The sequence below is a fragment of the Mesorhizobium sp. Pch-S genome, from assembly GCF_004136315.1.
Taxonomy (GTDB): domain Bacteria; phylum Pseudomonadota; class Alphaproteobacteria; order Rhizobiales; family Rhizobiaceae; genus Mesorhizobium.
Map to the genome: position 1 here is coordinate 5,571,586 of NZ_CP029562.1, position 105,126 is coordinate 5,676,711.

General features: G+C 59.9%; 140 protein-coding genes, 2 tRNA genes and 1 pseudogene (2 of these 143 cut by a window edge). 84 read left to right on the forward strand and 59 right to left on the reverse strand.

Annotated features, from left to right (window positions below; translation table 11 throughout):
• The 6 genes from C1M53_RS26095 to C1M53_RS26120 all read left to right on the forward strand — a co-directional run.
• Nucleotides 1-494, forward strand: partial view of a molybdopterin oxidoreductase family protein gene (locus C1M53_RS26095; protein WP_129414867.1) — the 3' end only. It extends 1,618 nt beyond the left edge of the window; only the last 494 of its 2,112 coding nucleotides appear in the window; its start codon lies beyond the left edge, outside the window; its stop codon occupies nt 492-494.
• A gap of 223 nt (nt 495-717) precedes the next feature.
• Entirely contained in the window at nt 718-1,290 is a 573-nt protein-coding gene (locus C1M53_RS26100; RefSeq protein WP_245488288.1) for a MarR family winged helix-turn-helix transcriptional regulator, read from the forward strand.
• A gap of 30 nt (nt 1,291-1,320) precedes the next feature.
• Nucleotides 1,321-2,037: a hypothetical protein gene (locus tag C1M53_RS26105; RefSeq protein ID WP_129414869.1), complete on the forward strand. Its 717-nt coding sequence runs from the start codon at nt 1,321-1,323 to the stop codon at nt 2,035-2,037.
• A 155-nt stretch (nt 2,038-2,192) separates the two neighbouring features.
• Nucleotides 2,193-2,750, forward strand: a complete 558-nt coding sequence (locus C1M53_RS26110; protein ID WP_129414870.1) for a redoxin family protein — start codon at nt 2,193-2,195, stop codon at nt 2,748-2,750.
• 7 nt (nt 2,751-2,757) lie between these two features.
• Nucleotides 2,758-3,462, forward strand: a complete 705-nt coding sequence (locus C1M53_RS26115; RefSeq protein WP_207213041.1) for a glutamine amidotransferase — start codon at nt 2,758-2,760, stop codon at nt 3,460-3,462.
• Nucleotides 3,459-4,151 (forward strand): MOSC domain-containing protein, encoded by a 693-nt coding sequence (locus tag C1M53_RS26120; RefSeq protein ID WP_129414871.1) that lies wholly within the window; start codon nt 3,459-3,461, stop codon nt 4,149-4,151. The genes C1M53_RS26115 and C1M53_RS26120 overlap by 4 nt, the downstream gene beginning before the upstream one ends.
• Nucleotides 4,152-4,217: 66 nt before the next feature.
• Here C1M53_RS26120 and C1M53_RS26125 read toward each other — a convergent pair whose 3' ends face one another.
• Nucleotides 4,218-4,940, reverse strand: a complete 723-nt coding sequence (locus tag C1M53_RS26125) for a glutathione S-transferase family protein (RefSeq protein WP_129414872.1) — start codon at nt 4,938-4,940, stop codon at nt 4,218-4,220.
• Between the two features lie 101 nt (nt 4,941-5,041).
• On the opposite strand from C1M53_RS26125, the gene C1M53_RS26130 reads away from it, so the two are divergent.
• The 3 genes from C1M53_RS26130 (at nt 5,042) to C1M53_RS26140 (ending at nt 7,728) form a co-directional block, all read left to right on the forward strand.
• Nucleotides 5,042-5,944 carry a LysR substrate-binding domain-containing protein gene (locus tag C1M53_RS26130; RefSeq protein WP_129414873.1) on the forward strand — a complete coding sequence of 301 codons (903 nt, stop codon included), beginning with the start codon at nt 5,042-5,044 and terminating at the stop codon, nt 5,942-5,944.
• 104 nt (nt 5,945-6,048) lie between these two features.
• Nucleotides 6,049-6,942, forward strand: a complete 894-nt coding sequence (locus tag C1M53_RS26135; protein ID WP_129414874.1) for a cation diffusion facilitator family transporter — start codon at nt 6,049-6,051, stop codon at nt 6,940-6,942.
• A 99-nt stretch (nt 6,943-7,041) separates the two neighbouring features.
• Nucleotides 7,042-7,728 carry a hypothetical protein gene (locus C1M53_RS26140; protein ID WP_129414875.1) on the forward strand — a complete coding sequence of 229 codons (687 nt, stop codon included), beginning with the start codon at nt 7,042-7,044 and terminating at the stop codon, nt 7,726-7,728.
• 6 nt (nt 7,729-7,734) lie between these two features.
• Here C1M53_RS26140 and C1M53_RS26145 read toward each other — a convergent pair whose 3' ends face one another.
• The 3 genes from C1M53_RS26145 to purM form a co-directional block, all read right to left on the reverse strand.
• A complete protein-coding gene (locus tag C1M53_RS26145; RefSeq protein WP_129414876.1) occupies nt 7,735-8,250 on the reverse strand; it encodes a histidine phosphatase family protein in 516 nt (171 codons plus the stop codon).
• A gap of 155 nt (nt 8,251-8,405) precedes the next feature.
• Complete coding sequence (purN, locus tag C1M53_RS26150; protein WP_129414877.1) at nt 8,406-9,119, reverse strand: phosphoribosylglycinamide formyltransferase; 714 nt, start codon at nt 9,117-9,119, stop codon at nt 8,406-8,408.
• Complete coding sequence (gene purM, locus C1M53_RS26155; RefSeq protein WP_129414878.1) at nt 9,116-10,180, reverse strand: phosphoribosylformylglycinamidine cyclo-ligase; 1,065 nt, start codon at nt 10,178-10,180, stop codon at nt 9,116-9,118. Before purM ends, purN begins: the two co-directional genes overlap by 4 nt.
• 240 nt (nt 10,181-10,420) lie before the next feature.
• On the opposite strand from purM, the gene C1M53_RS26160 reads away from it, so the two are divergent.
• The 3 genes from C1M53_RS26160 to hdaA are packed head-to-tail and all read left to right on the forward strand — an operon-like array spanning nt 10,421 to nt 12,803.
• The gene (locus C1M53_RS26160) at nt 10,421-10,972 is read left to right on the forward strand and encodes a CDP-alcohol phosphatidyltransferase family protein (protein WP_129416378.1); all 552 of its coding nucleotides are present in this window, start codon (nt 10,421-10,423) and stop codon (nt 10,970-10,972) included.
• The gene (locus tag C1M53_RS26165; protein ID WP_129414879.1) at nt 10,950-12,110 is read left to right on the forward strand and encodes an AI-2E family transporter; all 1,161 of its coding nucleotides are present in this window, start codon (nt 10,950-10,952) and stop codon (nt 12,108-12,110) included. The genes C1M53_RS26160 and C1M53_RS26165 overlap by 23 nt, the downstream gene beginning before the upstream one ends.
• Before the next feature lie 3 nt (nt 12,111-12,113).
• Entirely contained in the window at nt 12,114-12,803 is a 690-nt protein-coding gene (gene hdaA, locus C1M53_RS26170; protein ID WP_129414880.1) for a DnaA regulatory inactivator HdaA, read from the forward strand.
• Between the two features lie 16 nt (nt 12,804-12,819).
• On the opposite strand, the gene ugpC is transcribed toward hdaA, so the two are convergent.
• The 6 genes from ugpC to C1M53_RS26200 form a co-directional block, all read right to left on the reverse strand.
• Nucleotides 12,820-13,896: a sn-glycerol-3-phosphate ABC transporter ATP-binding protein UgpC gene (gene ugpC / locus C1M53_RS26175; RefSeq protein WP_129414881.1), complete on the reverse strand. Its 1,077-nt coding sequence runs from the start codon at nt 13,894-13,896 to the stop codon at nt 12,820-12,822.
• Between the two features lie 2 nt (nt 13,897-13,898).
• Nucleotides 13,899-14,747 (reverse strand): carbohydrate ABC transporter permease, encoded by an 849-nt coding sequence (locus tag C1M53_RS26180; protein WP_129414882.1) that lies wholly within the window; start codon nt 14,745-14,747, stop codon nt 13,899-13,901.
• Entirely contained in the window at nt 14,747-15,658 is a 912-nt protein-coding gene (locus tag C1M53_RS26185; RefSeq protein ID WP_129414883.1) for a sugar ABC transporter permease, read from the reverse strand. The genes C1M53_RS26180 and C1M53_RS26185 overlap by 1 nt, the downstream gene beginning before the upstream one ends.
• A gap of 277 nt (nt 15,659-15,935) precedes the next feature.
• A complete protein-coding gene (locus C1M53_RS26190) occupies nt 15,936-17,213 on the reverse strand; it encodes a sugar ABC transporter substrate-binding protein (RefSeq protein WP_245488290.1) in 1,278 nt (425 codons plus the stop codon).
• A gap of 27 nt (nt 17,214-17,240) precedes the next feature.
• Nucleotides 17,241-18,428: a PLP-dependent transferase gene (locus tag C1M53_RS26195; RefSeq protein ID WP_129414885.1), complete on the reverse strand. Its 1,188-nt coding sequence runs from the start codon at nt 18,426-18,428 to the stop codon at nt 17,241-17,243.
• Complete coding sequence (locus C1M53_RS26200) at nt 18,425-19,159, reverse strand: FadR/GntR family transcriptional regulator (RefSeq protein ID WP_129414886.1); 735 nt, start codon at nt 19,157-19,159, stop codon at nt 18,425-18,427. The genes C1M53_RS26195 and C1M53_RS26200 overlap by 4 nt, the downstream gene beginning before the upstream one ends.
• A gap of 134 nt (nt 19,160-19,293) precedes the next feature.
• Between C1M53_RS26200 and C1M53_RS26205 the strand changes: the two genes are divergently transcribed.
• Both C1M53_RS26205 and C1M53_RS26210 read left to right on the forward strand, forming a co-directional pair.
• Nucleotides 19,294-19,692, forward strand: a complete 399-nt coding sequence (locus C1M53_RS26205) for a hypothetical protein (protein ID WP_129414887.1) — start codon at nt 19,294-19,296, stop codon at nt 19,690-19,692.
• On the forward strand, nt 19,689-20,345 hold the full coding sequence (locus C1M53_RS26210; protein WP_129414888.1) for a hypothetical protein: 657 nt from the start codon (nt 19,689-19,691) through the stop codon (nt 20,343-20,345). Before C1M53_RS26205 ends, C1M53_RS26210 begins: the two co-directional genes overlap by 4 nt.
• Before the next feature lie 93 nt (nt 20,346-20,438).
• Here the strand turns inward: C1M53_RS26210 and C1M53_RS26215 are convergent, their stop codons facing one another.
• The 16 genes from C1M53_RS26215 to C1M53_RS26285 all read right to left on the reverse strand — a co-directional run bounded on the left by C1M53_RS26215 (nt 20,439) and on the right by C1M53_RS26285 (nt 29,557).
• On the reverse strand, nt 20,439-21,152 hold the full coding sequence (locus C1M53_RS26215; RefSeq protein WP_129414889.1) for a hypothetical protein: 714 nt from the start codon (nt 21,150-21,152) through the stop codon (nt 20,439-20,441).
• Nucleotides 21,153-21,265: 113 nt separating this feature from the next.
• Nucleotides 21,266-21,342 (reverse strand) — tRNA-Pro (locus C1M53_RS26220).
• Nucleotides 21,343-21,464: 122 nt separating this feature from the next.
• Nucleotides 21,465-22,532: a site-specific integrase gene (locus C1M53_RS26225; protein WP_129414890.1), complete on the reverse strand. Its 1,068-nt coding sequence runs from the start codon at nt 22,530-22,532 to the stop codon at nt 21,465-21,467.
• A 202-nt stretch (nt 22,533-22,734) separates the two neighbouring features.
• Complete coding sequence (locus C1M53_RS26230) at nt 22,735-23,034, reverse strand: hypothetical protein (protein WP_129414891.1); 300 nt, start codon at nt 23,032-23,034, stop codon at nt 22,735-22,737.
• On the reverse strand, nt 23,031-23,414 hold the full coding sequence (locus tag C1M53_RS26235) for a hypothetical protein (protein ID WP_129414892.1): 384 nt from the start codon (nt 23,412-23,414) through the stop codon (nt 23,031-23,033). Before C1M53_RS26235 ends, C1M53_RS26230 begins: the two co-directional genes overlap by 4 nt.
• Nucleotides 23,411-23,836, reverse strand: coding sequence for a hypothetical protein (locus C1M53_RS26240; RefSeq protein WP_129414893.1), 426 nt, complete (start codon nt 23,834-23,836; stop codon nt 23,411-23,413). The genes C1M53_RS26235 and C1M53_RS26240 overlap by 4 nt, the downstream gene beginning before the upstream one ends.
• The gene (locus tag C1M53_RS26245; protein ID WP_129414894.1) at nt 23,833-24,030 is read right to left on the reverse strand and encodes a hypothetical protein; all 198 of its coding nucleotides are present in this window, start codon (nt 24,028-24,030) and stop codon (nt 23,833-23,835) included. The genes C1M53_RS26240 and C1M53_RS26245 overlap by 4 nt, the downstream gene beginning before the upstream one ends.
• A complete protein-coding gene (locus C1M53_RS32235; protein ID WP_245488292.1) occupies nt 24,030-25,115 on the reverse strand; it encodes a hypothetical protein in 1,086 nt (361 codons plus the stop codon). The genes C1M53_RS26245 and C1M53_RS32235 overlap by 1 nt, the downstream gene beginning before the upstream one ends.
• Nucleotides 25,112-25,297, reverse strand: coding sequence for a hypothetical protein (locus tag C1M53_RS26255; protein WP_129414895.1), 186 nt, complete (start codon nt 25,295-25,297; stop codon nt 25,112-25,114). Before C1M53_RS26255 ends, C1M53_RS32235 begins: the two co-directional genes overlap by 4 nt.
• 3 nt (nt 25,298-25,300) lie before the next feature.
• Nucleotides 25,301-25,669 carry a hypothetical protein gene (locus C1M53_RS26260; RefSeq protein WP_129414896.1) on the reverse strand — a complete coding sequence of 123 codons (369 nt, stop codon included), beginning with the start codon at nt 25,667-25,669 and terminating at the stop codon, nt 25,301-25,303.
• On the reverse strand, nt 25,666-26,082 hold the full coding sequence (locus C1M53_RS31940; RefSeq protein WP_207213042.1) for an HNH endonuclease: 417 nt from the start codon (nt 26,080-26,082) through the stop codon (nt 25,666-25,668). The genes C1M53_RS26260 and C1M53_RS31940 overlap by 4 nt, the downstream gene beginning before the upstream one ends.
• Nucleotides 26,082-26,882 (reverse strand): hypothetical protein, encoded by an 801-nt coding sequence (locus tag C1M53_RS26270; protein ID WP_129414897.1) that lies wholly within the window; start codon nt 26,880-26,882, stop codon nt 26,082-26,084. Before C1M53_RS26270 ends, C1M53_RS31940 begins: the two co-directional genes overlap by 1 nt.
• Nucleotides 26,882-28,183 (reverse strand): recombinase RecT, encoded by a 1,302-nt coding sequence (locus tag C1M53_RS26275; protein WP_129414898.1) that lies wholly within the window; start codon nt 28,181-28,183, stop codon nt 26,882-26,884. Before C1M53_RS26275 ends, C1M53_RS26270 begins: the two co-directional genes overlap by 1 nt.
• On the reverse strand, nt 28,180-29,232 hold the full coding sequence (locus C1M53_RS26280) for a PD-(D/E)XK nuclease-like domain-containing protein (RefSeq protein ID WP_165358240.1): 1,053 nt from the start codon (nt 29,230-29,232) through the stop codon (nt 28,180-28,182). Before C1M53_RS26280 ends, C1M53_RS26275 begins: the two co-directional genes overlap by 4 nt.
• A complete protein-coding gene (locus C1M53_RS32410; RefSeq protein ID WP_281040908.1) occupies nt 29,184-29,306 on the reverse strand; it encodes a hypothetical protein in 123 nt (40 codons plus the stop codon). Before C1M53_RS32410 ends, C1M53_RS26280 begins: the two co-directional genes overlap by 49 nt.
• Nucleotides 29,303-29,557, reverse strand: a complete 255-nt coding sequence (locus C1M53_RS26285) for a hypothetical protein (protein WP_129414900.1) — start codon at nt 29,555-29,557, stop codon at nt 29,303-29,305. Before C1M53_RS26285 ends, C1M53_RS32410 begins: the two co-directional genes overlap by 4 nt.
• A 17-nt stretch (nt 29,558-29,574) precedes the next feature.
• Here C1M53_RS26285 and C1M53_RS31785 point away from each other — a divergent pair, with 17 nt between their 5' ends.
• Nucleotides 29,575-29,745 carry a hypothetical protein gene (locus C1M53_RS31785; RefSeq protein ID WP_165358241.1) on the forward strand — a complete coding sequence of 57 codons (171 nt, stop codon included), beginning with the start codon at nt 29,575-29,577 and terminating at the stop codon, nt 29,743-29,745.
• Nucleotides 29,746-29,825: 80 nt separating this feature from the next.
• Here the strand turns inward: C1M53_RS31785 and C1M53_RS26290 are convergent, their stop codons facing one another.
• From C1M53_RS26290 to C1M53_RS26310, 5 genes are all read right to left on the reverse strand, one after another.
• Nucleotides 29,826-30,125 (reverse strand): hypothetical protein, encoded by a 300-nt coding sequence (locus tag C1M53_RS26290; protein WP_129414901.1) that lies wholly within the window; start codon nt 30,123-30,125, stop codon nt 29,826-29,828.
• Nucleotides 30,126-30,174: 49 nt separating this feature from the next.
• Nucleotides 30,175-30,510, reverse strand: a complete 336-nt coding sequence (locus C1M53_RS26295; RefSeq protein ID WP_129414902.1) for a hypothetical protein — start codon at nt 30,508-30,510, stop codon at nt 30,175-30,177.
• Entirely contained in the window at nt 30,510-30,716 is a 207-nt protein-coding gene (locus C1M53_RS26300; RefSeq protein ID WP_129414903.1) for a hypothetical protein, read from the reverse strand. The genes C1M53_RS26295 and C1M53_RS26300 overlap by 1 nt, the downstream gene beginning before the upstream one ends.
• A complete protein-coding gene (locus C1M53_RS26305) occupies nt 30,713-30,907 on the reverse strand; it encodes a hypothetical protein (RefSeq protein ID WP_129414904.1) in 195 nt (64 codons plus the stop codon). Before C1M53_RS26305 ends, C1M53_RS26300 begins: the two co-directional genes overlap by 4 nt.
• A 319-nt stretch (nt 30,908-31,226) precedes the next feature.
• Nucleotides 31,227-31,490 (reverse strand): hypothetical protein, encoded by a 264-nt coding sequence (locus C1M53_RS26310; protein WP_129414905.1) that lies wholly within the window; start codon nt 31,488-31,490, stop codon nt 31,227-31,229.
• 143 nt (nt 31,491-31,633) lie between these two features.
• Here C1M53_RS26310 and C1M53_RS26315 point away from each other — a divergent pair, with 143 nt between their 5' ends.
• Nucleotides 31,634-31,948, forward strand: a complete 315-nt coding sequence (locus C1M53_RS26315; RefSeq protein WP_165358242.1) for a helix-turn-helix domain-containing protein — start codon at nt 31,634-31,636, stop codon at nt 31,946-31,948.
• Between the two features lie 542 nt (nt 31,949-32,490).
• Here the strand turns inward: C1M53_RS26315 and C1M53_RS26325 are convergent.
• Entirely contained in the window at nt 32,491-33,777 is a 1,287-nt protein-coding gene (locus C1M53_RS26325; RefSeq protein WP_129414908.1) for a hypothetical protein, read from the reverse strand.
• A gap of 289 nt (nt 33,778-34,066) precedes the next feature.
• Here C1M53_RS26325 and C1M53_RS26330 point away from each other — a divergent pair, with 289 nt between their 5' ends.
• Both C1M53_RS26330 and C1M53_RS26335 read left to right on the forward strand, forming a co-directional pair.
• Nucleotides 34,067-34,315, forward strand: a complete 249-nt coding sequence (locus C1M53_RS26330) for a hypothetical protein (protein ID WP_245488294.1) — start codon at nt 34,067-34,069, stop codon at nt 34,313-34,315.
• Between the two features lie 17 nt (nt 34,316-34,332).
• Complete coding sequence (locus tag C1M53_RS26335) at nt 34,333-34,554, forward strand: hypothetical protein (protein ID WP_129414909.1); 222 nt, start codon at nt 34,333-34,335, stop codon at nt 34,552-34,554.
• On the opposite strand, the gene C1M53_RS26340 is transcribed toward C1M53_RS26335, so the two are convergent.
• Nucleotides 34,508-34,948 (reverse strand): helix-turn-helix transcriptional regulator, encoded by a 441-nt coding sequence (locus C1M53_RS26340; protein ID WP_165358243.1) that lies wholly within the window; start codon nt 34,946-34,948, stop codon nt 34,508-34,510. The genes C1M53_RS26335 and C1M53_RS26340 overlap by 47 nt on opposite strands.
• 84 nt (nt 34,949-35,032) lie before the next feature.
• Between C1M53_RS26340 and C1M53_RS26345 the strand changes: the two genes are divergently transcribed.
• A complete protein-coding gene (locus tag C1M53_RS26345; protein WP_129414911.1) occupies nt 35,033-35,251 on the forward strand; it encodes a Cro/CI family transcriptional regulator in 219 nt (72 codons plus the stop codon).
• Nucleotides 35,252-35,270: 19 nt separating this feature from the next.
• Here C1M53_RS26345 and C1M53_RS26350 read toward each other — a convergent pair whose 3' ends face one another.
• Nucleotides 35,271-35,837: a hypothetical protein gene (locus C1M53_RS26350; protein WP_129414912.1), complete on the reverse strand. Its 567-nt coding sequence runs from the start codon at nt 35,835-35,837 to the stop codon at nt 35,271-35,273.
• A 65-nt stretch (nt 35,838-35,902) separates the two neighbouring features.
• Here C1M53_RS26350 and C1M53_RS26355 point away from each other — a divergent pair, with 65 nt between their 5' ends.
• The 10 genes from C1M53_RS26355 to C1M53_RS26395 all read left to right on the forward strand — a co-directional run bounded on the left by C1M53_RS26355 (nt 35,903) and on the right by C1M53_RS26395 (nt 43,113).
• Nucleotides 35,903-37,192, forward strand: a complete 1,290-nt coding sequence (locus C1M53_RS26355) for a ParB/RepB/Spo0J family partition protein (RefSeq protein ID WP_129414913.1) — start codon at nt 35,903-35,905, stop codon at nt 37,190-37,192.
• A complete protein-coding gene (locus C1M53_RS26360) occupies nt 37,189-37,656 on the forward strand; it encodes a hypothetical protein (RefSeq protein ID WP_129414914.1) in 468 nt (155 codons plus the stop codon). The genes C1M53_RS26355 and C1M53_RS26360 overlap by 4 nt, the downstream gene beginning before the upstream one ends.
• Nucleotides 37,653-37,958, forward strand: a complete 306-nt coding sequence (locus C1M53_RS32240) for a helix-turn-helix domain-containing protein (RefSeq protein ID WP_129414915.1) — start codon at nt 37,653-37,655, stop codon at nt 37,956-37,958. Before C1M53_RS26360 ends, C1M53_RS32240 begins: the two co-directional genes overlap by 4 nt.
• Nucleotides 37,955-38,125, forward strand: a complete 171-nt coding sequence (locus C1M53_RS31790; RefSeq protein ID WP_165358244.1) for a hypothetical protein — start codon at nt 37,955-37,957, stop codon at nt 38,123-38,125. The genes C1M53_RS32240 and C1M53_RS31790 overlap by 4 nt, the downstream gene beginning before the upstream one ends.
• A gap of 297 nt (nt 38,126-38,422) precedes the next feature.
• Nucleotides 38,423-38,833 (forward strand): hypothetical protein, encoded by a 411-nt coding sequence (locus C1M53_RS26370; protein ID WP_129414916.1) that lies wholly within the window; start codon nt 38,423-38,425, stop codon nt 38,831-38,833.
• A gap of 5 nt (nt 38,834-38,838) precedes the next feature.
• Nucleotides 38,839-39,072 carry a hypothetical protein gene (locus tag C1M53_RS26375; protein WP_129414917.1) on the forward strand — a complete coding sequence of 78 codons (234 nt, stop codon included), beginning with the start codon at nt 38,839-38,841 and terminating at the stop codon, nt 39,070-39,072.
• 11 nt (nt 39,073-39,083) lie between these two features.
• A complete protein-coding gene (locus C1M53_RS26380) occupies nt 39,084-39,638 on the forward strand; it encodes a hypothetical protein (protein WP_129414918.1) in 555 nt (184 codons plus the stop codon).
• Nucleotides 39,639-39,643: 5 nt separating this feature from the next.
• Nucleotides 39,644-39,991 (forward strand): hypothetical protein, encoded by a 348-nt coding sequence (locus C1M53_RS26385; protein ID WP_129414919.1) that lies wholly within the window; start codon nt 39,644-39,646, stop codon nt 39,989-39,991.
• Nucleotides 39,992-39,994: 3 nt separating this feature from the next.
• A complete protein-coding gene (locus C1M53_RS26390) occupies nt 39,995-42,523 on the forward strand; it encodes a DNA methylase N-4 (protein ID WP_129414920.1) in 2,529 nt (842 codons plus the stop codon).
• Complete coding sequence (locus C1M53_RS26395) at nt 42,523-43,113, forward strand: hypothetical protein (RefSeq protein WP_129414921.1); 591 nt, start codon at nt 42,523-42,525, stop codon at nt 43,111-43,113. Before C1M53_RS26390 ends, C1M53_RS26395 begins: the two co-directional genes overlap by 1 nt.
• Nucleotides 43,114-43,118: 5 nt before the next feature.
• Here C1M53_RS26395 and C1M53_RS26400 read toward each other — a convergent pair whose 3' ends face one another.
• From C1M53_RS26400 to C1M53_RS26410, 3 genes are all read right to left on the reverse strand, one after another.
• Nucleotides 43,119-43,775 (reverse strand): hypothetical protein, encoded by a 657-nt coding sequence (locus C1M53_RS26400; RefSeq protein WP_129414922.1) that lies wholly within the window; start codon nt 43,773-43,775, stop codon nt 43,119-43,121.
• 71 nt (nt 43,776-43,846) lie between these two features.
• Complete coding sequence (locus tag C1M53_RS26405; protein ID WP_129414923.1) at nt 43,847-44,128, reverse strand: DUF982 domain-containing protein; 282 nt, start codon at nt 44,126-44,128, stop codon at nt 43,847-43,849.
• A 21-nt stretch (nt 44,129-44,149) separates the two neighbouring features.
• Nucleotides 44,150-44,446, reverse strand: a complete 297-nt coding sequence (locus tag C1M53_RS26410; RefSeq protein ID WP_129414924.1) for a DUF982 domain-containing protein — start codon at nt 44,444-44,446, stop codon at nt 44,150-44,152.
• 122 nt (nt 44,447-44,568) lie between these two features.
• Between C1M53_RS26410 and C1M53_RS26415 the strand changes: the two genes are divergently transcribed.
• Nucleotides 44,569-46,920, forward strand: coding sequence for a DNA cytosine methyltransferase (locus tag C1M53_RS26415; protein ID WP_129414925.1), 2,352 nt, complete (start codon nt 44,569-44,571; stop codon nt 46,918-46,920).
• A 71-nt stretch (nt 46,921-46,991) separates the two neighbouring features.
• On the opposite strand, the gene C1M53_RS26420 is transcribed toward C1M53_RS26415, so the two are convergent.
• Complete coding sequence (locus C1M53_RS26420) at nt 46,992-47,291, reverse strand: DUF982 domain-containing protein (RefSeq protein WP_129414926.1); 300 nt, start codon at nt 47,289-47,291, stop codon at nt 46,992-46,994.
• Nucleotides 47,292-47,395: 104 nt separating this feature from the next.
• On the opposite strand from C1M53_RS26420, the gene C1M53_RS26425 reads away from it, so the two are divergent.
• From C1M53_RS26425 to C1M53_RS26450, 6 genes are all read left to right on the forward strand, one after another.
• Entirely contained in the window at nt 47,396-48,850 is a 1,455-nt protein-coding gene (locus C1M53_RS26425) for a DnaB-like helicase N-terminal domain-containing protein (protein ID WP_129414927.1), read from the forward strand.
• Nucleotides 48,850-49,206, forward strand: coding sequence for a hypothetical protein (locus tag C1M53_RS26430; RefSeq protein WP_129414928.1), 357 nt, complete (start codon nt 48,850-48,852; stop codon nt 49,204-49,206). The genes C1M53_RS26425 and C1M53_RS26430 overlap by 1 nt, the downstream gene beginning before the upstream one ends.
• On the forward strand, nt 49,203-49,427 hold the full coding sequence (locus tag C1M53_RS26435) for a hypothetical protein (protein ID WP_129414929.1): 225 nt from the start codon (nt 49,203-49,205) through the stop codon (nt 49,425-49,427). Before C1M53_RS26430 ends, C1M53_RS26435 begins: the two co-directional genes overlap by 4 nt.
• Entirely contained in the window at nt 49,424-49,711 is a 288-nt protein-coding gene (locus tag C1M53_RS26440; RefSeq protein ID WP_165358245.1) for a helix-turn-helix domain-containing protein, read from the forward strand. Before C1M53_RS26435 ends, C1M53_RS26440 begins: the two co-directional genes overlap by 4 nt.
• 124 nt (nt 49,712-49,835) lie before the next feature.
• The gene (locus tag C1M53_RS26445) at nt 49,836-50,327 is read left to right on the forward strand and encodes a hypothetical protein (protein WP_245488296.1); all 492 of its coding nucleotides are present in this window, start codon (nt 49,836-49,838) and stop codon (nt 50,325-50,327) included.
• Nucleotides 50,324-51,046, forward strand: coding sequence for a hypothetical protein (locus C1M53_RS26450; protein WP_129414931.1), 723 nt, complete (start codon nt 50,324-50,326; stop codon nt 51,044-51,046). The genes C1M53_RS26445 and C1M53_RS26450 overlap by 4 nt, the downstream gene beginning before the upstream one ends.
• Here C1M53_RS26450 and C1M53_RS26455 read toward each other — a convergent pair.
• Both C1M53_RS26455 and C1M53_RS26460 read right to left on the reverse strand, forming a co-directional pair.
• Nucleotides 51,043-51,627 carry a hypothetical protein gene (locus tag C1M53_RS26455; protein WP_129414933.1) on the reverse strand — a complete coding sequence of 195 codons (585 nt, stop codon included), beginning with the start codon at nt 51,625-51,627 and terminating at the stop codon, nt 51,043-51,045. The genes C1M53_RS26450 and C1M53_RS26455 overlap by 4 nt on opposite strands.
• An 86-nt stretch (nt 51,628-51,713) precedes the next feature.
• Nucleotides 51,714-52,067: a hypothetical protein gene (locus C1M53_RS26460; protein WP_129414935.1), complete on the reverse strand. Its 354-nt coding sequence runs from the start codon at nt 52,065-52,067 to the stop codon at nt 51,714-51,716.
• Nucleotides 52,068-52,124: 57 nt separating this feature from the next.
• On the opposite strand from C1M53_RS26460, the gene C1M53_RS26465 reads away from it, so the two are divergent.
• From C1M53_RS26465 to C1M53_RS26515, 12 genes are all read left to right on the forward strand, one after another.
• Nucleotides 52,125-52,550, forward strand: a complete 426-nt coding sequence (locus C1M53_RS26465) for a terminase small subunit (RefSeq protein ID WP_129414936.1) — start codon at nt 52,125-52,127, stop codon at nt 52,548-52,550.
• Complete coding sequence (locus tag C1M53_RS26470) at nt 52,495-53,823, forward strand: terminase family protein (RefSeq protein WP_129414938.1); 1,329 nt, start codon at nt 52,495-52,497, stop codon at nt 53,821-53,823. The genes C1M53_RS26465 and C1M53_RS26470 overlap by 56 nt, the downstream gene beginning before the upstream one ends.
• 2 nt (nt 53,824-53,825) lie before the next feature.
• Nucleotides 53,826-55,349 (forward strand): DUF4055 domain-containing protein, encoded by a 1,524-nt coding sequence (locus C1M53_RS26475; protein WP_129414940.1) that lies wholly within the window; start codon nt 53,826-53,828, stop codon nt 55,347-55,349.
• Between the two features lie 97 nt (nt 55,350-55,446).
• Nucleotides 55,447-56,247 carry a DUF6651 domain-containing protein gene (locus C1M53_RS26480; protein ID WP_129414941.1) on the forward strand — a complete coding sequence of 267 codons (801 nt, stop codon included), beginning with the start codon at nt 55,447-55,449 and terminating at the stop codon, nt 56,245-56,247.
• Between the two features lie 106 nt (nt 56,248-56,353).
• Nucleotides 56,354-57,517, forward strand: coding sequence for a P22 coat - protein 5 family protein (locus tag C1M53_RS26485; RefSeq protein ID WP_129414943.1), 1,164 nt, complete (start codon nt 56,354-56,356; stop codon nt 57,515-57,517).
• 63 nt (nt 57,518-57,580) lie between these two features.
• Complete coding sequence (locus tag C1M53_RS26490; RefSeq protein WP_129414945.1) at nt 57,581-57,865, forward strand: hypothetical protein; 285 nt, start codon at nt 57,581-57,583, stop codon at nt 57,863-57,865.
• Between the two features lie 13 nt (nt 57,866-57,878).
• Complete coding sequence (locus C1M53_RS26495) at nt 57,879-58,403, forward strand: DnaT-like ssDNA-binding protein (protein WP_129414946.1); 525 nt, start codon at nt 57,879-57,881, stop codon at nt 58,401-58,403.
• Entirely contained in the window at nt 58,400-58,759 is a 360-nt protein-coding gene (locus tag C1M53_RS26500) for a hypothetical protein (protein WP_129414948.1), read from the forward strand. Before C1M53_RS26495 ends, C1M53_RS26500 begins: the two co-directional genes overlap by 4 nt.
• Nucleotides 58,760-58,924: 165 nt before the next feature.
• The gene (locus C1M53_RS26505) at nt 58,925-59,590 is read left to right on the forward strand and encodes a hypothetical protein (protein ID WP_129414950.1); all 666 of its coding nucleotides are present in this window, start codon (nt 58,925-58,927) and stop codon (nt 59,588-59,590) included.
• A gap of 29 nt (nt 59,591-59,619) precedes the next feature.
• Nucleotides 59,620-60,660 carry a head morphogenesis protein gene (locus C1M53_RS26510; protein ID WP_129414952.1) on the forward strand — a complete coding sequence of 347 codons (1,041 nt, stop codon included), beginning with the start codon at nt 59,620-59,622 and terminating at the stop codon, nt 60,658-60,660.
• Nucleotides 60,660-60,833: a hypothetical protein gene (locus tag C1M53_RS31795; protein ID WP_165358246.1), complete on the forward strand. Its 174-nt coding sequence runs from the start codon at nt 60,660-60,662 to the stop codon at nt 60,831-60,833. The genes C1M53_RS26510 and C1M53_RS31795 overlap by 1 nt, the downstream gene beginning before the upstream one ends.
• Nucleotides 60,833-61,282, forward strand: a complete 450-nt coding sequence (locus tag C1M53_RS26515; protein WP_129414953.1) for an HK97 gp10 family phage protein — start codon at nt 60,833-60,835, stop codon at nt 61,280-61,282. Before C1M53_RS31795 ends, C1M53_RS26515 begins: the two co-directional genes overlap by 1 nt.
• Here C1M53_RS26515 and C1M53_RS26520 read toward each other — a convergent pair.
• A complete protein-coding gene (locus C1M53_RS26520) occupies nt 61,265-61,720 on the reverse strand; it encodes a hypothetical protein (RefSeq protein ID WP_129414954.1) in 456 nt (151 codons plus the stop codon). The two genes, C1M53_RS26515 and C1M53_RS26520, sit on opposite strands and share 18 nt — an antisense overlap.
• Before the next feature lie 65 nt (nt 61,721-61,785).
• Here C1M53_RS26520 and C1M53_RS26525 point away from each other — a divergent pair, with 65 nt between their 5' ends.
• The 11 genes from C1M53_RS26525 to C1M53_RS26570 all read left to right on the forward strand — a co-directional run bounded on the left by C1M53_RS26525 (nt 61,786) and on the right by C1M53_RS26570 (nt 73,912).
• The gene (locus C1M53_RS26525; RefSeq protein WP_129414956.1) at nt 61,786-62,199 is read left to right on the forward strand and encodes a DUF4128 domain-containing protein; all 414 of its coding nucleotides are present in this window, start codon (nt 61,786-61,788) and stop codon (nt 62,197-62,199) included.
• Between the two features lie 349 nt (nt 62,200-62,548).
• Nucleotides 62,549-63,037, forward strand: a complete 489-nt coding sequence (locus C1M53_RS26530) for a hypothetical protein (RefSeq protein ID WP_245488298.1) — start codon at nt 62,549-62,551, stop codon at nt 63,035-63,037.
• Nucleotides 63,034-63,279 (forward strand): hypothetical protein, encoded by a 246-nt coding sequence (locus C1M53_RS32245; RefSeq protein ID WP_245488300.1) that lies wholly within the window; start codon nt 63,034-63,036, stop codon nt 63,277-63,279. Before C1M53_RS26530 ends, C1M53_RS32245 begins: the two co-directional genes overlap by 4 nt.
• A gap of 12 nt (nt 63,280-63,291) precedes the next feature.
• A complete protein-coding gene (locus tag C1M53_RS26535; protein ID WP_129414957.1) occupies nt 63,292-63,648 on the forward strand; it encodes a hypothetical protein in 357 nt (118 codons plus the stop codon).
• Between the two features lie 47 nt (nt 63,649-63,695).
• Nucleotides 63,696-63,878, forward strand: a complete 183-nt coding sequence (locus C1M53_RS26540; protein WP_129414959.1) for a hypothetical protein — start codon at nt 63,696-63,698, stop codon at nt 63,876-63,878.
• Between the two features lie 3 nt (nt 63,879-63,881).
• On the forward strand, nt 63,882-66,935 hold the full coding sequence (locus C1M53_RS26545; protein WP_129414960.1) for a phage tail length tape measure family protein: 3,054 nt from the start codon (nt 63,882-63,884) through the stop codon (nt 66,933-66,935).
• Nucleotides 66,935-67,354, forward strand: a complete 420-nt coding sequence (locus C1M53_RS26550) for a hypothetical protein (RefSeq protein WP_129414962.1) — start codon at nt 66,935-66,937, stop codon at nt 67,352-67,354. Before C1M53_RS26545 ends, C1M53_RS26550 begins: the two co-directional genes overlap by 1 nt.
• Nucleotides 67,351-67,878, forward strand: a complete 528-nt coding sequence (locus C1M53_RS26555) for a DUF1833 family protein (protein WP_129414964.1) — start codon at nt 67,351-67,353, stop codon at nt 67,876-67,878. The genes C1M53_RS26550 and C1M53_RS26555 overlap by 4 nt, the downstream gene beginning before the upstream one ends.
• Entirely contained in the window at nt 67,875-68,273 is a 399-nt protein-coding gene (locus tag C1M53_RS26560; RefSeq protein ID WP_129414965.1) for an NlpC/P60 family protein, read from the forward strand. The genes C1M53_RS26555 and C1M53_RS26560 overlap by 4 nt, the downstream gene beginning before the upstream one ends.
• 6 nt (nt 68,274-68,279) lie before the next feature.
• Nucleotides 68,280-71,591, forward strand: a complete 3,312-nt coding sequence (locus C1M53_RS26565) for a phage tail protein (RefSeq protein WP_129414967.1) — start codon at nt 68,280-68,282, stop codon at nt 71,589-71,591.
• A gap of 26 nt (nt 71,592-71,617) precedes the next feature.
• Entirely contained in the window at nt 71,618-73,912 is a 2,295-nt protein-coding gene (locus C1M53_RS26570; RefSeq protein ID WP_129414968.1) for a right-handed parallel beta-helix repeat-containing protein, read from the forward strand.
• Between the two features lie 368 nt (nt 73,913-74,280).
• Here C1M53_RS26570 and C1M53_RS26575 read toward each other — a convergent pair whose 3' ends face one another.
• Nucleotides 74,281-74,931, reverse strand: coding sequence for a DUF6338 family protein (locus tag C1M53_RS26575; protein ID WP_129414970.1), 651 nt, complete (start codon nt 74,929-74,931; stop codon nt 74,281-74,283).
• Between the two features lie 298 nt (nt 74,932-75,229).
• Between C1M53_RS26575 and C1M53_RS26580 the strand changes: the two genes are divergently transcribed.
• The 9 genes from C1M53_RS26580 (at nt 75,230) to C1M53_RS26620 (ending at nt 79,700) form a co-directional block, all read left to right on the forward strand.
• Nucleotides 75,230-75,478, forward strand: a complete 249-nt coding sequence (locus C1M53_RS26580) for a hypothetical protein (protein WP_129414971.1) — start codon at nt 75,230-75,232, stop codon at nt 75,476-75,478.
• A complete protein-coding gene (locus C1M53_RS26585) occupies nt 75,478-75,792 on the forward strand; it encodes a hypothetical protein (protein WP_129414973.1) in 315 nt (104 codons plus the stop codon). The genes C1M53_RS26580 and C1M53_RS26585 overlap by 1 nt, the downstream gene beginning before the upstream one ends.
• On the forward strand, nt 75,792-76,112 hold the full coding sequence (locus tag C1M53_RS26590; protein ID WP_129414975.1) for a hypothetical protein: 321 nt from the start codon (nt 75,792-75,794) through the stop codon (nt 76,110-76,112). Before C1M53_RS26585 ends, C1M53_RS26590 begins: the two co-directional genes overlap by 1 nt.
• 9 nt (nt 76,113-76,121) lie before the next feature.
• Nucleotides 76,122-76,547, forward strand: coding sequence for a hypothetical protein (locus tag C1M53_RS26595; RefSeq protein WP_129414977.1), 426 nt, complete (start codon nt 76,122-76,124; stop codon nt 76,545-76,547).
• A 126-nt stretch (nt 76,548-76,673) separates the two neighbouring features.
• Nucleotides 76,674-77,342, forward strand: coding sequence for a hypothetical protein (locus tag C1M53_RS26600; protein ID WP_129414980.1), 669 nt, complete (start codon nt 76,674-76,676; stop codon nt 77,340-77,342).
• Nucleotides 77,339-77,863 (forward strand): hypothetical protein, encoded by a 525-nt coding sequence (locus C1M53_RS26605; protein ID WP_129414982.1) that lies wholly within the window; start codon nt 77,339-77,341, stop codon nt 77,861-77,863. Before C1M53_RS26600 ends, C1M53_RS26605 begins: the two co-directional genes overlap by 4 nt.
• 181 nt (nt 77,864-78,044) lie before the next feature.
• Nucleotides 78,045-78,875 (forward strand): hypothetical protein, encoded by an 831-nt coding sequence (locus C1M53_RS26610; protein ID WP_129414983.1) that lies wholly within the window; start codon nt 78,045-78,047, stop codon nt 78,873-78,875.
• A gap of 171 nt (nt 78,876-79,046) precedes the next feature.
• Nucleotides 79,047-79,259 (forward strand): hypothetical protein, encoded by a 213-nt coding sequence (locus tag C1M53_RS26615; protein WP_129414985.1) that lies wholly within the window; start codon nt 79,047-79,049, stop codon nt 79,257-79,259.
• An 18-nt stretch (nt 79,260-79,277) separates the two neighbouring features.
• A complete protein-coding gene (locus C1M53_RS26620; RefSeq protein WP_129414987.1) occupies nt 79,278-79,700 on the forward strand; it encodes a hypothetical protein in 423 nt (140 codons plus the stop codon).
• Nucleotides 79,701-79,866: 166 nt separating this feature from the next.
• Here the strand turns inward: C1M53_RS26620 and C1M53_RS26625 are convergent, their stop codons facing one another.
• The 7 genes from C1M53_RS26625 to C1M53_RS26655 all read right to left on the reverse strand — a co-directional run bounded on the left by C1M53_RS26625 (nt 79,867) and on the right by C1M53_RS26655 (nt 83,541).
• Nucleotides 79,867-80,361 carry a glyoxalase superfamily protein gene (locus tag C1M53_RS26625; protein WP_129414989.1) on the reverse strand — a complete coding sequence of 165 codons (495 nt, stop codon included), beginning with the start codon at nt 80,359-80,361 and terminating at the stop codon, nt 79,867-79,869.
• Between the two features lie 898 nt (nt 80,362-81,259).
• Nucleotides 81,260-81,454, reverse strand: coding sequence for a hypothetical protein (locus tag C1M53_RS26630; protein WP_129414991.1), 195 nt, complete (start codon nt 81,452-81,454; stop codon nt 81,260-81,262).
• 30 nt (nt 81,455-81,484) lie between these two features.
• A complete protein-coding gene (locus C1M53_RS26635) occupies nt 81,485-81,730 on the reverse strand; it encodes a hypothetical protein (protein WP_129414992.1) in 246 nt (81 codons plus the stop codon).
• A gap of 40 nt (nt 81,731-81,770) precedes the next feature.
• Nucleotides 81,771-82,208 carry a hypothetical protein gene (locus tag C1M53_RS26640; protein WP_129414994.1) on the reverse strand — a complete coding sequence of 146 codons (438 nt, stop codon included), beginning with the start codon at nt 82,206-82,208 and terminating at the stop codon, nt 81,771-81,773.
• A complete protein-coding gene (locus tag C1M53_RS26645) occupies nt 82,205-82,402 on the reverse strand; it encodes a hypothetical protein (RefSeq protein WP_129414996.1) in 198 nt (65 codons plus the stop codon). Before C1M53_RS26645 ends, C1M53_RS26640 begins: the two co-directional genes overlap by 4 nt.
• 9 nt (nt 82,403-82,411) lie before the next feature.
• Nucleotides 82,412-83,113: an SOS response-associated peptidase gene (locus C1M53_RS26650; protein ID WP_129414998.1), complete on the reverse strand. Its 702-nt coding sequence runs from the start codon at nt 83,111-83,113 to the stop codon at nt 82,412-82,414.
• 5 nt (nt 83,114-83,118) lie between these two features.
• On the reverse strand, nt 83,119-83,541 hold the full coding sequence (locus tag C1M53_RS26655; RefSeq protein WP_129415000.1) for a hypothetical protein: 423 nt from the start codon (nt 83,539-83,541) through the stop codon (nt 83,119-83,121).
• Between the two features lie 427 nt (nt 83,542-83,968).
• Here C1M53_RS26655 and C1M53_RS26660 point away from each other — a divergent pair, with 427 nt between their 5' ends.
• The 6 genes from C1M53_RS26660 (at nt 83,969) to C1M53_RS26685 (ending at nt 87,703) form a co-directional block, all read left to right on the forward strand.
• Nucleotides 83,969-84,316: a hypothetical protein gene (locus C1M53_RS26660; RefSeq protein ID WP_129415001.1), complete on the forward strand. Its 348-nt coding sequence runs from the start codon at nt 83,969-83,971 to the stop codon at nt 84,314-84,316.
• Nucleotides 84,316-84,603: a hypothetical protein gene (locus tag C1M53_RS26665; RefSeq protein WP_129415003.1), complete on the forward strand. Its 288-nt coding sequence runs from the start codon at nt 84,316-84,318 to the stop codon at nt 84,601-84,603. Before C1M53_RS26660 ends, C1M53_RS26665 begins: the two co-directional genes overlap by 1 nt.
• Entirely contained in the window at nt 84,603-84,884 is a 282-nt protein-coding gene (locus C1M53_RS26670) for a hypothetical protein (RefSeq protein WP_129415005.1), read from the forward strand. Before C1M53_RS26665 ends, C1M53_RS26670 begins: the two co-directional genes overlap by 1 nt.
• A 123-nt stretch (nt 84,885-85,007) precedes the next feature.
• Nucleotides 85,008-86,810: a right-handed parallel beta-helix repeat-containing protein gene (locus tag C1M53_RS26675; protein WP_129415006.1), complete on the forward strand. Its 1,803-nt coding sequence runs from the start codon at nt 85,008-85,010 to the stop codon at nt 86,808-86,810.
• Between the two features lie 437 nt (nt 86,811-87,247).
• Nucleotides 87,248-87,553 carry an ETC complex I subunit gene (locus tag C1M53_RS26680; RefSeq protein ID WP_129415008.1) on the forward strand — a complete coding sequence of 102 codons (306 nt, stop codon included), beginning with the start codon at nt 87,248-87,250 and terminating at the stop codon, nt 87,551-87,553.
• A 73-nt stretch (nt 87,554-87,626) separates the two neighbouring features.
• Nucleotides 87,627-87,703, forward strand: a tRNA-Arg gene (locus tag C1M53_RS26685).
• Between the two features lie 50 nt (nt 87,704-87,753).
• Here C1M53_RS26685 and C1M53_RS26690 read toward each other — a convergent pair.
• The 7 genes from C1M53_RS26690 to C1M53_RS26720 all read right to left on the reverse strand — a co-directional run bounded on the left by C1M53_RS26690 (nt 87,754) and on the right by C1M53_RS26720 (nt 93,178).
• Nucleotides 87,754-87,975, reverse strand: a complete 222-nt coding sequence (locus C1M53_RS26690; RefSeq protein WP_054310926.1) for a hypothetical protein — start codon at nt 87,973-87,975, stop codon at nt 87,754-87,756.
• A gap of 34 nt (nt 87,976-88,009) precedes the next feature.
• Entirely contained in the window at nt 88,010-88,312 is a 303-nt protein-coding gene (locus C1M53_RS26695; RefSeq protein WP_348630011.1) for a hypothetical protein, read from the reverse strand.
• A 507-nt stretch (nt 88,313-88,819) separates the two neighbouring features.
• Complete coding sequence (locus tag C1M53_RS26700) at nt 88,820-89,038, reverse strand: hypothetical protein (protein ID WP_165358002.1); 219 nt, start codon at nt 89,036-89,038, stop codon at nt 88,820-88,822.
• 143 nt (nt 89,039-89,181) lie between these two features.
• Entirely contained in the window at nt 89,182-90,312 is a 1,131-nt protein-coding gene (gene dprA / locus C1M53_RS26705) for a DNA-processing protein DprA (protein WP_129415012.1), read from the reverse strand.
• Complete coding sequence (plsY, locus tag C1M53_RS26710; protein ID WP_129415013.1) at nt 90,309-90,896, reverse strand: glycerol-3-phosphate 1-O-acyltransferase PlsY; 588 nt, start codon at nt 90,894-90,896, stop codon at nt 90,309-90,311. The genes dprA and plsY overlap by 4 nt, the downstream gene beginning before the upstream one ends.
• Before the next feature lie 33 nt (nt 90,897-90,929).
• Entirely contained in the window at nt 90,930-92,216 is a 1,287-nt protein-coding gene (locus tag C1M53_RS26715) for a dihydroorotase (RefSeq protein ID WP_129415015.1), read from the reverse strand.
• Complete coding sequence (locus tag C1M53_RS26720) at nt 92,213-93,178, reverse strand: aspartate carbamoyltransferase catalytic subunit (protein ID WP_054310920.1); 966 nt, start codon at nt 93,176-93,178, stop codon at nt 92,213-92,215. Before C1M53_RS26720 ends, C1M53_RS26715 begins: the two co-directional genes overlap by 4 nt.
• Nucleotides 93,179-93,343: 165 nt before the next feature.
• Here C1M53_RS26720 and C1M53_RS26725 point away from each other — a divergent pair, with 165 nt between their 5' ends.
• Together C1M53_RS26725 and C1M53_RS26730 are read left to right on the forward strand one after the other, a co-directional pair.
• Nucleotides 93,344-94,975 (forward strand): DNA alkylation response protein, encoded by a 1,632-nt coding sequence (locus C1M53_RS26725; protein ID WP_129415017.1) that lies wholly within the window; start codon nt 93,344-93,346, stop codon nt 94,973-94,975.
• Nucleotides 94,976-95,261: 286 nt separating this feature from the next.
• A complete protein-coding gene (locus C1M53_RS26730; RefSeq protein ID WP_129415019.1) occupies nt 95,262-95,603 on the forward strand; it encodes a DUF6105 family protein in 342 nt (113 codons plus the stop codon).
• Here the strand turns inward: C1M53_RS26730 and ruvX are convergent.
• A pseudogene (gene ruvX / locus C1M53_RS26735) lies at nt 95,551-96,026 on the reverse strand (Holliday junction resolvase RuvX). The gene C1M53_RS26730 and the pseudogene ruvX sit on opposite strands and share 53 nt — an antisense overlap.
• 67 nt (nt 96,027-96,093) lie before the next feature.
• Here ruvX and C1M53_RS26740 point away from each other — a divergent pair.
• The 4 genes from C1M53_RS26740 (at nt 96,094) to C1M53_RS26755 (ending at nt 99,785) form a co-directional block, all read left to right on the forward strand.
• A complete protein-coding gene (locus tag C1M53_RS26740; RefSeq protein ID WP_129415021.1) occupies nt 96,094-96,801 on the forward strand; it encodes a metal-dependent hydrolase in 708 nt (235 codons plus the stop codon).
• A gap of 97 nt (nt 96,802-96,898) precedes the next feature.
• Nucleotides 96,899-97,186, forward strand: coding sequence for an Asp-tRNA(Asn)/Glu-tRNA(Gln) amidotransferase subunit GatC (gene gatC / locus C1M53_RS26745; RefSeq protein WP_129415023.1), 288 nt, complete (start codon nt 96,899-96,901; stop codon nt 97,184-97,186).
• Nucleotides 97,187-97,261: 75 nt separating this feature from the next.
• Nucleotides 97,262-98,827 carry an amidase family protein gene (locus tag C1M53_RS26750; RefSeq protein WP_129415024.1) on the forward strand — a complete coding sequence of 522 codons (1,566 nt, stop codon included), beginning with the start codon at nt 97,262-97,264 and terminating at the stop codon, nt 98,825-98,827.
• A 163-nt stretch (nt 98,828-98,990) separates the two neighbouring features.
• Nucleotides 98,991-99,785, forward strand: coding sequence for a YdcF family protein (locus C1M53_RS26755; protein ID WP_129415026.1), 795 nt, complete (start codon nt 98,991-98,993; stop codon nt 99,783-99,785).
• Here C1M53_RS26755 and C1M53_RS26760 read toward each other — a convergent pair.
• On the reverse strand, nt 99,782-100,492 hold the full coding sequence (locus C1M53_RS26760) for a DUF599 family protein (protein ID WP_129415028.1): 711 nt from the start codon (nt 100,490-100,492) through the stop codon (nt 99,782-99,784). The genes C1M53_RS26755 and C1M53_RS26760 overlap by 4 nt on opposite strands.
• A gap of 173 nt (nt 100,493-100,665) precedes the next feature.
• Here C1M53_RS26760 and C1M53_RS26765 point away from each other — a divergent pair, with 173 nt between their 5' ends.
• The 3 genes from C1M53_RS26765 (at nt 100,666) to C1M53_RS26775 (ending at nt 103,361) form a co-directional block, all read left to right on the forward strand.
• A complete protein-coding gene (locus C1M53_RS26765; protein ID WP_129416381.1) occupies nt 100,666-102,069 on the forward strand; it encodes an L-serine ammonia-lyase in 1,404 nt (467 codons plus the stop codon).
• A 74-nt stretch (nt 102,070-102,143) separates the two neighbouring features.
• Nucleotides 102,144-102,581 (forward strand): DUF1489 family protein, encoded by a 438-nt coding sequence (locus C1M53_RS26770; RefSeq protein WP_129415030.1) that lies wholly within the window; start codon nt 102,144-102,146, stop codon nt 102,579-102,581.
• A gap of 84 nt (nt 102,582-102,665) precedes the next feature.
• On the forward strand, nt 102,666-103,361 hold the full coding sequence (locus tag C1M53_RS26775; protein ID WP_129415031.1) for a DnaJ domain-containing protein: 696 nt from the start codon (nt 102,666-102,668) through the stop codon (nt 103,359-103,361).
• A gap of 36 nt (nt 103,362-103,397) precedes the next feature.
• On the opposite strand, the gene C1M53_RS26780 is transcribed toward C1M53_RS26775, so the two are convergent.
• Nucleotides 103,398-104,852 carry a D-alanyl-D-alanine carboxypeptidase gene (locus C1M53_RS26780; protein WP_129415033.1) on the reverse strand — a complete coding sequence of 485 codons (1,455 nt, stop codon included), beginning with the start codon at nt 104,850-104,852 and terminating at the stop codon, nt 103,398-103,400.
• A gap of 259 nt (nt 104,853-105,111) precedes the next feature.
• Here C1M53_RS26780 and C1M53_RS26785 point away from each other — a divergent pair, with 259 nt between their 5' ends.
• On the forward strand, nt 105,112-105,126 hold the beginning of the coding sequence (locus tag C1M53_RS26785) for a phasin family protein (protein WP_129415035.1). 315 nt of this gene lie beyond the right edge of the window; only the first 15 of its 330 coding nucleotides appear in the window; the start codon lies at nt 105,112-105,114; its stop codon lies off the right edge, out of view.

Consider the following 105,126-nt stretch of genomic DNA (forward strand, 5'->3'; position numbering starts at 1 on the left):
GTTTCAGGCCACAGTGGAACGGCGGCTATGCACCCAACAAGCCGCCGAAAAGCATGGGCATTTTTGGCCCTGTCGAGCAACTTCCGGAATTTCCCGATCATGTCGACCTGATCGAGGTGGCGGACGCCACACATCCGTTCCGGCTGGCAACATCGCCGGCCCGCAATTTCCTGAATTCTTCTTTCGCCGAAACACCGGTGTCACAAGCCAAGGAAATACGACCTGAGCTGCTGATCCATCCGGAGGATGCTGCGGCACTCGGCGTGGTCGAAGGGGCGCGAGTGGAGGTGGGCAATCCGCGCGGCGAGGTCGTACTGCACGCCAAGCTGTTCGCCGGGCTCAAGCGCGGTGTGGTGATCGCGGAAGGCATCTGGCCGAATTCGGCGCACGAACGCGGCGAGGGCATCAACGTATTGACCGGTTCCGATGCGCCCGCCCCATATGGCGGGGCAGCGGTACACGACAACAAGGTGTGGGTGCGGGTCGCCGCCTGAGGTCGCATAAACCGGGTTGAGATCGGTGTCTCGCTGTCGTGAGACACCGCGGGTTCGTCAAACTGACGAAGATGCTCGGGAGTTTTGACGGTCCAGGACAGAACCGCGAAACCGGCATTGCATATACATAGGAATCCTATATTGTTTTCCTATGGTCACGCGACAAGATCCTCTTTCACTCGATAGCCGCATCCACGAGGCCCTTTCGCGGCTGGCGACGGTCTTGCGCATCGATGAGTGGAGCAGGGCAAAAGCAAGCGGCTTCAACCCGACCCAATTGGCCATTCTCGATCTGCTCGCAGGACGTGGAGGGGGGCTTGGAGTGAGAGAGATCGCCGCTCACATCGGCGTTTCCCAGCCCACGGCGACTGATTCCATCAACGCACTGGAACGAAAGGACTGCGTCGCGAAGCAGACGGACGCGGCCGACAAACGCGTGGTGCGTGTAGCTGTGACGGCTGCAGGTCTTGCTGGTCTCAAACATGCACATCAGGAAGAAAGCTTCACTGAACAGGCCATTGCCGCACTTGGTGGCGGCGCGCGGGAAGATCTGCTGCTCACCCTGATCAAGATGATCCGCCATCTCCAGGAGACGGGTGCAATACCCGTGCAGCGCATGTGCGTAAGCTGTCGCCATTTCGCGCCCTTCGCTCACGCGGATGCAGCGCGGCCACATCATTGCAAATTCGTCGACGCGGCCTTCGGCCAGCGGGAGCTCCGCATCGATTGCCACGATCACGTTGAAGCCGATCCCTCGTCCCGGGCTGCCACCTGGGACGCTTTCCAAACGGGATAATCGACCCTCCAGGCAAAAGGAACCAGCATCATGTTCACAAGATTTTCGACCGGCGTGTTCATCGCCGGTACGGCAGCGCTTTGGCTGTCGACAGCCTCTGCCCATTCCATCAAAGCCGAGCCGACGGAGAAAGTGGAAGCTTCCTTCGACATCGTCGAAACAACGATCGCAACCAAGGGCGACACCGCCGTCTTCAGCACCCGCGTGCGCGGCGAGGCCGGCAAGGACAAGCCGGACGCGACCGGCAGGTTCGAAGGCTCCAGCGTCTATGCCTATGTCTGGCCGACCAGCCTGGACAGCGGTGATGTCGGCTTCGACAAGGGCCAGGGCATTGTAGCGCTCGCCGTCACCTTCCATCCGGATTTCGATGATGCGGCCAAAGGCGGCAAGAACCGTCACGTCTGGCATCCGCATTGGGTCGTGCTGGCGAAAGATGCGGCCTGCGGTGGCGGGCTGAAGGTCATTGATATTCCGGAAGGAACCAAGCCGAGGGTTCCTGAGACCTGGCCCGGCGTGCCGCTTCTGATCGACAGCCCTGCCTATCCCACCACCTTCAAGGGCGACACGGTGGATGTGGAAATACCGCTTGCGCTGATCGGCGGCATTGCCGGCGCATCCTATGACGGTGTGACAGCCGGGCTCAGGGTCAACGGCAACCTGCATGCGCCGCTGCTTTGCGTCAGCGATGTCTTCAAGGTCGCTTCCGGGGATCTGAGCCTGCCGGGCAAGGTGGTGCCCGCCGAATGAAAAAGCGCCGGTCCGGCAACTGCCATCGCCGGACCGGCAGTTCCTCCCCTCCAGGCAAATGAAAGGAAAGAACATGACAAGGAGTACGCCCGCCGACCTTGCCAAGGCAATGGCAACCGGCATTCTGGATTGGACTGATCGCAGTGGGGGCGATCATGATTGATACGTTTCCCGCTCCCGAGCTCGCCACGAGCCAGTGGTTCAACACGCCGGTGCCGCTGTCGCTGGCGAGTCTTCGCGGACGCCCCGTCTTCCTGCATACTTTCCAGCTCTTGTGCCCGGGCTGCGTCGCACAGGCGATACCGCAGGTTCGCCGTATCGAGCAGGTCTTCGCCGGCAGCGACCTGCAGATCATCGGACTCCACACCGTCTTTGAACATCATGCGGCCATGACACCGGTAACGGTGCAGGCGTTCCTGCACGAATATCGGCTTACGTCGCCCGTTGCCGTCGACCTGGCGGAGGAGGGGATGGACATTCCGGTGACCATGCGACGCTACGGGCTGCAAGGCACACCGTCTTCTGTGCTGATTGGTCGCGACGGCGTGATCCTGCATCAAGCCTTTGGTGTGGAGGACGACATAGCCGTCGGCGCGCGGATCGCCATGGCGATTGCAGCCAGTCTCCACGATCGCCTCGATGGAACCCCGGATGCGACAGCCTGCTCCCACGACCGTTGCGCCACGTCCGCTTCCACGGCCTCTGCCCAATGAGATTTCCATGCTGAAAAAAGTCCTCGTCCTGCGCCATGTCCATTTTGAAGATCTCGGCGCTTTCCACGAACCCTTGCAGGCGGCGGGCTACGACATCCGCTATAGCAGCGTCGGCGATGGAGACTTCTGCCTTGGCGATCCGTTGGCGCCGGATCTTCTGGTTGTCCTCGGCGGTCCGATCGGTGTTTATGAAGACGAAGCTTACCCGTTCCTTGCCGTCGAGCGTGCATTCGTCGCCACGCGCCTTGCGAAGAAGCGCCCGACGCTTGGTGTCTGTCTCGGCGCACAACTGATCGCGGCGGCACTCGGCGCCCGGGTTTTCCCAACGGGTCTCAAGGAGATCGGGTTTTCCGAGCTGATCCTCACGGAAGCCGGCAAGGCAAGTCCACTCCGCCATCTTGCTGGCGTAGCGGTATTGCACTGGCATGGCGACACCTACACGCTGCCGGAAAATGCGACCAACCTGGCGGCCTCGGCGCTCGTCGAGCAGCAAGCCTTTTCGATCGGGCGTTCGGTGCTTGGCCTGCAGTTTCATCCCGAGGCCGAAACCGATCAGCGCTTCGAACGCTGGCTGGTCGGCCACGCGGCGGAGCTTTCCGCCGCCGGCATCGATCTCGGCGTGCTGCGTGATGATGCGAAAAAACACGGTCAGCGTCTTCGGGATGCGGCGCGACAATTGCTGGCCGAATGGCTGGCGGGGCTGGAACCATGACAAGCCTGCCGCTGCTCAGCCTGCGCATTGGCGGGGTTGCGCCACTCGGGTTGCATGGCGCGCCAAGTGGTATTGTCAAACTGGCGGTGGCGTCACCGCTTGTCTTGTCTGAAATAGGGCTTGCCGGGGACAGGCAAGGCGATACCGTGCGCCACGGTGGACCGGAAAAGGCCGTGCATCACTATCCTTTTGACCACTATGCGGCCTGGCGAAGCGATTTTGGGCACCATGCCCTGTTTGCAGGTCCGGGCGCGTTCGGTGAAAACATCTCCACCATAGGACTTGACGAGGAGACGGTTGCGATCGGTGACGTCTTTTCATTGGGCACGGCCATTGTCGAAGTCAGCCAGGGCCGTCAGCCATGCTGGAAACTGAACGAACGCTTCGGCAGGTCCGACATGGCCAGGCAGGTGCAGTCGACGGGGCGAACGGGTTGGTATTACCGCGTGCTGACACCAGGCATCGTCGCGCCGCAAGACCGTCTCACGCTGCTTGACCGCCGGTCGCCGGACTGGACGCTGAAGCGCGTCTGGCGGACCTTTTACGTTGATCCGCTCAACCGTGCGGAACTTGCCGGGATTGCAGCCCTCGACCGTCTGGCGGAGGGCTGGCGAGGCCACGCTGCGCGCCGTTTGGCGAGCAACCGGGTGGAAGACTGGACGAGGCGTCTCGACAGCCCTCAAGCATAGCAAACGCTTCTTCGCAGGCGCGCGCCATCGACAGATGGCGCGCGTCTCCTGTTCCGGCGGGCGGTATCAGGCCGCCAGAGCCGAGCTCGTATCCCGCAGGACATCGGCGAGCGGGACAAGCCCTTTCATCGCACCGCTGCCGATAGCAGGCCGGCCATCCTCTACTGCCAACGCAAAGCGGAATGCCGGGTCGGCCTCGATGCGCTGTCGCAGCGCGAGGATGCGCGGATAGTCGTTCGGGTCGACAGACTTGTGGAAGTCCACCCAGCGCGCGACGCCGGCAAACACGGCATCCGCCAGGGTTGGCTTTTCACCGAGCAGATAGGTGCTGTCACCGATCATGGCCTCGAGCTGTTCATGTCGCTTGGCCACGAATTCGCGGCCGAATTTGCGCAATGTCTCCCGCTCCTGCTCCGAGGCCCCATCGGCTTCCAGCGCCACCCACAACGGCGTGAATGCTCCGGTGAAGCCGGTGTTCAGGAAGGCGATGTACTGGTGCATCCGGTCTGCCTGCGGTGTGCCGGGTTCGAAGCTGATGCGGCGTTCGGTGTCGCGTGCTTCCAGCCAGAGTGCGATCGCCATCGTTTCAGTGAGCACGCGGCCCTCGCCCGTGATCAGCACTGGGGTTTCCACGCGGCCGTTGAGGCGCTTGTAGGCATCGGTTCGCATCTGGCCCAGCATGTCGACGCGGGTGAGCCGATAAGGCTGGCCGAGCCATTCGAAGGCAGTAACGAGGCCCGCCGAGGAGCCGAGCGGGAAGCCGGAGGTGAAGATTGGTTCGGATGTCATGTCGTTTCTCCATTGCTGATGCAGCGGATATACGATCATGGACTTATCGGCTGTAGACTGGCATTTTCAGACTTAATGTCCACACTTGTAGACTTTAAAACATGAATCTCAATGACCTCAATTTCTTTGTCCAGGCTGTCGACAGTGGTGGCTTCGCAGCGGCCGCCCGACGGCTTGGATGTCCGAAGTCGACCGTAAGCAAGCGGGTGGCAGCTCTGGAAGCGGCGCTCGGCGCGCAACTGCTTCATCGCAGTTCACGCAGCTTTGCGCTGACCGATGTGGGGCGCGACGTGTACGATCATGCCAGTGCAGCGGTGATCGAGGCAGAAGCGGTCGAAACGGTCGTACGCAGGCGTTTGGCGGAGCCAAGCGGCATCGTGCGGATCACCACCTCGGTGCCGAACGCGCAATTCCGGCTCGCGCATCGCCTGCCGGTGCTGGCACGACAATATCCAAAACTGACGATCCAGTTGCACGTTACCGACCGTTTTGTCGACTTGGTTCAGGATGGCTTTGATCTCGCGGTCCGCAGCCATTTCGCACCTTTACCGGATTCCGATCTCGTCCAGCGGCGCATGGGCGAAGACCCGATCACCCTTGTGGCGGCACCATCCTATCTCGCCGAGCACGGCGATCCGGCAACGCCTGAATCACTGGGTGACCACGAGGGTTTGATGAGCTCGATGGCAACAAAGGTCTGGCGTTTGAGCGATGCGCGCGGCCATACGGTGGAGGTAGTGCCACGGCCGCGGCTTTATGCGGATGAATCGGTGCCGTTGCTGAAGGCAGCCGAGGCGGGGCTCGGCATTGTCTGCCTGCCGGAACTGATCTCGGCCGAGGCAGTCAGGGAGGGGCGGCTGACGCGGATATTGCCGGAGTGGACGGCTGGCCGTGTCATGACGACGATCCTGACGCCACACAGGCGTGGGCAGCTTCCCGCCGTGCGCGCCGTGATCGATTTCCTGTTGCAGAAGAACGCCATCAGCACGGTTCCGGCTGCATAGAGACTGATGGGAGAATCTCTCTCCCATCGTGGTCACGATGCAGTGTCTTCCAACCTGTACCCATATCGGTCTAGCCTGATCCGGAAACCAGCGCGGAGGCTTCGATGAGTGGCGATCACCAGCACGGCGACCTTGAGACAACACCGGCCTCGCGATTGTGGATCGCGCTCGGGCTGACGGGGACATTCCTGGTCGCCGAAGTCGTCGGCGGCATCGTGACCGGCAGTCTGGCGCTGATTTCGGATGCCATGCACATGGCGACCGATGCCATGGCACTGGTCATCGCGCTGATCGCCATCCGCCTCGGCCGCCGTCAAGCCGACCTGCTGCGCACCTATGGTTACGCACGCTTCGAGATCCTGGCCGCCGCCTTCAATGCGATGCTTTTGCTCGCGGTGGCGTTCTACATCCTCTACGAAGCCTACAAGCGCTTGTTCGAGACGCAGGAAATCGCATCCGTTGGCATGCTGGTGATCGCCATTCTCGGCCTTCTGGTCAACCTGATCTCCATGCGGCTGCTGACCAGCCATGCCGACAAGAGCCTCAACGTCAAAGGCGCCTATCTCGAGGTCTGGGCCGACATGCTGGGGTCGGTCGGGGTCATTGCGGGCGCGGTGATCATCTACCTGACCGGCTGGCAGTGGGTGGATTCCCTGATTGCAGTCGGCATCGGCTTCATGGTGTTTCCACGCACCTGGGTGCTGCTCAAGGAATGCATCAACATCCTGCTGGAAGGAGTGCCCCCCGGCATGAAGCTGGCCGAGGTCGAGACCGACATAAAGGGCATTCCGGGAGTCGCCTCGGTCCACGACCTGCATCTATGGGCAATCACGCAAAGCAAGCTTTCGCTGACGGCGCATGCCGTGCTGGACCGCTCCGCGGATGCCGAAAGCACGCGCCGAGCAGTCGAAGCAATGCTGCGCGAGAAGTACGACCTGCATCATTCGACGCTGCAGATGGAACGCGAGGCCTGCACACAAGTGGAGACGATCCACTAGCTCTATCGCTGACCTGTGTGCGGCATTTTGGCTCTGTCTCTTGCTCCTCTAGCCACTAGAGGAACTATCTTCGATCCATGTTAGATCGAGGAGACGATTATGGGTTGGCACGGTTCCAGAAATGGCAGGAAAGGCCATGGCTCGAGTGGTCATGGCGGCTATCCCGGGGGGCGGCACGGCGGACTTTCGTCCATTCTTGGTGCTCTGGGCCAAGGCGAAAAGAACAGCCGCCACGATCGCGGTCAGCGCGATGACGAGCCCCTTGAAGATTATCGGGAAGACAGACGATATCGCGATGGGCAGCGCTTCGACGAAGAACAGTCCGGGCAGCGCGCCTGGGGCCGTTCCGGGCATGACAGAGGCAAGGCCGGCGCGGATCTGTTCGCGGGCGTGCCCGGCGGGTTTTCAGGCAATGTTGCCTCGGGCAAGGCTGCCCAGTCGAAATTCGCCTTCTTCGGTGCGATCGGGGCCGTTCTTGTGTGGTCGCTGCTCGCCTGGATGGCCTACGGGCTCGTCGATGGGCTGGGTGGCTGGCTTTCCGCCAACACTGGTGCATTGCTGCAGGGCGGCAAGGATGCGATCGGCACCATCGGCATCGGCAAGGATGTCGTTGATCAGGTGAATGTGCAGGGTGCTGGCGGGCTGTTGCAGCAACTTATAGCGGCTGCCGTTGCCGTTGCCCGCCCACTTATCGTGTTCGTGTGGTTCCTGGGCAGTGTGGCAATCCTTGCCGCACCTTTTGTCCTGCAGCGGCTTAGCGGTTTTGTGCGCTCAAGAAGGCACTGAAGCCGCTCAGCCGAGATCCCTCGGCCGCAGGAAGTGGGTGAGCGTGGCCGTGCCGCTGTCGATAGCAGTCCAGTCGCCATTGAATTCGAACACCGCCAGGGCCCCTGTCGGAAATTTTCTGTTCAGCGACTTTGTCAATTTGGCCGGTGAGGCTTTGTCGGCCAACAGGGCTGCGAGATCGCCAAGGCCGGGATTGTGGCCGAGCACGAGCAAGGTATCTGCATCATCACCATTGTGCCGGATTTCGTCCAGGACGGTTTCGGCCGGCGCCTCGTAGAGCGCCTGCGAGAAATTGGGTTCCGGCCGCGTTATCCATTCGCCTGCCACCAGGCGCCAGGTCTCGCGGGTGCGTTCGGCCGCCGACACCAGGGCGCGGTCGGGCAGCCAGTTGCGCTGGGTGATGGTGTGGCCGATCAGAAGCGCTGCCTCGATGCCGCGCGGTGCCAACGGACGCTCGATGTCGGCCAGATCGGGATTGTCCCAGCCGGATTTGGCGTGCCGCAGCAGCAGAAGCCGTTTCATGACGTGATCCTCGCGAGGCGCGTTTCCAGAACCGGTTGGACGGGCAGCCTAGAGCAATTCCAGGAAAAGTGTGTAACGGTTTTCCGTCCGGAATTGCGCCAAAACTAAAAATTAGAGCGTGTCCGCGTTTCCGTAAGAAACGGAAACGCTCTAACCTAAGGCGTAATGCGCGCCAATTGCTCAAGATCGATGTTGGTGCGCAACGGATTGGGCGCTGCAACCACAATGCCTGCGGCAGTGTCGTTGTCGGCGAAGCCTGAGAACACGGCGCGCCCGTCTTCCATCCGGGCCTTGCCTTCGGCGACCAGCCTCAGCGCCATTGGATAGATCTGATGTTCGGCCTTGAGCACCCGCGCGGCGAGGCTGTTCTCGCTGTCGTCCAGCAAGACAGGAACCGCAGCCTGGGCAATGACGGGACCTTCATCCATGGCCGGGGTGACAAAATGCACGGTGCAGCCGTGGATGCGCATACCGGCATCCAGCGCGCGCCGGTGGGTATCCAGTCCCTTGAAGGACGGTAGCAGGGCAGGGTGGATGTTGATCATCTTGCCTTGCCATTTCTCGACGAACGGCTTGGTGAGCAGGCGCATGTAACCAGCCAGAGCCACCAGTTCGGCACCGAAGCCGGTCAGGGCAGCGTCGATCGCCGCGTCATGTGCATCCTTGCCGGTGTGGTCGGATCGGGCGACGACTTTGGTCGGAATACCGCGCGCGATGGCAATGCCAAGGCCGGCGGCGTCCGGCTTGTCGGAAATGACGCCGACGATTTCGGCTGGGAAATCCGGATCGCTGGCAGCCGCGATCAGGGCGGTCATGTTGGAGCCACGGCCGGAAATCAGGATCGCCGTGCGCTTGCGTTGCATCATCATAGGCTGATCGAACCCCGGTAGATCACGCCGGTGTCTCGGCGCGGCACGATACGGCCTATCGGCGTGACGGTTTCACCGGCCTCCTGCAGCACGGCAGCGACCTGCGCCGCCTGGCCGGAGGCCACGACGACGATCATGCCGATACCACAGTTGAAGGTGCGCATCATCTCGGCAGGCGCAACTCCGCCGGTCTTGGCGAGCCAGGAGAATACCGGAGGCACATCGATGGCATCGAGGTCGAGCTCGGCCGAAAAATCCTTGGGCAGGACGCGAGGGATATTTTCGGGGAAGCCGCCGCCGGTGATATGGGCGAGTGCCTTGATGCCGTGGGTGTTGCGAATCGCCTTGAGAATCGATTTCACATAGATGCGGGTTGGCTCGAGCAGTGCTTCGGCCAGCGTCAGGCCGGGCGCGAAGGGAGCCTTGGCATCCCAGGCAAGACCACTTGCCGCAACGATGCGGCGGATCAGCGAATAACCGTTGGAGTGTGGGCCGGAAGACGCGAGGCCGAGCAGCACATCGCCTTCAACGACATCGTCGGTCGGCAGGAGCTGGCCGCGCTCGGCGGCGCCGACGGCGAAGCCGGCAAGGTCATAGTCCTTGTCCTGGTACATGCCGGGCATTTCTGCGGTCTCACCGCCGATCAGCGCGCACCCGGCCTGGCGGCAGCCTTCCGCGATGCCGCTGACGATCGCAACGCCCTGGTCGGGATCGAGTTTGCCGGTAGCGAAATAGTCGAGAAAAAACAGGGGTTCTGCACCCTGTACAACGAGATCGTTGACGCACATGGCCACGAGATCGATGCCGATGGTGTCGTGTTTGCCGGCGTCGATGGCGATCTTGAGCTTGGTGCCGACGCCGTCGTTGGCCGCTACCAGAACCGGATCGGTGAAGCCGGCAGCCTTGAGATCGAACAGGCCGCCGAAACCGCCGATTTCGCCATCGGCGCCTGGCCGACGGGTGGCTCGCACCAGCGGCTTGATCTTCTCCACCATGAGGTTGCCGGCGTCGATATCGACGCCCGCGTCGGCATAGGTGAGCCCGTTGGTTCGTTCGTTCATGGCTGTTCCCTGCTTGGGCCGGCGCAACGGCCAGCACCACCTTAGCGCGTCACGCGGCTCTTCGCACGAACAGTCCAGCCTCGCAACCGCAACAGGAAATGTCGGCGGCTTTCGATCGCGATTTTCGGGGCAGGCGCTGGACAAATCCGTGGATATCCAGACGCTGTTTCATGATGTCTTGCGGTTCTTGTCGCCTTCACCCATGTATCGCCAGGAACGAGGACGGGCCGCCTTTTGGTCATAACCATTCCCAACCTGATCTCCATCATGCGCCTGCTCCTGGTGCCTGGCGTGGTGCTGGCCATGCTGCAGGCACGTTGGGAGTGGGCCTTTGCCGGCTTCGTTGTCGCCGGCATTTCCGACGGTGTCGACGGCTTCATCGCGCGCCAGTTCAACCAGCATTCGAGGCTGGGGGCCTATCTCGACCCGATCGCCGACAAACTTCTGCTGGTGTCCGTCTTCATCGTGCTGGGCATCAGCGGGGAACTGCCATTGTGGCTGGTGGTCGCCATGGTATCGCGAGACGGATTGATCATCTGCGCGGTCGTGCTGTCCTCGGTGATGGGGCACCCGGTGGAGGTGAAGCCACTCCTTGTCTCCAAGGCTAACACAGCGGTGCAGATCATTCTCGCGGCGCAGGTTCTCGCCGAATTGACCTTCGCCATGCATCTCGACCCGCTGCGAACCATCCTGATAATGCTGTCCGGGCTCTTGACCGTGGCTTCGGCCGCGGCCTATCTCGTGGCCTGGCTGAGGCATATGAGCAGTAATGGCGAAGGCAGCACTTCCTGATCACGATGACGCCGAGGCATCCGCCGCGGCCGCATTCCGGCGCCAGCTACGGTTCTGGCTGGTCGGCGCCGTTATCCTGATCGGCTTCCTCTATCTGTTCAGCGACATTCTGCTGCCCTTCGTGGCGGGCATGGTGCTGGCATATTTCCTCGATCCCGTTGCCGATCGGCTGGAACGGTTCGGCCTGTCGCGTGTCATGGCGACGGTGGTGATCCTGATCGCCTTCATCGTCGTTCTTGTGCTTGCCTTCGTCATCCTGGTGCCGGTCCTGGCCTCGCAGATGGCGGGATTCGCGGAAAAACTGCCGGATTATCTGACACGCCTGCAGGCTCTCGTCACCAATTTCGACCCGAAATGGCTGGAGCAGCGTTTTGGCGTCAACGCGGCCAGCCTCAAGGACGGGCTCAACTCGGTGCTGAGTTCCGGCCTCGGTCTGGTGACCACGGTTTTCCAGTCGTTGTGGAATTCAGGCATGGCGCTGGTTTCGGTGGCATCGCTGTTCGTGGTGACGCCGGTGGTAGCCTTCTACATGCTGCTCGACTGGGATCGCATGGTGGCAACCGTGGACAGCTGGGTGCCACGTGACCACGTGGAAACGGTTCGCCAGATATCTGCTGATATCAACAGCGCCACCGCTGGCTTCGTGCGCGGGCAAGGCACGCTTTGCCTGGTTCTCGGCGCCATGTACGCCGTCGGCCTGACGCTGACGGGGCTTAATTTCGGTATCCTCATCGGCCTGTTTGCCGGTTTGATCTCCTTCATTCCCTATGTCGGTTCACTCACCGGGCTGGTGTTGGCCATTGGTGTCGCCATCGTGCAGTTCTGGCCGGACTGGACGATGATCGTTGCGGTTGCCGCGGTGTTCTTCATCGGCCAGTTCATCGAGGGTAACATCCTGTCACCCAAGCTGGTGGGCAAAAGTGTTGGCCTGCATCCGGTCTGGCTGATGTTCGCGCTGTTTGCGTTTGGCGCCTTGTTCGGCTTTGTCGGCCTGCTCATCGCGGTGCCGGCTGCCGCGGCCATTGCTGTTCTGGTCCGCTTCGCCATCGCGCGATACCTGGAATCGCCGCTCTACAAGGGACATGGCGTCGAACCGCCACCTTTGCAGGGCAAGCGAACCAGGTCGCGACGCGGATAACTGATGGAAAGGCCGCGTCAGCTTCCGCTCGACCTCGGGCACGGCACTGCCTATTCGCGCGACGACCTTGTCGTGTCGGCGTCGAACGCACAGGCAGCGACGCTTGTCGATCGCTGGCCGGACTGGCCGGCACCGGTGGTGGTGCTGGCGGGGCCAGCGGGATCCGGCAAGACACATCTGGCCGAAATCTGGCGAGACGCAGCCGACGCCATTGCCATTCAGGCTGGCGAGGTTGCCCAAGGTGCTGCCGCCTTTGACGGGCGGCCCGTTCTGATCGACGACATCGATGCCGAGCCATTCGACCAGCAGGGGCTGTTTCATCTCATCAACAATGTCCGGAGCGCCGGCTCCAACCTCCTGCTGACCGCACGGCGCTTTCCGGCGGCCTGGGGCACGACATTGCCCGATCTGGCATCCCGCCTGAAGGCGGCGGCGACCGTCGAGATCCACGAGCCCGATGACGTGCTTCTGGCAGGCGTCATTACAAAGCTCTTCGCTGACCGTCAGGTCGAAGTCGAGCCGCATGTCGTGCAATATCTCGTGCGGCGCATCGAGCGCTCACTGGCAACCGCGATGCGCGTGGTGGGGCGGCTCGACCGCATGGCGTTGGAGCAAAAGGCACGCATTACCCGCACCATGGCGGCCGATGCCGTCAGCGCCATGGACGAAGGGCAGGGCGAGTTCGAACTGTAGGGCGCTGCGCCCTACCTCAGCTGCCCGGCTCGACTCGATTGCCGCTCACAGGATCGAAAATATGCTGCGCGCTTCGATCCACGCCGAGGCGCACCTGCTGTCCTGGCGTCAGAAACGGCCGCCCGATGGCATAGATGCGGAGCTGTTCGCCTGCGAGGCGGACGTAGTATTGGGTCGACATGCCGAGCGGCTCGACCACCTCGACTTCCGCCTTGAGAGCGCCGTCATCGACAATCCTGATGTCTTCCGGGCGCATGCCGACGGAGAGTACATCACTATCCTGCAATGGCAGGCCGTCGGGCAGCCGCAATCTCTGGCCGTCGCTGAGAACCGCCTCGGTTATGGCCTGGCGGGCAACGGTTGCCGGCAAAAAGTTCATGGCAGGCGAGCCGATAAAGCCGGCGACGAACATGTTCGCCGGGCGGTCGTAGAGCTCCAGCGGTGCGCCGACCTGTTGCACATTGCCATTGTGCATGACGACGATACGGTCGGCCATGGTCATCGCTTCGGTCTGATCGTGGGTGACGTAGATCGATGTTGTCTTGAGTTGCTGGTGCAACGCCTTGATTTCGGTACGCATATGGGTGCGGAGCTTGGCATCGAGGTTGGACAAGGGTTCGTCGAACAGGAAGACCTGGGGATTGCGTACGATGGCACGACCCATGGCGACACGCTGACGCTGGCCGCCGGAAAGCTGGCGCGGCAGACGCTGCAGCAAGGGATCGAGGCCCAGCCGCTTCGCCGCACCCTCGACCCGCGTCTCGATGGCTGCCTTTTCGGTCTTCCGCAACATCAGGCTGAAACCCATGTTGGAGGAGACATTCATATGCGGATAAAGCGCATAGGACTGGAACACCATGGCGATGTCGCGGTCCTTCGGTGCAACGTCATTGACAATGCGTTCGCCGATGCGGATGTCGCCGCCCGACACCTCTTCCAGCCCGGCGATCATGCGCAGCAGAGTGGACTTGCCGCAGCCTGACGGTCCCACCAGCACCACGAACTCACCGTCGGCGATTTTCAGATCGACCTCATTGAGGACGCGGACGATGCCATAGTCCTTCTTGACCTTTTCCAGCGTGACGGAAGCCATGATCACCCTTTGACCGCACCGGCGGTAAGCCCGGTGACGAGATAGCGTTGCAGGAAGCCGAAGAAGATGCAGACCGGGATCAGTGCCAGCACCGATGCAGCCATCATCTGTCCCCAGTCGACGGCAAATTTGCCGATGTAAGTGAGCAGCCCGACGGCGAAAGTCTTCTTGTCGTCGCTCGAGATCAGCATCAGCGCAAACAGCAGTTCGCTCCAGGCGGCAGTGAAGACGAAGCCCAGCGTCGCGCCCATGCCGGGCAAGGTAAGAGGCACGATGATGCGCCGCATCGCCTGCGCCCTGGTGCAGCCGTCGATCATGGCTGCTTCCTCCAGGTCCTTCGGGATGCCGTCGAAGAAGGACTGCATCAGGAAGGTGGCGAAGGCGGTGTTGAAGGCGGTGTAGATGATGATCAGGCCGGTCAGGCTGTTGATCAGCCCGACCTGGCCCATCATGCGGTAGATCGGCGGAATGACCATGACCAGCGGGAAGGTCTGGGTGAGCAGCAGCATGATGGCGAGCGCCGCCTTGCCGCGGAACGTGAAGCGCGACATCGCGTAACCGGCCAGTGTGGCGATGACGGTGACCAGGGCGGCCGTCGACAGCGAGACGATAACGCTGTTCAGGAAGTAACGCGGGAAGTCGGTGGCGGAGAGCACCGTCGAGAAATTCTCGAAGGTGGTGCGCGACGGCCAGAGCGTGATGCCTTCCGAATAGAGCAGGGACGTCGGCGTCACCGATATCTTCAGCGTCCAGAAGATCGGAAACAGCGCAAACAGCACATAGGCGGTGATCGCCGCATAGAGACCGATGCCGCCGAGGAAACGTGAGGACTGGGTGCGTCCGGCAATCATCAGACATGCCTCACAAGCGTGCGACGGATGCCGATGAGCACGATCGCGTAGAGGATGAGCAGGACAAGCAGCAGCACGGCAATCGCCGAGGCATAACCCTTGTCCAGTGATTTGAAGGCGCTGACATAGATGTAGACCGGCGTGGTGGCTGTCGACCCGGCAGGGCCCCCTTCGGTCATCACGAAGATGAGATCGGCGAAGGTGGCGATCCAGATCGTGCGCAACATCACCGTGATGGCAATGGTCGGCGCCAGAAAAGGCAGCGTCACCTTGACGAAACGCTGCCAGGGTGTGGCACCGTCGATGGCGGCCGCTTCGTGCAGCTCCGAAGGGATGGACTTCAACGCCGCCAGCAATGTGATGGCGAAAAACGGCACGCCGAACCAGACATTGGCAATTATCGGTCCCCACATGGCGGTTGCAGGGTCGGAAAGAATGTTGGTCGGCTCGGCTTTCAGGCCAAGGGCATAGAGCCAGTGTGGCAATGGGCCGATGATCGGGTTGAACAGCCAGGCCCAGGTGAGACCCGAGAGGAACGACGGCACTGCCCAGGGCAGGAAGACAAGCGCCTGCACGACGCGGCGGCCGGCAAATGGCTTGTCGAGCAGCAGGGCCAGGCCAAGACCAAGAAAAAACTGGAAGAACAGGCTGGCGATCGTCCACCAGGCTGTGTTGACGAGTGCCTCGCCAAGCAAGGGATCCGACAGCATCGCCTGGTATTGGCCAAACCCGACGAATTCCGACTTGAAGGCGGAGAATTTGCGGAACGAATAGCCGATGCCGATGATCAGCGGCACAAGCAACACCGTGACCAGGAGCACGATGGCCGGGCTGAGATAGAGCCAGGGCTCGAAGGACGCAAAGGACATGCCTTTGCGGCGCGTTGGCGCGCTGTCGATGGCGATGGTCATCACGGTCACTCGCGAGAGCAATTCCAGCAAAACTGTGCAACGGTTCTGCGTCTGGAACTGCGTAGAAACAAAAAGTTGGAGCGTTTCCGTGTTCCCGAAAAATCGGAAACGCTCCGATGGCGAACCGGTGCGGACGGCCTTCCCCTCTTCGTTATCGGGAGGAGCTATCCGGCAGAACGGTGAGGGGCGGCGCCAGCGGGGGGAGAGTCAGGCTTCGCCGCCCCTCGTTCGGCCTTTCGGGCCGTTCGCTGGTCTCCCATGCGGGAGGACCAGATTGCTACTTCTTGTTCTTGGCCATCCAGTCCTGCTGTTCCTTGGTCATATAGGCCGCCCATTCGTCGGCGACCTCCTTGGCCGTGCGCTTGCCCAGCAGCACTTCCTGGAAGCCCTTGATGGCGATCTGGTCGACAAAGTTGCCAAGATTTTCGAGATGCGTCGGAGGGGTCACGAACTCATATTTGTCACCGCCGTTCAACTCGTCGAACCAACCCTTGAATTGCTCGGTCTTGAAGTACGCGTCCTCCTCGGCGCCGTTGTGAATCGGCAGCACGCCGACCATCTTCGCCCATTCGATGTTGCCCTTCGGCGACAGCAGGGTCTCCATCAGCTTCCAGGAATCATCCTTGACCTTGGAGTTGGCGAAGATCGCCCAGCCGGAATAACCGAGCGTCGGGAACGACTTGCCGCTTGGCCCGGCAGGAACCGGCGCGACGGCGAAATCGTCCTTGTTCATCTTTTCGGCGATGCCGATCAGGGCATCCGGATCCTGGTCGAGCATGGCACAGGTGCCGGAGTAGAAACCGGTAACGGTCTCGTTGAAACCCCAGCTGACGCTGTCCTTCGGGGCGTAGCCGTTCTTGTAGAGATCGGCCAGCATCTGCAGGCCCTTGACCGAGCCTTCCTCGTTCATGGTCGAGGTGCCGTCCGCGTTGAAATAGCCGCCCTTGCCGTTGGCAATGTTCATGAACATGTTCATGCCGAAGGTCGCGCCGGGGCCGCCGCGCAGGCAGTAGCCATATTTGCCGGGCAAGGCCGAGATTTTCTTGGAGGCTTCGACAAACTCGTCAAGCGTCGCCGGTGCATGGTCGAGGCCGGCTTCCTTGAACAGCTTCTTGTTCCAGAACATCGCCTTCAGATAGTAACCGTAGGGGATCATAAGCTGTTTGCCGCCGACGGTTGATCCGAACTGGCGTGCACGCTCGCCCAGCGTCTTGTTGTCAGGCCATTTCTCCATGTAGGGGCCAAGGTCTTCCAGCATGCCGTTGGCGCCGTAGAGACCCATCCAGCGTTCCGGCATTTCGACCACGTCTGGCGTGTCGCCGGCCTGCACCATCGTCAGGAATTTTTCGTAAGCCTGGCCCCATGGCAGCGAGATCAGCTCGACCTTGACGCCAGGGTTTGCTGTTTCGAATTCCGCTATCTGTTTCTTCAGGAATTCCGTCCGCGGTGGACTGGTGATGACCTCGACCATCTTGATCGTGGTCTCGGCCATCGCGGCACTTGCCGAAATCGCCAGGCCGGCCACTGCGGCAAGCAGTGTCTTCAACGTTCCCATGTCTTCCACTCCCATTTGTTTGACAGATTATTTTCTTGCTTTTTCAAGGGCCTGTGCGATGTCGCTCCACAAGTCCTCGACATTCTCCAACCCGACATTGAGCCGGATGGTTCGCGGGCTGACGCCGAAGCGCGCCATGGAATTCAAGCCCGGGGTCTGCTCCAGGGATGCCTTGGCCGGCACGATCAGGCTTTCGTGGCCGCCCCAGGACACACCAATGCGGAAATAATTCAGCGCATCGGTGAAAACGGGGATGTCGATCTCCTCGGTTACCTCGAACGAGAACAGGCCGGCATAGCCCGCAAGCGTCGCCTTGCCGGGATGGTTGGAGTAGACGGGATGATTGACCCGCTCGACCATGCCGTGCGCCTTGAGCCGCTCGGCGATCGTGAGCCCGCTTTTCATATGGTGAGGCAGGCGCAGGGGCAGCGTGCGCAGGCCGCGCAGCAGAAGCCATGCCTCGAAAGGCGAGAGTTTGCCGCCGAGATAGGAGTAGGTCTGTTCGTTGATGCGGCGGATGTTTTCGGCAGAGCCTGAGACGACGCCGGCGACGGTATCGCTGTGGCCGCCCAGATATTTGGATGCCGAGTGCAGCACCAAATCGACGCCATGGGCAATCGGCTTCTGGAAGATCGGGGTCGCCCAGGAATTGTCGATCGTGGTAACGATGCCGTGCTCTTTCGCCAGCCGGGTCAGATGCGGCAAGTCCTGTAATTCGAACATCATCGACGTCGGACTTTCGAGATAAAGCAGTTTTGCACCGGGCAGGGCGGCGGCAACGGCGTCCGGGTCGGAGCCATCGACATAGTCGACCGTGATGTTGAGACGTGGAAACAGCCGTTCGAACAGGCGGTAGGCGTCGCCATAGCAGTTGCGGACCACCACGATACGGTCTCCTGCGCCGACGAAGGCCAGCACCGTCGCGCTGATCGCCGCCATGCCGGAGGAAAAGCCGCGCGCTGCCTCGGCGCCTTCGAGCGCCGCCACCCGCTTCTCGAATTCCATGACGGTTGGATTGTCGCCACGCGAATAGATCGGCTGTCGCCGTTTGCCGGCGAAGGTGTCTGCCATTTCGGCGTAGCTGGCGAATGTGAACAGAGACGTCTGGTAGATCGGCGGCACAACGGCGCCGCCGACAAACGGGTCGTCATGGGCAAGCAGCGTGGCTGCTTCTGCAACGGGGTCGATGTCGAGGTTCGGGCGAGGGTCGTTCATGCCTGTCGTGCCTGGTTGCGTGCTGCCTCGCCGCGCCGCAGATCGGCTTCGACGGTGGCGATCAGTTTCAGTGCCTCGGTTCGCGCGCCTTCGGCGTCGCGGGCGGCGATGCGCTCGTAAATGGTGCGATGGTACGGGAAGGAGGCGTGGCCGAAGTCGCGAACGCCAAGCGGATGTTCCCAGAAGCGGTGGAACATTTCATGCATGGCAGCGATCAGTTGTTCGAACAATGGATTGCCGGATGCCCGGTAGATCGCCTGGTGGAATTCCCAGTCTTCCTCTGAAGACATGCCGGCGCGGCTATGAAAGGCCTCTTCCATGATTTCGAGTTTGTGACGGATGAGCTCGAGTTCCCGCGGCCCGGTGCGTATCGCGCACAGGGCAACGGCTTCGGCTTCCAGGGCGCGGCGAACTTCCAGCGTCTGCATGAGGCTGGCGAAATCGTTGCCGCCGGCAAGCGTCAGCGGCATGTGCAGCATGTGGGGGGAAACGGCTGCCTTCAGGAACGTTCCGCTGCCCTGCAGGCGCTCGACAAGGCCGAGCCCTTCCCACCGCGTCAAGGCTTCGCGCACCGTGTTGCGGCTGACCTTCAGCCGTTCAGCGAGAATGCGCTCGGTGGGCAATTTGTCGCCCGGCTGCAAGGTTTCCTGCTGAACGAAATCCGCCAACGCCTCCAGCACCGCGTCGTCGCGGGCGGTGGTCTGGATGGGTGGAAGGCGAACCTGGCTCATTCGGCAACCAATTGGATCAATGGTCCAACCAATTACATGCAGGCAAGATCGAGTCAATCGCGTTCTCCATGTGAAGGGGATCACACTGCGCCGATGATCTTGTGCTAAAATGAGAGCAACGGAGGAGGGCAGCCGTGACCAATCCACTCATCGCCATTCCAGATGCCAGGGGCATCATCCGGGTGGTTTGCGGCGGCAAGGAGTTCGAAATCCAGATTGCCGTACCGGTTGGCGCCGGCGCTGGCACCGCACCGATCGATCTTGTGCCGGCTACCCCTGATCCGGATCTTGGCAGCATCTTCGACAAGCCTGGGACGTATCTACGGGTCGACGGCACCGACAAAGACAAGATGGCGGTCGCACGCCTGGTGCAGGAGATGCTCGAGAGCGTCGATACCGACGAATTGCGAGCGGTCGTGCTGAAGACCGACAAGCTCAATTTTCAGGAACTGAACCAGTTGCGTGATCAGATCGCGGGATCGCGGCCGGAACTGCCGATTGCCGTCGATTTTGGCGGGCTTCTGAAGCCATGAGCGAAGCAGGCTCTTCCGTTGCGCCGGCGATGGCAGCGAGCGCGCAGTCGTTGCGCGACACGGCCAAATGGATGGTCGGCGGAGTTGCGGCGACGGCCGTCGGGGTATTTGCGGGCAGTTCATTGACTTCACTGGGATCGCTGGATCCCTGGTCAGACCGGGACAGGCTGGTGCTGGCTATCGCGGCGCTCGCAGTTGGCTTCATCGGCCTGGCAGCAATATTCGAAAAAGCGATCCGGGTTCTGACGGTCGAAACCATGACGTTTCGGCAGGTCGCTGCTCCAGCTGTTGCGGGCTCTGAAAGGGCGGCGTTGCAGGCCAGGTTGATCGAGACATATGCGGCCCTGTTGCCACAAGGGACCACGACGCTTGAGGGTTACATCCAGCGCGTCGAGCAAGCGAAAACGGCCAATCCAAAGCAGGCAGCCGACAACGACGTGCTCGCCAAAGTCAAAGAGAATGTCGACATTCTTACTGCTGCCGGTGGCTTCATCTGGGTCTACAATCGTTTTTCGGCGCTTGTCTCGGCGCTCAAATGGGCTGTCCCGACAATGATCGCCGGCTTTGGGCTGTTTGCCTGGGCGGCCAACCCTCCGGATGCCAAGCCATCTCCGCCGGCGTTTTCGCTGACAATTCAGGGCTCAACAAAATGACAAAGACCTTGGTGCGGGTACGGTTCCCGCAGGATTTGAACCCGTAGTCGTCGCTTGAAAAGGGGGATGATCATTTCCGTTCGAGCTTGTGACTTAATCGCCTCCGCAGCCTCCTCCACAACTGCTGCCGCACCCACCGCCACCGCAGCCGCCACTGCCATTGTCTTGCTTCTTTCTTTGAAGCCCTCGATTGGGGCTGAGGTATTCGGTGGCCACAATCGCGATAGCGATGGCCGCGAAGATCATGGCAACGGATGATTGGCCACCTTCGCTGATCACAACCAATGCCAGGGCAAGGAGCAAAAGGAGACCGGCGAGAATATGTGGAATTTCGACGCCGCCGATCGATGAGGATGCGCTGCTGCCCTGCGTCGCTTCATTGAAGCGGACCTCAGTGCTCGGCCAGATGTCCGATGGCGGTTCGGCGTCGAATTCTTCAACGTAGCGGTCCCTGGTGTGCTGATAGGCATGTCGGAACCTGGCATCCTCGGTGGCATCGCCTTCCGTGGGGCTGTGATGGATCTCCCTCCCGAGGGTCCCGGCACAAAAGTCATCCCAGTAACCATGCGTGTATACGAGGTGCAGATGCCAGACCTCGTCGACCTCTTGCGAGGGGGTAAGCGTCTCGTTCGAAACGCAGATCAGATAAATGAATTTCTTATATTCCTCGATCGCCTGTCGTGAAAAATCGAGACTCCATCCGGTTTCACGGGCAAGCCTTGCCGAGAAGGGCTGGCTGACGGCGGGTTGGTCGAGATTGTAGGCCTGTATGCGATTCCAGAGTTCAGGATCGCTCAGCTTCCTCATGAACACTCCCATAGGTGTTGAGCCACGGGACTATTATAGCAGATTGGGGTGCGAGGCCTCGCTGTCTGTCAAGCGGGCCAACGCGTCAGGAGATCTGCAAATGCTGGGAAGGGTGGTCGGAGTGGCAGGATTCGAACCTGCGACCCCCTGATCCCAAATCAGGTGCGCTACCAGGCTGCGCTACACTCCGAGGCCATGGGGGCTATATGGTTGAAGGCTTTCGGAAGCAACCCCTCAAAATCGAAAAACGGAACAAACGGCATCCAAGTGCCACGAACGGCGCAAAAATTACCACGGAAATCCCACCGCTGTTCATTTTGCGTTCCGCGTCTTGTCAGGAAGTGCCACCGGCGCGACCTCGGCGGCCTCCATTCCGGATAGCAAATCAGAATCAGTCACGTGCGCGTACCGTGATGTCGTGGCGAGTTCGGTGTGCCCGAGAAGCTTCTGAGCCATCTTCAAGTTGCCGGTCGCGCGTACGAGCCGCGTAGCCGCTGTGTGGCGACTATCGTGGAATCGGAAGTTCTCCACACCGGAACGGCCCTTTGTGCGGCGCCATTCTGTCTTGAAGCCTTCCATGGTGATCGGCTCGCGAGATCCTTTGGTCGCCCCAGGCCGAGGGCGCTTCACCAGATAGGTGAACACCGCAGTCTTGTGATCGTCCTTCAAGCTCCAGAGCAGGTCGTAAAGAGACTTGGTCATCGGGATCGATCGCGACTTGTCGCCCTTGCCCGTCACCTTGATTTGGCGGCCAAAAAAGTCGACATCCTTCCATTGCAGGCCGACGATTTCGGCGCGACGGCATCCCGTGAGAATGGCGAACCGGAGGGCCGGGGCATAGTCGCCCCGGATCTTGGCCATGAACGTCGCTTCTTCGTCGGCAGTCGCCTCGCGGATGCGTTCCTGCGGCTCTTTCAGGAAATGGTCTTTCCACTCGATATCTTGAACTGTCTGCTTCCAGGTGCGGCGTGCGCGGCGGAGCAGGGCGCGCATGGGCTGCGTCACGGTCCGATTGACGGTGGCAGGGGAGACATCCTCACCGCGGCGCTTGGCGATGGCCTTGGCTATGGTTGCGTCTGATATGGTGGATATCAGCGTCTGCGCGCCGATCTGATCCTGCAGCCACCCAAGCGAACGCAGGGTATCATCGCTGTTCTGGTGGTGCGATCCGACCTCGTTCCAGTACTGAGCGATAGCCGCTTTCAGGACCAGAGGCTTGCTAGCGTCGAACTGAAGCGCCTTTACACGCCGCTTTTCGTCTTCAAGGAACTTCTCAGCTTCGCGTTTCGTCGTGCATCCAGTGCTGCCTGAAAAGCGCTGGCGTCGATAACGGAAGTCGTAGGAGTATTCCGCCTGACCTGGCCTTTTGTAGACTGACATCTGCGGGCCTCCCGGAACTGTTCCAGATCTTCGGGATCATAGCGGCGCGTCTCGCGCTTCTCCCCCATACCGATATTGATGTACCGGATTTGGCCGGCGCAAGTCAGCGCGCGCAGCTGCTTTTCAGAAATGCACAGTTCTCGCGCGGCATCCGCCGGCGAAAGGAGCGCCCGGCTCGGGCTTGCGATCGTCTCTCTCGCGCTCATTCCACCCCTCCATCTGGAAGGGCGCGGAGAGCATGGAGCGCGTCTTTGATCGCGAGTCGGTATGCGTGGTCACCGGGCACGTCGATGTTATCGGCAAGCTGCTCTACCTCAACGGCAGCTATGCAACGCTCCTTGGTCGGTCCGTCAATTTCACCGGGTGCGAGGATCCGCACAGGGATAACATCAAAGTCGGCACCGGCAATCATACGGCCAGGGTCAGGCTTTTCGAAGAAAACATGCTGCTGCCACTCACCGGTCTCCCGATCGCGCAGCATCCAGGCATCCCTTGCCGTCATGGCTGCTCTCCTGATGGAAGGGCGCGGCCAAGCGCAGCCATGAATTCATCTGGCAAGTTCACATTGGCCGGCGCGTCGTCGAACATGGGCGCGATCTGCTCCGGTGTGTAACCGGCAAGCCCGCAACCGATGGGCGTAAGCTGGAACGTCAGTTCTGAATGCTCTCGTGCGAAGCGCTTGAAGCGGTGCGCATAATTGCGAATGCGGAACAGCGGCAATGTCTGGATCCGCTCATCCTTCGTCGGGATGGCGTAGCTGTTGCCCTGATAGCCTTCACCTTGGCCGTATATAGCCCCACGATGCTGCTTGGCCCATAGAGCCGCACCCTTGCCATGGCGACCCGCAAGATTGCTGCCGAAGACGAAAACCGGATCGCTCATTCCCCTTTCTCCCCTGGCTGGAGAGAGGCGCGGGCAACGACTTTCAACACGTCATCATATTTGCTTTGCCAGTGCTGCGTGTCCTTGCGTGCTTCATCGCGCTCTGCGGCGAGGCGGTCGCGCTCGGCTTCGACGGCTGCACGACCGATAGCGGCTTTCTGATGCATGTTGGACTTGGATCGCCAAACGTCGCGTTCGTATTTCAGCCGCTCGATTTCAGTACGGGCGTTTTCCTCAGCTTCGTTTGCTTTCTCCCTTGCCTCGGCAAGATCGCGCGCTGCTATGTCGGCGCGCGATGCTGCGCTTTCCCACATGCTGTAATAGCCGGTGCTCTTGGTCACTTCGTCGGCAAGCTCGCGCTCTAGCTGGGCTATGCGGGCGTCGAGTTCATCCCAAACTTCGAGGAACGCTTTTCCGCTCATCGCCCTTGCTCCGCTTTGAGGGCTTCGCGGCCTGCGTCGGTGATGACGAGCATGAAACCAATCTGCTCAACAAACTGTCTTTCGCGAAGTTCGCTGGCAATTCGGTCCGGCACGAATTGAACGGCAATGCCGTCTGGCGCGTCCGCTATACGCGCCAACATCTTCATTGTGTAGAAATCGCGGGTTCCGGCCATCACTCGCCCTCCGGTTTGACGGCTGGGGCGGCGGCAAGCGCGAGGTTCCAGCCATCGATGAAGCTGGACCGAGCGCTATTCTGGTAGCCCTTTGCGCCGGCTCGGATCATCTCTTCAGTCGGCACCACCGGCACCAGCCGCCATCCATCAGCCGGATGGGAGAGGGCGGCGGCGATTTCATCTGCAATGAGGAACAGTTCTTCCTCGCCCTTGTCGATGCCCTGACCTTTCGGCGTGCACATGTCCACGAGCGGATATCCCGATGAAGCGTCATCGGCTTCCGAGAAATTGTACATGCGATAATCCCGAAGCACCGCAAGGATGGTCTCTCGCAGGCCGTCCGGCTTCGCCTCCACCGCCCCGTCTTGTGTGGGGACGGGGTTGGCGTAGAGTGGAACGCAGTCAGCGTGGAGAGTTCTTGCCGCGTCGCGGGCATGCTGTTCCCGTTCTGCCGGGTAGAACCACACTGTTTTGTCATCGATGCCGCTGCGAGGCGCGTTCGACAGTCCTCGCGCTACCATGGCATTATGGACCATGAAGGCCACAGGCGCCGCGTCCGCCACCGGTTCCGGCTCACTGGCGGGGACGGGTAGTGGCGAATGCTTCGGCTTAGCTGCCTGCTTAGCCCTGATCTTCTCGACTTTCGTCCAGATGCGGGCGAGTTCGGTTTCGCCGGCTTCGTGCATGTCGAGTTCATGGGCGAGGCAGTAGGCGGCGAGCGTAACCATGACGCCACCCACCTCTTGCGACGGCTCGCCCTTGTCGCGAGACCACACGTAATCGCGCAGCGACAGCACGCGGGCAGGGTCATAGCCGCCCGATTGCAGAAGCTCAAAAACCTCCTCAAGGAAGCGGTCGCCGCGCTCTACCCGGTCGTTGCTGATCTCCTCGCCGAAGCAAGCCGTCATCCACGGCTGAACACGCGCCTGGAATGAGGGAGCCGGCTCACTGGCGGAAGCCGTGAGGGCTGAGAGATAGGCGCGGATGGCAGGCTCCAGACTGTCAAGCGGCCAAGCCGCATCACGAGCCTTGCGAGCCGCTTCTAGCGCTATTGAGTCAAGCGCCTTCACTGCTGTCCCTGTCATTGTGCGGACCTTCCTTCGGCTTTGGCGGCCGCTTCGCGAAGGAATTGAGCGGCAGCGGCCTCGCTCTTGTGAAAGGCGATGACGCCCGCCATCAAGCCGATGACAGCGGACGCCTCTCCAAGCGGATCAGCCGACTTGCTCACCCGGCGCAAGAGTTCGATGTTTTCTTCGGAGACGGCCATGGCTCAAACCTCCACCACAACGATCTTGCTCGGGTCGACCATGGCCGAGAGCGTGTTTAGCGGACCCTCGCGCCTACCTTGGGTGCCTTCCTCGACGGAAATGGTGTCGCCGTAGGCGGCTACTGCCTTCGCTGCGGCGGCTACGAAATCGGCGTTGGCTTCGACCGGAGTGGGCATGTTGGGAAACTGCCGATAGCCTTCCTGGGAGAAGGCGTCATTAGTCGGGCCATGCGCAAGCTCATGCGTCCAGATCGGCGCGCCGAAGAGATGTGAGGCGATCTCCTGCATGGCGCTGTAGTTGATGCCGTCGCAGAGACCGATGCCGGTGATGCAAGAAGCGACGTGCAGGGTAGGAAATGTCTTTGCGGTCATGAGCGTGCGAGCCTCATCAGTGGCGGTAACGGCAACGGATCCAAGGCAGATTTGTCGATCCGCGGTTGTTTAGGAGATTTGGCGAAGCCGGGGCCTTGCATCTTCTTCTTCGGGCTGCCCAAGCTGAACCGCTTGTCGATGACGGCATGAACCTTTGCTCTGACCTTGGCCTCGGCTTTGGTCTTTGGCTTGTGTGCCTCTTCCTCACGCAGCGCCTGCAGATTGCTTTCCCGGTTCTCACCGCCAAGCCAGAGCGGCACCTTGTGATCGAAGCGCGGCTTGTTCTTGTCGTCGAAGGGCAGGCCAGTCAGGGCGCAGCGATAGTCCTGGCGATCGAGGATGCGCCGCTGACACGCCTTTGAAGGGCGGGTGTCATCTGTGCGACCGATCCATTCCTCTACGGAGCGCGCCATCAGTCCAAGAACCTCGTGCTCGGCGCCACCTGCTCATTGCTGGTGATGGTGACTGCCTCGCCAGCCCTAGGAACGATGGTGATCGCGATTTCGCCAGCTACGGGCTGAAACAGCATTGAGCGGCCGTGTAGCTTCTCACCGTCCCACTCCCAAGCCGCGCTTCCGAAGACATACCGACCGGGCGCGCAAGTGGTTATGTCTGCCTTGCGTCCGACATAGCTCACCGATTTGAGCCGGGCCTTTTGGTCTTCCGGCAGGAGGTCGAATACCTCGGGATAGTGGGTTTTGAGATCGGCGATGAACTTTGGGATTTCCTTGTTCTGGTAGTCGTGGATGGGACCGCCGAACAGCGCGTATGGAACAAACGTACAGACGCGCTCCAGGAGTTCGGTCGTCATCTCCTCTTCGGGCACCCACTTCGATTTCAGCGGGCTTTTCCCTTCGTCAAAAAGTGCCGGCGTCATAAACGAGTAGGGCAGGTAGAAATGCCCATGTGTCTTGAACACCCGATTGTAGGCAGTCAGGGATTTGAGGCGGTCAAGGAAACCTTCGTTCCGCTTCCGCCACCCTTCGAGCGTCGAAAAGTAGGACCGCGAGTTTCTGGTTGGACCTTCCGTGCCCGACTTTCGACCGAACTTGCATGGCGAAACGGAGCCGCAATGCAGGCATGAGTTTTCCTTAGCCAGCAGATCGCAGGTTTCCGGCTTCTCGCAGTACAATTCGAACAGCGCTGTGCGCTTCGACTGGCCCTTGAAAAGGTTGTTCGCTGGATTGCGGATCCACGCATCGATTTTTTGCATCAGAGCAAGCCCTCCAGGTATTTGCGAGCCGCCTCGGCTCCGAGCTCGCCCTTCGCGACCTTTTCAGCAGTCGACAGGCAGGCCTTCACGAAATCCAGATCGTTCGGCAGGTCGGCCTTCCACCAGTCCTTCATTTGCTCGAGGAGGTCGCGGCGGCCGGCGACGTCCAGATCGGGATCGGTCGCCGTGGTCATGAACGCCTTGATGCAGTCGGCTCGGGTGCGAGTAGGTTCGGAGGAGGATGCTGCCGCCGAACCATTCGACGGCTTCTCCTGTTCGGACGCAGGTGCATCCTCCTCCTCATCAGCCTCATCGGCTGGTTCAGATAGGTCGGCAGCGACGGTGCTCTCGGGGGACGGGGATTTGCCGTCGCTGCCGTTGTCGTCGGCGGGGGTGTCCGACGATTGGGAATTGTCTTCGGTTTGGCCGCTGGCAGGCTCGCCGGTGAGCGCAGCGGTCTCGCGGGTCACATGCGCCGCGTCGAAGCCTTCAACGTCATCAGACGGCCCTGGAGCGGCAAGCTTCGCCACTTGCAACCGCTGTTGCAGGGATGGGCGAGGATCAGGGGCTTGCGACAGGTCATAAAGGTCGTTGTCGCGCTGGATGAGGTCGTGCATGTCGGCTGAGAGTGGAAGACGCTTGGCGAGCCGTCGGATCGCCGACTTCTTCGCCATTTCCTCCCACCATGTTGCCCACGGTCCTTTGTCCTTCGACCGCGACACACTCCGAATTTTCTCGATATCGCGAGGCGTCAGGGTTTCGACGTAGACAGCGCCGTCTTTTGTCTTTGCAAGCGCGAAAACCTGCCGGATCGTCTCGAAATCGGGATGCTCTGCCTGCTCGTAGTTGACGTGTTCACCGTCGTCATCGACCCAAGCACGGAAGATGTCGCCGCCATAAACAACCTTGGCGGTGACCATGGCAATTTCGCCTGACTGGTGCATCTTCTTGATGATGCCGCCTATCATTGGCATCCACTGGACCGCGTTGCCGTAGACGTCCTTTCCGCGATCGTCCTTTCCGATCTTCGTGTTGAAAACGACGAATGCACCCTCACGCTTGTCAGGCATAAGGCCGTCCTGGGCGGCGCGCATCGCCGATTCCAGAAGAGATTTGCGATCGGCCTTCAAAAGAGCAGGGTCGCTGAGCACTGCCGTCAGGACAATGCGCTGAAACCTCTCGGGCTTGATGTGCTCGGGCAGGGCGGCGACAAACTGATCTGCCATCCGAGTGAGTTCGTCTCGGAACCTTTGCTGTGGCGAGACGCTCCGGTCAGCTTCTATGGTTGCAACATGGTTCACGCTGCGCTCCTGGCTTCTGGAAGGGTGCTGTCGTTCTCGTGGTGATCGGTCCACCACTTCGGCGCCGACCACGTGAAGGTGCTGTCGGCGTAGGTCGGCCAATCGTTCTCGGCCAAGCAGCGGGCAAAGATGTCGATCGCCCGACGGTTCAGCCGCATCGCCGTGTAGATGTCGCCGTTATCCAGCGGCTTGATGTTGAAGGCGTAGGGATAGGTCGTCTCGACAAAGAGCAGGACGGCATCATTGACTTTGGACGAGCCGACGGCTTCCAGGCTGCTGATCGCCAGCGCCATCTGCTGCAGGTAGCCGTAGTTGATGATCGACCGGCTGATCGCGACCTGTGATGCATCGGAACACGTTTTCAGGTCAGCAATGATCGTATCGGCCGGGATGCTGTCAGGTCGGGACTTGAGATAGACGCCCGTCTTGTCTTTGGTGATGATCGACCGCTCGATGCGACCGCGCAGAAGATCGACGGCGACCTGGCTCTTGCTGATCCGGTCGGCCATGCCGTGAATATCGTCGACCTGGGATTTCAGGAGGACGGTCTTGCCTTCGGCTTTGCGCTTGGCGAGCCATTCCTTGCAGACCGTCGCGTTTCCGCTCCACGGCTTCCATTTGCCTTCATCGTCTTCGTACTTCTCGGGCCGAACGACATAGTCGTCTCGGAAGCCATCTTCTGACAGAAGCAGAGTATGAACGGCCCGGCCGAAGTCGAGCGCCGGTGTGCTATCGTCTTCCGGGCGATCTGGGTTAAGGTACGAACTGCCCCAGTAGTGCAGGGGCGAGCGGTTCTCGATTTCCCGCAACCCACTGGAGGAGATCGACGGCGCGACAGTCAATTGGCTGTGGTAGGCGTCCATCGCGATCTTCCGGTAGATGCCCGGCTCCGAGATCGGCTTGCCATCCCACAGGCGTTCGCCGCGGAACTTGCCAGCGATGCCGGCCGCCAGGTCGCCGATGCTCTCGAACTTGTCTTTGTCGATGTCGACGTGAGTGTTCATCGTGACCTCACGACGAGATGAAGGGCCCAGAGGCTGACGATCCACCCGGTGCCGATGAACTGGCGGCCGATCTCGTGCTCGTAGATGCCGTTGGCGATGAGTGCGATGAGCAGGGTCATGCGTCACCGCCTTTCGCGCGCTCGCGGAGTAAAGCGTCAGCCATGCGATAGGCCTGTTCGGCGCAATGGGCCTTGTAGGTCGATTTCGTGTGCCGATCAGACTGGCAGGCGGTAATGGCTGCCGGAATGATCTGACCGGCGAACCAGTCGCGCAAGGTCATGCCCTGCCAGCCGTTGTCGCCGAACCCGGGAATGGAGACTGGGAATGCGGGGCCACCTTCGCTGGTGATTTCGGCCAGGGTCTTGCTCATGGAAGGTACCTATCCAGTTGGCACGCGAGATCGATCAGGCCGAGCAGGGCGGCGCAGGTGATGCGGGGGTGGCGAACGAGGTAGTTGCAGCCCTGGGAAAGCGCTTCGTCAGCGTAGGTCAGGAATTGGGCGACCGGATCGCTCGCGTGGGGCAGCTCAATCCGGCCATTCCCTCCGAACCGATGTAAGTCGCCCACGGTTCGGGAATGCTGCTTCCGCCACGGTACGCCTGTTGTCCTGGCATAGCGAGGGAATTCGAGGACGCGCATCAGAAGAACCCTCCGCGCTCCGACGGCGCCGCGATCGGCTTGATCGGCTTCGCCCAGATGAAATTCTCGATGGACTGAGTACGCTCGACGCCTGGCACCGATGCTCGGAGGTCCGCTTGGCTTTCACCAAGGCAGGCGTGGACTTCGACGACTTCCCACTTGTTGGTGCGGATGAAATTGTCTTCGTCGGCAGTGCCATCTTCAGGGATGCACCACTTTGCCCAGTAGTAGCCGACGGACTGCGGAACGGTCGGCTCAGCCTTGGCCATGCGGGGCTCTGTGCGGTTTTCGTAGCGCATCAGTTCGCCTCCGCTTCTTCGTCAGCGGCGCTTTCAAGGTCGGCCAGTGTCACCAGTGGGCTATCGACCGTGCCGGTCCATCGCAGTGCGAGCAGCGAATGTTGGTCTGGGTGGACCAAGGGCCGGTGTTCCAGTCGTTGCCGTGCTCCCAGACATAGCCGCTGCTCTCGTAGCAATGCGGGCATGGGGCTTGGCCGGGATAGCTATGCTCGGCGCTGGTGCTAGCTTTCCAAGGGCAAGGAATCTCCTCGCATTGGCTTGGCGATAAGTCGCCGCAATAGGGGAATCCATCCATCGGATGCGGCCCGTGATCCTCACCGGTCAACTGGCGAAGCTTGTCGCCGTCGACTTCAAGAGCCGCCATCATTTCGCGGTCCCAGGTCATCACGCAGCCCTCGCTGTGCGGCGCTCGGCCATGTCAGCCAATGCTTCGCTCAAAGCTGCGTCGAAAGTGGCACCGCTGCCGTGTGCGCAACGTCCTTCCCAGTGCAGGAAGACCGAGCAATATCTTTGCTTCCTCAGGCTGATCGACACAGAGACGTAGTCCAGCCGGTGTTCGGCGCAGAGGTCGCGGAGGGTCTGTTCCATCATGCGTCCTTTCCGAGCAGCGCGTCGCACCGGTCCAAAGCCCGCTGGTAGACAGCGCTGGCGTGATCGATGCTCGTTTGCGTGGGCTTGAGATTGGCGGCGACGTCGTCGCGCCAGATGCTGATCCAGGCGCCGAGTTCGGTGATGCTTTCGCGGATAGAGCGGACCTGAGCTTGGTGTGCGGAGTGTCCCATCAGGAGCGCCCCTCTGCCTTGGCGATCGCCGCACGAACCTCTCGTCCAAGCTCCGTGATCTCCGTGCGAGGGAAAACCCAACCGTCTTCGCGCAGTGGCTCAAGTTCGCGGATGAGACCAAGGCTAACCATCTCGCGCCGGACAGCAGGCCAGGTATGGGTCGTCGACCAAGTTCTTGGGCCGTCTTTCGTGAGACGAAGTTGCTCTGAAAGCAGGGGTATACTGCCCGCGCGGCGATCCCAGTTTCGAATGCCCTCCATTGCAGAGGCAACTGTGGGCGGGGCAAAGATGCCAACGCGTACAGGCTGATCGGAGGCCATCACGCCGCCTCCCTTTCGAGAACCCGATCGCGCAAAGCATTGCCCTGCGTGTTGAGCTTGGTCTCGGCATCATTCGCGATACGGCCAGCGAGCGAGCGCGAAAGCGGATCGCCGCCGAACAGGCTGCAGCCGTCGACATAAACCGCGTCGATCGTGATCAGGCCGTCGCGGGCTACAGAAAGCTCAATCTCGCACTCGAAGTCGGCGATCAGGTCGATCTCATGGATCTCGTCGCGGATGGTGGTGCAGAAGGGAAGGCGCATCGTCGTCCTCATCGTTTCCGGCAGATCGGCGGTCCAAGGAGGGGCGCTTCTTCGTGCTCGGCTGATGAGTTGATATAAGCACAGCTTTAAAATACATGCAAGCAGTGCTTTAAAAAATCATCAGCATGGCTTACAAGGGCTGCATGCTGATCAGGAACGACAACGGCGAAGCCGCAGCCGCCTTCTACGACAAGCGGCGGCGCTGGCTGGACTATGTGTGCGAGTTGGACGAGTTGTCGGACCGAGCGTTTCGCGTCGGCTACTGGTTGGCCAAGCGCATGAATGGCCGTGACCAGTGCTGCTGGTATCAGCACGATCAGATCGCCAAAATTCTGGGAATGTCAGTCGACAAAGTTGCTCGTGCGATCCAGGAACTGGAGGGCAGGGGCGTGTTGATCGTGGTTAGAACTCACCGCAAGCCGAACAGCTATTCGATCCGACTGCCGTTCGAGTTCTAGGGCCGCAGATTTGCGGGTCAATTGGGCCGCAGAATTGCGGGTCCAATATATAAAGCTGAATCTCTAAAGGTTAGCTCTGTAGATATCATGCTCTGAGGGGAGTCTAGATAGCTCTAGCGAGAGAGGGGCAATGAAGGCAGTTGTGTTGGTGCTTCTGGTGATCATTGGGTTCATGGCGAACCAACTCGTCGTGATCGAAAATCAGCGTTACGCATTGATGGTCGGGATGTGCAAAAGCGCAACGTTAGCGGTGCCCGATGCAAACTGCCTCTCGCAGGTTCAGACTAGAACTTCCTGGCTGTGGCACCTGTACTACGGGCTGACATACCGACCCTGAAACGAAAACCCCGGCCGGAGCCGGGGTCTTGCTTTATTCGTTCACTTCTCGAAGCTTTCTCAATTCAGCTTCGAACGTTCGCTTAAACGCTCTTGAGGCTAACCCCACTGTTTTCCTGGTCGCTTGTTCCAGTACGCGCTTCTGTTGAACTAACGAGTCACTTCGCTGCGATTTCGTGCGATTGCCGGTTACCGCTTCCCGGCGCTCAAGCATTGTTGACATCGGGTCCTCCAGGATTTGCCTTGCGACTATGCTCATAAAAATACCCATTCACAAAGCGGAGATTTCGATCAGGATTGAAATAGTGCTTGCGTTTGATCCACACAAAACCATCTCCCTTAGAAATCACGGCCACGTCGATCGCGCCGCCTACCGTTTCCAACTCGCGGGAGACGCGACGTTGTAAAGAGGTCAAACTCACTAGAGATTCCGCTAGGTTAGCGAGTTCGTCTTTTGGCAGGCTCATTGCCATCTCAATAATAGGTGACGCGAAGTACTCGCGGCGATGTCGTTCGTGGCCTTCCCAGAACGCATGGACGGCAGCTTGAGTTGCATTTTCGATGGCTGGAGCAACTTTGGCCAGATCCTCGTCCGAATGACCAAGTAACTTCGCGGCGTTAACTACGCTGTTGAGAATCAGTTCGCCAACGCTCTCATGGATTAGCATCGAGTAAGCTGGATCTATGCCTTGCATGAAGCGTTCAACCATGTCGGTTTGAGCGAACGGAAGAATTACCCCGCTGTCCCGACGTGTCATATCGTGCTTATGCGTTTCCGCAATTTTCAAGCGGCCGCCAAGAATGCCGTCGACGTCGAATGAAATGAGCGACGGGAGCAGATCTCGTTCCCCGAAACCGGCAATAACCAGGCCGGTCGCCGCTGGGGATGCCAGCATTCTTCGGATTGATGTCTCGCATAATTTTCGAGCTAGTGCTTGGTGGCCCAGTGCATGTCGCATCATCCCATTCGAACATGCCGAGTCTAGAGTGCCGGAAATGCGAGCGCTGATTGGTCCCCATTCCGCTTCAGTCAGAAACTCGGGCGCCGCCTCAAGTTCCGCTATGTACGCTAGGGCGAATTGCTCAAACTGCTTCGCGAACTCTTCTTGGTTCCTTGTCCCTTGGAACGCCTCTTGGGACACATTGATCAACGACGACTGAGCTATGGCTACAGCTACAGCATCCTCGTCGGATTGACCAAAGGGGAAGAATTCCTTCAGGAATTTTGTGAAGTTGTCGGCCCAATCGAACACAGTTGGGAAAGAGACGTTTGGCGTCTTTCGTCTATATTCCTTGACGATCGTCTCCCAGGGAAAGCCGATAAATTCAGCGTTCCCATAAATCATCGCACCGACAGGCTCGGTTTTGGAAAGAGAGAACAGTTTATCGACAGTGTCGTAGGTTTTCTGCCTGCCGCTTTGCGTCAATGTAACTTTGCTGTCAGTAGCCAGCGCTACCGCGCTTTTGTTAAGGATAGCGATTTCGGCTGTCATACTCCCCCAAGCCCCTAATTCCCCTTGGAATGGGGTAAGCAATACTTGCTGAGTCGTCTAGTGCTGGTAGCCCAATGCACGGTTTTGGAGATAATTGACGTGCGTTCTTCGCATGTAACTTGCGGAGGAGAGATGTCGCGGGCGATTTGGAGTGGTGTTAACAACCAGCTACTTCCTGAAGGTACTTGTCAGGAGCCTCAGCGGGCGGACACCGGCACCCCTCGTTGACTCCCTGCGGCTAGGACGCGTTTCCTATCGGCCATCAACAACGATGCCGTGGGAGGCAACAATGAGTGCAATGTTCGTAGTCCAGTCATTCTCCACCGGGAAGCGCGGCCAGCTCCAGGCCGACAGCCCGATCCAGGCTCAAAATACCAGCCACGCTCGATCAATGGCTCAGCGCCTCGCGGTCAGGAAAGCGCTTGTCGTGGCCTTCATGCGTGAGGGTGATCCGAAAACTGGTGAATGGGACGATGCCAAGCTGATCGATGCGTTCGGCGAGATTCCCGACGAAGTACGTGAAATGGATCGGGTCTAGGCAGGTGAGGGCGGGGAATGGCCATAAAGGTCAAGCGGCGCCGGAGTGCGCGAGACGCGACGATTGATCAGCTACGTTCGATCGCTGAAAGCGAAGCCGCGGCAAACATTGTCATGGCAAAAGTGCAGCAGGAGGCAGAACTGATCGCCCAGCGGATGGAGAAGATCCACGGAGGAGTTTGGAGTGTGGCGATCAATCATCGCTCTTGTTTCGTCCTGATCGCCCGGGACGGCGATTGATCGCCTCCACCCTTTCGGTGATCAAGTCGACTACCTGATCAATGTGTTCGGCCTTCAGCTTCAAAACTTGGCCGAGAACCGCCCAAAGTTTTAAGACGACCTCGCTGACGGGCCTCTGCAATGGCTGGCGCATTTCAGGGGCCTGGGGATCGTCGAGATAGACCAACTCGCCTTGGCTTAGGGCCCTGGCATCGACGTTCAAAAAGTCTGCGACAGCGAAGAAGTTGTTCGCAGAGATCGAATTCTGGCCGCTTTCCCAATTGCCGACCGCGCCGACCGTTGTCCCGATCGCTTCGGCAATCTCACGCGATGACCCAATTTTGCGGTGCTCACGGGCCGCTTTGATCGCGGCACCGATCTTCACATTCAGAGGATCGCGCTCTTTGGTAGCCATGAAACGCTTTTCGCAAGCGCTGCTTACATTTTCCATTTAAGTATTGCTTGCAATCTGATTAAAGCTGTGCTTATAAACTCGGGCATGAGCACGATCGATGTTCCCACTCCCCTTGATGAAGCAGTCGCAGCGGTTGGCGGTGCCAGTGCCCTTTCCAGGCATTTGCAGATCACGCCGCAGGCTGTTGTGCAGTGGAAGAAGTGCCCGGCAGATCGGGTGCTCGAAGTCGAGCGGCTGAGCGGGATTTCCCGCCATGCTCTCCGCCCCGACATCTTCGGTCCGGCACCGGAGCAGGCCGCATGAGTGAGATCATCTTTCTCATTCAAGCCGTGGCTTTGGCGGGATGCGCGATCAGCGTTCTGCTGATGTCGATTGTCTTGCGGCGCTGTTTCGCTTCCGTCGAGCATATTCGGAACCGCAGTTTCACCTGCATTGACGAAGACGGCGGCATGAACAGGAAGAGGGTCTCGGAATGACGGTCCGAGCTTCCCAGCCAGAGCTGATTGCCCTTCGTGCCGGCAGGAGCCACGGTGAGATATGTGGCAGCGTCGCTGGTCAGCTTTGCCGTCTCGGTCAAATCCAGCCGGACGATATCGTTTCCGGCACCGTCGTTCACCCTTGTAGCATCGAAGAAATTCACCAGTTTCGCTCCGCTCGGAGCCAACAGGGAAGCCTTGTCTGCTTTCCAGTGAACCGTCGATTGGTTGAGAACCTTTATCTCGACCAGGTACCAGTTCGGCGTGTCTTCGGGGGTGATTTCGACCGAGATGGCCGGATAGTCTGCGTATTTTTGCTGGCGATAGACAAGCCAAGCAATGACACCAGCCCCGAGGGCGCCCACTGCGCCTATCACGCTCGCCCCAAGCGTTCCAACCGCAATCCAGTCCATCGAATCCTCCCGGCCCTCGCATATCAAACCACGGCATCGGTGCGCCTCCAAGATCGAGGTGTCGCATGATCACCTACCAGGACATCAAGTCCGGTGCGGCTTCGTTCACCAGCGCCGATCAGTTCAAGGGCCGGCATTCGGAAGACGTGAAGGACTGGGACCTCGAACCCACCGATATCAAGCTCGACCAGTCGGCACAGCCACGCGAGAGCCTGAACAACGACCGTATCGCCGAATATGCGGAAGCCATGAAGGCAGGGGACCAGTTTCCGCCGCTGACTGTATTCCACGATGGATCGACCTACTGGCTCGCCGACGGCTTCCATCGCCACTACGCCGCGCAGCATGCCGGACGGAAACACATTCGCTGCTATGTCCGCCAGGGCGGCTTGCGTGACGCGATCCTCTACAGCGTCGGCGCGAACGCGAAGCATGGGCTGGCGCGGTCGGATGAGGACAAGAAGCGCGCTGTGATGCGGCTGCTGGACGATCCCGAGTGGTCGCTGTGGTCGGACCGTGAAATCGCCCGCCGCTGCCACGTCAGTGACAAGACGGTCGCCAAATACCGTCCTGCCGTATCTGCGGATGATCCGCAGATAGAGCGCAAGGTGCAGCGCGGCGGCACAGTCTACACCCAGAAGGTGCTCAATAAGCGCGCCACCGCCGCGCCAGCGTACCAAGAGGGTGGTGGCGAAAAGCAGGAAATCACCTCGCAAACCGTTGTCCAGAAAGGGGACGAGGGTGGTGCGCTGCCGGAAACACCGGTCGAGGAAATCACCCCGCGCAACATCCGTGATGAACTCGTCGCCTTGTGGAGCGAAGCTAGCGCCGAAGACCGGAGCGGCTTCATCGCTCACCTGCGCGTCCTCGGCTATCGGATCGAAGTCAACGCAGGAGGCGGCGATGTAGACCGCAGCGCGATGCGCGCCAGCAGCGCCGTGGAAGTCGGCGCAACCAATTCGCCCGATGGGGCAGACGAGACAGGCCGGTTCGAATCCGGCTCGCTGACCGAGATCTTGGTGAAACCGCAGGTTCGAGTCCTGCCCGGCACGCCTATTCAGGGTGCTAAGGGAGGCCCCACCGGTATGGGGTGGTCTGACGGCGTGGAAAGACACGCACCCAATTCCAATCCGCAACCGAACACCCCCTCGGAAGCGGAGAAGGCCGAGGCGGAAACCCCTCCAACCGTCTCGGCCGCCCCTTTCAACAACCCACGCTGTCAAAATCCAGAGACCTGTCATCTCGCCCATACTCGAAACGAGTGTTTCGACTGCAATTTGGCTTGGTCTAAGCGACCGAAGGACGAGCAGGTCAGGCTCTGGGCTGAGGCGGTACAAGCGGCGAGGGCAGCATGATCAAGCGGTTGTCTAGCGAGGAAAAAGCGGAAATCGCCCGCCGATATCAGGCGGGTGAGACGAGCTTGGCTCTCGGAAGCGAGTACGGCATCCATCATGCCTTCGTGCGGACGATCTTCCAGCGTTCCGGTATGGGCAGAGATCGTGCAGAACGGTGCAGCAAACGAGCGGCCATCATCGCCGCTCTTGAAGCCGACAAAACCAAGACAGACAGCCGCGTCGCGATAGAGGTCGGATGTAGCCGCCCATACGTCTATCTGGTGCGGCAAAGCATCGGCATTTTTCGCAATCGAACCAGTAAGCATCTCTTGATCGAACTCTCCGATTGCAACGCGTTGCTGTTCCAGGAAGCGGCGCGCCGGCGCGGAATGGCTGTCACGCGACTTGCCGCCAAGATTCTCGACACAGTGGCGACAGAAGGCATGTTCGATGCCGTTCTCGATGACGTCGAGGCCGCGGCATGACCTCCCTATCCGAAACTGCAGCCGAACTGATCCGCACCGATCCTGCATTGGCGAATGAGGTTGCGAGGCAACTGGCGCCGTCGGTGGGCGGCCTGACTGAGCGCCAAGCTGAAGCATTGGCCTTCATCCGCTCATATTCGGCAGAGCGCGGTGTCACGCCGACATTCTCGGAAATCATGAACGAGCTCGGGCTGCATTCAAAAGCCGGAGTGCATCGGATCCTGACCGCTCTTGAGGAGCGCGGGTTCATCGAGCGCATGCCCAAACGGGCACGGGCTATCTCATTGAAGGCGGCAGCATGACGACCTTGGTCATCACCCATCTATTGGCCGTAGCAATCGGCGCTGTCGGGGCCGGGGCCTATGCGCGCCGCCAGATCGTGAAGATCAAGCGAGACGACCTTTCGTTTCGCGTGGCGCCGGTTGTTCTGCATTCCGTTGAAGACGCTGCGCGTCGGGTAGGGGCCTGATGCGAACGGGTCATCATCATTGTGGGCCTGAGGCCTTCTCCCCATGGGGGAAGCAAATGCTTCTGCCCCGTATCGTCCAACCTCTTTCCGTATCCCTTGCCGGGGCCACGGAAATTCCAACTGCGCCGGCTTCCGACCTTCCAACTTCTGAAACTGGCGCATCGTTTACGACCTTCATTCCTGCCTTCGACTTCCAGCCTCGGCGCCTTGGCGTGCGTGCTGGCTACGTCACCAACGTAGCCAAGGAAGGAACCCAGGATCATGGGGAATCGAACCCACAAACGCGGGGAACAGCAAATGTCTAGTGTCGCTGATGTCGAACGCGCCCGGGACTACGTCCGGCGCATCGGCGGACCGGGGAAGGGCGTCGCGATCATCGACGCCGCCTACCGCCTGCTCGAGGACCTGTTTCCCCATGAGAGAAGCCCAAAGGATCAATGGACGCTGCGGCGGGTCCGATCCTTTTGGGAGCGTGACGCAGCTCACGTCAAATTCCGGGAAATGCTCGAACTGCATCACGCGGCGGCGCACGTGGTGGAAGAGAAAATTCGGCTCCAACACGCGAGGAAAGAACATGCCGCATTCATCAAGGAAACCACCTCTGTTCGTTCGCTCATTGAGTTTGAAGACGAGGCTTTCCTTAGCGATGCGCTTGCGGACCGTCGCGGCCTCGCTGGCCGAATGGATCGCCCCGGAATTGAGGGCTGATCCCGATGAATGATCAAGCCAAGTTCTGGATGGTCTACGGCATCGGGCAGCAGCAGCCGACCGTCCGCCACAAGACATTCGTATCTGCACGGACGGAAGCTACGCGTCTGGCTCGCTTCAATCCCGGCATCGACTTCTTCGTTCTCGAAACTGTCGGCTCCGCCCGGAAAGTCGATGTCGATTTCACCGACATGCGCCGCGCCGACGAGCGCTGCATGGATGACGAAATCCCATTCTGAGGAGAACACGCATGGCAAAGAAACCAGCAAAGGCCGACCTTGGCCACAACAGCGAGCGCGAGCAGTGGGAGGAGCAGCAGTTCCTCAATGGCTTCCGCCAGATCAAAGAACACGAAGCCGACATGGCCGGCACGAAGGGCGAGATGGCCGGCGTCTACAAGCGGCTGGAAAAGCTCGGCTTCACCAAGGCTGATTTCAAATGGGCGAAGGAACTCGAAGACGAGGACGCGCCCAAGATCATCGAGACCATGCGGCGTCGGCTGCGCATTGCGCGATTCTTCGGCCATGGCGTCTCGCGTCAGATCGAACTGTTTGAGAGCGATCGGACGCCTGCAGATGAACGCGCCTATGGCGAAGGTCTCGCCGCCGGCAAACTGCGCAAGGACAACGCCAATCCCTATGGCGCCGACAGCAAGCAGGGGCAGGCCTGGCAGCGCGGTTTCAACGAGGGAACGGAGTTCATCAACAAGGAACTCGCCGGCAAATTCGATGAGGACGGCGGTTCGGAACTGATCTCGGGCGCAGATCCGTTCGAGCCCGAGCCTGTCACGGAAGCTGCGGAGTAACCCCCATGGGCCTCATCCTCGACTTCTTTACCCGCAACTTCCCCGATGATGACATCGACGCTGGCTTTGAAGCCGAGGTCGAGAAGCATCTGACTGCGTTCCATCCGAAGTGCGAGCCGACCATGCTCGACAAGGCAGCAACCATCGTCACCGACACGCTGGAACATGCCCATACGCTGAAGGTGCGGCTGGAGCGCGAGATTGCCGAAAAGCAGGAGCTTCTGCGCCAGGCCAACGTCGTGATCGAGGTTTTCGGCCCGAACCTGATCAAGCTGGAGGAGCGGGTCGATCCGCCTGTCGCAATCGCATCGCGTGCCAAGCGCGGCAAGCCACAACTCGCAGCGGCGGAGTAGGGCGTGTCCATCCATCCCGACTATCAGCAGTTCCTTCAGGCGAAGATCAAGGTTGCGCCGGCAACCGGTTTCGAGATCGATGACGCCGAAATCAATCCCGACCTGGCGCCGCACTGCCGGGCCATCGTGAAATGGGCGCTTGCTGGCGGCCGTCGCGGCATTTTCGCCGCCTTCGGCTTGCACAAAACCTCGATCCAGCTGGAGCTTATGCGCCTGATCGGCAAGTTCGTCGGCGGCCGTCGGCTGATCGTGCTGCCGCTGGGCGTCCGACATGAATTCTTCGACGAAGCGAAGGAGCGTTTCCGGGCAGAGTTTGCCATCGAACTCCGTTTCGTCCGGCGCGACGACGAGGTGACCGATGACGATGTCATCCACGTCTGCAACTATGAGAGCGTTCGCGACGGCAAGATTGACCCCCGCCAGTTCGTCGCCGCGTCTCTCGACGAGGCAGCCATCCTTCGCGGGTACGGCACCAAGACCTATCAGACGTTCCTTCCGCTGTTCGAAGGCGTCCGCTTCAAGTTCGTTGCGACCGCAACGCCGTCACCGAACCGCACCAAGGAATTGATCCACTACGCGGGCTTCCTGCAGGTGATGGATACGGGTCAAGCGCTGACACGCTTCTTCCAGCGCAACAGCGAGCAGGCGAACGAGCTCACCCTCTATCCGCACAAGGAGGATGAATTCTGGCTGTGGGTAAATTCGTGGGCCGTGTTCCTTCAGTCGCCGGCAGATCTCGGCTTTTCGGATGAAGGTTATGTGCTGCCGGCCGTTACGGTGAACTGGCACGAAGTCGAGACGGATCACGCCGCGGCGGGCGTCGATCGCGACGGGCAGGGGATCATGTTTAACGATCCAGGCGCCAGCGTCGTTCATGCCGCGCGGGAAAAGCGCGTCAGTCTCACCGCTCGCATAGCGAAGATGGTTTGCCTCATCGCCGAGGCACCCGAAGATCATCGTATCCTCTGGCATCACCTCGAGGCTGAGCGCGAAGCAATCGAGACGGCCGTTCCGAACGTGAATTCGATCTACGGCTCGCAGGACCTGGAGAAGAACGAAGCGTTCGCCGTCGGCTTCAAGGTGGGGAAGTTCCAATTCCTGGCGACCAAGCCGGAAATGTCGGGCGCCGGGTGCAACTTCCAGAAGCATTGCCACAAGGCGATCTTCGTCGGCATCGACGCCAAGTTCCACGACTTCATTCAAGCCGTCTATCGCATTGTGCGGTTCGGCCAGACCGAAGAGTGCACCATCGACATCATCTATTCGGAAGCTGAACGCGGTACCCGCCGCATTCTTGAAGAGAAGTGGGCCGAACACGACCGCATGATGCTCCGGATGACTGAGATCATCCGCAAGTACGGCCTCGGCTCGTTGCCTGTGGAAAGCATTCTCAAGCGCTCCATCGGTGTCGCGCGCCGTGTCGAGACTGGCGAGCATTTCCACATCGCGCACAATGATTGCGTCGATGAAGCCAAGCATACGGAGGCGGAAAGCGTCGGGCTCGTCGTCACTTCGATCCCTTTCAGCAACCACTACGAATACACGGCCAGCTACAACGACTTCGGCCACACCGACAACAACCGCCATTTCTGGCAGCAGATGGATTTCCTCACTCCGGAGTTATTCCGGATCCTGAAGCCGGGTCGCATCTACGCCTGCCACGTCAAAGACCGCATTCTGTTCGGCAATGTCACCGGGGCAGGCCTGCCAACAGTTTCGCCTTTCCATGCCGAGGCGATCTTCCACGGTATCCAGCATGGCTTCGACTATTGCGGGATGATCACCATCGACACCGATGTCGTGACGGAGAACAACGGCAACTACCGGCTCGGCTACACGGAGATGCTGAAGGACGGCTCGAAAATGGGCGTCGGCTCTCCTGAATATCTCCTGCTGTTCCACAAACCCCAGACTGACCGCACCAAGGGATACGCGGACCAGCGGATATCGAAGGATCGCGAAGAGTACAGCCTGGCGCGCTGGCAGCTGGACGCCCATGCCCATTGGCGTTCGAGCGGCAATCGCCTGCTGACGCGTGACGAATGGCTCCAGATACCACCCAAGGCGGTACCGAAGGCCTTCAGGTCCTACAGCGAGGCCACGGTCTACGATCACGAAGATGTCGTTGCCATCGGCGAGGCTCTTCAGTCGAAAGACCGGCTGCCGACCGAATACATGGCGCTGGCGCCGGCGTCGCATTCGCCCTGGATATGGTCGGATGTGTTGCGGATGCTGACCCTCAACGGCAGTCAGTCGCAGCGGAACGTCGAGAAGCATATCTGCCCGCTGCAGTTCGACATCGTCGACCGCTGTATCGAGCGCTTCTCGGTTGCGGGCGACATAGTCTACGACCCGTTCGGCGGCCTGATGACGGTGCCATATCGAGCGATCCTCAAAGGGCGCCGCGGAATGGCGTCAGAGCTCAATGAGGTCTCATTCAAGGATGGGCTGCACTACTGTCGGGAAGCCGAGGCCAAACGTGCGGTGCCAGATCTCTTCGGGGCGCTGCAGGCGATTGGGGAGGCCGCCTGATGCTCATACTTGGCCTTGACATCGCAACGACAACCGGCTTCGCCTGGTACGAGCCGGGATCGTCCCTCGCATCCATCAAGACCGGCACGATCAAAGCCGAAGGCGACAATGCCGAAGAAAAGGCTGCGTCTCTCGCCGTTCAGCTTCGGGAGCTTTTCTACGAGACCCGCACGGTTGACGGCCGGCTCGAACGAAACCTCATCAAGCCCGACTTCGTCGCGATCGAGCAGCCGATGCGGAACGTGAAGTCGTTCCGGAAAGTGCGCCAGGATCTTGCCGGCGCCGTCGAGGAAGCGACGATCAACCCGAATGCGCTGCAGCTTGAGGGCTTGGTCTGTGCTGCCGTCGCGATCATCGCGGCCTACCGCATTCCATGGGAGACCATCCCGGCGGCAACCTGGCGCAAGCATTTCCTCGGCATGGGGCGCAATCCAGGATTCGATCGGGCGGCATGGAAGCGCGCCGCGGTTGAGCGCTGCCGGGCATTCAAGATCGCGGTGAAGAACTCAGATGCTGCCGAGGCTGTCGGCATCTCAATCGCCGGTGAAGCCACGCAGACCTACCGCATGATGATGGCGAGGGCGGCCTGATGCACCTACACCGCAGCTGGCGCCATATTCAACTTAGCCTCCAGTGTGACGACACGAGGCATTTCAGTTGGCATGAACAGGTCGACCGCAAAGACCACGCTGATCTCTTCGTCGGCGACGCTTCGATCAACGGCGCTGACGTAGCCGAATATTTCGCCAAAGGGAGGGGCATCACTTCTGTTCTCCCATCCATCAATTCTGACTATGCCACTGATGTTTGGGTCCATGTTGATGCCGACGGTCCTGTCGCCAAGGCCCACTTCTTTGAGCCCAACCTGAACAGGCACGTTCGACCAAGCGACCCGAACCCGAAGAATGTCAGCCGAAACTCGGTTCCAGTTAACAATTCGAAGAGCGAAATCTTCAAGTCGGTCTTGCGGGTGTCTCGCTGTCAGTGTGGGCTTAGCATCGCCAAGAACAAAGTCGGTCTGTCGTCTTTGCTCACGAAGCTGGTCGTACAGCGCAAAGAGAGTAACGCCGGCTGCTACGGCAGCAGCCCAACCGCTAAGTGCGCTCACCCATTCTCGAACGCAGTGCTCCTCTCCAGCAATGCACCACGAGTACTCACCCAAGACCGAAGATGCGATCCAATAGGCAGCGAACCCGCCGACAAGCGGGCCAACGATAACGTTGAACCAGAAAATGAAACGGCGATCCCCCATGAGCGGATGCGTAGCACGAGCTCGGCGATCTTGGCGAGGGCGGCCGCATGACTACGACCGCCCCGAATCGATCAGACGTGATGATCTGGCCGGCCTTTGATGACAGGCGGCATCCATTCGTCGATGATCAGCCCCTTCTTCCTGGCAAAGGCAACAAAGAGGCCCCGCGCTGTCTCGGCGTCGACATCACCGGTCAATGCCGCTTTGCAGGCTCGAATGGCCGCACGCTGCTCAGGGCTGTTGCCGCAATACTCCATCGCGAACTGGTAGGCGTCGACAACGGAGTTGAGTTGACGCGGAAATCCCAGGCCTACCCATACGTGTATTGGTTCTTTGAAAGGCTGCGAAAGCATCGGAACCTCCCAACCATCTCGCTACGCCGGCACACCGTCGTCAGCCATCAGCGTCAACCGAGGCCGGAGCGACGGTGCTTCTGTGAGAATGCCGACAGATGTAGCGAAGCCGACGAACGCGTTCTTCGCCGCCTGGATTGGACGGCCTTCGTCGTACGCTCCTTCGCATGCATCAACAGCGGTAGAGTGAATGGTGCTGCGATTGTCTTCTGGCCAGTCGTAGAGAAAATCGAGGGCATCCTCCAGCCGCACGATCTCCTCAACCAGCCCTTCCGCGGTCTTCACGTAGACCGGTCCGGCAAACGTTTTATCGCTCATCGAAATCTCCAATGTTCCGAACGATTTCAGGTGTTTGAGGGATGGCCGCCCCATCGAGTGGCAGCGGCATTCGCGGAATATGTGAAAGCTCTTTTTGAGCGTCAAGACCTGACGAGGATCGCGTGACCGTCACCAATATTGATATCGAGTTCCGGCACTTCCATCTGTTCTGCGGCCTTGGCGGTGGTGCCAAGGGCTTCAACAAGGGTACGGCGCGTGTCGGCAGCCTGAAGGCGCGGTTTCGCTGCATAGGCGGTATCGATGTCGACCCGGCATCCATTCGCGATTTTTCCCGCGCTGCCAAGGTCGAAGGCACCGTTAGGGACCTCTTTGACGAGGATCAATATCGAGCGTTTCATGGTGAGGCACCGCCTCCTGGATGGCGACCAGCGATGCCGGCTGATATCCGACGCGCGGCGCACGGCGAGCGGCCGCACGTCGTTTTCCTTTCCGCGCCATGTAAAGGTTTCTCGGGACTTCTACCTGAAAAGTCCTCGATGACCGACAAATATCAAGCACTGAACGGCCTGACACTTCGAGGCGTCTGGCTGATGCTTGAAGCTTGGAAGGACCATCCCGAGGGCTTACCCGAACTGATCATCTTCGAGAACGTCCCACGCATCATGACGCGCGGTAGGTTCCTTATCGATCAGATCGTCGCACTGCTTCGCGCTTATGGTTACGCCGTCGCCGAGACGACGCATGATTGCGGCGAAATAGGCGGCCTTGGCCAGAGCCGGAAGCGATACCTGCTTGTTGCCCGCCACGAAGCGAAGGTTCCTCCGTTCCTGTATGAGCCAGAAAAGCGGCGCCTACGCGGCGTCGGCGAAATCCTAGAACGGCTGCCTTTGCCGGGTGATCTCCGTGCCGGCCCAATGCACCGGTTGCCAGCTCTCCAGTGGAAGACATGGGTTCGCCTAGCCTTTGTTGAAGCCGGCTCCGACTGGCGCTCGCTGAACAAACTTGCGATCGAGAATGGTTCCCTACGCGATTTCGGCATCATGCCGGATCACGAATGGCAGGCCGGCGTTTTGGGTGTTCGCCAATGGCTAGATACCAGCGGCGTCGTCGCGGGCCGTTCCAGCCCAACAAACGGCGCTTTCAGTGTTGCAGATCCTCGGCCCGAAAATTTCCCAGCCGATCGCGGCGGACTGCTCGGGGTCGGGAAATGGGCGGAAACGGCATCCTTGATCACGTCCCAACGATCGCCGCAGCAAGGTCGCTACTCTGTTGCCGATCCGCGCTTCGTCGGTCGGGAAAACCAACAGTACGGCGTTCGCCAGTGGGATCGCCCCTCGGGTGCCCTTACCTCACAAAGTACACCAGGCGGAGGCACGTTCTCGGTTGCCGACCCTCGTATGGAAGGCAAACCGCGCTTCAATAACGTTTTCCGGATTGTGCCCTGGGCGGGAACTTCGCCTGCGGTTGCAGGGCCTGGAGGTCCAGCTGGCGGCTTGGCTGTTGCAGATCCCCGCGCCGAGGCTGACGCCACATACCAGCAAACGAAGTATCGTGTAACGGGGTACAAGGAGCCGGCCGGAACCGTCATCGCAGCATCCACCACAGGCAATGGCGCCTTCGCGGTCGCCGATCCAAGACCAGTCGACGATCTCCGTTCGGGTGCCCATGGCGTCCGGAAGTGGGGTGAGACTTCCGGAACAGTTCAGGGCGAAAGCCTGCCGTCGAATGGTGCCTTCGCAGTGGCCGACCCGAGGCCTGGCAAAGCGACGGAGGATTTGCAGGGCAATTGGTATGTAAACCCATTCGACCAAGCTCCTCATGCTGTCGTCGGGAATCGAAAATCAGGTGCCAGCGCCGTCGCCGATCCTCGCCCCGGATACGGAGAAAACACCCACCAGAACATCCTATCAGTCGGCGCATGGGAGAAGCACTCAAAGGCTGCAACAGGCGCAACGCATGTAGCCGGTGGCGCGCTGTCTGTTGCAGACCCGCGCCCTGCGGCTTTCGGTGACAAGCGAGAGAACTACCAGACAGGCGGCCACTATGGCGTGGTGCCATGGAAGGGTACGGCCTATGCCGTTCCAGGCTTCGCCAAGCATGATCGTGGCAATTGGTCCGTGGCCGATCCCCGAGAAACCGAAGCCGAGCCTCTATTTGAGCTGCCGAAACCCGATGACCGCCTCGTCGCAGTTATCCGTGCGCTCGACGGTACTTGGCACCGGCCGTTCACCACGCTCGAGCTCGCAGCGCTGCAAAGCCTGGTCGATCCAGATGAAGTTGCCGAAGGATATTCGCTCGACGGCCAGTCGGATTCGGCATGGCGTGAGCGTATTGGCAACGCGGTTCCGCCGGACGCTGCCGAAGCCATTGCTGGCGTCATGGGGACCACCCTGCTCCTGGCAATGACCGGTGAGACGTTCATGCTTTCCTCGCAGCCGATCTGGGTTCGTGAGATCGCGACGGCCTTGGCTACCGACCAGCGCGGTAACATTCCTTGGGAGGCGGCAGAGTGAACGCACAACTCCCAAACGTCATCGACATGACGGAGGAGGCCGCATTAAGCGGCCCCTCCTTCAAAGGATCGCTAAGCAGTGACGAGTCCACCGGATCCTTGCTTGATCATCCACGGCTGGACCGCAGGTGCTTTCTCAAGGATGCCCTTTTTGACGCCAAAGGCGCGCATCGCGTCTCGGGCCACCTTGATCGGCTTAAGCCCATCATAAGCCATGAGGCACGTGCTCAGCGTGGTTTCGTAGATCGCATCACGCCTGTCTTCGGGCCATTCGTAGAGGAAGTCGATCGCGTCATCGATGCTTTCGATCTCCCTCACAAGGTGCTTACCCTCCTTCAGATAGATGGGTCTGTCGAAGGTCGTCTTGCTCATATTCTCCTCACTATTTGTCAGCATTTTCAACGACTAAGCCGACTTTTCTCGCCGGCTATAGGAGATTTGAGAAAGAGATTGCGGCATTTCAAGGGGGCATTCGCATGAACGCGCACTCCCGCGATTTCACACCGGCCCGTGAGGCACCAAACAACATTGAGGCGGAACAGGCGCTATTGGGCGCGATCCTGGTCAACAACGATGCGTTTCATCGTGTGGCCGACTTCCTCAAGGCTGCACACTTCTATGAGCCGCTGCACCGAAAAATCTATGACGTGGCATCTGAACGTATCCGGTCGGGCAACGCTGTTGATCCGATCCTGATCAAATCCTTCCTGCCGGCCGGCGAGATGGTCGGCGAGTTGACCGTGGCGCAATACCTGGCGCGGCTTGCCGTCGAGGCCGTCACAGTCATCAACGCCGCGGACTACGGGCGCGCTGTCTATGACATGGCACAGCGCCGCAGCCTGATCATCATCGGCGAGGAGATGGTGAACGTCGCCTATGACGCGCCACCAGATATGCCGGCAATGCAAATCGGCCGCGACGCTGAGGCACAGATCATCGAGGCCTTTGCCGAAGCGCCGGATGACGACAACTGCAACGTTGAAGATATCGTCGACGACATGGTTGCGGCGTTCTCGGCCATGGCGAAGAAGCCGGTGGTTCCACTGCCACTTCCTCAACTGCGGGAGACAATAGGCGGCGATATGGAGGGGGGCATGCTCATAGGCATGCTGTCGGGCTCAGGTGAGGGCAAGACATCTCTCGCACTCCAGATCGTCGGCGAGGCGCTGGCGAATGGCCATCCCGTCATGATCCTGTCCTTCGATCAGTCGAAGCAGCAGATCATCGATCAGATCGTCAGCCAGCGGACGGGGATTGAGAACACCCGCATTCGCGACCGGACGATGATGGACAAGGAGAAGGTTCGGTATATCGAAGCGCTCGCCGATGTCAGGACAACACCGCTGCGGATTAGGAAGTGCAATGGCTCGTACGATACCGCGGGTCATCTGGTCAGCTATGTGAAGAGGACGCTGCTTCCGCTCTGCCGGAGGCTGGGCAAGACCGGCCTTGTCGTTGTCGATCACGCCCGCAAGGTATGTCCACGCGATCCCAAAGCGCATGAGGGGCGCATCGCTGCCGAGATCAACGGCGTCTTCAAGCACTTCGCCGATGAACATGGCCTGGTCTGGCTCAACCTTATGCAGAGATCGGCCTCAGGCGCCAAGCGCCGCAATCCTCGCCCAATCGATACCGACATCTTCGGCGGCGAGCAGGGCAGGGAGGATTATGACGCCGTCTTCTACCTCTACCGGGCGTGGAAGTACTGGCAGAACCAGATCAAGACTTCTGAGGACGATAAGGACGAAGACCGGATCAACGCTCGCTTCAATCGCGAGAAGTGGACCGAGGACCAGGCCGAAATCGGTGTCCTGAAATGGCGGTTCGGCGATCCGAACAAGCGCTATCGCGTCCGGTTCGAGGCGCAGTTCACCCGCTATGTCTCCATGCGCGAGGAGCCAGATCCTCAGCTTTTCGAGGAAACCCTCTGATGGCCAACACACCCGACTTTCTCCCCGACTATTCGAGCATGCCGTTCAACGGCCGCTACAGGCCCCTTTTTAAGTTGTTCAGTACCGACAACTGGAAATTCGTCCGCGAGAACGGCACGCCAGTGGAGCGCGACACGGCGCACCAAGCCATCCAGGCGGCCAAGGACTGTGTCAGGCGCATCCTTAACCCTGAAATCCGAGCCGAGCAGGCCGAGATCGTTGCTGACGTCCTAGGCGTCGAGGAATGGCGACGGGAGAGGGCGGCACTGGCTGCAGGTAATCAGGAGGCGGTGCTTGGTGCGGTGATTGTCAAAGGCCGGCAGGTGAAAGTCGAGCGGGTGCGGAGGCGGGCATGACGGAGCTTTCCGCACCGCAAGAGATGCTGCTTGGCGATGTCGTTCGACACGGCGCCGAAGTCGCGTCCCGCAATGCCAAGCCGGTTAGAGCCCTGCTGGCGGCAGGGCTCGTAGCCAACGGCGGACCAAATCGTAAGGGGCAGATGGTTCTGGTTCCCACGCCAAAGGGCAGGGAAGAATGGAACCGCATCGCTTCTGCCCGTTTGAGGGCGCAGGCATGAGCTTCGTCACTCCCGCATCCCAGATCATCGCCGGCGCTCGACCGATCGTCATCCCTCGCACCGAAGCGCAGCAGATCATCGCGGACGTGGCTCATGAGCATGGCGTGACCTATGCCGAGGTGTTGTCGGCCAGCCGCGCGCGGAAGCTCGTCGTGGCCCGTTATGACGCTATGGCCGCCGTCTACCGCGCAAAGCCGCAACTTTCGCTTATGCAGATGGGTAAGATGTTCCGGCGCGATCCGAAGACCGTCTGGCATGGCTTGATGCGACGGGGGCTGAAGTGAACGTCCACCAGCCCGCAGCATCCCTACACGGCCTTGTCTGCCCGTCCTGCCAGTCGCCAGACCTGCGGACGCTGGAGACACGCCCTACCGCTGGTGGTGTCAAACGGCGCCGGGAATGCGAGACATGCGGGCATCGGTTTACGACGGTGGAAAGGCTGAAGGAGCGGCCGGCGAAATGATCGATCCCCGCGTCCAGGCCCTGTGCGAGGAGTTCGAAGTCCGGATTGTGCCGAAGTCGGTATATCCGGGCCCGGGTGAGACGCGCGCCGTCGGTGCGCTGGCCAAGATCATCAATCGCCACGGCATGGAACACGCGCGGCTCGTGATGACGACGCTGGCAGAAACCGAGAACAACAAGGCAGCGCTCGAGGCGGCTGTGTTCGGCGCTGCGTCCGATCTGATCCGGGCAAGGCCCGAGTGGGTCGAGGATACCTCCAAATGGCTGGCGGTGTGGGATCGGTGCCCGGTTGGCGAGTTGCAGGCCTTGACGCACGAATTGCGCGGCCACGTATCGATGCGCAGCGCGCTCGCCGGCCTTATCTACGAACGGCTGTGGCGTGCGTTTGGTCCGCGTTCCATTCAACCAGATCTCTATGACGACAGGCGGCGAGCATGAACATCGGCGATATCGCGAACATCTTCATCCGAGCGGCCGAGATCGACCGCAACAGCCACGAGCACGTCGGGCCCCACGCTTTGCGAGCCCAACAGCTTCCCTATGTCCACGACCAGGCCGACAAGAACGGCTGGGGCAAGGCCAGGGAAAAGCGCGTCGTGAGGCGGGGCAAGCTCATCCAAGGCGACTGGCTGGAGGAGGGCGACGATCCATTGGCGGCCGAGCGCAAAGCGTTCTTCGATCGAGTGGCGGCCATGCCGACTGCGGCTGAGATTACGCTTGTCGAAAGCCTGTTCGACTGGCTCCAGGCAACGGACGATGATGCCGAGCGCCGCGCGCTATGGGCATGGGCTCGTGCCAAGGCTGGCGGCAAGGCATTCCGTCGCTGGTGCTTCACTGTCGAAGGCATCCATCCCGAGACTGGTAGAAGGCGAAAAGATCGTGCCTTGGAGCGAATTTCGCGTCATCTTGCCGGGAAACAGCGTTTGCATGCACAAAACCCCGAAATCAGGGTGTTGTCATGCGGCCATGAAATCAGGGATGTTTCGGATACGATCGCCGAAGATGCGGGCAAACGAGACAACCTCAATTCATGGCTGGCAGATGATGCCTTTGCACCGTTCATGAGCAACGAGCCACAGGCGGCTTTCTCCTGGGCGAAGAAGCGGAACGAGATGCGTCGGCAGCGCGAGGCGAAGCGCCAGAAGCAGGCGGCTTAGCCCGGCAGCGGGGGAGTATGGACGAAAGCGTCATAAGTCCACCATGCGCCAACGCCGAAGGCGGCGAATGACGCAAGGCCGAGCAAAATCACGACGACGTTGGCGACGAGTCCTGCCATCTTTGTGGCAGGTGTGTCGTATCCATAAAGCCATTGGGACAAGTACGTGCCTCCGGAAACCAATCCGGCGAGGAGTGTTCCAAAGACGAATGGCGCGAGGCAGCCGGCGAAAGTCGGGATAGATGATGATCGGATGCTGGCTAGGTGCCCGAGAAATGCCAGCAGAGCTACTGAAGCCCCTCCGTTTATCGTTGTCATGCTGCGGATGGCGTTCTGGCCCAGTGTGATCACGGAGCGGAACATTTCCAAGTCGGTGGCGTGGGCGAGTTTGATGTTCTCAACGTGCTGCGTGAGTTCTGCCTTATATCGTTCGAGCTCGGCCGGCGACGGGTTCGGTTCCGGTGATTGTTCTACCCTGGCGAGGTAGTTGATCAGATTCTCGGTGGTCACCGCCTCTAGGCCGTTGGCCTGCAATGTTTCAATTTCGGACTTCAGTCGTCCCGCAAACTCTCTGATCCCCATGCCCATTCTCCCCAATGCCCGTCATGAGAGCTTCGCCCAGGCGTTGGCAAAGGGCAAGTCAGCGGGCCGGCGGTGAAGGGATTCGCCTAAAGCGCCTCGTTGAGGATCTGCTTCAGTCGCTGGGCAGAAGCTGATGGAAGATAAAACCCCATCCAACCGGCTCCTGGGTGCCTGATAGCCAGAACGACGCCATCACGATCTGGCCCGGGAGTGATCTTCCAAAACGGATTGACCAGCGCGGTGATGGCGGCGTTGGGATCAAGATCCGTGGGGACCTCGTCGGTCATATCCGCCCTTGCACGGATGAATGACGCGATGATCTCAGACAGTTCCTCGGGGCTGGTGAGGCTCCACGCTGTCATCTCTCCTGCTACATGGGTTTCAATCCGTGCCGCGCTACGATCGGGAGTGAGGCCGATGACGTACTCAGCTTTCTGCATCGGTGACCATCCATCGTTCGATTAGCCGCAACGTCGTCGAAGCAAAGGTAATCTCACGTGACGCTCACTGACAAGCAGCAGCGCTTCGTCGCCGAGTACGTCATCGACTTGAACGCCACACAGGCCGCAATCCGGGCTGGATACGCAGCAAAGACGGCAAATCGCGAAGGGTCGCGGCTGCTGTCAAATGTAGACATCGCAGATGCGATCGCCCGAAAAGCGGCAGAGAAGGCCGCAGCGCTCGATCTAAGCGCGGAGAGGGTGCTCAAAGGTCTGTTTGAGGAGGCGACCCGTACCGGCGAGGGAAGCTCCCACGGTGCCCGTGTGTCGGCCTGGGGACTACTCGGAAAATACCATTCGCTGTTCACCGATAAGATCGAGGCGAGCGTTACCGCCGATGTGACAGTGACTGACGCAAGAGGACAGCTTGAATCTCTCATCGCTCGCCAGCTTGCCGCCGGAGGTAAGAAGCCAGGCGCTTAGCAGCCTGACCGATCAACAGTGCCGCGAACTTCTGCATGACTGGCGGTTTCTCGCCCGTCCAGAGCAACTGGAACCGGAAGGTGATTGGCAAACCTGGATGATCCTCGCCGGCCGCGGCTTCGGCAAGACGAGAACCGGCGCGGAGTGGACCCGAGAGCAGGTGAGGGCCGGTGCTACCAGGCTGCATCTCATCGCTCCGACGGCGTCCGACGCCCGCGATGTCATGGTGGAGGGCGAAAGCGGGTTGCTGGCGGTATGTTGGTCGGGAGACCGGACTTACGCCGGCGAGCCGATAGGCCGCCCATCCTATGAGCCATCCAAGCGCCGGCTGACGTGGGCCAATGGCGCCATTGCCACCCTGTTCTCAGCGGAGGAGCCAGAACGTCTTCGCGGTCCTCAGGCCGAAGCAATGTGGTGCGACGAGCTCGCGGCATGGAAGTATCTGCGCGAGACCTGGGACATGGCCATGTTCGGTCTTCGCCTCGGCGACCGACCGCGGACCTGCATCACCACCACACCGAAGCCGCTGAAGATCCTGCGTGAGATCATGCAGGACAAGCTCACGGTGGTGACGCGGGGCTCTACCTTCGCGAATTCTGCCAACCTTGCCCCGACCTTCCTCAAGGCGATCAAGGACAAATACGAAGGCACTCGCCTCGGCCGACAGGAACTTGAAGCGGAAGTGCTGGAGGAAGCCGAGGGGGCTCTATGGAGCCGCGCCTTGGTCGAGCAGTCCCTGCTTAAGGGCGCGTTGCCCGAAATGAAGCGGATTGTCGTCGCAGTCGATCCGGCAGTGACTGCCAAAGAGGAAAGTGCGGAGAGTGGCATCATTGCAGCCGGATTGGGGCGAGATGACCGCGGATACGTCCTGCAGGATGCATCGGGCCGCATGTCGCCAGGCAAATGGGCGGCAACCGCGGTGAGACTCTACCACGATCTCAAAGCCGACCGGATTGTGGCCGAGGGCAACCAGGGCGGTGATTTGGTCAAACATGCAATCCACACCATCGATGCCACCGTGCCAGTGACGATCGTCCACGCTTCTCGCGGCAAAGCAGCTCGAGCCGAACCTGTGGCCGCACTCTACGAACAGGGCAAGGTCAGCCACGTGAAAGGCCTAGCCGATCTCGAAGACCAGATGGTGAATTGGGAACCCCTTTCAGGGATGCCTTCTCCCGATCGCCTCGACGCTGCAGTGTGGGCCTTAACTGCGCTGATGCTGACCCAAGTTGTGCCGACCGCGGTTGTCGGCACCTATCAAACCGCACGGTAGCCATGGCACTCGAACCAAAGAACGATCCGTCGAACCCATCGGCGGATTACAAGGCTATGGCGCCTGATTGGGCGATGATTGCCGATATCCGCGCCGGCGCTCGCCGTGTGAAGGAGAAGGGCGAGCTCTACCTGCCTCGGTACGAGAACGAAGCTGTTTCGGCCTACAAGAAACGGCTGGAGGCGACGCCTTGGCGGCCTGAGTTTGTCGACGCGCTGCGCAATCTGTGCTCGAAGCCTTTCACTAAGGCTGTAGCGCTGCAGGGGACAGTGCCCGACGCGATCAAGGAGATTGCTGAGGATATCGACGGGGAGGGCAACGACCTTCACAGCTTCGCCCGGGCTCAGTTCGTAGAAGGCGTGGCAGCCGGCGTGGTCGGCATCTACGTCACCTATCCAGACAGCGAGCCGGCTAAGACGGTTGCCGAGGAGAAGAAGGCCGGCACGCGCCCCTATTGGGTTCCGCTCCTCGCCGAGAACATCCTCGCTCTCTACACGGTCAAGGTGAACGGGCGCGATCTGGTCCAGCATATCCGCCTTCGTGAATGCCATGTCGAGCGCGATGGCTACGCCGAGAAGGAAACGGAGCGGGTCCGCGTTATCGACATTGCGGCGCATGGCGCTTCGCCGACATGGGAGTTGTTTGAGAAGCAGGTCGACGCGACAACGAGGGATGTCACTTGGGTCTCGGTCGGCCGCGGCGCGATCACACTCGACCTGATCCCGATCGTCCTGTTCTTCACTGGTGAGCGCTCCGGCATCTATCGAGTGAAGCCGCCGCTGATCGACTTGGCGGTCATGCAGATGGAGATCTATCGCGCACTGAGCCGCGAGGATGAGATCCTGACCTTCGCCGGATCTCCGATGCTCAAGGCGAAGGGGATGAACCCGCCTGCGCCGACCACCGCTCCGGTCGTCGTGGATGGCAGGGAACGACTGGTCGAGACACCCGCGCCCCAGATCACCGTCGGGCCGAAGACTGTGCTCTTCGCCCCGCCAAGCGAAAACAACCAGGCTGATTGGGATTTCATCCAGCCTGATGCAGCCAACATCACAGCGGTATCGGAAAGCGTCGACAACAAGATCGACCACTTTCGACGGCTCGCGCTTCAGCCAGCCACTCGAAAGTCGGGCAATCTGGTCGCCACGGTATCCGCGATCGACGCCGCCAAGGCGCACAGCGCCGTCGAGGTCTGGGCAAACGGGCTGAAGGACGTGTTGGAGCAGGCCTTCGTCTTCACCTGCATGTGGATGAAGATCGCGACCACGGTCGAGGTCTCGGTGCATACCGACTTCGGCATTGATGCCGGCGGCACCGATGAGACGGGCAATCTGCTCGAAGCCCGGAAGAATGGCGACCTGTCCCAGCGCACCCTGTGGGACGAAATGCAGCGCCGCGGCACGCTCGGGCCTCAGTTTGATCCTGAAGTGGAAGAGCAGCGCCTGCTCGAAGAAGTGCCCGGCGAAGACAGCCCCGACGATATTGAGGCTGCAACGACGCCTCGCAAGCCGGCAAACGCGGCCTGATCAACACAAGTTTTGGATTTTGCCTGCCCAACGGATGTTTGGCGGGTGTTTCGGCGCGGATGCGCCATAGCCGGGCGGATGCCCAGAAAGACCAGCAATGAAACTGAAACTCGTGACTGTCGAAGGGAAGACCTACGCCGAGGTGCAGGACGGCAAGCCCGTCTTTGTCCATGACGACGGCAAAGAGGTCGCATTCGATGCTGTCGGTACCGTCGCCACGATCACAAGGCTGAATGGCGAGGCCAAGACGCACCGTGAGGCCAAGGAAGCCGCCGAGACCAAGCTGAAGGCCTTCGAAGGCATCGAGGACGGCGAGGCGGCCCGTGCTGCACTGGAAACGGTCAAGAACCTGGATGCCGGCAAGCTCATGGAAGCTGGCAAGGTCGAGGAACTGAAGGCCGGTATCAAGAAAGCAGCTGAGGAATCCGTCGCCGCTGCGAACAAGGCCAATGCCGAAGCGCTGGCCGCTGAGAAGGCGCGTGGTGACAAGCTGGAGCTCGCCCTCAACGGTGAGATGATCGGCGGCAGGTTTGCTCGCTCCCAGTATGTCGGCGACAAGCTCGTCCTGCCTGGTCCTGCCGCTCAGAAGGTCTTCGGCGATCATTTCAAGATCGAGGATGGCAAGGTCGTGGCGTACGACGCCGCCGGCAACAAGCTGTTCTCTCGCGCTAAGCCCGGCGAAATCGCCGAGTTCGATGAAGCCATGGAGATCCTGGTCGATGCTTATCCCTACAAGGACAGCATCCTGAAGGGTACCGGCCACAAAGGCGACGGTTCGCGCGGCAGCCAGGGCAATGGGCAGGGCGGCGCTAAGACCATGTCCCGGCAGGCATTCGATGCGCTCGATCCCGCGTCCAAGTCCGCAAAGATCAAAGAGGGCTACACCCTCACTGAATAGCGTCCCCACGACGCTGTGACTGCCCCACGCGGATGCGGGACGGGGCGACCGGGCTGGATGGCCCAATTCCCCCAAACATCAATCCCAAATCTGAAAGGTAGCCACCATGGGTAATACTCTGACGGGCCTCGTCCCGACTATCTACAACGCGCTGGACGTGGTTTCGCGCGAATTGGTCGGGCTCATCCCGGCTGTGACCTCGGACATGACCTATGCGCGCGCCGCAGTTGGTCAGACCGTCATGTCGCCGGTTACCCCGGCTGCAACGGCCACCGATATCACTCCGGCCGTGACGCCGCCGAACGATGGTGACCAGACCATCGGTAACGTGCCGATGACCATCACCAAAGCTCGCCGTGTCCCGATCCGCTGGAATGGCGAGGAAAAGCTCGGCCTCGACAACAACGGCGCCAGCTACAACACCATCCTTTCCAACCAGTTCCAGCAGGGCATGCGTACCTTGGTGAACGAGGTGGAAGGCGATTTGGCCGCACTGCACACCAAGGCCTCTCGCGCTTACGGTACCCCGGGCACCGCGCCTTTCGGCACCCCTGCTGACCTGAGCGATTCCGCAGGCGCTCTTCGCATCCTGGAGGAGAACGGTGCTCAGGGCCTCGACTTCCAGCTTGCCCTTGGCACCGCCGCCATGGCCAATCTGCGCGGCAAGCAGTCGGTACTGTTCAAGGTGAACGAAGCCGGCCGCGAAGACATGCTGCGAAACGGCATCACCGATCGCCTGCAGAACCTTGCGCTGCGCCAGTCGGCTCAGATCAAGACCTTCACGGCGGGTACCGGCGCAGCGGCCACCACCAACGCCACGGGCTATGCCGTCGGCGCCACTGCGATCACCCTGGCTTCGGCCGGCACCGGTACCATCCTCGCGGGCGATGTGATCAGCTTCGCTGGTGATACCAACAAGTACGTTGTAGCCGCAGGGGACACGGATGTGTCCAATGGCGGCGTCATCACCATTGCAGCCCCTGGCCTGCAGAAGGCAATCCCGGCTGCGGCCACGGCGATTACGGTGTCTGCAACGGGCGCGCGCAACATGTTCTTCGCTCGCTCTGCCATCGCTCTGGCCACTCGCGCTCCGGCGCTGCCGCCGCAGGGTGACTCGGCCATCGATCGCATGATCGTGACCGATGCGCTGACCGGCCTGAGCTTCGAAGTCTCGATGTACGCCCAGTACCGCCAGATGCAGTACGAAGTCGCGCTGGCGTGGGGCTGCGCCGCAATCAAGCCTGAACATATCGGCCTGCTGCTCGGCTAAGCCTTCCGTCATCGACGGGCGCGCTTCGGTGCGCCCGTTCCTCTTTCAATCAGGATCAACGACATGAAAACGATCAAGGTTCAGCCTTGGGGCGAAGATCAGGGCGAGTACGTGCTGATCAACGAGGAAGACTTCGACGCCAAGTTCCACGAGCCCTTCGATGAAGGTGCGCAGCCGACCGACGCGCCGAAAATCGAACTCGGTACCGACAGCGGCGAGGAGTTCAGCGACGAGCAGCTTCGCGACGCCATCGAAGCAGCTAGCGGTCAGCGTCCCCACCACATGACGGGTCGCGCCAAGCTGATTGCGCAATTCAACGAACTCAATGCAGAGGCGGCGGCCGAGTAGGGCCGAGTGAACTATGCTCATCGTCGAGGATGGCTCCGGCCTTGCCAATGCAGAAAGCTACGTCAGCGTGAGCGATGCCGTGGCGTATGCCGCTGCGCGCGCGCTCACGTTCCCTGCAAGCCCCACCGACAAGGCTGAAGCAGCGCTGCGCCGTGCAACAGCCTACATCGACAACACCTATCGCACGCGGTTCCCAGGCCAGCGGAAGGAGTTCCGCCTGCAGGCTTTGGAATGGCCTCGCGTCGGCGTTGTCGACATGAACGGGTTTCCGGTCACGAGCGACGAGATCCCGGTCGAGATCGTCCGGGCCGCTTGTGAAGCAGCGGTACGTGAACTGGCAGCGCCTGGTTCGCTCACGCCAGACGTAACGCCCGGCAAGGTGAAGAAACGCGCCAAGGTTGGAGACATCGAGGTCGAATATGCGGTGGGTGGCGGTGGCGTTGCGAGCCAGCAGCCGATCTCGCCGATTATCGACGGGATACTCGCTGCGCTGATCGGCATAGGGCAACCGTTCACAGCTTCGGCGGTGCGCGGATGACCGGCTTCTACGAAGAACTCCGCGGCGTGGCCGACGAACTGTTTGGCGAGTTCAAGCAGGGGAGCGTGCAACTCCGCCGCGTCACCACAACGCCGGGCCCGAACGAATGGGACCCGCCGACTGAGACGACTGAGACGTGGGAACTGGGCGCAGCGGTGAAGCGTGTCGACCAGCGTTACGAGAATGGCATCTTGATCGTGCAGACCGGCGACATCGTGACGTTTGCCGTGCCGCCAGTGGCGCCGATCCTGAGCGACGGACTCGTCATCGACGGCACTCTTCGGGCGATCACCAGCCTGCGCCCTACGCCGTCAGCGGGCACTGTAGTGGCCTGGGAGGTGTTCTGTGCCGCCTAAGTAAGTGTGTAAAAGATGGCTTAGAATAGAGCCGATGATATTGCGGACTCACTTGGATTTTGTTTACGTTACTGCGCGGAGAAAATTGCCAAGGGGGATTAGATGTGTCGAGCGCTGGCTATTTGCTTAACTGTGGTAGTCGCTGGGTGTACAACTGGTGGAGATATGAATGATTTAACTCCGGTTGGGTACACAGCGCTTAACCCGACAAGCACTGGTGTTAAAGTTGGCCACCTTTATTTTGAAGGACCTGGTAAACGTCCAGCCTTCAAGACGGCAAACGGTAGGCTTTACAGTTCCCTATGCTACATAGATTTTGAAAAGACACCGCCGCTTATCGATATTGGAAAACACGTAGTTGATGAGGGTGTGAGCGTTTCCAAACTAGATACGAGCGACTCGGGTAACCTTAGCGGTTCCGGGTCAATACCAACTCTGGGCGCTGCAGCGGCCGGCGCTAGTGCGGGGGCCAAGAAAGGCTACGTTGTCGAGAACTTGCATGTATTCACTCTTGCCGGCGACGGCGACGTAGTGGTGCGCAAATCCATTAAGCCGAATTGTCGTGATCAAATCCGAACCCTCAAAAGAGCAAACAAGAACGTTGTTCTCGCAACCGGTGCCACGCGTGCGGAAACGCTCTCTGAAACAAAGAGCTACAGCCTGCAAGGGAACATAGGTGGGGAATTCAAGGTCAAGATCGGGAACGAAAAAAAGGCAGCTACCTTTCAAGTGGACACCGGGGAAAAACAAGGCGGAGGGTTCACACACGCAAAAACCCTGACCAGAAAAAATGTCTATCTTTCAGTTAAGCTAGACCGGTTTCAACAATAGCGGGCAAAAGGCCTGCGCATGGCGGGCTCATGCTCAAACGCTTATCACCTCGCGAGCGCTTCGAACAGCTTGTCGCGACATGGGAGCCGCTGCTTCGCGCCGCGTTCATTGAGGCGATCGACGACATTCGGTCGAACATCGTCTTGCGACGGATTGTAGAGCGGCTGGAACGCGCTGACATTGCCGGTGCAATCCGAGCCCTCAACCTCGAGGAGGCGGCATTCCGGCCGCTGGAAGAGGCCATCCGGCAGGCATTCAACGGTGGTGGCATTGCTGCGGTCGAGCAGATGCCTCAACTGCGTGAGCCCGATGGGCATCAGGTCGTAGTACGCTGGGATGCTCGCAACCTGGCAGCCGAGAATTGGCTGCGTGAGCACAGCGCCACGCTGGTCACGAACATCGTCGAGGATCAAAAGGTTGCGATCCTATCCGCTTTGGAGGAGGGGCTGTCCCGCGGCGATAACCCAACCAAGACAGCGCTGCAGGTCGTCGGACGGGTCAACCGGGTCACAGGGAAGCGCGAGGGCGGCGTGATCGGGCTCACCACAGCCCAAGCGGAGTATGTCGCCACAGCCCGACAGGAACTGTCCCTCGGTGAGCCCGATCAGCTGAGAAACTACCTATCGAGGAACCGCAGGGACAAGAGGTACGATCGCACTATCCTTGCGGCAATGAAGACGGGCGAGCCGCTGCCGACCGAGACCATCGATCGGATCACATCGAGGTACGCTGACGGGCTGTTGAAGCTTCGCGCCGACACGATCGCGTTGCATGAGACATTCGAAGCTCTGAACACCTCCAAAGAGATCGCGTTCCGCCAGCAGATCGACAAGGGCAGGGTGCAGGCTCAGAACGTCACCAAGACATGGCGCCACACACCACAAGAGCATCCCCGAGCGCACCATGTGGCGATGAACGGCCAGAAAGTGCGGTTTGATCAGCCGTTCATGGCGCCGGATGGAACCGCAATCCCATATCCACATGCTCCCGGCGTTCCGGCGCGGCATACTCTCGGATGCAAGTGCTACTGCGATTTCCGAATTGATTTCGTCGCTGAACTGGTGCGCTGATGGCTGAAATTGAAATCGTGTCGATCGATATCGACAGTCTTGATCTGGACGAGGAAACCAAGGCGCTTTTCATCTCTTGCCTTCCAAAAGAGCCGGTCGACTGGTCGAAGATACTCACCGAGGAGAGGATAGCTGAGGCGATGATCGCCGCTGATCTGGTGAGGGTGCAGTAGTGGCCTCGTTCAGCGCGCAAGTTGGAGCATGGGCGGCCAAGGTCGACGGGGCCCTGGAGGCTGTTTTCAAGGAGAGCGCTCAGGAACTGGTCAACACCATGGATCAGCTTCTCGTGGACATGGTCTACAAGGGGCCGCCGTCTCCAAACTACAACCGAACCGGATTCCTACGGGCTTCGCTGATGGCGTCGACTACCGCGATGCCTCAACTGACGCGGGACAATCCTGGTGTACCCGTCCCGGCTGACCTTGGCGACGTGATCTTGGTAATTGCTGGCGCTGATCTGGGCGATACCATCTACCTGGGCGTCACCGCCTCCTATGGCGCGATGGTGCACTATGGCGCGAGAGGACAGGCCCCACGTCCGTGGGTCACTCTCGCCGCGCAACGCTGGACGGCAATCGTTGCGACGAAGGCCTCGGAGGTTAGATCAAGGCTTGGCTTGTAGCTCGGCTGCGTTTCCTCGGAGGTATTTCTCGAAATGCTCCCGTTGTGATGCTTTACCGTTGCAAACTTTGAGCATTATCGGATTGACGAGCCTAAGCACCTTCCCGATGGTAACCTTGTCGGCCTGGTTGTTCTTCTTGTTGTGTACGTCAGCCCAAAAAATCCGTTCCCATTTCGTCGCTGAGGCTCCTAATTCGTAATATTCGATGGCGTTGATCGTCGAATTCCTGCTCGCATCTTTAAACACTGCCACCAACTTGGTTTTTCGACCCGCCGAGTTTTGAGCGAGCAATTCGAAAACTCCACTGTTGGTGTGAGGGCACTTCAGGTCGAACGGCTTGAGTTTTTCGGCGGGATCGACCCACTCCTTGGACTCTGCTCGTGCGTTGGTGCCAACGGTAGCAATGGCCACCAACAGAGCCGTGAGAATTTTTCTCATAATCGCATGCCCCCGAAATCCCGTCCCTAACTCGGGAAATTATCAAACCTCGTAGGTCTCACAACGTGCCATCCATCGAAACATCGATCTGGCTCGCTCTGAAGGCGAGGGTGGAAGCGCTTGTGCTATCGCCTACGCTCCCCATCGCATGGCCGAACCTGAGCTTCACCAAGCCGGCCACGGGCTATCTCCGCGTCACCCACGTCTCAAACGTCAACCGGCGGCTGTTTCTCGGATCGACGGACCCGCATCAGCGGCTTGGCCTCCTGCAGGTCGACGTATTCGGCAAGAAAAACGAGAACATAGCCGTTGCGGTTGAAGTGGCGGGTAAGGTGGCTGCGCACTTCCCAACTGATCTCCGGATGCGCTTCGGTGACGTCACAGTTCGCGTCACCACCGCGCCGACGGTTGCCCAGTCGCTCGATGATGACACGCACGTTATGCTGCCGGTGACCGTGCCCTATGAGTGCTTCGCTTAGCCTCGGGAGCGGGACTTCCACCAACAAAAGACACCCCAAATTGTCGTAAGCGCCAGAACCAAACAGGCGGCGAGTAGGACCAAACCGGTGACTGCGAGGCTGCTGCCCCACCCAATGAAGGGGGCGTTGCACTGGAAGCCGCCGAACCCGAAGGCGCAGTAGCTGCTGGTTATCTCGTCCATCCAGATCGCCCCCAGCAGGGCGACAGCAAGCAAAGACAGACTGATGGACGGGAAGCGGCGCATCTCCCGCTCATAGCACCACAAAGCAGTGCCCGGCCATCAGGACGGCAACTTCACGCCTAACCGCCCTTCGGCAAGGCAATCCCACAACTTGAAAGGAGACCGCCATGAGCGACTTGTTCGCCGTTGCTGGCGCGAAATTCTACATCGGCGCTGCCGCCATGGCTGCGCCTTCGACTGATGTTGCGGCGGCGGATTTTGCTGCCGTGACCTGGACTGAAGTTGTCGACTGGACCCAGTGCGGCCAGATCGGCGACACCGCTGCACTCATCACGACCCAGGTGATCAGCCGTGGCCGTGACGTGAAGCAGAAGGGCACGCGCAATGCGGGCTCGATGCAGAACGTCTTCGCGATCAACTCCAGCGATCCGGGCCAAATCGCTCTGATCGCAGCGGAAAAGACCCGCAACAACTATCCCTTCAAGATCCAGTGGGATGACGCACCGGGTGCCGTGCCGTTCGCCGCCACGATCACGATCGCGAGCCCGGGTGTCATCACCAAGGTTGCGCACGGCCTGACTGCGGTCGTGAGGTCGTTTTCTCGACCACTGGTGCCCTGCCGACCGGCCTTGTCGCCGGCACCAAGTACTACGTGAAGACGACGCCCGACGCCGACACCTTCACAGTCTCGGCGACGCTCGGCGGCGCTGCAATCGCCACTACCGGCACCCAGAGCGGCACCCATACGGTGACACCGACGCCGCTCGGCACAGTGAACTACTGGATCGGTCTCGTGATGTCGGCACAGCAGGCCGGTGGCGGCCCGAACACCGTGCGCAGCCTCAACGCCAACGTCGAGGTGAACACCAACGTCGTGACCGTCAACCCGACCGTCTGAGGATAGCCAAGCATGAGCAAGAAGACACACATCGGCGCCGGTAATGTCGAGATCGAGCTCGACGGCGAAACCTGCACGCTGAAGCCGTCGTTGCAGGCCTGTCAGGCGCTGTCACGGATGCGAGGCGGCATCAACAACACGGTGCGCGCTGTTGGCGATCTCGACTTCGACGCGATGGTCACCGTGATCGGTCTCGGCCTCGGCCTTTCCAGCAAAGAACTCAAAGACTTGCCGGAGAGAGTTTACGAGACGGGTTTGCCTGAACTCTCTGGTCCGCTGATCCGATATCTCTCCAATGTCGCCAACGGGGGCAAGCCGTTCGACAATGGAGGGTCGGACAAAGACCAGGGAAACGCGGAGAGCCGCTGAGCCCTGCGGAATACTATGACCATCTGGCCGAGATAGCGCTCGGCTGGATGGGCTGGACCGAAGAGCAGGCGCTCCGCACCGATGTGAACGCGATTGTCGTAGCCCATGACGGCCGCAAGGCGATGCTCGCTGCCATCTTCGGTGGCGGGGAAGAGGAAGACGTGCCTCCCGAGCCCGAAAAGCTTCCCGAAATGACGCCGGCTCTTTTCCGGGCAATGTTTGCGAGATGATCCATGCCCATTGCTGATCTTGGCATTTCGGTACGGTCCGGTGAGGTAAAACAGGCCACAGGTGACCTCGACCGCCTGACCTCCTCGTCGACTAAGGCGGATGCGGCTATCGAACGTCTTGGCCGCTCGTCGGCAACGGCCAATGCGGACTTCGGCAGGGTCTCGGCCGGCGTAGAGCAGGCCAATGCGGCCCTGACCCGTCTCGTAGCACTCGGCGAGCAGAGCAACGCAGCACTGTCTCGCATCGCCTCTGGCAGCGTCGTCGCTCGGGACGGACTGCGCCAGGTCGCGCGTGAGGCCGACAACACCATCACCCGCGTCCGCGCCATGAACGACAACATGGCTCAGTTCCGCCGTCAGAACTTGACCTATCAGTTGTTCGATGTCGGGCAGATGGCAGCGCTTGGCCAGAACCCAGCGATGACGCTGATGCAGCAGGGTCCGCAGATTGCGCAGCTCTATGCCGGGCAGGGAGGTGTCAACGCTGCGCTCAGGGACGCCGGCACGCTCGCAGGCGGACTTATCACCAAGCTTTGGCCCGTCGGCATCGCGGCGGCGGCTGGTGGCCTCGCTATTCGTGGCCTGCAAAGCGACATCGAGAAGGCGACTGGCAAGACGATCGAGTTTGGCGACGCGGCGGCCGGCGCTTTCCGCGCAATCAAGGAGGATATCACCGCCCAACTGAAGCCCGTGATCGACGACGTCTCACCTTGGTTCAGTGCGGCTTGGGATACGGTCGGCGGTGGCGCGGTAACCGCGGCGGAAACGATCATCAACAGCTTCCACGCAGCCTATGTCGACGTCGAATATCTCTGGAGCCAATTCCCCAACATGATGGGCTCGCTCGTCACCAAAGGTCTGAACGCCATGGTTGGCGGCATCCAGACCATGATCCAGACCGGCGCGACCTACATCGATGCGTTCCTGGAGAAGATCAACGCTGCACTGGAAAAGGCGGATGCGCTGTTCCCCGGTGGTGGGTATCGGCTCGGTACGATCGGCAAGATCGACTTCGGTCCGCCACTGCCAGATCCGTATTCGGACAGCCTGAGCAAGGCCACCGAGGAGCGGAACCGGCGCGTCAACGAGATCATGACCAGCACACCGCTGCGCGACTATTACAGGACGCTGCGTGATCGTGTTGGCGGGGATTTGCACTTCAACCTGCCCACGGGTGGCACAGGCAGTCCAATCCCGCTGCCCAACTTCCGCGGCGTCGACGACATCCCAGGTGATCAGGAATACCTGCAGGACTTCCAGAAGAAGAACGAGGTCAGGATCAGGCAGCTTGAAGACCAGAAGAATGCACTCGGCCTGACCGGTGCCGCGCTTGAGGCCTTCCGCGTCCAGCAGGAGGCAGTGAACTCGGCTCTCTCGGCCAACATCGAGTTGACGCCGGAACAGCTTGAACTGATCAAGAAGCAGGCCGCTGCCTATGGCGAGATGGCCGAGGCATTGGCGAAGGCGAAGCTGGCGAAGGATCTCGCCTTTGAGCGTGATCAACTCGGCCGTAGCGATGTCGAACAGGCGGTTGCGGCCACACTGAAGCAGTACGGACTTGGCGAAGATCTCAACGGCCCGGAAGCTGCGATCATCCGTTCCAACGAGTTGCTGAAGAAGCAGGTCGATCTCTGGAAGGATGTCCGCAAGGGCGGCATGGACGCCTATTCCGACATCTTCGACCTGGCATTCGACGGCTTCGACAACTGGCAGGAACGTCTCAGCGACATCGCCAAGGACATGGCGAAGAACATCTTCGACTTGTCGGTCAAGAACCCGTTCCTGAACGAGCAGTATGGCGCCAACCTCCCGACGATGAACCAGACCGGTGGCATTGGCGGCTTCTTCGCTACCATGCTCGGGATGACGCCGAACCCGGCCATCAATGCCCTTGGAACGCAGAGCGTTGGCGCGATGACTGTCAATGCGGCCTCGGTGGTCGTGATGGGTTCTATCGGGGTCGGCGGCGCCGATGGTGTTTTGAACCGCGTCTTCTCGCCGGCAAACAGCAATGGCCTGAAGGCGTCCGACTATGCGCCGATGTCGTTGTCAGGCATCGGTTCGCCAGGCTCGCTAGGAAGCAATGCGCCATACAACGTCGCGAACGCTACCAGCTTCATCAAGCAGTACGCCTCTGCGATCGGCATAGATCCGGATATCGCGCTCAAGGTGGCGCGGTCCGAGGGGCTTGGCGCCGGCATTTGGCAGAGCAACTACAGCAAGGGTGGTTTCCGCGAGCCTTCGTTCGGACCGTTCCAGCTTTTGAAGGGCGGGCAGGGCACCGGCTTCGGAACAGGTCTCGGCAACCGGTTCATGCAACAAACCGGCCTTGACCCGGCTGATCCGGCGAATTGGCAAAAGTCGACGGCGTTCGCGCTAGATCAGGCCAAGGCTGGCGGCTGGGGACCTTGGTATGGTGCCAAGAACCAGGGCATCACCGGCTTCATGGGGATTGATCGCAGTGCCGAGAAGGCAACTGCTGCCCTCGACAATCTGAGCACGGGCACGGTTGATGCCGGGAAGGGCCTCAATGCCTTTGGTGGCGGCATGGGCAAGCTAGGCAACGCGCTGAGCCAGTTCCCAGGAGCTCCGGGAGGCGGCGGAGGTGGTTTTCTTGGCGGCCTCGGCAAGATGCTCGGTGGCGGCCTGAACTCGCTCTTCAGCGGCACTAAAGCGTTCAGCTGGCTCTCGGCCAATCCGGGCGGATCAATCGGCCTCTTTGCCGACGGCACCGAGAATGCTCCTGCAGGTTGGGCATGGGTAGGTGAGGAAGGCCCGGAATTGCGCAAGCTTCGTGCCGGCGATGTCATCCGGTCTAATCCGCGCTCTATGGAGATGATGGCCAACGCTCGAGGCATCGGTCCATCAAAGACCGAGATGCACTTCCACAACGCTCCGCCTGTGCTTCACCAGCAGGAGGAAGATGACGGCGAAGGTGGAAAGCGCATGGACATCTGGTTTGAGCAGCAGACCGCCAAGGCGACCTCGCGTCGAGGCAGTGCGGCGAACAAGGCCTTGGCTAGCATGGGCCTCACCCGGCCAATGAAGGTGCGCTGATGGCTTTGCCTGTCTATCCTGCCGAACTGCCAATCCCCTTGCGTGACGACTATCGCATCGCGCGCGGCGAGGGGCGGTTCAATTCCAAGACCGATGCCGGTCCCGGCAACATCCGGGGTCGGTTTTCATCCGTTGTCGACAACGTCAACTTTTCAACGATGCTGGACGCCACCCAGCGCGGCCGCTTCGACTGGTTCTACACCCAGGAGACGAAGAAGGGCGCGTTTCCCTTCCTCATGGCGAACCATTCCGAAGACGCCATGTGCTGGCTCGATGAAAACGAGCAGCCGCTGCTATTTGAGGACGGAACGCCCGTGCTGCTCACCGAGACGTGGTTGGTGCAGTTCAATGGCCTGCCGAACTATCTGCCGCACGATATCTATTGGAACGTGTCGTTCACGCTGATGGTGATGCCATGAGCCGCACGATATCGCTAAATGCGGCAAAGCAGATCGATGCGATGGCGACTGATGCCGTTGCGGTCTTTCTGGTCATCATCGAACACATCGACCTTGAGGCGCCGCTGCGGATCTCGTCGGACGATGCGGTGAGGCTGTCTGTGGAGCCGCTGACCTACGGCACGCTGTCGACCTATGGCTCGATCGATGGCTCGGCCAAGCCGTTTTATTTCACCGGCATGCAGGTGATCCCGCCTGACGACGAGGAAGACGTCGAGCCAACAGCAACGCTCGTCGTCGATGTGCTGGACGCGGATATCGTCGGTCTCCTTACTTCTACGACGATCGCTGCGACGGGGCGCATAGCCATCGTTATGGCCGACACGCCAAACCTGGTCGAGATCGAAACTGTCAATTTGACGCTGAAGAGCGCGAACGGCGACTGGGGGCAGGTGGCTCTGAAGCTGTCGATGAAAGACCTCTATGACGAGCCATATCCGGCAACGCGGATGTCGAAGGAACGCTTTCCGGGGCTGCATCGATGAATTGGGCCGCTCCGTATGTTGGCATTCCCGATCTGGCTAAGGGCCGGTCATCGGTGGGCGCGGACTGCTGGGGGCTTGCGATGCTCGTGTATCAGGGCGTGCTCGGCATCGAATTGCCCGACTATGCCGCTGAATATCTGGACGATCGCGACCATGCCGAGATCGGTGCGATCGCACGCCGAGAGAAGGTCGCGGCGCGCTGGCGCTTGGTCGCAAAGCCGAAGGAATTCGACCTCCTGCTGTTCTCCGTCGCTCGCCATGACAGTCATGTCGGCATCCATGTAGGGCCGGGCCAGATGCTTCACGTCGTCAAAGACGACTATTCCAAAATTGGTCGCTTCGACACCGCGCCATGGGCCGGTCGCTTCGTCGGCGCTTACCGCTGGGTCGGATAGGAATTCATGATCGATCTGACGAATTCGGCAGGCGTGCCAGTCACGCTGGCCCCCTTTGCCATGGACCTAGACAGAGGGCGCGAGGAGATCGTCGTGCCGGCCGGCCTGACAGTGGCAGAGATCGTCGCATTGGTGCTGCCAGAATTTCCCGAGGCAGCGCTTCCGCGAGTTCGCGTCACGCTTGTAGCTTCGACTGGCAAGGCATTCATTCGACAAGCCAATTGGCGCTTGGTTAGGCCTTATCCCAGCACCAATGTGGTCATCACCATCGGGGCCGGGGCGGGCGCTCTGACGCTGCTGGTGCAGGTCGCGGCCTCCGCTATCTCGAATGCCCTTGGCGGCGCTCTGGCGGGCACGCTGGGCCTAAGCGCGGCTACCTGGGCCTCCATCATCGGCTTCGGCATCACGGCGATCGGCGGCATCCTGATCAACGCGTTGTTCCAGCCGAAAAAGCAGAGCAACAAGGACAAGGATAGCTTCGTCATCGACAGCTGGCAGAACGAGTACCGCCAGGACGAGCCGATCCCTGTGCCTCTTGGCGAAATCAGGCATTCGCCGCCCTTCGCCGCGTCGTCCTATATCGAGGTGGTCGGCGATGTTCTCTACAACCGGGCCATCTTCTGCCACGGCCTTGGCCAACAGGAGCTTTGGGATCACCGTATCGGCGATACCTCGATTAACGATTACGACGAGTTCCAGATCGAACACCGCGGCGCGGTTGGATATCCGGATAGCTCTGTGCCGTTCACGCTCTACACCCAGCAGGTGATCGAGGATTCGATCGGTACCGATCTCGTCTGGGAGTGGGCCCGCGACGATGCCGGCACCATGCTGCCCGACGAGTCGATGCAGCCTCAGAAGACGATCAAGCGAACGACAGGCCTCAACGCCACGCACGCAATCGTCATCCTTCAGTTCCCGCAAGGGCTGGGAAAGATCACGAAGAAAGGAAAGCGCCAGGAAGAGACCGCAACTTTCAACGTGGCAATCCGGAAGGCGGGCACTGCCACGGTCATACCGCAGCCAGCCATTTCGATCACGAACAGGAAGTTCGCAGGCTTCTATCGAGCGGTTCGTATCGATTTCCCATCGCGAGGTGCATGGGAAGTCCAGATCACGCGGACCAGCATTTCGGAACCTCGAGATGACTGGGACGATTCCTTCGCCCTGACCTGCACATGGGTGGTCTTGCAGACGTTCCGGCCGGAGTACCCGTGCAATACTTCGACGCCGCTGTGCCTCACTGCAATGCGGGTCAAGGCGACGCACCAGATGAATGGCCAGGTGCAGACCTACAACTGCATGTCGCGCCGTGTCACCGATGGCTTCGGGCAGGGCTGGCCAACCAACATCCCGCGCAACCCGGCGATATCCGCCCTTTACGCGTTGACCGGACCAGGCCTCACCAAGCCGGAACCGTCGAGCAGGATCAACTGGGCCGCCTTTACTGAATGGCGCGACTATTGCAGCCTCAAAGGGCTGAAGTTCGATCTGGTCATCGGCAACCGGCAATCTCTTGAAGACACGTTGAAGATGATCGGCGCTGCCGGTCGCGCCTCGATCTATTTCGACGGGACATGGTGGACCGTCATCGTCGACAAGCCGCGCACCGTTCCGATTGATGTCATCACACCGAGGAATGCCTCAAACATCAAATTCGAGGTGGCCTACGCCGATCTCCCCGACGCGCTGCGCATCAAGTTCCAGGACAGCACCAACAACTTCCAGCCGGCCGAGCGTGTTGTGAGGCGCCCTGGTTTCGCTGGCACGGTCATGACGACGGAAGCCATGGAGATGCCGGGAAAGACCGATCCTGACGAGATCTATCGCGAGGCGGTTCGCCGCTTCTACGAACTGCAGTTCCGAAACGTCGCATACAGCGCCACACAGGATGGCATCGCGCGCTCGGCGACACGCGGGGACCTTGTCCAAGCCTCGAAGGACATCTTGCGTAGGACGATGGCCTCGGCCCGGGTGAAGGCGGTTCGCGGCAACCTGATCGAAGTCGACGAGGTCTGGCAGATCAAGGCTGGTGTATCCTACGCCGTTGGTTTCCGCGTGCTTGGAGACGAAGGCAATCCGCTCGGTCAACATGTCGTGCGCCAGATCACGTCAGTTCCAGGCGATGTTCGCACATTCGTTCTGACTGGTGACGGCCTCGCACCCGAAACCGGCACGATCATCATGCTCGGCGAGTATGGTTCGGAAAGCATTCCGCTTATCCTCACCGGCATCCAGCGCCGCGACGACGGTGGATCTGATCTGACCCTCCTGCCATCGGCGCCAGAGATCGATGAGCTCACGGATGCCATCGTCATCCCCGCATGGGATAGCAAGGTCGGCGATGTGGTCGACCAGTCGGGCATTGTCCCCGACGCTCCGAAGATCGTCTGGGTTCGCTACGATGCAGGCACATCGAAGACGCTTGTTCGGCTGGAGCCGGCGCCGACCAACGTCGTGGAACTGGCGAGCTTCACCCTTCGACATCGACTGGCCGGATCGCCCACATGGTTGACGGCGTCCTCGTCGGTGTCCAGCGCCAGCGTGGAGCTTACCGGATATTCAACCGGCTCTCATATCGAACTGCAGGCACAGGCAACGTCAGCTTGGGGAACACCTGGGACGTGGGGGGTGATCATATCTGTGATCATTGACGGAACGTCTCTGCCATCGTCTCTCCCGGCAGCCAGCATCCAGATCATTGGCAAGCTCGGTCAGGCTGAAATCACTTTCGCAACCGGGCCTGACCCGAACACGGAAGAAGTCAGGATCTATCGGGATGGCGTCGCATTGTCGGCTACAGTTCCAGTTTCGCCCAACGGAACTTTCGGGCGCATCGACGGAGATTCCACGCGCGTCACGCTGGTGACCAACGGCACATTCGACGCTGACGCGAATTGGACCAAGGGAACGGGCTGGGCGATCGCGGCTGGTAAAGCCACAAAGACCGCAGGAACAGCATCCGACCTCAGCCAGGCCGTTACGATGACAGCCGGCAAGGTATACCGCGGCGCTGCGACTGTGTCCGGTAGAACAGCAGGCACCGTCACGCCGAAGCTGACCGGCGGCGCAACTGTATCTGGGTTGGCCGTCTCTGCGAACGGGCAGTTCCTGTTCCGGCTGACCGCCGGCACATCGCCAACGACACTTGTGTTCTCAGCCGACAGCACGTTCAACGGCTCGATCGACGACGTCGTTCTTTTCGAAGAGACGGCGGCGTGCCTTTCACAAGGCGGCCATACCTACAAGCTCGAGCCGTTGAACGCTGACGGCTTGGCCGGCCCGCAGTCAGCCGACATCACCCGCACGGTCATCTGACCAGCTTCTGAACATCGAGGATCATCATGAGCATTGATGGCATTCGCGCCGTCGATAAGGAGCCTTTGGCTGCTTTCGACTTCCTCTTCGGCATGTCCATTGCCAATGGACAGCGTGTCGGTCCGCGACCAGTCGGCGCGCAGGACGTTGCTGTCCAGATTGGAAGTGCTTTGCCACTTGGCGCGGTGAAAGCCTACCCATCTGTGGCCGCGATGAATGCGGATACTGCCCCGGCCGCTGGTACGCTGGCTTATGCCGAGGGCAAGACTTACCGCAAGACGGCAGCATCGGGTTCCGCGGGGTGGGAAGTCTTCCTGGACTTCATTCCGGGGGCGCAGCTGATCAGTGCCCCTGTGACGGGTGGCACCTCAAACGCGGTTCTTGCTACTTCGGCATCGCCAGTGTCAGCTGTGGCCTACAAGCAACTGATCCTTGTCGGTCCGTTTTCGGCTGCCAACCCGACTGCGGGCATGACGGTATCGATCAATGGCGAAGCGCCGCGCGCCTTGGTGACAAACACGGGTGATCCCATACCGCCGAACTATGTTCGCACCAAAATGTCCGCGCTTGTGGTGCTCGACGCCGACGGCAAGTACCGCCTGTTCAGCTACGGCGATGCGTCTGCGATTCAGGCGGCGGCAGAAGCGGCAAAGCTCGCTGCTGAAGCTGCGCGGGACACAACGCTGGCGGCGCTTTCATCGGTGTTGGCTCCGAGGGCGACACGTGCGTTGGCTATTGCTGACAATCCGGGCGCTTCGCCCGATCCGGAATATTATGATGTTGCATACTACGATGCGACCTATCAGCCAGGATCCGGCGCCCGATATCGGAAACGCGCTTCAACCCCCGGCACCCCGGATGCGTTTCGCAATCGTGGCGGAACTGGTTCGTGGTACAGCATCGACACAGCGGAAAAGACCCCGCAAATGTTCGGTGTTTGTGGGGTCGGCGGCGATGACAGCGCGGTGTTTTCCGCGCTCAACACTTCTGGCCTCACCGGTACCATTTACATTCCCGATGGCACCTACATTCTGGAGAATGTCACATTCCGACGTTCCGTTTGTGGTGCAGGCCCCGGGCGTACCATCCTGAAACATAAGGCGAATTCTACCACGGTAGCCTTCCAGATAATCGGAAGTTCGCCAACCATTTCGAATTTGACGATTGACGGCGACAAGGCAAATCAGCCGAACAGACCAACACTCATGACTGCCAATGGTGGTGACTTCACATTTGAAAATGTGAATTTTCTGAACAGCGTCTATACCGCAATCCATCTCCAGAACTTTGTTACTGCTATCTTCCGTGGCTGCATCTGGCGTGGAATGGCTTATCACGGTGGCACAACTGGACAACAAACCATGTGTGCGTTGCTGGAGGCAACAGACAAGGCGCTGGCCATCTTCGATGGATGCAAGTTCATCAATGTCGGTTCTCCTAGCCTCAGCGCTCCGGGCGGCGTCCTCGCTACGCACAAAAGCGTATCCCTGATTTTTCGAGGGAATTACTTTTACCGGATTGGACAAGGGGCCGCGTCAAATTTCATTGGGTGCATCGATGCCTATCAAGAGGGTATCGACAACGTGATCGTCGGAAACATCTTCGAGGAGATTTGCTACTCAGCGGTCAAGCTGTCCTCTTCGAAGCAAAATCTCGTGGCCGACAATATCATTGATGGCTTTGACAGCGGCGGGAGTACCGCGATCCCTGCCATCGTTGTCGCCTTCCGACCAACCGACCAAATAACTCAGAAAGTCTCCGTAAAGGGGAACGTGATCGGCGGCACAATTGGTGCCGGCAAGTCCGGCATCGAGGTCTACGGCGCTAGCGGCAACAGCATTCAGAACGTGCAGATCGAAGGCAACATTGTTACGACGCCGGGCACTTCGATACTCGTACAGTTTGCGAACGTCGTTAAAATCTTGAACAATGATGTCAAATCAACGACTGCAACCAATCCAATTCGCATGGCAAATTTGGCCAGCGCGTCGATCGATATCAACGGAAATACCATCCGGGATTCGGTCGGCATCCCTATCGACGTAACTGCCGCCGACGGCTGTGCTGGGTCGATCGTGTCAGCATGTGGAAACACATTGATTGGTGGATCTTTGGCTGTTCCAATCCGCATGGACGGGATCGCCCGTGCGAAGGTCAACGATAACACGATGACCGGATTTGGAACCGCATCGGTGCGTCTTTATAATATCGTCGGGAATGGTGTAGTGGTGGGCAATATGACCGATGGGGCCATTACCCTAGACACAGCTGGGACTACGGCCGGGAAGATCAAAGACTTAGGTAACACTTGGAATGCGTAGGCCGGCAAAATCGAGGAATTCGACTGTTTAGTACGCAGAAGTCGTTTTGACGGTATGCGTTGCCTTACCGTCAATCTGCGAAACCAAATGCGGCTCTTCTCGGAGCATCGAAGTCAAAATCGTCGCGCCGAGCGCGAGTGTGATGGCCAGAAAAACAAACAGAGTGTGCCTGAGCATAGCTATTCGTCTCGGTGGAGATGATGCCGCATTTTAGCCCTTGTGAGGCGTTGGGTCTTTTGGCTTCATCGACGCAGGAGGTTGAGGGCGTGACGTTACTTTCGACGTTGCAGTGTTCACGCCGGCCTTTTCCTGGAAACCTCCAGAAATTGGTCGGATAGAGATATGTGTGCTTTGTTTAACGGCGCTGCTCACGATTTTGCTCCGTTGGTTATGTTCTCGCTGGTCGCAGGGAACTCGATATGAAGTCCCTCCGTCTTACGAGATATATAAACCCGAGGCGTCTCGAAAAGAAGATCACCCTCGAAGTTGAAAACTTGCACACGTACAAGAGCGAGTTCGCGTAGTCGTCCGGACTCGGAGAATGCATTTACCCATCCTGCGTAGACGATCTTGTTCTCAAAATCGCGGACGTGGACATACTCCGCAGCCGCGTCGCCAGAGTTGAAAACGAAATCCCAGACGTCCTCGTCGCCGTATGATTTCGTCGCCTTTATGGTCTGAAGGATGCGCGCCATCAATTTCCAGTTTATGGCGTACATCCAAAGAACGCTCAGTACCAGGCCGATGCATGTGGCGACGGCAATTTGGATGGCTATTGCGCGGGTGATAACATTCGCTTTGTCGACTTGTGTAAAATCGACGAACGTAAACTCGTGGCCGACCGCCCAGAACACCACATACGTCACCACGTAGCTGGCAAGTCCGAATAGCAGTGTCCTCGCAAGGTATTCGACTTGGGTTGGCTTGGTCTTGGATGCGAACTTCGTTTCAAGGTGCGTCCAGAGAACGCCAGGGAGCAACAAAATCGCCAATTGGATCAGGAATGGGCTAGGGGTCATTCGCCAGCCTTGAGATATCCGTGGCTGATGAGCCAATCCCGCAAGATACGGCGTATTACTTCCGGCCGAGATTCTTCTTTGAGATCGCGCGCGGCGTCTTCAAGCGGGACCATCAACTCCGGCTGCAGCCTTACCATTATAGGGAGGCCGGTGGCACTTGGGCGCTTGCGTGGCGTTTTCATGATATCACGAGTTGACTGACTGATTGTTTGGTGATATCACGAAATAGTCGGGCCGGAAAGAGGTTGCAGCCTCAATCCAGCCCTAACCGAAACGAAGATCTCTGGAGGATCATCGAATGGCTGCGAACGCCAATAGCACAACTGCGCCCGCGATTGCGACACTGGCAATTCAGGCTAACGCGGTTTCTGAAACCAAGACAAAGACCGTCCTGAAACTGGCCGATACCGTTGCCGCGTTGATGCAGGAAATCCACGGGGGAACTTGGCGAGCGTTCGTCGAACACGGCGCAAACTCCGAGTTTGTGCTGATCCGTCCTCTCAATGAGAAGGCGATCTCCAAGCCCAAGCGCGGCGAGGTGGCGTGATGGGCGACCTTACTCGTCGGCTCTTTCTTCGCCATTCCCTCGCTGTCGGCGCAACTGCATCCGTTGCCGTGCCTGCATCGAGCGGAGCAACAGCACCGAGACCGGTGCGAGACGTTATCGAAGAACTGGAGGGCCTAATCGCCCAACAGACCGGTGTGCGCTGGTCGGTGTTTCTCGCTGCCAACGAAGCGATTGTTATAGACGACCACCCGAGGATGCCGACGATCGCTTTTGGTCGCCGGGATGACGCCGAATTCTGGAGCAACAAGTACGGCGTGCTCGGGCTTCCGAACTACGGTTGGAGGGTGTTGTGATGAACAAACTCACTCGCCGTTCCATGGTGAAAGCCATTCCGGCCTGCGGCATGGCGGCTATCGTGCCGAGTGCAGCAACAGCTATTGGTCCCGACAACTCTGTTTTGGAGGCGATCTCAGAATGGCGCGCCGCCTACCGCCTCGCTGAAACGACGAATGCGGCGTGGCGAAAGAGCGAGAAATCCAGAAAGATTTTCCCTGGCTTTTCTACGCCCGAGGGTGACGTCGCTTACGACGCGGCCGTCGCAGAAAGCAAGGCACGCAACAAACTGCTTTGGGCCATTCTAGGCGAACAACCCGCCTTTGTGATCTCGGCGTGATTGGAGGCGATGATGGCAAAAATCACCCGTCGCACTATCATGAAATCGATCCCCACCTACGGGTTGGCGGCTGTCGTTCCGGCCACTGCTGCGGCCATGGATAGTCCAGATCGCCAGTTGCTGGCCCTCGGCGTCGAATTCGAAGCGAGGTGGAGCGCGGAACGCGCTGTCTATGAGGCGGAAAAGGGACAGGACACTCACGAATCGGACGAGCGTTGCAACGCAGCCGCTAGGCAGACGCGGGAAGTTGTCGAGTTGATGACTGGCCATACCGCAAAGACGTTGGCCGGCTATCGTTTGCTGGCGCGCGCCTACGTTTGGTGTCGTGGCGAAAATCCCGATCAACCGATGGCTGTCTCTTTGGATGGCCCTTACGACACAACCGACAAAGCCATCAGATCCAATCTGATCAACAGCCTGCTCGGCCACATCTGAACAACTGAATTCCCCGCTGCCATGGGGATGTAACGCGAACGACGAGCTTCTTCGGCTCCGGCGTTCGTGAAAGCGAACCCCAGTGCGTTACCGGGCTTGGCAGGCCGGACGCCGAAGGAGACCAAAATGCCAATCGCAAAAAAGAATGCGGCACCGCTGTCCGATGCGGGGATAGAGTTGCCACCGCTGATGATCGACCTCCTGCAGGTAACCCTGATCGGGGATAGCCCACTCATTGTTCATGCTTGGTCCGCCAAGGCCAAGAAGGAAATGCTCGACAAGCAGATGAAGGTGGCCAAGCCGGCGAAAGAGGCCAAGGACCCGCGTGCCGACTTTGAGGCAAGCATGTACCGTCTGGCTGACGGCGGCTACGGTTTCCCATCGGTAGCGTTCAAGAACGCCGCTGTCACGGCCGGCACTTCAGTTGCCGGGCTCACTAAGATCCAGGCACGGCAGGCATTTCACATTCTCGGAGAGGACGCCGATATCGAAGGTGCTTTCGAGGGGGCAATCTCTCGGGTCAATCTCGTTCGTATCGAAGGCGGTGAGCCGACGATGCGCGAAGATATGGTTCGAGTTGGTATGGGAACTGCGGATCTCAGGTATCGACCCGAGTTCACAAACTGGAAAACCACCATTCTGGTGCGCTTCAATCGCAACGTGTTGAGCGAGGCGCAAATCCTCAACCTTCTCAATGTCGCTGGTTTCGCCGTCGGCGTAGGTGAGTGGCGGCCGGAGAAAGACGGTCAGTATGGAATGTTCCATGTGGCCACCGAAAAGGATCTGGCCCCATGACCGCAAAGGCAAAGAATGCACCGAAAATAATCGGCTTTGAGTTTGCGCCAGGAGCTAGGTTCCAATCTGGCGATCATCCCGACGCCAACGAAGTCGGGCGGCATATGGAGATGCTGCGGGAGACGTATAGGGGAGAGTTGACCCCCGACGACGTTCTGACGGATGCGGCCAATCCAAATAGCCCACTTCATTCCTTCTTCGAGTGGGATGACACGGAGGCGGCTCGGCTTCATCGTTTGGCACAAGCTCGCGGCCTCATTCGGGCAGTGGTTGCCGTCTATAAACAGCCGGAACAACCTGTGCGGCGCATGCGAGCGTACGTTCATATCAACGAACCCGGAACCCCTCACTATCGAGAGGTTGGGCACGCAATGTCGGTCAAATCGACCCGCGATATCGTCCTGAAAACTGCGTGGCGAGAATTCCAGCAATGGCGCCAACGCTATAAGGACCTGAAAGAGTTCGCCGACCTCTTTGAGGTTGCGGATGAAATCGGCCAAAAGCTGCTTCAAAAGCAGTGAAATGCGCGGAGCCGGATGCCCGTCCGGCTGGCGAGGATCAAGGTATGGCAGGCAAGGCAAGTAATGGTTGGGTAAGTCAAGTCTAGGTTAGGCCCGGCGAGACTCTCTTCGGCAGGAATAGGGCCAACTGCAATTTAGGCGGCTTTCAGGCCGCCTTTTTCTTATCTTGAAAGGACAATCCATGACGAACGTGCTCCCAGGCACGGCGACTGCTGCCGTGCGCGACAAATTCTGGGTCTACCGCCCGATGCTCGATCTCATCGGCCGCTCTGAGGGCACCGACAAGGGGCGGGGCTATAACGAGACCCTTGGCTATGGCGCCTACACCGGCGGCGACGTGGATCTCGTGAGCATGACGCTCGACCAGATCGACGCGTTGCAGACGAAGATGCTGGCGAACCGGAGGAACAAGCTGAAGTCTTCGGCGCTCGGCCGGTACCAGATCATCCGCACCACGCTCCGCACGATGCGTCAGCAGCTTGGGCTCACCGGCCGGGAGAAGTTCGACGCCGACATGCAGGACCGTCTGGCCTGCTATCTCCTCGGCCAGCGCGGCATCGACAAGTGGCTCGCTGACCGGCTGAAGCTGGAAACCCTCATCGGCAATCTGGCGCAGGAGTGGGCATCAATCCCGAAGCCGAACGGAAAGGGGCATTACGAGGGGCAGAACGCCGGCGTGTCCGTGTCCATGGTCAAGGCTGCACTCGCTGAGGTCGCACGCCGTCACGCCGAGGGTCTGCCGAAGGTCGTCGAGAAGGTGCCTGTCACGGTCGAAACGCCAGTCGTGCCGAAGGAGGTCGACAAGGAGGTGAAGAAGAAGACCGGGCTGTGGGGCTGGCTGACTACGATCTTCGGCAGCGGCGGCGCTGGTCTCGCCGGGTTCCTCGGCGCCGACTGGCAGACCGTCCTCGCTATCGGTGCGGTCGCCCTGGGCGTGCTTCTCCTCCTCATCCTGCTTCGCCGACAGATCATCGGGGCGGTGCAGGACATCCGCGGCGCAGTCGAGGGCTGACCATGTGGGCCTTCCTCACCTCCAGGCTCGGGGTGTCCATCATTTGCGGATTGGCCGTTACCGCCATCCTCGGCTGGACCCACTACGAGATGTACGAGACAGGCCGAGCCTATGAGCGCTCGGCCATGCTCAACCGATCCGTGATCATTCTCCGCGAAAGGAGCAAAACCGATGCCGCAGTTTCTGCGATGGATGATGCTGGGCTGTGCGCTGCTCTCGGTGGCCGCATGTCAGACGCCGGCTCCTGTGAGTGAGTGCGACGGTTGGGCAAAGCTGAAGCCGAGCGCCGATACCCGTCGCGAGATCATCGCCAAGGATCGGCCGTTCGCTGAGCAGGTGGCGAGCCACAATCAATTCGGCGCTAAGCGCGGGTGCTGGAAATAGGGGCACATGGTGAGCGACATGACCAGATCAGAGCAGATCGTAAATAGCGTCATCATCACGGCTATAGCCAGGGTGGCAATGGTGTTCGCCTTGCCGGCGATCTATGCGGCGTTCCAACTCTATTCGAGCCTACAGGCGGCCACGCTCGACCGCATGAAAACCGACCTCACCAGCCAGATCCTGGCCGCTCAGGCCGTGGCTTCAAGTGCGCAGTCCTCGGCATCGGACGCGTCGACAGCGACGGTTGGTCTATCTACGCGCCTCACTGCAGTAGAGACCAAGCAGTCGGAAGCGGCGACGTCGAATGAGAAGTTCCAGACGGCCACGCTCAATCGCCTGGATAGAGTTCAGGATTCGATTGTCGGGCTCTCCAACACAGTGGCTGCTCTGACGGCTACCCTTCAAGCCGTTGTTGACGAGAAGCGTCGGCGGCCACCGTGACACTTGCGCTCGCCACATTGGCCTCCTATCTCGCTTGCCGCACTCGCTTTCGTCGAGCGCGCCTCAGGTAACGCCCGCTCCGGTTCGCCGGGGCGGGCTTTTTTTGCGTTAGGCTGGCGCTTCATGCTCAGCCTTTCTCGCAGTCTTATGGGGTCGAAATATTCGGCTATTGGCCTCTAGAATCATCAGTGAGGGCGTCTAATGGCTTTCCGTTCAAAGTTGCGCCCTCAAAACGGCAGTTCGTGAACGCGACGCCTGCCAGGTCAATATTGTCGAAGCGGCTCCCAGAGAGGTTCACGTCATTGACATTCCAATTACGCATGTCGACGTCGTTGAATGTTGCGGCTGAGAGATTCACTTGATCAAACATCGCTCTTGAGAAGTTGACGTCGAGGAACTTGGACTCCGATAGGTTGGCGTCGCTCGCGTCCAATTTTTCGGCCGTCTTGTGAAGTTCGATTACGTCGCCCAGCACTGAAAATGACAAGCGCTTGTCCGTGCTGTCTCTACCGATCGTTGCGGATAATCTGTTCCAATCTTTCATACCGAATTGCTTTGCGATGAGTTCGAGACACTCGCTGTGGGACAGGTCAATTTGGCGAGCGCTGAGGTTCTCGCGCAAGGATTTTGCCATGCTCTTGATGCTTGCAGAGCTAAACATTCCAGTTCCTCAAGGACAATCTGAACGTCAGGGCTCGCGTTGCTGACTGATTGTCTCAGGCTGGATGTTGGCCGAGATCAAATGTGCATTCACCAATCCGAATTCGGTGCGAGCAGCGGGCTGCACAGCCCTTCCGCCAAGATACACATCCAAAACACATCTTCAACTGGAAAAAGACCAGGTAACCACTTGTGGAGATGGCCGGCGAGCCCAAATTGATTGAGTTATCACGGGGAGCGTTCGGCCGTTGAGCCTCTGGAACCGGCCCGGCATGCGTTGCAGACACACCAGACCGGCCCGGATCGCCAATGGAGAGAGTCGATCAGCGTCATAAAAACCGGGAAGGCGGGTTGCCGTTCCAAATTGATGCTGCAAAAAAAGCGCCGCCCGGGAGAATGGAGCGGCGCAAGTCACAGGTTGGAGCGTCTATAGAAACGGACTGCGCGGCTCGCGGTTCGAAAAATCCACTCGGCAGAAACGTAATACCCGGCCGTTGCGGCCAGATGCGAACATTTAGTCGCTTGATGATTTCGGCCCCGAATTAGTGCGGCCGGCTGGTGTTTACTAACTCACCCGGAGGCAAATTCCAGCCGACCGCAGCGCCGAAGCGCCCTGAGACGATATCAGGGCGAAACACGGTTGGCGACTCAGCCGAAACGGACTTAGACCGGCGACATGAAAGCGACCGTTGATCCCGAAACCCGCACGTTCACTCTCTTAGCCGACGGCAAGGGTAGTAGGTGGATTGGACAATATCCGATCGCGGACTATGAAAAGTGGGTGAGGTTCTACGCAGAACAACAGGAACGCTATGCGCCGCACGCGCAGTCTTATCAGCCTGCCGTTGATGCCTTGGCGAGCATTGCTGACCAGATTCGCCTTTTGCGAGGCTGCTAGCCTATCGCACGTCCAAGTAGGCCGCTTTCGGATCGTATGGCACGACCTTCGTAATGCGATCCCAATCGCAGGGGATCTTGGTTCGCTGGCCGTTTATGTCGACCGTGAATATCCCCATGTCATCCCACACGTCGATGACGGATACCTCGATCGTAACCTTGTCGCCCGTTTTGAGCTTGCGTGCTTTCTTGGCCATGTTCCCCCTTATGCTGGCCTGAGTTATTCATCACGGCGGCGGAAGGCGCATGCGCGCCCGCATGATAGCTAACTCTGTCTCGAGCTCGGCGTTGGCTTCATTGGTCAGATCATTGGCAGAGAGCAGGGCTACGAAAGCGGCGCGGATTTCCTCGCGCGTCCAGCCTACCGCCGTCAGTTCGTCGAAGAGAATTTCAAACCCGGGCGTAAGCGCTTCCTGGCAGTCGATCTGCCTGTCTGGATATGGATCCTGGCGCTTTGGCGGATTGAACCACATGGCGGCACTGTATCGCCAATTGTAAGCCGGTCAACGGATGCTAGTGACCCTTGGTCTTATAGACGTTCCAGAAATGCTCTCGCTTGTCTTCGTTGGGTTCCAGGCAGAATTTCATGTGAGGTTCCTGGATCAGATTCAAGACGTTTTTTGCCACATCTGCCTTGTCGGGATCGCTCGAACCGACTGGCGCTTCATAGAAATCCTGAAAGGCGCCATCGGCTTCGGCCGCTCCTAAAAACACCGTTTGGGGTCGGGTCTCATTGTAGACGACCTTCAATCGTTCGCGAGCGCCGAGCGCATTTTTACTGATAAGTTCAAACACAGCCCGCTCAGACGTTGGGCAAGTTATCTTTTCTGGAAAAAAGTCAGGAGCTTGGCTTTCAGCGCGCACATCGCCATCGAACCACGCCAACAGCAGGCTTGTGCAGAGCGAAGTGCCGATTAGTCGCCATTTTTCGGCAACACCTGCGCTACTCATTGATATGCTCGCCCGCGAACGAGATGGATAGGACTGTCTCCAATATCCTCGAGCCGCTGTTGCAGTTCGCTGTTAAGGACGATCATCTCTTTCAGCGCCTTCATGACGTCGCCTTTGTGATAGGCCACAAACTTGTCAGCCACACGCTGCAGTTCGGCTTCCTGCCTGGCATCGAGGCGAACTATCCGGTTCATGCGAACCTCCTAGAACAGCGATCCTTGCGCCGCTGATTGCGGGTATTTGATCTGGGTTGCAGGCTTGTCGACGATGACCAGGGCGTCGTCTGGCGCCGGCCGCTGCAAGCCCTTGGCTTCCGACCACTGCGCATTCATCCAGACGTCTGCTTCCTCGGGCGTCGTGATGATGACGGGCATGGCCTTCTCGTGGATAGGCTTGATGAGCGCATTCGGGTTGGTGGTGAGAAAGCCGAAAAGCTCGAAGTCCTGCGGGCCATCCTTGACCTTCCTGACCCCATGCCAAGGCGTCCAGACGCCTGCGAAGAAGAACAGCGGGCGATCCTCGCCGTGGGCGAACCAGAAATTGCGCTGGATGCCTGTTTCCGGATCCTTGTCGCCAGGGGTGGGGCTCGGCTCGGCAAAGCTCGTCACCGGGACAAGGCAGCGGTTCTCCACGCCTAGATACTGCTGCCAGTGCTTGTAGCTCGTGCTGCGAACGTTTGTGGTGCCGTAATCGGCTTTGCCCGTCACGCGCTCTGGCGGGGTCGGCATGCCCCATTGCATCGGAACCACTTCGCGTCCGCCATCGGCGTCTTTGCGAACCACTGGTGCAAGGAAATTAGGATAGACGTCACGCGACGGCTCATTGAAGCCCGTGAGGTCGCGCAGCGCCCGCGTCCAATCGAGCACCGCCTGTTGTGTCGTTGTCAGGTTGTAGAGATTGCACATTCAGTTCACGGCTTTCCGGCTCTCAGCCAGTTTTCATAAGCGACCTGCTGTTCTGGCGTGAACTCTAGATCATCATCGTCGTCGTCGCCATGCGCGGCGTAGAGCGCGGCCTTGGCCTCGTCATCCATGACAAATTCAAGCTCGACCTCCGGGCGAAGGCGATCTGCTGGCCAATCTGCGCAGCATGCCTCAATTGCGGCTTGCTCGGCCTGATCCCATAGCGCAGCGTTCTTCGCGTCCTCGTCGGTGAAGTCAGGGTCATTTTCAGGGAAGCCGCGCATGTCCCAGCCCTCACGCGCAAAGTGTCCATCTGCTGCGTCGCTGGGATGGACACCCGCTTTGATCAAAACTGCTGCTGCCGCCTCCAGGCCGCGCATCTCTTCAGCTTCGGTCGCGCCTTCCACATGGAGTTGCAGGAACATCTTCATTGCAGCCTCCTTTGTACCCGCTATTCACACAGTGAACAAAAAAGGAACAAAAGAGTCAAGCCAACCCTTGACGACGTAGGAATTTGGTCCTTTTTCATAGGGTCATGCCCGAACCATATTGGCCGAAACGCAAGGGTGCTTACAGCCTTTCGCACGCGCGAGAGCACTATGAGGTTGCCCGGATATGGTGCCGGTACTGCCAGACGGAACGACACTTCCTGCTTGAGGATTTGAAGCAGCTATTTGGGGATGTGGAGTGCGACGACGTGGTTCTTCAACCTGGTTGGCGATGCGTTCAGTGCCGCAAGGAAGGAACCCTGAAGTTCGAATTGGTTCAGCCGTCGGCGCAGGACCGGCAGAAACTCGTTCTCAGGCGGATCAAGCACATCTGGTATGTACGCAAGGTCGAATGGTGGGACGAGCAGCCATGAAGTTCCATCTGCCGGAAATCACGTACCCTCTGTCGATTGGCACCATCGGCATCATCCTGGCCACCGGGCACGAGATCATGGCTCATTGTTGCACGAACGGTTGCCGACATGATGGTCGGCTCAATCTGGTCCGGATAGCCAAGAAGTCTCCGCTCGGACTGGGGCAGGGCACGTTACGGCATGAGATCCTGCCGTATGTTTTCTGCCCGGTCTGCCGTGAAGCCGGGCGAGATGATAAGAACCTGACATTCACGCTATGCACACCAGAGGCGCATTGCAGGTGGCCGAAGGCGGAACACGATCGGAACGAGGCAGCCAAGAGAGCGCGAGGCGGAGAGAACTGATGGTCGACCTGCAAACCGCGATGCTGTCTGCATACCCGGAAGCCAAGGTCATCGTCGACTGCGATCAGTGCGTCGTCCACGCGAAATACGACAAGCTCGAGATGTTGGAAGTTGGCGGAGATCGACCGTTGTCGGTGCTGCTCGCAGAGATTGTCAGGCGCAAGGGCTGCACACTGAAGGAACTAATCCCTGCCTACGACAAGTGCCGTGCCATCTATTCCAATCTGCCGGCGGATAAACCGGCCGCGCCGCCGAATGCCTACGCCAAAGCCAAGGGGCAGTTCTGATGAAATCTCCTATCAAAATCTCTGCCGCAGCAAGGGCGCGATTAGTCATCGATATGCAGCCATGGAGAGCCAAAGCGGGTGTGGAGCTAATTCCCGCAATTGTTTGGGAAAAATCTGAGGTCTCAATCGGAGCGTTCAAAGAGACTGAACGACACGAGATCCTTGCGAGAATACGAAGCGACAACGGATACGAGTATGTGCTTTGCACCGCGGATGAGGATGCCGAGGGGGTTGTCGGCAAGACGCTGGACTACCAGGACGGGAAGTACGTTCTTGTCTGATGGTGAGGATTTTTGCGCCACGTATCTGCTGCCGGAGAAGCTGGCCGCGTCGCCTAGATAGCGCCTCCAATTTATATTTCGACTTCAATTCCACCAAAAATCCAACTCCTATGGAGAACAGGCATGCTTATGGTTGCGAGTGTTTCGACGCTTACCGATTTGCAGGCGCTTAATCCGTCAACATACACTTCCGCGATAGTGACGGGGGCGGTCGCTCGAAACGGCACGTTTGTGTGGAATTCGTCGAACCTATCCGCCTCTGTGTCTCAAGACACCATGCAAGGCATCTTCGTTCCACCTTCGACGGACACCACCGGAGCAAGCGGCGCATGGGTTCGCCAGTTTCACGACGAGATTTTTGCGGCCTGGTTTGGCGCTATTGGCGACGATGTCACCAACGACACCGCAGCTTGGCAGTGCGCCCTCAAATTTGCTGCGGGCAGAACACTTTGTGGAGAGCAGGGTAAGACATACAACCTAACCGCCGAGTTGGAGTTGCCAGACGGATGCACGTTGGCCCTGTGCAAGTCGCGGTTGAATTTCCGTATTTCGGGATCGGTGCGATGCGTTGTTCCTGGAAACAACTGCCGCGTCTACAATGGCACCATCAAGAATTTTGGAACGACACCGGGCATCCCAGGCGACTTTCAGTGCCCGATCGCGATCGGCAAGTTCACCGCGAACGTCTCGGTGGCAAACGTCCATGTCTTCAACATGACGATTGAGAGTGACTGGGTTGAAGGCAACGGCATCATCATCACCGCTGCGTCGAACAATATCCTGATCGAGAACATCAAATTCCCAAACAGCCCAATGTTCTGCCCGGTGCTAGCTCACTGGGGAGGAACGGCCGCGGGTACCGGGCACCCATATGACGTCATCATCAGGAACATAACTTGCGGCAACATAAACCCGGCGGGATATCTGATTTCTCTCGCGGCTGCTTACAACGTGCTCGTTGAGAACGTGAAGGGTGGCACCTGCTACTATGGCTTCCACAACTATGCCGGCGACTTCACCAACATGTATGCGTCGGCTGATGTTAAACCCCTTGTCGGCAAGAGCATCGTCGCACGCAATATCGTAGCCATGGATGTGCAAAACGCAGGAATTTGGGTCGACGGGCAGAGCTTCAATCCCAACCTGACCAACCCGCCGGCTGTCCCTCTGGAAATGGATGGCATCATTGAAAGCTGTCGTTTCTATGGAGCCGGGGCGGTAAACCAGTCACCTGAACCAACGGCAGTCTGGGGCGCTAAACTTGCGAACTGCAGAGATCTCGAAATTAGAAACAATCATTTCGAGTGGTTTCAATATGGGGTTGTCCCTGCTGGTCCTACCGAGCGCGTCTACCTCATTGGCAATCTGATCCGGTCATGTAAGTCAAACGGTATTGCAGTCGGCCATTCGACCTATCCGCCTGTCGACTGGGTGATCGAGAGGAACGCTCTGCAAGGAAACAACCGCGCGGGCTACACAACTGACGACGGCGCGGCCATTTTGGTTACGTCTTCCTACAACACCAAAATCCTGGGCAACCGGATCGGCTTTGCCGGCTCCGAGTTCTCGTATTTTGGAATTCGGGTCGCTGCCTCTGCCGTTTCGCCAGTGCTTTGCGACAACTGGGTCAACAAGCTGGCTGCAAACGGTGTTGCCTATTCGATCGGGGTGTTGACGTCTTACGATATCAACGCGAGCGGCAGTAATAACAGAGCCGCCGCAGGTATCGCTCTCTGGGGAGGTACAACATTGTTCAACAGCCTTGCAGGCCCGAGAGAAGGCGTTGCGGTCCAGGGGGCGGCGCCAACTGCCGGCACGTGGAACGCTGGAGACCGGCTGTACAGCCGAACGCCGACCTCCACTCTTATCGGGTACGTTTGCACAACAGGAGGCTCGCCTGGCACTTGGCGGTCATTTGGTAGCTGAGCGTCTCCAAATGGACCGGCAGACACCTTGAGGTCGAAGGCCGGCTAAAACAGTCCCCACACCCATTCGCCCGCCAGGAATAGCGCGAACGCAACCAGCCATAGCGGGAGCATCCATAGTCCGTTGGTGAAGCTGCGGGGCAGGCGCATGACGGTATTTCAGACCAAAAACTGCGACGATGCAAAATCTGCCACGGAAATTACCACGGCACATCAACCCTGTTAGGGTAAGCGATTGTGAAGTTTGCAGAAATCTCGGCTGGAACCTTTGATCCCAAATCAGGTGCGCTACCAGGCTGCGCTACACTCCGAGGCCGCGTGTTGCCTAGTGGGTCGCACGCCGCAAAGCAAGCCCTAAAACCATTGGTCTTGCGGTTATTTCCATTGCGCAGTAAGCACCGGGGAGGAAACGGCGCGCAGCCGAGCAACGAGGTCTCCATGTCCGCACGCATATTCAGCCCAGCCAAGACAGCGATGCAGTCGGGCAAGGCCAGAACCGGCAACTGGGTGCTTGAATTCGATCCGGAAAAGCCGCGCAAGATCGATCCGCTGATGGGTTACACCACCTCCGGTGACATGAAGAGCCAGATTCGGCTCTCCTTTGAGACGCGCGAAGAAGCGGTCGCCTATGCCGAGAAGCAGGGGCTGGCGTTCCGCGTCGAGGAACCGAAGGAAAGCAAGCGCCGGCAGATTTCCTATTCGGACAATTTCCGCTATGACCGCCGCACGCCTTGGACACATTGACTGATGATTGTTGGCTGCGAACGCAGTCGACTGCCGTTTTTTGATTCTGCTGCCCCAATCCGGGGCAGCCTGCGGTCCCGTAGCTCAGCTGGATAGAGCACCGGCCTTCTAAGCCGATGGTCACAGGTTCGAATCCTGTCGGGATCGCCAATAATTTCAAAACATTACGTGCTGCTTTGAGGTTTTAGAGGCCCCCAGCCTTAGGGCCACTTTTTCCCTTTCAGCCCCTTCGGCTTCATCCCGTCCGCGGTCTCCATGAACTGAGCCACGGTATCGACCCATGCCGCCGTCTTCGGAGGTATTTCCGCTTCCTCGGTCAGCCATGCCTCGACCAGCGACACATCACAGCCCAGCGCCTGCGCCAGGGTTTCAGGCGACCAGCGGACAATCGACAGACATTCTTCGAGCCGTTCAGGTGTCATCGCAAGGTGTCGTCCTGTTTCATCCGTGGCTTCCTCAATTCGAAACCGCCTGCAGTTCCTTCGGCAGGGGCTGACTGGAGCATCGCATATGCATGTCGCGGGCAATCTGCTTGCGCTGCTTGTCCTGATGTTCCTTGATGGCGAGCGCAATCCCGATTCCGTACGGGCCAAGCAAGAGGCCAGGTGCCAGCTTACGGGTCTCTTTCTCCTTGGCTTCAAAAGCCACAGCAGTCGCTCGAACCTGTTGACACTGCTTCGATCGCCATTTGGGATCTTTGGTCGAGAGCGTGGCTGCGTAATTGGTCGGGGATGTCGCGCAGGCGGAAACGAGTGCCATCAGCAGGACTGCTGTTCCCGTCCATATTCGATCCATTGCCAGATGGTCTCCACGTGTTCAGCCGTTGACCTTCGGCCAGGCAATCCGTTGCGTTTCTCAGGCGCGATGGCCGTGAGGGTCGTGCCATCACACCGGATGCCGGCTGTGGCGACCATCGATACCCTAAGCGGGTTTCGGAATGGCCCACAAGCGCCAATGGCCTCGAATTATGAAAAGGCAGGCTAATGGTCCAGACCGTCTTCGGGGCGTGTCCGCCGGCCGAACCGTCCTATAGTGGCGCGGCCCCCGCTTTGCGGTAACAACCATGGGCCGACCTGATCGCTGTCCGTTTCAGATAGAGGGATGATCGGCCATTGCAGCTGGATTGTTGTTGCTGCCTGGCCAGCCCCAGTGCGAGATCAAGCGTCTCTGTGCTGGAGGTCTGCTTCCGGGGAAGGCACGGTTCGAAGCCGATCAAGAGCCGGCTTCGCGTAGCAACAAGCAGAGCGTCTACCTTTCCATGACCATTTATGCGGCGTCGGAAGAGCGCTTCTTCTTTTCCAGCCTCTTCTTCTCCAGTTCCCGCTTCCTGACGATTTCGCTCAGGATCTGGTGGGCAGCTTCCGCTTCGCGCTTGCTGAGCCCGGCAAGAAGCTGATTGGCAAAAACCACGGGCTGGTCGGTCTCGTTGTCCCACACCGACCACAGGTCGGTTGGCTCCAGCACTAGCTCAAAACGTTCCTTCACAATCGCCTCCGTTTTCCCCACGCCCTGGCATGGCGAGAGTGGTGCGCGATTCTGATCAATGAAACATGAGTAAAATCAGTATGATAAGATTAGAATTTTATTGAATGATCGAGTTTGCGGTCAATTTGACCCGGCAATGTCGATCATTGGCTAAAGATCAGTGAAACAAATCCGCCTGCATGGCGCTCCAGCCGGCCGGCAAGGTCGAGCTCCAGCAGAATCATTGCGACCTGAGCGGGGTGCAGACCGGTATGGCGGATGATTTCATCAATATTTACAGGGGCTTGCCCAAGCGTTTCGACAACCCGTTGGCGCTCCCTGTCGCCGGGTGGGGCCGTCGTCGAAAATTCAGGCGGTTCCTCCACAGGAATGTTCGGTACGAACCGCGTGCCGATCAGAGGTGTCAGTGCGTTAAGTATGTCCGCTGTTTCGGTGACGAGAGTGGCGCCATCCTTAATGAGAGCATTCGTGCCTCGAGCGCGTGGATCGAGCGGCGAGCCCGGGACCGCAAAGACAAGTCGTCCCATTTCCGTGGCCAGCCGCGCGCTGATCAGTGATCCCGACCGCTCGGCGGCTTCCACGACGACGAGCCCGAGTGAAGCACCGGCCACCAGCCGGTTGCGGCGTGGAAAATCCTGGGCGCGGGGCTGCCAACCGAACGGCATTTCGGAAATCACGGCGCCGCGCTCGACGATCTCATCGATGAGTCCGGCATTTTCGGGCGGATAGGGTTGATCCAGTCCGCCCGCCAGCACAGCAACCGTGCCCGTGAGAAGACTGCTCTGATGAGCGGCGGTATCGATGCCGCGTGCAAGGCCGGAGACAATTCCATAGCCTTCTCGACCAAGTTCGTTCGCAAGCAGACGTGCCATCTTGATGCCGGCGAGCGAGGCATTGCGCGCACCGACAATGGCGACTGCCGGCACCGTAAACACCGCGCCAATGCCTTTCATGGCGAGTACGGGCGGTGGGTGATCCATCTGCTTGAGCAGCGATGGATAGTCTGGCTCTCCAATGCAGACAAAACGCGCGCCTACGCGCCTTGCGGCTTGCATCTCAGCCTCGATCTCGGCGATGGCCGGGATCCTGACCGTACGGCTGGCGCCGCCGGAAATCGTCAGTTCAGGCAAGACCTCGAGTGCTGCTTCGGCTGAACCGAAGCGGTTGACGAGTGAACGAAACGAAGCCGGTCCGACATTCGGTGTGCGGATCAGGCGCAGCCAGTTCAGCCGTTGCCGGTCGCTGAGGCGCAACCCGGCAACTGGCTTGCTCACCCTTTTGCCCCGATCCTGCCCTCTGTTCCGGCCCTCAGTCGCTCGATGTTGGCGCGGTGCTTGTAGAAGATCAGCACGCTCATCAGCGCGAACGCCAGCGCATATTGCGCGTGGCCGAAGAAGAACAGCGCCACGGGTACGACGATGCAGGCGACAAGTGCTGCCAGGGACGAATAACGGAACAACACCGCCATCGCGAGCCAGACGGCAGCAAAGATCAGAGCTACCTGCCAGGCAAGGCCGATCAGGACGCCGAGATAGGTGGCAACACCTTTGCCGCCCTTGAAGCCAAGCCAGACCGGGAAGATGTGTCCGATGAAGGCACCAGCGCCAGCCAGTGCCCCAGCTTCCGTGCCGTACCGCGCGAAGACCAATGCCGGGATCGTGCCTTTCAGCGCATCGAGGACCAGCGTTGCAGCGGCCAGACCCTTGTTGCCGGTGCGCAGCACGTTGGTGGCGCCGATGTTGCCGGAGCCGATGCTGCGCACATCGCCGAGACCGGCGGCGCGGGTCAGAAGCAGGCCGAAAGGGATCGATCCGCACAGATAACCGATGATCGGCGCGAGAATGGAAATCAGCTGCATTGCTCCCCCGTTGCCTCGCGCCTCCGGAGGCCGCTAGGCGGAAAACACTGTGCGGCCCGCGACCAGTGTTTGCAAGACCTTGCCTTGAAGACGCGCGCCTTCGAAACAGGTGTTCTTCGAGCGCGAACGAATGCCGGCTTCGCTCACGATCCAGGGCTCGTCGAGGTCGACGAGAATGAGATCCGCGGGTGCGCCGGGCTTCAGCGTGCCGCCGGGCAAGCCAAACAATCGGGCAGGGGCCGTCGAAAGCACCTCGACCAGCCTCAAGAGCGACAGATCCTCGTTGTGATAGAGGCGCAGGGCGACGGAAAGCAGCGTTTCGAGCCCGACGGCACCAGCTGCCGCATCCGCGAACGGCAGGCGCTTGGTGTCGACATCCTGCGGGTCGTGCGAGGAAACGGTGATATCGATCGTGCCATCCTTCAACGCCTCGATCATGGCCAGCCGGTCTTCTTCAAGGCGCAGAGGCGGCGCCAGACGGAAGAAGGTGCGGTATTGCCCGACGTCGTTTTCGTTGAGCGCCAGATTGTGGATGGCGACACCCGCCGTCACCTTGGCGCCGTCCGCCTTGGCACGGGCAATCGCGGCGGCCGATATCGCTGTCGAAATCTTGGCGGCGTGGTAGTTGCCTTTGGTCAGTCGGGCGAGCGCCAGATCGCGCTCCAGCGGAATCAGTTCAGCTTCGCGCGGAATGCCGGACAGGCCGAGCCAGCTGGCATAAAGCCCCTCGTTCATCACACCGGCCGAAGCGAGGTCCGCATCCTGCGTCTCATGCGCGATCACCGCGCCGAAGTCGCGGGCGTAGGTGAGCGCCCGCCGCATCACCAGCGCATTGGCTATGGTGTGACGGCCGTCGGTGAAGGCAACGGCGCCGGCCTCGCGCAGCAGGCCGAATTCGGTCATCTCGCGGCCGTGCAGGCCCTTGGTAACCGCTGCCGCAGGGAAAACATTGACACTTGCCGTTTCACGGGCGGTGCGAAGCACGAACTCCACCAGTGCCACCGTGTCGATCGTCGGATCGGTATCGGGCATCATGACCAGCGAGGTGATGCCGCCGGCTGCCGCCGCCTGGCTTGCCGAGTGGATGGTTTCGCGGTGTTCGCCACCGGGTTCACCGATGAAAACGCGCGAATCGATCAGGCCGGGAAGGATCGCCTTGCCGGCGCAGTCGACGAGTTTCGCTCCTTCGGGGATGCCTTGGTTCAGGGCGTCAGCGCCGGCGGCTGCGATCGTCCTGCCGTCAACGATGACGGTGCCGATTTCATCGATGCCGCGTGAAGGGTCGACGATGCGGGCACGCTGAAAAACCGTCATGGTCATGCGCCGCGTCCTTCCTGGTTGCGACGCGGGTCGAGCAGCGCTTCCATCACCGCCATGCGCACGGCGACGCCCATCTCGACCTGTTCCTGGATGACGCTCTGCGGCCCGTCTGCAACCTCGGAAGCAATCTCCACGCCGCGGTTCATCGGTCCCGGGTGCATAACCAGCGCGTCGTCCTTGGCAGCCTTCAGCTTTTCGGCGTCAAGGCCGAAATAGCGGAAGTATTCACGCACCGAAGGCACGAAGGCACCCTCCATGCGCTCACGCTGCAGGCGAAGCATCATGACGACATCGGCATCCTTCAAACCTTCGGCCATGGAGCGGGCCACGATGACGCCCATGCGCTCGATGCCGGAAGGCAGCAGCGTCGAAGGTGCGACCACGCGCACCTGGGCGCCTAATGCATTCAGCAGGATGATGTTGGAGCGCGCGACACGCGAATGCAGGATGTCACCACAGATCGCCACGATCAGCTTTGACAGCGGGCCCTTGGCGCGGCGGATGGTGAGTGCGTCGAGCAGCGCCTGGGTGGGATGCTCATGCGTACCGTCGCCGGCATTGACCACCGAACATCCGACTTTCTGTGCCAGCAGTGCCGCAGCGCCCGCCGACTGGTGACGGATGATCAGGATGTCGGGGCGCATCGCGTTCAACGTGATCGCGGTGTCGATCAGCGTCTCGCCCTTTTTCACCGAGGACGATGCGACCGACATGTTCATGACGTCGGCGCCGAGCCTTTTTCCGGCAAGTTCGAAGGAGGACTGCGTGCGCGTCGATGCTTCGTAGAACAGGTTGATCTGGGTACGCCCGCGCAGCGTCGAGGTCTTCTTCTCGGACTGGCGCGAAATCGCCACTGCGCGGTCGGCGCGGTCCAGAAGAATCTCGATGTCGGCGGGGGAAAGGTCGCTTATGCCCAGAAGATGGCGGTGCGGAAACAGCGGAAGGGACGAAGCGTCTGTCATCTCAAGGCGCTGCTATAGGGCGGGCGCGGGCTACCCGCAAGCGCCTCAATCGGAAAGCGCATCTTTCCACCGGTATTTTCATCGCCTCTACGCGACAGCTTCGTTATAAACCCGGCAGCGGTTCCGGATTCGAGCAGCAAACGGAACCGATGTGAAAGGGAAAGCGTGGCCGACGACGTGATGAACCAGCCGCCACCACTTGCCGGTGGCAATGCCTGGCGAGGTGATCCACTGCTGATCCAGCTGGCGGAGCGATTCTCGGAGCCGGTGCGCAAGGACCTGGATCAGCTCGGCCGTTTCGTGCTGACCCAGGAAGCGCAGGATCTGGCGCGGCTCGTCAACATCGAAACGCCAAAGCTCAGGACCCATGACCGGCAGGGGCGGCGTATCGACCTGGTGGAATTCCATCCGGCCTATCACGCACTGATGCGCCGTTCGGTTGCCAACGGTCTGCACTCTTCCGTGTGGGAAAACGGTGAAACCGAGATCGGTCGTCGCCATCAGGTGCGCGCAGCCCGGTTCTACCTGACGGCGGAACTTGAGACCGGCCACCTGTGCCCGATCACCATGACCAACGCTTCGCTTGCAGCCCTGATGGCCAATCCGAAGATCTTCCGGGAGTGGGCACCGCGGGTCACCACGCGGAAGTACGACCAGGCGCAGAAGCCGCCTGTCGAGAAGACCGGCCTGACGCTCGGCATGGGCATGACCGAAAAACAGGGCGGCACCGATGTCCGCGCCAATGTCACCAAGGCAGAGCGCGCAGGTTCCAGCGGCTTTTACCGCCTGTCCGGACACAAATGGTTCATGTCGGCGCCGATGTCGGATGCCTTCCTGGTGCTGGCACAGGCTTCGGAAGGACTGTCCTGCTTCCTGGTGCCGCGTATTCTCGGCGATGGTTCAGGCAATGGCTTCCGCTTCCAGCGCCTGAAGGACAAACTCGGCAACCGCTCCAACGCTTCCTCGGAGGTCGAGTTCGAGAATGCCATTGGCGAGATGGTTGGCGAACCGGGACAAGGCATCAAGACCATCATGGACATGGTCACGCTGACCCGCCTGGACTGCGCGGTCGCTTCCGCCGCGATCATGCGTGCGGGGCTGGCAGAAGCCGTTCACCATGCACGCCATCGCAAGGTGTTTGGCGCGAATCTGATCGATCAATCGCTGATGCAGCGCGTTCTAGCTGACATGGCGCTCGACGTCGCAGCGGCAACTGCACTGTCGTTTCGCCTGGCGCGATCCTTTGACGAGGCGGCGGCGGACCGGGGTGAGGCGGCTTTCGCAAGAGCCATGACGCCCGTTGTAAAATATTGGGTCTGCAAGATTGCACCCTCGTTGCTTTACGAGGCGATGGAGTGCCTGGGTGGCAACGGATATGTCGAGGAAGCACCGCTGGCGCGCTATTACCGGGAGGCGCCGGTCAACGCCATCTGGGAAGGTTCCGGCAATGTCATGGCGCTGGACGTTTTGCGCGTGCTTGGACGGGCGCCGGCCCTGTTCGAGGAAGTGCTGGCGGGTATCGACCGTGATCTCGGTGCCAACGGACATGGCACGATCAGTGTTCTGAAGGCTGCCATGCAGGTGGCTTCGACGGATGAAGGCTCCGCCCGGTTGCTGACGGAGCAACTGGCTCTGGCTGCTGCTGCGGCGGAATTGAAGCGACTGGGGGCGGGGCGGATCGCCGATGCCTTCATAGAAACGCGGCTGGCCGGGCAATGGCGCAACACCTACGGCATGCTCGATTCACGCCACGATGCTCGCATGATCTTGGACACGCTTTATCCGGTGACCAGCTAGAGCAATTGCCGCCTGGCGACCCGCGCAACACATGACCTCGCGTCCGCCTAATGCAGAACGGGCAATCCGTTATCCACAGGAAGGCATCCAGCTTCCGGCTGTTAACCCTAACAAATGGTTTCCATTGCGATCGCGGGCGGCAAGTCCCACTGTCTTTATTCGATTGCAGGAAGACCATGCGCCATACACCGCAACTGCTCGCAAGCCTTAGGAGAACCGCCAGCCAGGCGGTCGTGGCTCGCGCATGCGCGGATTTCTGGGGCCTTGTGGCAGGAAGGGCGGGCTGATGCGCGCCTTGCTGCTGTTGTGGATCGCACCGCTTGTTCTGTTCTGGGGCTGGTACTTCCTGTCGCTCAACGACATGAATTTCGGCTACGTCATGCTCAGCCGCCAACTGCATGACCTGATTTTCCAGCTTTATGGCGAGATGCTCGGCATCGATCCTGCACTGATCCCGGGCATGATCGCCAAGGCCTGCGTCTTTGATTCCTTCCTGGTGGCGGGCATTGTCGCTTTCCGTCGCCGCCGCCAGATTTCTGCTTGGTGGCACCGGCAACGCTCCGTTCGGCCACCACTCAACCGGATCGAGCGAGTGTCCTCAGACGGTCCAAGGCTCCCTGCAGAATAAAGGCGGCAGCGGCGGAATCGATGCGGGTTTCGCGTTTGCGGCGCGAGACATCCATCTCGAGCAGCACACGCTCCGCCGCAACGGTCGACAGCCGCTCATCCCAGAAAATGAAGGGCAGCGGCTGAGCGGTGCCATGTTGCGCACGAAGGCGCGCGACTTCTGCGCTCGCGGCCCTTCGGATCCGTCCATGTTGACGGGCAGGCCGATAACGATCGCGACGACATTGTCCCTGGCGAGAAGACCAAGCAAGGCAGCGGCGTCGATCGAGAACTTCTTGCGCATGATCACGGGGCGGGGGTGTGCGAAGGAAAGGCCCCGGTCGGAGACTGCAACGCCGATGGTCTTGTCGCCGAGATCGATGCCGGCGAGCGTGCCGCCTGCGGTCAGCAATTGGGACACGTCCTCGATTGCGATGATTGGCACGTGCTTTCCTTTGACTTGATCCGTCGCCGTTCTATCTTCCTGCTCTCATAAAATCGAGGAGAGCCTGATGAAACTCACCTGGTACGGGCACGCGGCATTTCGTGTCGAGGCCGCCGGCGCAACGATTTTGATCGATCCCTTCCTGGTGGGCAATCCGTCGTGGGGTGGAGGCTGGGAAGGTGTCGCTGACGGCGTCACCCACGTGCTGCTGACCCACGGCCATGACGATCATGTCGGCAGTTCCGTCGACATCCTGAAGAAGAGCGGTGCCATGCTGGTCGCCAACTTCGAGATCTGCATGCATCTCGTCGGCAAGGGCGTCTCGGGCGACAGGATCAATCCGGGCAACATCGGCGGCACGGTCGATTGCGGTGGTTTCACCACGACTTTCGTGCAGGCGCTGCATTCCTCCTCCCTTTCGGGCGAAGGCGGCACCAACACCTATCTTGGCAATCCTGGCGGGCTGGTGCTGCATTTCCCGGAAGACAGGACGCTCTACCACATGGGCGACACCGATATTTTCTCCGATATGGCGCTGATCAACGAATTGCACGAACCGAAGATCGGACTTGTGCCGATCGGCGACCGTTTCACCATGGGCGGCGCGGTTGCAGCCCTTGCCTGCCGCCGTTTCTTCCAATTCGATACCGTGGTGCCTTGCCATTTCGGGAGCTTCCCGGTGATTGACCAGTCGGCCGACAAGTTTGTTGCCGGTATGGAAGGCTCCGGCACCAAGGTGGCGCTGCCCAGGGTTGGCGACGCGATTTCACTCTAGGTGAGATGAGCGTGGTTCCGCGCCGTTCAAGGTTGCGTACGGCGCGGCGCGCGGCTATAGCCGCCTGAACCTTTCCGACACGATCGCCGAGGCACCCATGTCCGTCGACATCCAGACCGTAAAGCGCGTCGCGCGCCTTGCCCGCATCGCCGTGAGCGAGGAGGACGCCGCGCGCATGACGGGCGAACTCAACACCATTCTCGGCTTTGTCGAGCAATTGAATGAAGTCGATGTCTCTGGCGTCGAGCCGATGACATCGGTGACGCCGATGGCGATGCGGAAGCGCGCCGATGTCGTGACGGACGGCAACAAGGCCGCCGACATTGTCGCCAATGCGCCGGCAACCGAGGAGAACTTCTTCCTGGTGCCGAAGGTGGTGGAATAAAGCCCTGGCCTTTGCGGCAACGATCAAAGATCCCGCTTCCGGCTGTCCGCGATTTTACGAAAAGAAGCTTGCCTGATGAGCGACCTGACCAGACTGACCATTGCCGAAGCACGCGCGAAGCTGCAGGCCAGGGAGATTTCCGCAACGGAGATCACCAATGCCTATCTCGCGGCGATCGATCAGGCCAATCCACTGCTCAATGCCTATGTGACGGTCACGCACGACAAGGCACGCGACATGGCGAAAGCGTCCGATGCCAGGCTCGGCAGGGGCGAGGGCAAGGCGCTGGAAGGTATTCCGCTTGGCATCAAGGATCTGTTCGCCACGGAAGGCGTGCACACACAAGCCTGCAGTCACGTGCTGGACGGCTTCAAGCCGCGCTATGAATCCACAGTGACCAGCAACCTGTGGAACGATGGCGCCGTCATGCTCGGCAAGCTCAACATGGATGAGTTTGCCATGGGTTCTTCCAATGAGACTTCCTACTACGGTCCAGTGATCAATCCATGGCGCCGCTCGCGTGTGCAGACCACCGTCAAGCCAACTTTCCATGATGGCAGCGCGGGCTTTGTCAAACCGGGCGGTGTCGAAGAAAACCGCACCTACGACAACATGCAGCTGGTTCCAGGCGGCTCTTCCGGCGGCTCGGCCGCTGCTGTTTCCGCGTTCCTGTGTGCCGGTGCGACCGCCACGGACACGGGCGGTTCAATTCGCCAGCCTGCGGCCTTTACCGGTACGGTCGGCATCAAGCCGACCTATGGCCGCGTGTCGCGCTGGGGCGTCGTTGCCTTTGCGTCGTCGCTCGATCAGGCCGGCCCCATCGCCCGCGATGTGCGCGATGCTGCCATCCTGTTGAAATCCATGGCCTCCGTTGACGCCAAGGACACGACCTCCGTCGATCGCCCGGTGCCGGACTATGAGGCCGTGCTCGGCCGTCCGATCAAGGGCATGAAGGTCGGTATTCCGAGGGAGTACCGCGTCGACGGCATGCCGGAAGAGATCGAAGCACTCTGGCAGCAGGGTATCGCCTGGCTGAAGGACGCCGGTGCCGAGATCGTCGACATCTCGCTGCCGCACACCAAATATGCGTTGCCGGCCTACTACATCGTGGCGCCAGCGGAAGCCTCGTCGAACCTCGCTCGCTATGATGGCGTGCGCTACGGCCTGCGCGTGCCGGGCAAGGATATCGTCGGCATGTATGAGAAGACCCGAGCGGCCGGTTTCGGTCGTGAGGTCAAGCGTCGTATCATGATCGGTACCTATGTGCTCTCGGCAGGTTATTACGATGCGTACTATCTGCAGGCACAGAAGGTGCGGACGCTCATCAAGAAGGATTTCGAGGACGTGTTCGCCGCGGGCGTGGATGTCATCCTGACGCCGGCGACACCGTCAGCCGCCTTTGGCGTTGCCGATCAGGACATGGCTGCCGATCCGGTCAAGATGTATCTCAACGATGTCTTTACGGTCACGGTGAACATGGCAGGCCTGCCTGGGATCTCGGTGCCTGCCGGGCTCGATTCTCACGGATTGCCGCTTGGACTGCAACTCATCGGCCGCCCGTTCGATGAAGAGACGCTGTTCCAGACGGCGCATGTCATCGAGAAGGCCGCGGGCCGCTTCGAAGCCAGCCAGTGGTGGTAGTGGGGCGATCCTCCATCTCCACGTCTTGATTCCGAGATGGCGGCAGGTCGCGTTCCGCAGTTTTGCCTGAATCCCGGTTGACCACTGTCATAGGCTGGGGACGAATCCCCAGCTATCGGGGGAGGACTGGGGTTCGGCCTTCGGATGCGACTGGGGCCAGCTGATGTTCTTCTTTCTTTCCAAAGTCTTCTGGTTTTTCGTTCAACCGCTCAATCTGGCGATCATTCTGCTGCTCGCCGGCCTTGTGGCTGGCTTCTTCGGTAGCCGCAGGCTGCTCAGGACCGGTGCTTTCCTGGCGGCGTTCATCATGGTTCTGTCGGTGTGGACTTCGTTCGGTGCGATGATCATGACGCCGCTGGAGGAGCGCTATCAGCGACCGGCCGCGCCTCAGCGTGTCGACGGCATTGTTGTGCTCGGCGGCGGCATGGAGGGCGCAATCAATCTTGCCCGTGGCGGGTACGAGCTGAGCACGGCGGGTGACCGTTTTGTCGAGACTGCGATTTTGGCCAGACGCTATCCCGACGCCAAGGTGGTGGTCTCTGGCGGAGCAGGTGAACTGATTCTCGAGGGCGAGGGCGATGCTGTCACGGCGCAACGATTGCTGACGGCGCTTGGCGTTGCGCCGGAGCGGCTGGTGCTGGAGAGCGAATCCCGCAACACCTACGAAAACGCCGTCTTCACGCGCAGGCTGGTGATGCCGAAACCGGGCGAGACCTGGCTTCTGGTGACTTCAGCTTTCCATATGCCGCGCTCCAAGGCACTGTTCGACAAAGTTGGTTTTGAAACCACGCCTTGGCCTGTCGATTATCGCACGTCCGGACGCGAAGGCGTTGGCCTTTTCACGGACAACCCGGTCGATTCGCTGCAGACGACGACCATGGCGATCAAGGAATGGATCGGCCTCTTCGTTTATTGGGCAACAGGCAAGATCGACAGGTTGTATCCCGGCCCGGCCTAGAGCGGTTCTGTGGCGCCAAGAACCGCGGCACGGGCGTTCGAGAAGAACTGGCGTCGCACCAGAACGGCCAGAAGGATGAGCGTGGTGGTGGCGAACATGCCAGCATTGGCAAACCATCCGAGATAGGCAAGGGAGAAGAAGATGCCGCGCAGGCCGGCGTTGAAGTGCTTGCCAGCAAGGATGTTCATCCTGGCTGCACGCATCACCGCGGCCTCGGTCTCATGCGGGGCGACGACCCCCTCCTGGACTGTCGGTACCGCCCCGATGAGGATCGAACAGTAGTTGAACAGCCTGTACGACCAGCCGAACTTGAAAAACGCATAGGCGAGCAACGCAATCAGGCCGACGACCTTGGCTTCGAACACGCCCTGCGGTGGCGTACCCACATAAGGAAGCGTCGAGACCACTGCCAGCACATGGTTGGAGGCACCGAGCAATGCGAAGCAGCCGCCAATGGCGAAGATCGAGCTGGATGCGAAAAACGCCGTGCCCTGCTGCAGTCCAATCATGATCGAGGTGTCGATCATGCGCAGTTCCCGCTTGGCCATGGTGCGCATCCAGGCCTCACGCTGCACATTCATGGCTGTGGTCAGCGAAATGCGGCGAAAGACCTTGCCGTCGGCAGCGAGCGCGAAGAACACCCAGACGCCGAGGAAAAGAGCCAGCGCCAGAAAGTCGTTCAGCGAAAATAGAAAAGAATCGCTCATGGACACTATCTAATACATAGAACTCTACGGAATGCCTTATCCAGCGATGGTTGCAGGCTGATGTCGCTTGCAGCGAAACGGACGTCGGGGTGGCGTCTAGCGCATGGATGACGAATGGCGGAATGATCAACTGGATTGCGCATCCGTCCGGAGCGCCTGAGGAGCTTGAAAGCGTGTTTCTTTCGGTTTTCGACCTGTTCAAGATCGGTATCGGGCCGTCGAGTTCGCACACGATGGGGCCGATGACGGCGGCGGCGCGTTTCCTCGAGGAACTCGAAGGCAATGACTGGCCACGCCCCGCCGGCGTCAAGGTGGAGCGGGTCGGGGCCAGCCTGCATGGGTCGCTTGCTTATACCGGCATCGGACATGGCACGGACCGAGCCGTGATCCTGGGGCTGGCTGGCCAGGTCCCGCAGACTGTCGATCCGGACAATGCGGAAGCCATCGTCGCGGCGGTGACAGCGGAAAAACGTATTTCACCGCCGGGACGCTCGTCCTATCGCTTCGATCCGGCCAAGGATCTGGTGCTCGACAAGAAGACCCCGCTGACCGGCCATGCGAACGGCATGGCATTCTACGCCTATGACGGGGCTGATCGCCTGCTCCTGAAACGCATCTACTATTCGATCGGTGGCGGCTTCGTCGTCTCGGATGAAGAATTGCAGCGCATGAAGGCGAAGGGCACGGTCACGACGGAAGGCAAGAAGGTGCCATATCCGTTCAAGAATGCCGTCGAGATGCTGAACATGGCCGCGAAAAGCGGTCTTTCGATCGCCGAGATGAAGCGGGTCAACGAGGAAACGCACATGTCCCGCGAGGAGCTCGATACCGGGCTCGATGCGGTGTGGAACGCCATGCTCGGTTGCATCGAGCGTGGTCTGACCCAGGAAGGCATCATGCCGGGCGGGCTGAAAGTACGTCGGCGTGCCCGCCAGTTGCACGACAAGCTTCAGGAACAGTGGCAACAGAACCGGCCGAATCCACTCCTCGCCAATGACTGGCTGTCGATCTACGCCATGGCGGTGAACGAGGAGAATGCTGCAGGAGGCAGGGTCGTCACCGCGCCGACAAACGGCGCCGCAGGCACACTTCCTGCGGTGTTGCGCTACTGGCTGCACTTTCATCCAGAGGCCGACCAGCCGTCGATCCGGGATTTCCTGCTTACAGCTGCCGCGATCGGCGGCATCATAAAGTCGAATGCGTCGATTTCCGGCGCCGAAGTGGGTTGCCAGGGCGAGGTGGGCTCGGCTTCCGCCATGGCGGCCGCGGGACTTTGCGCTGTCATGGGAGGAACACCGGAGCAGGTGGAAAATGCTGCCGAGATTGCGCTGGAGCATCATCTCGGCATGACGTGCGATCCCATCGCAGGACTTGTCCAGGTGCCCTGCATCGAGCGCAACGCACTGGGGGCCGTGAAGGCGGTGACCGCGGCTTCGCTCGCCATCAAGGGCGACGGCAAGCATTTCGTGCCACTGGATGCGGCTATCGAGACGATGCGCCAGACCGGGCTCGATATGAGCGAGAAATACAAGGAGACCAGCCTCGGTGGTCTTGCCGTGAACGTGGTGGAATGCTGAACCGGTTGCTTCTGGCATTGTGGAGAAGTCGGCGAGGCCGTTGACCCGGGCTGCCGGAGGACTACCTTCCAGCCATGGCTCTTAATCTCATCAAACTGTGCGTCGGCTGCGACAGCGTCGAGGACCTTGAGGAATGGATCGCCGACCGGCTCGACGACAAGCGCCGAGCCGGAGAGCCGGTGGAGCAGTACCACACCACGCGCATGGTGCCGACGCGGGTCGCCGAAATCGTTGAAGGCGGTTCGCTTTACTGGGTGATCAAGGGCAGCGTGCAATGCCGGCAGCTGATCACCGAGATCAGGCCGTTCACCGACAAGGAAGGCATCGGACGCTGTCATCTGGTGCTTGACCCTGCCGTGGTGCGCACTGAATGGCAGCCTCGACGCGCTTTCCAGGGGTGGCGCTACCTGAAGCTTTCCGATGCACCGGCTGATCTCGGCAAGGGCAGGACCGGCTGGGCTGAGATGCCACCCAAGCTGAGGCAGGAATTGGCTGAACTCGGCCTGCTCTGACCCTGTTGCAGAGAGCCGCTCGCCAATGCCTGTTGGTGTCCAGGGAGGATCGCGGTAGACTTTGTCGAACCGGGATGGTCGGCCATGGGTATTGTGATCGCCGTCGCTGCAATCGTGCTGGCTCTTGCTGGAGCGGCAGCTGTTTTCCTGCGGGCTGATCCCAGGGCCGTCGCCGCTACAGTACGCATCGCATTTCCTGTCGGTTTCGGAGCTGCGGGAATTGCGATCCTGGCCGCCGGACGCACCGGTTTCGGCCTGCTGGTGCTGGCTGTTGCCGGCTCACTCTACATGATGTTTCGCAGGGAACGTCCGGTTGGCACACTGGTCACGCGCCATTCCCTGGTTCGCACCGCAGCTTTGGAAATGGAGCTCGACCACGATACCGGTCGACTGGAAGGGCTGGTGCTGGCAGGCCGCAGCGAGGGTAAGATGCTCGGTGCCATGAGCCTGACGGATCTCGGCCAGCTCTATCAGGAATTGGCGGTCGATCCTGACAGCCGGCAGCTGTTAGAGACGTATCTTGACCGCCGTTTTCCCACCTGGCGCCTCGACACGCAGACGTATCGTGGCGAGAGGCTGGGTGTTGCGCCAGGTGCGGGCGCCATGACTAAGGAGGAGGCCTACAAGATCCTTGGTCTTGAAACGGGCGCCGCCGCGACGGATGTCCGCAAGGCGCACCGCCGCCTGATGCAGCGCCTGCACCCCGATGTCGGAAACGCGTCGTTCCTGGCGGCGCGGATCAACGAAGCCAAGGACGTCCTGCTCTCCAATCACCACTGATCTCCTTCGATAAGTACGTTTCCGGGAGAAATCCGCTTACTGCTGCACGGCGAAGCAGGAGATGCTCTTCCGCTTCAGCGCATTGCAGGCCCTCCACGCCGCTTCCTTGGTTTCGAAACCGAAACGGGCGCGATAGTAGGTGGTGCCGTCCTTGTCGAAGGCGACAGTGTAGCCAGATGCCTTCGCCAGCACGCGGCCAGCCTGCTTGGCGACCTTGTCGAGCTGCGCCTTGGCATCAGCCTCACGCGGAGCCGAGGCAATCTGCACGGCCCAGTTGCCCGAAGCTGTGGAGCTGGCATTGGTCGAAGCCGTCATCAGGCGATCGATCGGAGTTTCTTCGACAGGGGCATAGGCTTGCACGACCGGCAGCTGCGCGGGGATGGCCATTTCGGCGGCTGAAGCCGTCACAACCGGGGCCGCAGCCGCAATCACCTTCTTGTTCTTGCGGGAGGGCTTCTCGGGTGCTGGCTCGACCACTGCGTCTTCTGCCGTGATCTGGTCTGCAACGGCCTCGTCGGCCGAAGCAACGACGGTCTCCGGCTTCTCGTCCGGAGTGGGGGCGTTTTTCTTGGGCAGGAAGACATTGGCGATCGCCGCCACTGCCGTATCACCGGAAGCGCGCGCCACGAGCGGACCGGAGCCGCGGGTCGAAGTCTGCGGCATGTAGGTCTGGATCAGCGAAGCCATCTGCTTGTCGCGGGAGCCACCGGAGGAGCCGCCCATGACCACGGCGACCAGCTTGCGGTTGCCGTCGGCGACCGATGAAACCAGGTTGAATCCCGAAGCTCGGGTGTAACCGGTCTTGATGCCATCGACACCCTTGATGCGGCCGAGCAGGCGATTGTGACCGTTGATCTGGCGCTTGCCATAAGCAAACGAACGCGTGGAGAAATAACCGTAATATTGCGGGTAGTGTTCACGCAGCGCCATGCCGAGGACGGCCATGTCGTGCGCGGTCGTGAACTGGCCTGGATCCGGCAAGCCGTTGGCATTGCGGAACACTGTGCCCTTCATGCCCAGTGCGCGTGCCTTGGAGGTCATCATGCGTGCAAAATTCGTCTCGGAGCCGCCGATCATTTCTGCAAGCGCGGTCGAGGAATCGTTGGCGGACTTGGTCACCATCGACAGGATCGCTGTCTCGACCGTAACGGCACCGCCCTTGCGCACACCGAGCTTCGTGGGCGGTTCGGCGGCGGCCTTGGCCGAGAACACCACGGGGGTGTTCTTGCTGATCCGTCCGGCTGCAAGCGCCTCGAAGGTCAGGTAGAGCGTCATCATCTTGGTCAGCGACGCGGGATAGCGACGCGCGTTGGCGTCCTTGGAGTAGAGCGTCTTGCCGGTCTTGGCGTCGACAACGATCGCGGAGGAAGGCGCGGCAAATGCCGACGCGACATCCGTCACCGCGAATGTCAGCGCGAGCGATGCGACCATGGAGGTTTTGAGAAGGGAGGATACGGACTTGGACACGATGCCTGTTAACGCCTGACGCACTGCTGCTTCCTTTGAATTTTGCTTGCACCCCGGGGAGTCGGCAAAGGTCCGGCCCCGCATTTGTCCAACCTACTTTAACGCTCGTTACCAATCCGTTTATGGTAACCGCCTCGTTCACCATTTCGGCGGCGTTTGAGGCGAGCTTTATTCGAATCTTAGGGGCTGGGAGCGCATCCGCGCGGGAATTGACTTTTTGTGCATCGCAGCATACATCTTATGCATCGCACAAATTAGCCGATCCGCAGGAAAGGAATGCCAGATGAGCCAGACCTAC

Coding starts and splice junctions, on each gene's coding strand:
- C1M53_RS26105 (WP_129414869.1), top strand. CDS start 1,321: ATGTTCACAAGATTTTCGACCGGCGTGTTCATCGCCGGTACGGCAGCG.
- C1M53_RS26110 (WP_129414870.1), top strand. CDS start 2,193: ATGATTGATACGTTTCCCGCTCCCGAGCTCGCCACGAGCCAGTGGTTC.
- C1M53_RS26115 (WP_207213041.1), top strand. CDS start 2,758: ATGCTGAAAAAAGTCCTCGTCCTGCGCCATGTCCATTTTGAAGATCTC.
- C1M53_RS26120 (WP_129414871.1), top strand. CDS start 3,459: ATGACAAGCCTGCCGCTGCTCAGCCTGCGCATTGGCGGGGTTGCGCCA.
- C1M53_RS26125 (WP_129414872.1), bottom strand. CDS start 4,940: ATGACATCCGAACCAATCTTCACCTCCGGCTTCCCGCTCGGCTCCTCG.
- C1M53_RS26130 (WP_129414873.1), top strand. CDS start 5,042: ATGAATCTCAATGACCTCAATTTCTTTGTCCAGGCTGTCGACAGTGGT.
- C1M53_RS26135 (WP_129414874.1), top strand. CDS start 6,049: ATGAGTGGCGATCACCAGCACGGCGACCTTGAGACAACACCGGCCTCG.
- C1M53_RS26140 (WP_129414875.1), top strand. CDS start 7,042: ATGGGTTGGCACGGTTCCAGAAATGGCAGGAAAGGCCATGGCTCGAGT.
- C1M53_RS26145 (WP_129414876.1), bottom strand. CDS start 8,250: ATGAAACGGCTTCTGCTGCTGCGGCACGCCAAATCCGGCTGGGACAAT.
- purN (WP_129414877.1), bottom strand. CDS start 9,119: ATGATGATGCAACGCAAGCGCACGGCGATCCTGATTTCCGGCCGTGGC.
- purM (WP_129414878.1), bottom strand. CDS start 10,180: ATGAACGAACGAACCAACGGGCTCACCTATGCCGACGCGGGCGTCGAT.
- C1M53_RS26165 (WP_129414879.1), top strand. CDS start 10,950: ATGGCGAAGGCAGCACTTCCTGATCACGATGACGCCGAGGCATCCGCC.
- hdaA (WP_129414880.1), top strand. CDS start 12,114: ATGGAAAGGCCGCGTCAGCTTCCGCTCGACCTCGGGCACGGCACTGCC.
- ugpC (WP_129414881.1), bottom strand. CDS start 13,896: ATGGCTTCCGTCACGCTGGAAAAGGTCAAGAAGGACTATGGCATCGTC.
- C1M53_RS26180 (WP_129414882.1), bottom strand. CDS start 14,747: ATGATTGCCGGACGCACCCAGTCCTCACGTTTCCTCGGCGGCATCGGT.
- C1M53_RS26185 (WP_129414883.1), bottom strand. CDS start 15,658: ATGACCATCGCCATCGACAGCGCGCCAACGCGCCGCAAAGGCATGTCC.
- C1M53_RS26190 (WP_245488290.1), bottom strand. CDS start 17,213: ATGGGAACGTTGAAGACACTGCTTGCCGCAGTGGCCGGCCTGGCGATT.
- C1M53_RS26195 (WP_129414885.1), bottom strand. CDS start 18,428: ATGAACGACCCTCGCCCGAACCTCGACATCGACCCCGTTGCAGAAGCA.
- C1M53_RS26200 (WP_129414886.1), bottom strand. CDS start 19,159: ATGAGCCAGGTTCGCCTTCCACCCATCCAGACCACCGCCCGCGACGAC.
- C1M53_RS26210 (WP_129414888.1), top strand. CDS start 19,689: ATGAGCGAAGCAGGCTCTTCCGTTGCGCCGGCGATGGCAGCGAGCGCG.
- C1M53_RS26215 (WP_129414889.1), bottom strand. CDS start 21,152: ATGAGGAAGCTGAGCGATCCTGAACTCTGGAATCGCATACAGGCCTAC.
- C1M53_RS26225 (WP_129414890.1), bottom strand. CDS start 22,532: ATGTCAGTCTACAAAAGGCCAGGTCAGGCGGAATACTCCTACGACTTC.
- C1M53_RS26230 (WP_129414891.1), bottom strand. CDS start 23,034: ATGACGGCAAGGGATGCCTGGATGCTGCGCGATCGGGAGACCGGTGAG.
- C1M53_RS26235 (WP_129414892.1), bottom strand. CDS start 23,414: ATGAGCGATCCGGTTTTCGTCTTCGGCAGCAATCTTGCGGGTCGCCAT.
- C1M53_RS26240 (WP_129414893.1), bottom strand. CDS start 23,836: ATGAGCGGAAAAGCGTTCCTCGAAGTTTGGGATGAACTCGACGCCCGC.
- C1M53_RS26245 (WP_129414894.1), bottom strand. CDS start 24,030: ATGGCCGGAACCCGCGATTTCTACACAATGAAGATGTTGGCGCGTATA.
- C1M53_RS32235 (WP_245488292.1), bottom strand. CDS start 25,115: ATGACAGGGACAGCAGTGAAGGCGCTTGACTCAATAGCGCTAGAAGCG.
- C1M53_RS26255 (WP_129414895.1), bottom strand. CDS start 25,297: ATGGCCGTCTCCGAAGAAAACATCGAACTCTTGCGCCGGGTGAGCAAG.
- C1M53_RS26260 (WP_129414896.1), bottom strand. CDS start 25,669: ATGACCGCAAAGACATTTCCTACCCTGCACGTCGCTTCTTGCATCACC.
- C1M53_RS31940 (WP_207213042.1), bottom strand. CDS start 26,082: ATGGCGCGCTCCGTAGAGGAATGGATCGGTCGCACAGATGACACCCGC.
- C1M53_RS26270 (WP_129414897.1), bottom strand. CDS start 26,882: ATGCAAAAAATCGATGCGTGGATCCGCAATCCAGCGAACAACCTTTTC.
- C1M53_RS32410 (WP_281040908.1), bottom strand. CDS start 29,306: ATGACCCTGCTCATCGCACTCATCGCCAACGGCATCTACGAGCACGAG.
- C1M53_RS26285 (WP_129414900.1), bottom strand. CDS start 29,557: ATGAGCAAGACCCTGGCCGAAATCACCAGCGAAGGTGGCCCCGCATTC.
- C1M53_RS26290 (WP_129414901.1), bottom strand. CDS start 30,125: ATGCGCTACGAAAACCGCACAGAGCCCCGCATGGCCAAGGCTGAGCCG.
- C1M53_RS26295 (WP_129414902.1), bottom strand. CDS start 30,510: ATGACCTGGGACCGCGAAATGATGGCGGCTCTTGAAGTCGACGGCGAC.
- C1M53_RS26300 (WP_129414903.1), bottom strand. CDS start 30,716: ATGATGGAACAGACCCTCCGCGACCTCTGCGCCGAACACCGGCTGGAC.
- C1M53_RS26305 (WP_129414904.1), bottom strand. CDS start 30,907: ATGGGACACTCCGCACACCAAGCTCAGGTCCGCTCTATCCGCGAAAGC.
- C1M53_RS26310 (WP_129414905.1), bottom strand. CDS start 31,490: ATGCGCCTTCCCTTCTGCACCACCATCCGCGACGAGATCCATGAGATC.
- C1M53_RS26315 (WP_165358242.1), top strand. CDS start 31,634: ATGCTGATCAGGAACGACAACGGCGAAGCCGCAGCCGCCTTCTACGAC.
- C1M53_RS26325 (WP_129414908.1), bottom strand. CDS start 33,777: ATGACAGCCGAAATCGCTATCCTTAACAAAAGCGCGGTAGCGCTGGCT.
- C1M53_RS26330 (WP_245488294.1), top strand. CDS start 34,067: ATGAGTGCAATGTTCGTAGTCCAGTCATTCTCCACCGGGAAGCGCGGC.
- C1M53_RS26335 (WP_129414909.1), top strand. CDS start 34,333: ATGGCCATAAAGGTCAAGCGGCGCCGGAGTGCGCGAGACGCGACGATT.
- C1M53_RS26340 (WP_165358243.1), bottom strand. CDS start 34,948: ATGGCTACCAAAGAGCGCGATCCTCTGAATGTGAAGATCGGTGCCGCG.
- C1M53_RS26345 (WP_129414911.1), top strand. CDS start 35,033: ATGAGCACGATCGATGTTCCCACTCCCCTTGATGAAGCAGTCGCAGCG.
- C1M53_RS26350 (WP_129414912.1), bottom strand. CDS start 35,837: ATGGACTGGATTGCGGTTGGAACGCTTGGGGCGAGCGTGATAGGCGCA.
- C1M53_RS26355 (WP_129414913.1), top strand. CDS start 35,903: ATGATCACCTACCAGGACATCAAGTCCGGTGCGGCTTCGTTCACCAGC.
- C1M53_RS26360 (WP_129414914.1), top strand. CDS start 37,189: ATGATCAAGCGGTTGTCTAGCGAGGAAAAAGCGGAAATCGCCCGCCGA.
- C1M53_RS32240 (WP_129414915.1), top strand. CDS start 37,653: ATGACCTCCCTATCCGAAACTGCAGCCGAACTGATCCGCACCGATCCT.
- C1M53_RS31790 (WP_165358244.1), top strand. CDS start 37,955: ATGACGACCTTGGTCATCACCCATCTATTGGCCGTAGCAATCGGCGCT.
- C1M53_RS26370 (WP_129414916.1), top strand. CDS start 38,423: ATGTCTAGTGTCGCTGATGTCGAACGCGCCCGGGACTACGTCCGGCGC.
- C1M53_RS26375 (WP_129414917.1), top strand. CDS start 38,839: ATGAATGATCAAGCCAAGTTCTGGATGGTCTACGGCATCGGGCAGCAG.
- C1M53_RS26380 (WP_129414918.1), top strand. CDS start 39,084: ATGGCAAAGAAACCAGCAAAGGCCGACCTTGGCCACAACAGCGAGCGC.
- C1M53_RS26385 (WP_129414919.1), top strand. CDS start 39,644: ATGGGCCTCATCCTCGACTTCTTTACCCGCAACTTCCCCGATGATGAC.
- C1M53_RS26395 (WP_129414921.1), top strand. CDS start 42,523: ATGCTCATACTTGGCCTTGACATCGCAACGACAACCGGCTTCGCCTGG.
- C1M53_RS26400 (WP_129414922.1), bottom strand. CDS start 43,775: ATGGGGGATCGCCGTTTCATTTTCTGGTTCAACGTTATCGTTGGCCCG.
- C1M53_RS26405 (WP_129414923.1), bottom strand. CDS start 44,128: ATGCTTTCGCAGCCTTTCAAAGAACCAATACACGTATGGGTAGGCCTG.
- C1M53_RS26410 (WP_129414924.1), bottom strand. CDS start 44,446: ATGAGCGATAAAACGTTTGCCGGACCGGTCTACGTGAAGACCGCGGAA.
- C1M53_RS26420 (WP_129414926.1), bottom strand. CDS start 47,291: ATGAGCAAGACGACCTTCGACAGACCCATCTATCTGAAGGAGGGTAAG.
- C1M53_RS26425 (WP_129414927.1), top strand. CDS start 47,396: ATGAACGCGCACTCCCGCGATTTCACACCGGCCCGTGAGGCACCAAAC.
- C1M53_RS26430 (WP_129414928.1), top strand. CDS start 48,850: ATGGCCAACACACCCGACTTTCTCCCCGACTATTCGAGCATGCCGTTC.
- C1M53_RS26435 (WP_129414929.1), top strand. CDS start 49,203: ATGACGGAGCTTTCCGCACCGCAAGAGATGCTGCTTGGCGATGTCGTT.
- C1M53_RS26440 (WP_165358245.1), top strand. CDS start 49,424: ATGAGCTTCGTCACTCCCGCATCCCAGATCATCGCCGGCGCTCGACCG.
- C1M53_RS26445 (WP_245488296.1), top strand. CDS start 49,836: ATGCGGGCATCGGTTTACGACGGTGGAAAGGCTGAAGGAGCGGCCGGC.
- C1M53_RS26450 (WP_129414931.1), top strand. CDS start 50,324: ATGAACATCGGCGATATCGCGAACATCTTCATCCGAGCGGCCGAGATC.
- C1M53_RS26455 (WP_129414933.1), bottom strand. CDS start 51,627: ATGGGGATCAGAGAGTTTGCGGGACGACTGAAGTCCGAAATTGAAACA.
- C1M53_RS26460 (WP_129414935.1), bottom strand. CDS start 52,067: ATGCAGAAAGCTGAGTACGTCATCGGCCTCACTCCCGATCGTAGCGCG.
- C1M53_RS26475 (WP_129414940.1), top strand. CDS start 53,826: ATGGCACTCGAACCAAAGAACGATCCGTCGAACCCATCGGCGGATTAC.
- C1M53_RS26480 (WP_129414941.1), top strand. CDS start 55,447: ATGAAACTGAAACTCGTGACTGTCGAAGGGAAGACCTACGCCGAGGTG.
- C1M53_RS26485 (WP_129414943.1), top strand. CDS start 56,354: ATGGGTAATACTCTGACGGGCCTCGTCCCGACTATCTACAACGCGCTG.
- C1M53_RS26490 (WP_129414945.1), top strand. CDS start 57,581: ATGAAAACGATCAAGGTTCAGCCTTGGGGCGAAGATCAGGGCGAGTAC.
- C1M53_RS26495 (WP_129414946.1), top strand. CDS start 57,879: ATGCTCATCGTCGAGGATGGCTCCGGCCTTGCCAATGCAGAAAGCTAC.
- C1M53_RS26500 (WP_129414948.1), top strand. CDS start 58,400: ATGACCGGCTTCTACGAAGAACTCCGCGGCGTGGCCGACGAACTGTTT.
- C1M53_RS26505 (WP_129414950.1), top strand. CDS start 58,925: ATGAATGATTTAACTCCGGTTGGGTACACAGCGCTTAACCCGACAAGC.
- C1M53_RS26510 (WP_129414952.1), top strand. CDS start 59,620: ATGCTCAAACGCTTATCACCTCGCGAGCGCTTCGAACAGCTTGTCGCG.
- C1M53_RS31795 (WP_165358246.1), top strand. CDS start 60,660: ATGGCTGAAATTGAAATCGTGTCGATCGATATCGACAGTCTTGATCTG.
- C1M53_RS26520 (WP_129414954.1), bottom strand. CDS start 61,720: ATGAGAAAAATTCTCACGGCTCTGTTGGTGGCCATTGCTACCGTTGGC.
- C1M53_RS26530 (WP_245488298.1), top strand. CDS start 62,549: ATGAGCGACTTGTTCGCCGTTGCTGGCGCGAAATTCTACATCGGCGCT.
- C1M53_RS26535 (WP_129414957.1), top strand. CDS start 63,292: ATGAGCAAGAAGACACACATCGGCGCCGGTAATGTCGAGATCGAGCTC.
- C1M53_RS26540 (WP_129414959.1), top strand. CDS start 63,696: ATGGGCTGGACCGAAGAGCAGGCGCTCCGCACCGATGTGAACGCGATT.
- C1M53_RS26545 (WP_129414960.1), top strand. CDS start 63,882: ATGCCCATTGCTGATCTTGGCATTTCGGTACGGTCCGGTGAGGTAAAA.
- C1M53_RS26550 (WP_129414962.1), top strand. CDS start 66,935: ATGGCTTTGCCTGTCTATCCTGCCGAACTGCCAATCCCCTTGCGTGAC.
- C1M53_RS26555 (WP_129414964.1), top strand. CDS start 67,351: ATGAGCCGCACGATATCGCTAAATGCGGCAAAGCAGATCGATGCGATG.
- C1M53_RS26560 (WP_129414965.1), top strand. CDS start 67,875: ATGAATTGGGCCGCTCCGTATGTTGGCATTCCCGATCTGGCTAAGGGC.
- C1M53_RS26565 (WP_129414967.1), top strand. CDS start 68,280: ATGATCGATCTGACGAATTCGGCAGGCGTGCCAGTCACGCTGGCCCCC.
- C1M53_RS26570 (WP_129414968.1), top strand. CDS start 71,618: ATGAGCATTGATGGCATTCGCGCCGTCGATAAGGAGCCTTTGGCTGCT.
- C1M53_RS26575 (WP_129414970.1), bottom strand. CDS start 74,931: ATGACCCCTAGCCCATTCCTGATCCAATTGGCGATTTTGTTGCTCCCT.
- C1M53_RS26580 (WP_129414971.1), top strand. CDS start 75,230: ATGGCTGCGAACGCCAATAGCACAACTGCGCCCGCGATTGCGACACTG.
- C1M53_RS26585 (WP_129414973.1), top strand. CDS start 75,478: ATGGGCGACCTTACTCGTCGGCTCTTTCTTCGCCATTCCCTCGCTGTC.
- C1M53_RS26590 (WP_129414975.1), top strand. CDS start 75,792: ATGAACAAACTCACTCGCCGTTCCATGGTGAAAGCCATTCCGGCCTGC.
- C1M53_RS26595 (WP_129414977.1), top strand. CDS start 76,122: ATGATGGCAAAAATCACCCGTCGCACTATCATGAAATCGATCCCCACC.
- C1M53_RS26600 (WP_129414980.1), top strand. CDS start 76,674: ATGCCAATCGCAAAAAAGAATGCGGCACCGCTGTCCGATGCGGGGATA.
- C1M53_RS26605 (WP_129414982.1), top strand. CDS start 77,339: ATGACCGCAAAGGCAAAGAATGCACCGAAAATAATCGGCTTTGAGTTT.
- C1M53_RS26610 (WP_129414983.1), top strand. CDS start 78,045: ATGACGAACGTGCTCCCAGGCACGGCGACTGCTGCCGTGCGCGACAAA.
- C1M53_RS26615 (WP_129414985.1), top strand. CDS start 79,047: ATGCCGCAGTTTCTGCGATGGATGATGCTGGGCTGTGCGCTGCTCTCG.
- C1M53_RS26620 (WP_129414987.1), top strand. CDS start 79,278: ATGACCAGATCAGAGCAGATCGTAAATAGCGTCATCATCACGGCTATA.
- C1M53_RS26625 (WP_129414989.1), bottom strand. CDS start 80,361: ATGTTTAGCTCTGCAAGCATCAAGAGCATGGCAAAATCCTTGCGCGAG.
- C1M53_RS26630 (WP_129414991.1), bottom strand. CDS start 81,454: ATGGCCAAGAAAGCACGCAAGCTCAAAACGGGCGACAAGGTTACGATC.
- C1M53_RS26635 (WP_129414992.1), bottom strand. CDS start 81,730: ATGTGGTTCAATCCGCCAAAGCGCCAGGATCCATATCCAGACAGGCAG.
- C1M53_RS26640 (WP_129414994.1), bottom strand. CDS start 82,208: ATGAGTAGCGCAGGTGTTGCCGAAAAATGGCGACTAATCGGCACTTCG.
- C1M53_RS26645 (WP_129414996.1), bottom strand. CDS start 82,402: ATGAACCGGATAGTTCGCCTCGATGCCAGGCAGGAAGCCGAACTGCAG.
- C1M53_RS26650 (WP_129414998.1), bottom strand. CDS start 83,113: ATGTGCAATCTCTACAACCTGACAACGACACAACAGGCGGTGCTCGAT.
- C1M53_RS26655 (WP_129415000.1), bottom strand. CDS start 83,541: ATGAAGATGTTCCTGCAACTCCATGTGGAAGGCGCGACCGAAGCTGAA.
- C1M53_RS26660 (WP_129415001.1), top strand. CDS start 83,969: ATGAAGTTCCATCTGCCGGAAATCACGTACCCTCTGTCGATTGGCACC.
- C1M53_RS26665 (WP_129415003.1), top strand. CDS start 84,316: ATGGTCGACCTGCAAACCGCGATGCTGTCTGCATACCCGGAAGCCAAG.
- C1M53_RS26670 (WP_129415005.1), top strand. CDS start 84,603: ATGAAATCTCCTATCAAAATCTCTGCCGCAGCAAGGGCGCGATTAGTC.
- C1M53_RS26675 (WP_129415006.1), top strand. CDS start 85,008: ATGCTTATGGTTGCGAGTGTTTCGACGCTTACCGATTTGCAGGCGCTT.
- C1M53_RS26680 (WP_129415008.1), top strand. CDS start 87,248: ATGTCCGCACGCATATTCAGCCCAGCCAAGACAGCGATGCAGTCGGGC.
- C1M53_RS26690 (WP_054310926.1), bottom strand. CDS start 87,975: ATGACACCTGAACGGCTCGAAGAATGTCTGTCGATTGTCCGCTGGTCG.
- C1M53_RS26695 (WP_348630011.1), bottom strand. CDS start 88,312: ATGGCACTCGTTTCCGCCTGCGCGACATCCCCGACCAATTACGCAGCC.
- plsY (WP_129415013.1), bottom strand. CDS start 90,896: ATGCAGCTGATTTCCATTCTCGCGCCGATCATCGGTTATCTGTGCGGA.
- C1M53_RS26715 (WP_129415015.1), bottom strand. CDS start 92,216: ATGACCATGACGGTTTTTCAGCGTGCCCGCATCGTCGACCCTTCACGC.
- C1M53_RS26720 (WP_054310920.1), bottom strand. CDS start 93,178: ATGACAGACGCTTCGTCCCTTCCGCTGTTTCCGCACCGCCATCTTCTG.
- C1M53_RS26730 (WP_129415019.1), top strand. CDS start 95,262: ATGCGCGCCTTGCTGCTGTTGTGGATCGCACCGCTTGTTCTGTTCTGG.
- C1M53_RS26740 (WP_129415021.1), top strand. CDS start 96,094: ATGAAACTCACCTGGTACGGGCACGCGGCATTTCGTGTCGAGGCCGCC.
- gatC (WP_129415023.1), top strand. CDS start 96,899: ATGTCCGTCGACATCCAGACCGTAAAGCGCGTCGCGCGCCTTGCCCGC.
- C1M53_RS26750 (WP_129415024.1), top strand. CDS start 97,262: ATGAGCGACCTGACCAGACTGACCATTGCCGAAGCACGCGCGAAGCTG.
- C1M53_RS26755 (WP_129415026.1), top strand. CDS start 98,991: ATGTTCTTCTTTCTTTCCAAAGTCTTCTGGTTTTTCGTTCAACCGCTC.
- C1M53_RS26760 (WP_129415028.1), bottom strand. CDS start 100,492: ATGAGCGATTCTTTTCTATTTTCGCTGAACGACTTTCTGGCGCTGGCT.
- C1M53_RS26770 (WP_129415030.1), top strand. CDS start 102,144: ATGGCTCTTAATCTCATCAAACTGTGCGTCGGCTGCGACAGCGTCGAG.
- C1M53_RS26775 (WP_129415031.1), top strand. CDS start 102,666: ATGGGTATTGTGATCGCCGTCGCTGCAATCGTGCTGGCTCTTGCTGGA.